Origin of the sequence: Cupriavidus pampae (assembly GCF_914271485.1) — a bacterium.
GTDB classification, from domain to species: Bacteria; Pseudomonadota; Gammaproteobacteria; order Burkholderiales; family Burkholderiaceae; genus Cupriavidus; species Cupriavidus pampae.
In genome coordinates, this window is sequence record NZ_CAJZAG010000003.1 from 113,365 (window position 1) to 227,723 (window position 114,359).

A 114,359-nucleotide genomic window follows, 5' to 3' on the forward strand; every position below is an offset into this window, starting at 1 on the left:
CCACCCCACACCTCCGGACCGTGGTCGAAGAAGATTTCCGAGCACGGACCGCAAGGGCCGGTATCGGCCATCTGCCAGAAGTTGTCCGACGCGTAGCGCGCGCCCTTGTTGTCGCCGATACGCACGATGCGCTCGGGCGGCACGCCGACTTCCTTGGCCCAGATGTCGTAAGCCTCGTCATCCTCGGCGTACACCGTCACCCACAGCTTGTCCGCAGGCAACTGGTAGACCTTGGTCAGCAGTTCCCACGCGTACTGGATGGCGTTGCGCTTGAAGTAGTCGCCGAACGAGAAGTTGCCCAGCATCTCGAAGAACGTGTGGTGACGGGCCGTGTAGCCGACGTTCTCGAGGTCGTTGTGCTTGCCGCCGGCGCGCACCGAGCGCTGCGACGACGTGGCGCGCGAGTACGGGCGCTTGTCGGTGCCAAGGAACACGTCCTTGAACTGGACCATGCCGGAATTGGTGAACAGCAGCGTCGGGTCGTTCGCCGGCACGAGGCTGGACGAGCGGACCACCGTATGGTCCTTCGACTCGAAGAACTGCAGGAACTTGCTGCGAATGTCGGAGACTTTCATGTTATGGCAGGCGCAGCCCTTTTCCGGGGCGCGGCATGGTCGTATTGGATTTGCAAACCGTTGATTATACGGGGAAGCCTGTCGGGGTTGGGTGGTACAGTGCTGGCTGTCCGCGCGCGGCGCCTCAGGCGCATGGCGCGCGCCGATCCCCCTTGTTATGCCTGACCTGCCGCAATCCGCCATGGGAGCCTTGAGCCACCTCCGCGTCCTCGACCTGACCCGCGTTCTCGCCGGGCCGTGGTGCGCACAGAATCTTGCCGATTTCGGCGCCGACGTCATCAAGATCGAGCGCCCGGGCGCCGGTGACGACACCCGGACGTGGGGCCCGCCCTGGCTGCGGACCGAGGACGGTCGCGACACCGCCGAGGCCGCCTATTACCTGGCCGCCAACCGCAACAAGCGCTCGGTCACGTGCGACATCAGCACGCCCGAGGGTCAGCAGCTCGTGCGCGAGCTGGCGGCGCAGAGCGACGTGGTGCTGGAGAACTACAAGGTCGGCCAGCTGAAGAAGTATGGCCTCGACTATGACGCGCTGCGCGCGATCAAGCCGGACCTGATCTATTGCTCGGTGACCGGCTTCGGCCAGACCGGGCCGTACGCGAACCGCGCCGGCTACGACTTCATCATTCAGGGCATGGGCGGTTTCATGAGCCTGACCGGCGAGCGCGACGATCTGCCGGGCGGCGGCCCGCAGAAGGCCGGGGTGGCGATTTCCGACCTGATGACGGGCCAGTACGCGACCATCGCGGTGCTGGCCGCGCTCGCGCATCGCGAGCGGACCGGCGAGGGCCAGTACATCGATATGGCGCTGCTCGACGTGCAGGTGGCCATGCTGGCCAATATGAATACAAACTACCTGGCCAGCGGCGTGGCGCCGAAGCGCTGGGGCAATGCGCATCCGAATATCGTGCCCTATCAGACGTTGCAGGCCGCGGATGGCTGGATCATCGTCGCGGTGGGGAATGACGGGCAGTTCCGCAAGTTCGTCACGGCCGGTGGCCGTCCCGAGCTGGCCGATGACCCGCGCTTTGCCACCAATCCGCAGCGCGTGGCGCAGCGCGATGTGCTGGTGCCGATTCTCGCGGAGATGGTGCGGCCGCGCACGCGCGCGCAGTGGATCGCCGATCTGGAAGCCGCTGGTGTGCCGTGCGGCCCGATCAATACGCTCGACGACGTCTTCGAGGACGAACAGGTGAAGGCGCGCGGCCTGCGCGTCGATCTGCCACATCCGACCGCGGGCGAGGTCAAGCTGGTCGGCAGCCCGATCCGCATGAGCAAGACGCCGCCCGAGGCGCTGCGTCATCCGCCGCTGCTCGGCGAGCATACCGAAGCCGTACTGGCCGATACGCTCGGCTACGACGCGGAGAAGATCGCCGCGTTGCGCGGCAAGGGCGTGATCTAGATAACGATATTTCTACCACCGGAGGTGACATGCTGGTCGATGCATTGCTTGCGTTCTTCCACTTCGCTGCAATCTTCCTGCTGATCACGTTGATGGCGGCGGAGGCGGTCGTGTTGCGACCCGACCTCACACCCGCGACGCTCAAGCGGCTGTCCTTCTACGACCTGTTCTATTTCATCTCGGCCATTGCCGTGCTGGTCACCGGTCTGCTGCGGCTGTTCTACGGCGCCAAGGGCATGGGCTTCTATATCCATAACCCCTGGTTTCACGCGAAGATGACCATCTTCGTGCTGATCGCGTTGTGCTCGCTGCCGCCGACGTTCGCCATCGCGCGCTGGCGCAAGCAGGCACGCACGCTGCCCGAATTCCTGCCCACGCCGGCCGAGATCAAGATCGCGCGCCGCTGGGTCATGATCCAGGCGCACGTGCTGATCCTGCTGCCGCTGTGCGCGGTGATGATGGCACGCGGGATTGGGATTTAACTGCTGATGTTTTTCTTATGCTGAACACACTGATCAAGGCCACCAAGCTGGCCATCGCCGTCACGGCCCTCGCCGTGACGACTGCCCACTCCGCACCGGCAACCGGCAACTGGCCCAACAAGCCCATCCGCTTCGTAGTCCCCTACCCTGCCGGCGGCCCGCTCGACACCGTGGCACGCGCGATCGGCGAGAAGCTGCGTGACGAGCTCGGCCAGCCCGTGGTAGTGGAGAACAAGCCCGGCGCCGGCGGCAACCTCGGCGCGGACTTCGTGGCCAAGCAACCCGCGGACGGCTACACGATCCTGATGGGCGCGGTGGCCACGCATGCCATCAACCCGACGCTATTCGCGAAGATGCCGTACGACCCGTTGCGCGACTTCGCGCCGGTGACGCTGGTGGCGGATGTGCCGAACGTGCTGGTCATGCATCCCGGCAAGGCGGCCGAACTGCATATCGACAATGTGCGCGACCTCGTTACCTACGCGCGCAGCCATCCGGGCAAGCTCGACTATGCGTCGGGCGGCAACGGCAGCGCCGGGCATCTGTCGGGCGAGCTGTTCAAGAGCATGGCGCATGTGAGCATGGTCCATATCCCGTACAACGGCGCGTCGCCCGCGCAGTTGTCGGTGCTCTCGGGCCAGACCGATCTGATCTTCGACAACCTCGCCTCGGCCTCGGCCAATATCAAGGCCGGCAAGCTCAAGGCCTTCGCGGTGACCACGCCAACGCGCGCGGCGGCGTTCCCGGAGCTGCCGACGATTGCGGAAGCCGGCAAGGGGCTCGGGCTCGATGGCTTCGATATCTCGACGTGGTTTGGCGTGCTGGCGCCGGCCAACACGCCGCGCGAGATCGTCGATCGGCTCAATCGCGATATCGTCGCCATTCTCAAGACCGACGATATGAAGGCGAAGCTCGCGCGCATTGGCGCGCAGCCCGCGCCGACTACGCCCGAGCAATTTGGCGCACTGATCCGCCGCGAGCTGAAGAAGTACGGCGAGGTCGTGAAGGTGTCGGGGGCGAAGGTCGACTAAAGCTCACGGCGCGCGACGGTGTAGCCGCCACGCGCTGTCCTTGACCGCGGCATCGGCCGTCGGGCCGCGCGGCAGCAACAACCCCACCTGCACGATGCGCGGTCCGTCCATGCGCGTGACCGTAAGCCGCAGGCCGGCAACCGCCACCGCATCGCCCTCGACCGGCGGCGACGGGAACGCCGCGAGCATCGACGTCTCCAGCGTCTGACCCACCTGCGCGGGCGTCAATGCCTGCGTACCGTACAGCGCCGCCACCTCGTCGAGCGATGCGTCGCCCGCCAGCAGGAAATCGTGCGACACCTGATCCCATTCGGGCGGCGTGGCCGGTGTGAGGAACAGCCGCGACAGCATCGGTACGCTCGCGGCCGGCGCGAGCACCGACACCGCATCGCCGGCGCGCAGCACGGCCTGATCGAGCGGCACCAGTGCCCCCTCTCGCGCAACCGTGACCACGCCGCACCGCGGCGGCAACTCGAGCTGATCGGCGCGCTGGTCCGCCACGGGCGAGTTGTTCGCCACCAGAAACTGCATGATCTCGAGCGCCGGTGCATGGGTGCCACGCAAGCGTTCGCGCGAGAGCGGTTCCGCGTAGCCGGGCCGCAGCACGCGCGCCCACCGTGCCGCCAGTGCGACGGTCGTGCCCTGGCACAGCAGGCTCATCAGCACTACCGCGAACGCCACCCGAAACACCAGCCCCGAGTCTTCCATGCCTTTGAGCAGCGGAAACAGCGACAGCACGATCGGCACCGCGCCGCGCAATCCCATCCAGCCGAAGAACGCCTTCTCGCGCCCATTGAAGCGGAACGGCAACAGCGACAACCACACCGCGAGCGGCCGCGCGACGAACATCAGGAACACCGCGATCAGGAACGCCGGCAACGCGATATCCCAGATGCGATGCGGCGTGACGAGCAGACCCAGCAGCAGGAACATCACCGACTGCGCGAGCCACGCCATGCCATCCATCGCGCGCATGGTGTCGGGCGTCACCGCGCGTTCGCGGTTGCCGATCAGCACGCCGGTCAGGTACACCGCGAGAAAGCCGCTGCCACCCGCGGTCTGCACGATCGCGAACACCATGGTGCCGCCCGCGCAGACCAGAATGGCCTGCAGGCCCTCGGCCACTTGAATGCGTTCGAGCACATTGGCCAGGCAATAACCGAGGCCAAGCCCGAGCAAGCCGCCAACGCCGAACTGCACGAGCAGGCGCAATCCCAGCGCACCCGGCGTCAGCGCATCGGGCGCGGTAATCCATTCGATCAGCGTAAGCGTGAGAAAGATCGCCATCGGGTCGTTGATACCCGACTCGATCTCGAGCACGCTCGCCACGCGTTCCTTGAGCCGGATGCCGCTGCTGTTGAGCAGCGAGAACACCGCGGCCGCGTCGGTGGAGCCGACGATCGCGCCAAACAGCAGCCCGAGCTTCCACTCCACGCCGAGCAGCCAGCTGGCGAACACGCCAACCAGCCCGGCTGTGACAAGCACGCCGACCGTGGCGAGCGACAGCGACGGCCGCAACGCCACGCGAAACGTGGCCAGCCGTGTGCGCAACCCGCCATCGAGCAGGATGATCGCGAGCGCGACATTGCCGACCAGAAAACTCAGCCAGGTGTTGGAAAACTTGATGCCGCCAGGCCCATCCACGCCGGCCAGCATGCCAACGCCGAGGAACACGAGCAGGAACGGCACGCCGAAGCGTGACGAGAACGCGCCCACGACGATGCCCAGCGACATGATGACGGCGCCGATCAGGATGGCGTGCTCGATGCTCTCCACGCGGGGACTCTCCTATCGATCCTTTCGAACCTTTCGCTGGGCTTTCGGTTGTCTTTCAACGCGCGGGCGGACGCAGGGTGCCATCGATCATAGCCGAGCCGCCGATGCGCCGAAGTCAGCCGAATGCTGACGCGTCCCCGTCGACGCGTTTCGCCCGCCATACCGCGTCCCGCCTGCGCTGCACCGGGTTACTACCGACTGTGTGCCCGGCTTTCGATGAGCTTTCATACGTATTCCTAGGGACATACCCTGAACATGACGCCGAATGCAGACATATGAAAGGTAGCTGAAAGGTGACGCTTTTACCTTCCACCCACTCGCGACGGGGTCAGGGGCAAATCGCCCCTTTTGTGCAGTGCATCAACTGCATCGCCGCGGAGAATTTCAAGCGTCTTATCGAGGAGAATCACTTTGCGCATACGTAGCCAAAAGGACTTTGCCTCCGGCCTCATGTTCGTCCTGGTCGGAATCGGCTTTTCCTGGGTCGCCCGTACCTATTCCATGGGCACCGCCGCCAAGATGGGGCCGGGATATTTCCCCTTCTGGCTCGGCATCGTGCTGGCCCTGCTTGGCGTGATCGTGACGTGGGGCTCGCTGTCCCTCAAGTCCGAGGAAGACCACCTGGCCAAATGGGACATCAAGAGCCTGCTGTGGATCCTGGGCTCGGTCGTGCTCTTCGGCCTGATGCTGAAGCCGCTGGGCATGGTGGCATCGGTATTCGTACTGGTGTTGGTCTCGTCGATGGCGAGCCACGAATTCAGCTGGAAGGGCGCGATTGCGGCCGCAATCCTCCTGGTGTTGATCAGCCTGGGCGCGTTCGTCTACGGCATCAACCTCCAGATGCCGGTATGGCCGGCTTTCATTACCGGCTAAGGAGACGTCCCACATGGAACTGTTGACCAACCTGGGACTGGGTTTTTCCACCGCCCTATCCTTTCAAAATCTCGCCTACGCGTTCCTCGGCTGTATCCTGGGCACGCTGATCGGCGTGCTGCCGGGTCTCGGCCCGCTCGCGACCATCGCGATGCTGCTGCCGGTGACGTACACGCTGCCGCCGGTGGCCGCGCTGATCATGCTGGCCGGTATCTACTACGGCGCGCAGTACGGCGGCTCCACCACCGCCATTCTGGTGAACCTGCCGGGCGAATCGTCGTCGGTGGTGACTACCATCGATGGCTATCAGATGGCCCGGCGAGGACGGGCCGGGGTTGCCTTAGCCACAGCGGGTCTCGGCTCGTTCTTCGCAGGCTGCGTGGCGACGCTGATCCTGGCCGCGTTTGCGGCTCCGCTGTCGGAACTGGCGTTCAAGTTCGGTCCCGCCGAATACTTCTCGCTGATGTGCCTGGGCCTGATCGGTGCCGTGGTGCTGGCCTCGGGTTCGCTCGTCAAGGCCATCGCGATGATCGTGCTGGGTCTGCTGCTGGGCCTGGTCGGTACCGACGTGAACTCCGGCGCGGCGCGCTTCTCGTTCGATGTGCCGGAACTGACTGACGGTCTGAACTTCGTGTCGGTGGCCATGGGTGTGTTCGGCTTCGCGGAAATCATCGCGAACCTCGAGCAGAAGGAACATCGCGAGACCTTCACGGATGCGGTGACCAACCTGTTCCCGACCAAGGAAGACTTCAAGCGCATGATCCCGGCCGTGCTGCGTGGCACGATCCTGGGTTCGGCACTGGGTATCCTCCCGGGTGGCGGTGCGTCGCTGGCTTCGTTTGCAGCCTACTCGCTCGAGAAGAAGACTTCGAAGCATCCGGAAGAATTCGGCAAGGGCGCGATCGAAGGCGTGGCAGGTCCGGAGTCGGCCAACAATGCGGCCGCACAGACCTCGTTCATCCCGCTGCTGACGCTCGGCATTCCGCCGAATGCCGTGATGGCGCTGATGGTCGGTGCAATGACCATCCACAACATCCAGCCGGGTCCGCAGGTGATGACCAGCAACCCCGCGCTGTTCTGGGGCCTGATCGCCTCGATGTGGATCGGTAACTTCATCCTGATCATCCTGAACCTGCCGATGATTGGTATCTGGGTGAAACTGCTCAAGGTGCCTTACCGCTACCTGTACCCGGCCATCCTGACGTTCTGCTGCATCGGCGTGTACTCGGTTCAGAACACCACGTTCGACGTGTTCCAGACCGCCGCCTTCGGCCTGATCGGTTACCTGTTCATCAAGCTCAAGTGCGAGCCGGCACCGCTGCTGCTGGGCTTCGTGCTGGGACCGATGATGGAAGAGAACTTCCGCCGTTCGCTGCTGCTGTCGCGCGGTGACTTCTCGGTGTTCGTCACGCGTCCGCTGTCGCTGGGCCTGCTGATCGCCGCGGCGATTCTGGTGGCCATCGTGCTGATGCCGTCGATCAAGGCCAAGCGCGAAGAAGCGTTCCAGGAAGAATAAGCAGGGCAAGGCCGGCGCAGCCGGCCACACAACGCAAAGCTCCGGGTGCCGCATGGCACCCGTTTTTTTTTGCCTTTTTGATTTACCTGCTAGGGTCCGAACAGCGTCGCGCACGCCTGGCGGATCGCGCCAGTCACATGATCGCGACCATGGTCGCGCCGCTCGAGCATGCCGACCGTGCGCGTCAGGGGCTCCCCACCCGCCTGCAACGGCAGGATGCGCAGTGACTCGTCCTCGCGCCAGCGTGCGCGCTTGAGCAGCGGCACCACGGTCACGCCCACTTCCTGCCGTACCAGTTCCACCAGCGCCTCGATCGAATTGAGCTCGAGAAATTCGTTCACGCGCAGATGCGAGCGCCGCAGCGCGCGCTCCACGAGCATGCCGGTACGCTGCGTGCGGTCGAATCGCAGGAAGGGGTTGGCGGCCAGCGCTTCCCGTGCGCTCGCACCGGGCGCGCCACGCGCGGCAAGCGCGACCAATGGCTCCTGATAGAGCGGCGTCCAGCGCAGGCTGCCCGCGGGCCGCGCGGTGCCTTCGACCAGAAAGGCCGCGTCGAGCGTGCCCTGCTCGACCTGCGCGGCCAGCTCGATCGACTTGGCGCCGACCAGCCGCACATCGAGCGCGGGATAGGCGCGCTTCATCCGGGCCACGGCATGGGACAGGCCGCCCATGACCGAGACCACGGCCCCCACGGCAACCGCGCCCGCCATCGCTTCCGAAGCCACCAATGGCAGCCGCATGTCGTCGTAGAGCGACAACATCCGGCGCGCCTGCGGCAGCAGCTCCCGGCCGTCGGCATTGAGCACCGCGACGCGACCACTGCGGTCGAACAGCACACGGCGCAGCTCTTCCTCGAGCGAGCGCATTTGCAGGCTGACCGCGGCCTGTGTCAACGCTACCTGCCCGGCGGCGGCGGCAAAGGAGCCATGTTCGGCGACGGCGACGAAGGTACGGAGGAATCGGATGGTGCTCATATCAAGACCGGGGCGCGGGTTGACTCACAAGGATTTCTTGTGAATCGCAAAAGGAATATTAGCTTTCATTGTGATCGCGCGCGCGGAATAATGGATGTTTCCTATCGAATCTGCCCTGCCCGGAGCAAATTGCATGACCCCACGGTGCCTGACCCAACCCCTACGTCTGCTCGGCTTCGGCCTGGCCTCGAGCCTGATGCTCGCTGCCGCCCCGACTTTCGCCGATACGTTTCCCAGCAAACCGATTCGCCTGATCGTGCCGTTCCCGGCCAGCGGCGCCACCGACCTGCTCGCGCGCGCGATCGCGCAGAAGGTCGGCGCCGACATGGGCCAGCAGATCGTGGTCGATAACCGGCCAGGCGCGGGTGGCGCGATCGGCTCCGACATGGCGGCCAAGGCGCCGGCGGACGGCTACACGCTGCTGATCGCGACCTCGAGCACCCACTCGATTGGCCCGTACATCAATTCGAAGCTGCCCTACAACACCGAAACGGATTTCACGCCGATCGGCCAGGTGGCCATCGCCACCAACATCCTCGTCGTGCCGAACACGCTGCCCGCGAAGAATGTGAAGGAGCTGGTCGACTACGCCAAGAAGCATCCGGGCGAGCTGAACTACGCGTCGAGCGGTAACGGCACGATTGGCCAGTTGACCGCCGAGGCATTCAAGGCGCAGACCGGCACCTTCATCACGCATATCCCGTACCGTGGCACCGCGCTCGCCGTGCCGGACCTGATCTCGAACAAGGTGCAGGTGCTGTTCGACAGCGTGGTGTCCGGCATGCCGCACGTGAAGGATGGCAAGCTCAAGGCGCTGGCCGTGACCAGCCTCAAGCGCTCGCCGCTCGCGCCGGATGTGCCGACGGTCGCCGAATCGGGCCTGCCCGGCTTCGAGTCGAACACGTGGTTTGGCATCTACGGTCCCAAGGGCCTGCCTGCGGATATCGTGGCACGCCTGAACACCGAGTTCAACAAGGCCATCCAGTCGCAGGACGTCAAGGACCGCCTGGCCAAGCTGGGCGCCGAGCCCGTCGGCGGCACCCCGGCGCAGTTCGCCGCGATGGTGAAACAGGACAGCGCGCGCTGGGGCAAGCTGATCAAGGATCGCAAGATCACGGTGGATTAAGCCGGAACAATCGAGACAACCATGCAGAACTTCAACTGGACCAACCCCTACCCCACCGTGCGCATTCCGCTGTTCGCACGCAACACGGTGTCCACCTCGCATCCGCTGGCCGCGCAGGCCGGCCTGCGCATGCTACTCAAGGGCGGCAACGCCGTGGATGCCGCGATTGCCGCGGCCGCCGCGATCACGCTGGTGGAGCCGGTGTCGTGCGGCCTTGGCAGCGATGCGTTCGCCATCCTGTGGGACGGCAAGGAACTGCATGGTCTGAACTCGTCGGGCGTGGCGCCCGCCGCGTGGAGCCCCGAGTATTTCAAGGGCAAGTACGGCGAGGTTGCCAACGGCATCGCCAACCGTCCCGTGCGCGGCATCGACTCGGTGACCATTCCCGGCGTGATCGCTGGCTGGGCCGCGCTGCATGAGCGCTTCGGCAAGCTGCCGTTCGAAGACCTGATGGAACCGGCGATCGAGATCGCCGAGCGTGGCTATGCCATGCCGCCGGTGGTCGCGCACAAGTGGGCCGCCGCAGTGCCCGAACTGCGCAACCAGCCGGGCTTTGCCGACACGTTCATGCCGAACGGCCGCGCGCCGGAAGTGGGCGAGAAGTTTGTGTTCAAGCATGCCGCCGACACGCTGCGCAAGATCGGCGCGACGCGTGGCCGTGCTTACTACGAAGGCGAGATCGCCGAGAAGATCGCCGCGTTCAGCAAGGAAATCGGTGGCGCGCTGACGCTCGACGATCTGCGCAACTACAAGCCGGAGTGGGTCAAGCCGATCTCGAAGTCCTACCGCGGCTACGACGTGCACGAGATTCCGCCGAACGGCCAGGGCATTGCCGCGCTGATGGCGCTCGGCATGCTCGACCAGTTCGACGTGGGCTCGCTGCCGGTGGATTCGGTGCAGTCGCAGCATCTGCAGATCGAGGCAATGAAGATCGCGTTCGCCGACCTGTATCGCTACGTCGCGGACCCGCGCAGCATGGAAGTCACGCCCGAGCAGATGCTCGACGACGCGTACCTGAAGTCGCGCGCCAAGCTGATCAACATGGATCGCGCCTCGAATCCCAACTTCGGCATGCCGAAGACCGGCGGCACGATCTACCTGACTGCGGCCGACGAGAACGGCATGATGATCTCGTTCATCCAGTCGAACTACATGGGCTTCGGTTCGGGCGTGGTGGTGCCGGGCACCGGCATCAGCCTGCAGAATCGCGGCGTAGGTTTTTCGATGGATCCGAAGTCCGCCAACGTGGTGGCCGGCGGCAAGCGTCCGTTCCACACCATCATCCCGGCGTTCCTCACGCGCGATGGTCAGCCTGTGATGAGCTTTGGCGTGATGGGCGGCGACATGCAGCCGCAGGGTCATGTGCAGACCGTGGTGCGCATGCTCGACTACAAGCAGCAGCCGCAGGCCGCGTGCGACGCACCGCGCTGGAAGGTCAACCGCGACTTCACGCTCGACGTGGAAGGCACGATGGACCCCAACACCGTGGCCGCGTTGAAGGCGCGTGGCCATCAGCTCAAGTCGGTCGAGGATCCGTACATGGACTTCGGCTCGGGCCAGTTCATCTGGCGTCTGTCCGACGATCGCGAGCAAGGCTACGTGGTGGCCAGCGACAGTCGTCGTGACGGGCAGGCAGTGGGCTTCTGAGCACGCCGCAAGGTTGACGTTCATGTAGCACTGCAGGCGCCACGGGCCACCGTGGCGCCTTTTTTATTGTGCCAACTGTTCTGTTCGGGACCCTCGCAACTGTGCATGGCGCGCGGCTGGGGCATCACTACACTGAGGGTCCTGCTACCCAGAGAGTTCCGATCATGGCCACGTACGCATACCGCATCGTCAATGTCTTCGCCGAGTCCACACTGGCCGGCAACCCGCTCTGCGTCTTCGAGGACGCGCGTGGCATGGACGACGCGACCATGCAGGCGCTGGCGCTCCAGTTCAATCTGTCCGAGACCACGTTCCTGCTGCCTTCGGAGCGCGCCACGCGCCGCATGCGCATTTTCACGCCCAACTTCGAGATGCCGTTCGCGGGCCACCCGACGCTTGGCACCGCGCACGTGGTGCGGGAGCTGGCCGGTGGTGGCGATGCGCTGTCGCTCGAGGTCAAGGCGGGCATCGTGCCGGTCAGCGCAGGCAGCGGCAATGACAGGGATCGCTGGACGCTGACGGCGCCCACCCATGGCGCCCCTGGCACCGCGCCCGCGGGCGCGCCCGATGCGACGATCGCCTCGCTGCTCGGGCTCGATGCGTCGGACCTCGACGGGTCGCCGCTGTGGGTCAACACCGGCAACGAGCAATTGCTGGTGCCGCTGCGCTCGACCGACGCGGTGCGCCGCGCGCGGCCCGACGGCGGGCGGTTCGAGCAATGGCCGCAGAGTCCTTCCTCCGGCCGCCGTTGCGCGTATGTGTTTGCGCGGGACGAGCAGGCGCCGGGCAAGATGCTCGTGCGGTTCTTCTTCACCAAGAACGCGGGCTCGTTCGCCGAGGATCCGGGCACGGGCTCGGCCTGCGCCAATCTCGGTGGCTGGCTGCTGGCCACGGGGCATGCGTTGCCGGCGGCCTACGAACTCGATCAGGGCGAGGCCGTGGAGCGTCGTTGCCGGCTCGATCTCGCGGTGAGCGCCGAGGGCGCGATTCGCGTCGGCGGCCGCGTGATCGAACTCGGACGCGGCACAGTGACCTTGTAGTGGGTCATACTGCGGGTCTGCCTCCCACGACAATCTTCGCCGAAGCGCCATGTCCGAAAACGATCCGCAGTTTGCCACCGCGCATGTTCTGACCAATATTGCCGCGCTGGAAGCGCTGTACGCGGAGCCGAGCGCCGCGTCGCTGTCGAAAGAAGTCGACTACCTGCACCCGCACTATCGCGCGTTCGTGGAGAAGTCGCCGTTCTGCCTGCTGTCCACGATGAACGACAAGGGCGGCGACTGCTCGCCGCGCGGCGACGCGCCGGGTTTCGTGCAGATGCTCGACGACCGCACGCTGCTGCTGCCCGACCGCCGTGGCAACAACCGGCTCGACAGCCTGCGCAACATCATGACGGACCCGCGTGTGGGGTTGCTGTTCCTGGTGCCGGGCGTCAACGAGACGCTGCGTATCAGCGGCACCGCGCGCATCTCCACAGACCCCGAGCTGATCGCGCGCTTTATCGTCGATGGCAAGGCGCCGACGACGGTGCTGGTGGTGTCGGTGCTGTCGGTGTTCTTCCAATGCGCGCGCGCACTGGTGCGCTCGCATCTGTGGTCGCCCGAAGTGCAGATTCCACGCACCGCGCTGCCCAGCACGGGCACGATCCTCACCGCGATCAGCGGCGGCAACTTCGACGGCGCCGCCTACGACCGCGAACTGCCGGAAAGGATGCGCAAAACGCTGTACTGACGGCGCCTCAAACCCACTCTGGCGCATGCGTGCCAAGCGGTACCGACGGCAACTCCCAGTGCGCCGGCGTCTCCGACAACTGCGCCGCGTGCCGCACCACCGTCAGATCGCCAAACCCCGACGGCAACACCTCGAGCAGATCCGCGATATCGTCGATCTTCAGGTCCGGCACGCCAAACCCATGCTCGATGCGCCCGAGTCCGCGCAGCCACTGCCCCACCTGCGCGAGCGACACGCGCACGTGCCAGCTACCACCCTCCACCGCGCGCCGATGCAACGCGACCATCGCGCCGAACGCCAGCAGATAACCCGCGGCATGGTCCAGCACCTGCGCCGGTAGCGGCTTCGGATCGGCACTGCCCGCCGCCTGCGCCTCCGCATGATTGAGCCCGGTGGCGGTCTGCACCAACGAATCGAAGCCGCGCTTGCCCGCCCACGGCCCCACATGCCCGTACGCGCTCAGCGACACATAGACAATGCCCGGCCGCGCGCGCGCCGCTGCCTCGGGACCAAAGCCGAGGTCGGCCAGACCTTGCGGCCGATAGCCCTGCAGCACCACGTCGGCGCCATGCAGCAGCTTGTGCAACGCGCGCTTGTCGTCGGCATCGCGCAGATCGAGCTGACAGGAGCGTTTGCCGCGCCCGGTGTCGATCACCAGCGGCGCAATCGCCGGCAGGTGTGACGCCGTCACGAGCAAAACATCGGCACCATGCGCCGCCAGCGTGCGGCCAGCCACCGGGCCCGCGATGATGCGCGTGAAATCGAGCACACGCACGCCCGTAAGCGGCCGGCAGTCGACGTTGATCTCGCCATGCGCGGGCAACGCGGGCAACGGCCGCGGTGGCGCGTCGCCAATGCGCTCGATCGTCACGGGCGGCAGGCCACGCAACGCCGCGGCCTGCGGATGCGCATCCCATTCCTCGAAACTGCGCATGGCCGCCACCACCAGCCCGGCTTCGGAAGCCGCCGCCTCGAACGCCAGCGCCTCCCACTTGCCGAGCGCGGCCTGCACCGCCGCCTTGTCATGGGCGCAACCGAGAATCCGCAGCACACCGTCCCGGTGATGCGGAAAATTCGTGTGCAGCCGCACCCAGCGGCCATCGCCACACCGGTACAGACCCGCAATCTTGTCCCATAGCTCGGGCGCCGCGCCGCCATTCACCCGCAGATAGCGCTCGCTGCGAAATTCCGTCAGCGCATGGCACATGTCGAGCGAGACCTGCTGGGTGCGCCCCGTGCGCTGCGTCCACAGCGCGGCAGCGGCCAGCGCGGAGGCGCCGAGGCTGGCCTGCGCGGCCGCGCCGATGGCAAAGCTCGACGGCAGCACGGGATCCGCGCCGGTAAGCGTCAGGCGCGACAGCGCGTCCATTGGCATGCCCGCGTCGCGCCACAGCGCGGCCAGCGTATCCTGCGCGAGCGTGGGGCCGGCAGCCATCGCCAGTGGGGCGAGCGAAGGGGCTGCAAGTGACGAGAAGGGGCTGTTCATGGCATGTAATCCCGCGACGTAATACACCGGATCGTGCCACGATTTGCATCGGATCGTGCCACGATTCCAAGGCACGGTAAAATCCCGTTATTCGACACCCGGCGGGCCGCGCGCCCGCCCACCGTTTCTGCTGCCGCCCCCGCGCGGCGCCACCATGAGCCAAGACAACAAGCCCAACGACACGCCCGCCGCCTCCAATTTCCTGCGCAGCATCATCGACCAGGACCAGGCCGCCGGTACCTACGCCGCCCGCACTGACCGTGCCGGCGAGCCGCTGCCGACCGTCATCACGCGTTTCCCGCCGGAGCCGAACGGCTACCTGCATATCGGTCATGCCAAGAGCATCTGCCTGAATTTCGGCCTGGCGCGCGACTACGCCGGCCGCTGCCACCTGCGCTTTGACGACACCAACCCGGTCAAGGAAGACACGGAGTACGTCGATTCGATCATCGACGCCGTGCACTGGCTCGGTTTCTCGTGGGACAGCGACGCCGCCGGTGCGGCCCCGCGCGCCCACCTGTATTACGCAAGCGACTACTTCGACCAGCTCTACGCATTTGCCGAAACGCTGATCGAGCGCGGCGTGGCCTACGTGGACAGCCAGAGCGCCGAGCAGATCGCCGCCGCGCGCGGCAACTTCTCCGAAGTCGGCAAGCCGTCGCCGTTCCGCGACCGCACCGTCGAGGAGAATCTGCAACTGTTCCGCGACATGCGCGCGGGCAAGTACGCCGATGGCCAGCACGTGCTGCGCGCCAAGATCGACATGAGCGCGCCGAACATCGTGATGCGCGATCCGGTGCTCTACCGCATCCGCCATGCGCACCATCACCGCACCGGCGACAAGTGGTGCATCTATCCGATGTACGACTTCACGCATTGCATCTCCGATGCGCTGGAGAACATCAGCCATTCGCTGTGTACGCTCGAGTTCGAGAACAATCGCCCGCTCTACGAGTGGGTGCTTGGCCATCTGCGCGACGCCGGCGTGTTCAAGGATCCGCTGCCGCATCAGTACGAATTCGCGCGCCTGAACCTGACGTATGCGATCACCAGCAAGCGCAAGCTGCTGCAACTCGTCAACGAGAACCGTGTGGATGGCTGGGACGATCCGCGCCTGCCGACCATCGTCGGTATCCGCCGCCGCGGTTTCACGCCGGAATCGATCCAGCTGTTCTGTGATCGCGTGGGCGTATCCAAGGCCGACAGCTGGATCGACATGAGCACGCTCGAGGGTGCCGTGCGCGACGACCTCGACGCGCGCGCGCCGCGCAGCGTGGGCGTGCTGGACCCGATCAAGCTGATCCTCGACAACTACCCCGAAGGCCAGAGCGAGGAATGCTCGGCGCCGGTACACCCGAAGCAGCCTGACCTGGGTCGCCGCGTGTTCCCGCTGTCGCGCGAGCTGTGGATCGAGCGCGACGACTTCAACGAGACCCCGCCCAAGGGCTACTTCCGCCTATTCCCCGGCAACAAGGTGCGCCTGCGCTACGGCTACGTGATCGAATGCACGAGCGTGGACAAGGATGCCGACGGCAATATCGTCGCCGTGCACGCGAACTATCTGCCGGAGACCAAGAGCGGTACGCCGGGCGCGGACAGCGTCAAGGTCAAGGGCAACATCCACTGGGTCAGCGCGGCGCACGCGTCCGAGGCCGAAGTGCGCCTGTACGACCGCCTGTTCAGCGACCCGCATCCGGACTCCGGCGGCAAGGACTTCCTCGAAGCCCTCAACCCGGACTCGCGCAAAGTCGTGCGCGCGTATCTGGAGCCGGGCCTCGAGAACGCGAAGGCCGAGGACCGCTACCAGTTCGAACGTCACGGCTACTTCGTGGCCGATCGCATCGACTCGAAGCCGGGCAAGCCGGTATTCAACCGTATCGTCGGCCTGAAGGACAGCTGGGGCGGCAAGTAATGGCGAAGGACGATCGGCAGTACGTCAACTTTCCGCTGGACCGGGAGTTTATTGCATTGAACGACCTGCTCAAGCTCGCGGGCGTCTGTGACAGCGGCGGCGCCGGCAAGGCGCTGGTCGCGGCCGGCGAGGTGGCCGTCGATGGCGCCACCGAATCCCGCAAGACGGCAAAGATCCGCGCGGGACAGGTGGTGGACGTGGCAGGGGTCAGGATCCGGGTGGTTCCGGCTTGAGGCAGCAGCCTCGGCCGGCATTGCCCGTGCAGGACCAGACAAAGGAATCGGCATGCCAATTGCATTCTGGTGTGTTCTGATCGCCGGCCTGCTGCCGGTGCTGACCGTGGGCGTGGCCAAGGCAGGCGGCCGCGGCAACTTCGACAACCACGACCCGCGCGGCTGGCTCGAGAAGCAGAGCGGCCGCGCGCGGCGCGCGGACCTCGCGCATCGCAATCACTTCGAAGCCTTCCCGTTCTTCGCCGCCGCGGTGCTGACGGCAAGCCATCTCGGCGCGCCCGCCCCACGCATCGACGAACTCGCGATGGTGTTCATCCTCGTGCGTGTGCTCTATACGGTCTGCTACCTGACCGATCGGGCCACGCTGCGCACACTGTGCTGGACGCTTGGCTATCTGACCGTGATTGGGATCTTTCTGCTGCCGGTGTTTGTCCACTGATAGTTGCCGACTCTCGCGTCCCCCTCCCATGCGCGCCCCAACCCTGGCTATACTTGGTGCGGCACTCGCCGCCCTCGTCCCACTCGTCATGCCCGCGCCGGCGATAGCCGCGCAAACCAACTACACGCTGGATCCCCTCCATACCTCGGTCTACTTCGGCGCGAGCCACTTCGACCGCACCACGGTGCGTGGCCGCTTCGGCAAGATCGACGGACGCATCATTTATGACCCGGCCACGGGCGCCGGTTCGCTCGACTTCACGGTCGATACCGGCTCGGTGGACACCGGCAACCGCACACTCGACGGCGTACTGCGTTCGGATCAGTTCCTCGATGTGCAGAACAACCCGTACGCACGGTACCGGGCCAATCACTTCGTGGTCGAGGGCGGCAAGCTCGTGGCGGTGGATGGCGACTTCACGCTACGCGGCGTCACGCAACCGCTGCGGCTGGAAGCGGATCGCTTCAGTTGCGGCCAGACCGTGCTGTTTGGCGTGCACCACGACGTATGCGGCGGGGACTTCCACGCGACAATTCGGCGCAGCGCATATGGGCTCACACGCTTCCTGCCCGACGTCAGCGACAACGTGACGCTGCGGATCGCCGTGGAAGCGTCACCGGGCCAACCCTAAGTCCCCTACCGAGACGACCCGGCATCACCTTTGAGCGCGATTTCTTCTGTAGAATCAGCGCCTTGCATAATTTTTGCCGCGTCCCGCAGTCAGGCGTGTCCCGGCGACGCGAGTCAAGATGATTGCCATTTCTGCCGGAGACGTCGTAGCGGCGTCCCTTGCTGCGGCCGGCGCCTGCCTGGTCTGTAGCGTTCCCCTCGATTTCCTGCGCCGGTTCCCGCTGTGGGCGTTCCGCACCTACGGCCGCGGAGCGCTGCTGCTGCCGATGCTCGCCATGCTGGTCCTGACCGTGCTGGTGCGCCTGGCGATCGCCGGGCAGATCAACAGCGATGCGGGCCTCGCGATGGTCGCTGCCACCGCGTTCCTCGGCCTCGTACTGGCCTCGGCACTGCTGCGCTTCTACCTGAGCGACTACCGCAAGTCATAGGGCATTTCCGCGTGGGTTCACGCGGATCACGTATCATGCGGCCTTTCCTCGCGTCTTACCGTGCCGCTTGCCGCGGTCTCACATCAGGCCCATGGCGCTTAAATCCACGATCTACAAGGCTGAACTGTCGGTATCCGACATGGATCGGCCCTATTACGGCAGCCACGCGCTGACCATCGCCCAGCATCCGTCGGAGAACGACGCGCGCATGATGATCCGCGTGCTCGCCTTCGCGTGCGAGGCCACCGAAACGCTGACTTTCACGCGCGGCCTCGACGAGCCCGACGAGCCCGACCTCTGGGACAAGGCCCTCACCGGCGACATCCTGCACTGGATCGACCTCGGCCAGCCCGATGAGACGCGCCTCAAGCGCGCGGCGTCGCGCGCCGAGCGCGTCACGGTGTTCACCTACCAGAGCGCCAGCGCGCGCGAATGGTGGAAGGGCATCGCCGGCAAGGCGGGCAAGCTGCGCAACGTCACCATCTACAATGTCCCGCAGGACGCCGTCGACGCACTGGCCGGCCTCGCGCAACGCGCGATGCGGCTGTCCGTCACGATCCAGGACGGCGAGATCTGGGTCAGCGACGACGATCACAACGTTCAGCTCACGCTGGACGTCCTTCAGCGCGCCGCCTGACGCGCTGCCGATTCACGCTTCCATACAAGGAAACACGCGATGCAAACCACTTCCTCTGGCCTGCAGTATGAAGACACCGTCGTCGGTAACGGCACGGAAGCCGCTGCCGGCAAGCACGTTACCGTGCATTACACGGGCTGGCTGTATGAAAACGGTCAGGCCGGCCGCAAGTTCGACTCGAGCAAGGATCGCAACGACCCGTTCGTGTTCCCGCTCGGCGCCGGCCACGTCATCCGTGGCTGGGACGAAGGCGTCCAGGGCATGAAGGTCGGCGGCACGCGCCGCCTGGTCATCCCGGCCGACCTCGGCTACGGCGCGCGCGGCGCCGGCGGCGTGATTCCGCCGAACGCGACGCTGCTGTTCGAAGTGGAACTGCTCGCGGTCTGATCGCTCGCGCTCCCGAAAAAACCCCGCTTCGCGGGGTTTTTTTCTTTCAGAAGCCGATCGACGCGTTGCCCACGTCCACGCGCACCTTGTCGCGGTCGAGCAGGCGGCCCGCATGACGCGCGTATTCCTGAGCCCACGCCGCATCGCCGGCAAAGCGACGTTCGCCCGAGAAGCGCGCGACATTCAGGATCTTGTCGATCACCAGCACCTTGCCCACCGGGCTCGATGCCTGGCAATCGAGTTCCGCGTATTCGCGGTCGAACCAGCGCCAGGCGGCGTCTTCACCGATGCCGGCCACATCGGCCTCGACCAGCGTGAACTCGAATTCCTTGCCGTTACCGAACACCACGGTAAGCGTACGTGCCATGACGGCCTCTCCTGTTGTGGACCCGATCGGATCCGATCATCGCTTCATTGTACGAACATGGCGTGAAGCAAGCCATGCGCCAGTCGGTGTGCCCCAGCGTGGCGCAGACACCACGGCCTGTGGAAATGTGGGAAGACCGTGGTAACCCGGACACGCCATGGCCGGCTTTGGATTATGCTTGCACGCATGGCCATCACCAGACAGGACCTCGAATCGGATCGGCTGCGCGCATCGCTGTGCAGCACACCGGTCGCGTCCTCACTGCTGACCGAAGATGCGATGGAGCGTTCCCTGCGCTGTGCGCTGGCCGAACGCGCCGATGCGGACGGGCCCGATGGCGACAGTGGCGACGTCTGGATCTTCGGCTACGGCTCGCTGATCTGGAATCCGATGGTGGTCCACACCGACTGCCGCGTGGCCTCCGTGCACGGCTACCACCGCGGCTTCTACTTGTACTCCCGTATCAATCGCGGCACCTGGGACCATCCCGGCCTCGTGCTTGGCCTCGACCGGGGCGGCAGTTGCACCGGCATGGCGTTTCGCATCCCGAAAAATGTGATCGAGCAGGAATTCCGCGTGCTTTGGCGACGCGAAATGATGACGGGCGCCTATCATCCGCGCTGGCTACGCCTGAAATTCGGTGACGGTGACGGTGCGAATCCAACCCCGCGACGGGCGCTCGCGTTCGTCATGAATCGCGGACACAACGGCTATGCCGGCCGTCTGCCCGATGCCGATGTGGTTTCCTGCCTCCGTCACGCGTGCGGCGTCTATGGGCCCGCGCGCGACTATCTGCAGCAGACGCTGCTCGGCCTGGCTACCCACGGCGTGGGCGACCCCTATCTCGCGCGCCTGTGGCACCAGTTGCAGGAACGCGATGCCCGCGAAGGCCATGCCGGCAGCGTCGGCAGCCAGCCGACTCCCTGCGCAGCGGTCGATGCCGACACCGCCGTGGCGTCGACCATGGCCCCACACGAGACCGTCTGAATTACATCCGCCATGACGCGCCCCCACTCTCGCCCCCGACGTCAGGCCATTGTCGAGATGCTAGGGCTCATGGGGATATTGATGGGCGGTGCGCTGCTCGCGGGTCAGGGGGGCCAATCGCTGGCCCGTTCGATCGTCGCGGCAGGTCCGATTCCGCTGCCACAGCGCCCACGCTCGCTGTCTTCGCAGGAACCACCACCCCCTCCCCCGCGCCCGGAAAACGTCAGCGCGCTCGATCGCAATCTGATCACCGCGGCATCCCTCGGCGACACCGACCTCGTCAACCGGCTGCTGTACGCGGGAGCCTCGCCGCTGGCAGTCGATGAGCGCGGCCGCACCGCATTGCTGAGCGCGCTGTACAACCGCCGTGGCGAGGCGGCGCGCGTGTTGATCCTCGCGGGCGCCGACGTCAATCGCAAGGATGCCGACGTCAACAGCGCGTTCCTGGTGGCTTCGGCGACCGGACAGGTGGATATCGTCCGCCTGTCGCTCTCTCATGGCGCCGATCTCAACAGCACCGATCGTTATGATGGCACCGCGTTGATCGCGGCCGCGCAGCATGGCAACACCGAGGTGGTACGCATGCTGCTGAAATCGGGCATCGCGGTGGATCACGTCAACCAGCTCGGCTGGACCGCGCTGCTGGAAGCCGTGATCCTCGGCGACGGCAGCTCGCGCTACGAGGAGATCGTGCAATTACTGCTCGACGCGGGTGCCGATGCCAACTTGCCCGACCGCGAAGGCATCTCGCCCACGCGCCACGCACGCGACCGCGGCTACAAGACCATGGTCAGGATGCTGATGCGCGCGCGCGGGCACTAGGCCGCATTAACTAAACCGGATTACGCCTTCGCGTTCTCGCTTTCCTGCAACTGCCGCCACATCACCTTGCCGGTGCCGGACTTCGGTAGCGCGTCGACGAACTCGACCACGCGCGGATACTTGTACGCGGCCATATTGTCGCGCGCCCAGTCGATGATGTCCTCCGCCGTGGTGGTGCCGCGCGCAGCGGGCCGCAAGACCACTACCGCCTTCACGGTTTCGCCGCGATAGGGATCGCGCGTGCCGATGATGCAGGCCTCCTGCACGGCCGGATGCTTGTACAGCAGATTCTCCACCTCGGCCGGCCACACCTTGAAGCCCGACGCATTGATCATGCGCTTGAGTCGATCGGTCAGGAAAAAGTAGCCATCTTCGTCCATACGACCCAGATCGCCGGTGCGGAAGAACGTCTCGCCCTCGAACGTGATGAACGCCTCGCGCGTGGCCTCCGGCTTGCCCCAGTAGCCCTTGAATACCTGCGGGCCGCGCACGATGATCTCGCCGACCTCGCCCACCGGCAGTTCCGCGAGCGTCACCGGGTCGATGATGCGCGCGTCGGTATTGAACGTCGGAATGCCCAGGCACTGCTGCTTCGGACGTTCGAGCGGATTGCTATGAGTTGGCGCGATCGTCTCCGACAGGCCATAGCCCTCGATGTAGGACAGCCCGAACTGTTCGCGCAGCCGCTCCGCCACCGCCTGCGGCATGGCCGCGCCGCCGCCGCCGATATAGCGCAGGCTGCGCAGGTCGAACTCCGGCAGGTTCGGACTACCGAGGAAGTCGATCACCATGGTCGGGATATTGGTCCAGTGCGTGACCTGGTAACGCGAGATCAGACGCCCCGCCACCTCGCGATCCCAGCGCGGCAGCATGACCACGGTGGCGCCGGTGTAGATCGGCACGTTCATGCCGTACTGCATGCCGGTCACGTGGAACAGCGGCAGTACCGACAGTTGCACCGACTCGCCGCCATTTCCCGACCACGTGGCGCCGCCGATCACGTTATGCATGACCGTGCGATGCGTGTGGATGCAGCCCTTCGGAAAGCCCGTGGTGCCCGATGTGTATGGCATCACTGCCATGTCGTCGGGCCCCGCGGTGTGCGGCCCGGGCGTCAGTTGCGCGGCCATCGCGTCGGTCCAGCGTGTGTAGCCCGCGGGCAGTGCGTGCGCGGCGGTCAGCCAGGCCGGCGGCGCGTCCTCGGGATGGGTATGCGTGGGCGGCAACGCGTCCGCATACGCGGTAACGAGTACCTGCGCGAGGCGCGCCTCCGCAGGCACGCTCTCGTTGGCTTCCGCGACCATGCCTGCCAGATCCGCACTGCAGATCGCCACGCTCGCCTGCGCGTCGGTAATGTAGTGGCGGAACTCCTCGGTCCGGTTCATCGGATTGACCGGCACCACCACCGCATCGGCACGCAGGATCGCGTAATAGGAGAGCAGGAACTGCGGGCAGTTCTGCATGTAGAGCAGCACGCGATCGCCCTTCTTCACGCCCGCGCGCTGTTGCAGCCAGCCGGCCAGCGCAGTGGCCCGCGCCTCCATCTCGCGGAACGTCAGCGCGCCACCGAAATAGCGGATGGCGGCCTTGTCGGGGTACCGGCGCGCGGAAACCTCGAGGTTGTACCAGAGCGAGGTTTCCGGCAGCACCACCTGTGGAGACAGGCGGCGCGGCCAGAAGCGGAAATGCGGGCGATCGGACGGGACAACGAAGGGAACAGCGGTGGTCACGAGTGTCTCCTGTTGGCCCATGGCGGCCTGTTCTGTCAGCGTATCGGGTGAATATAACTGAACGATCGTGCTATTTTCAACAGTGGTAATTACGTAGACCCGTACGTAGACCCGTACGTAGACCCGTACGTAGACCCGCACGTACCCCGTGACGTGGAGGTTGTTTTTCGGCCATCCACCCCCACAATAGGGAAATAAACGCAACGCAACCAACAAGGGCAAAAACGATGAGCGACGTCACCCTGCAGAACTTCGAAGCCGAAGTCATCGAGTTATCGCGGCAGGTGCCGGTGCTGGTCGATTTCTGGGCGCCATGGTGCGGGCCCTGCCGCACGCTCGGACCCATGCTCGAGAAACTCGAGGCCGAAGCCGCCGGCACGTGGCGGCTCGCCAAGGTGAATGTGGACGAGAACCAGCAGCTGGCCGCGCATTTCGGCATTCGCAGCATTCCGCATGTGGTCGCGTTCGTCGATGGCGAAGCGGTGGATCAGTTCACGGGCGTGCTGCCCGAGTCTGGCCTGCGTGAGTTTCTGGAACGTCTGTCGCCGAACCCCGCCGACCTCGCGCTGGTGGAGGCACGGCATCTGCTGGAAGCCGGCGATCGCGATGGCGCGCAGGACGCGTTCCAGGCCGCGCTCGCGTACGACCCCGGTGCCGACGACGTTCGCCTCGCCTATATCTCGTTCCTGCTCGATGGCAACGCGATCGCCGATGCCGAAACCGAGTTCACGCGGCTCTCGCCGCAGGCGGCGCAGCTCGATGCGTTTGCGGCCTTACGCACGCGTATCGATGCGATGCAGAATGTGTCGGACCTGCCCGATGCCAGCACGCTGATCGCGCGCGTGGAAGCGCAGCCCACCGACCTGGCCGCGCGGCTGGATCTGGCGCAGGTGCTGATCGCGCGGCGCGAGTACGAGTCCGCGCTCGCGCAGTTGCTGGAGGTTGTGAAGCGGGATCGCGCGTTCGGCGATGACGCAGGCCGCAAGACCATGCTATCGGTGTTCGAGATGCTTACCGATCAGCCGGATATCGTGTCGCGCTGGCGTCGTCAGCTAAGCACCGCGCTCAACTGATCGACTCAATTGAGCGAAACAGGGACGTCGGCCGCGTCAGGCCGGCGGCCCTTCGACCAGCGAGAAGCCGTTGGCCTTCATATGGCCGACCATCATCGCGTCCATCGACTTGACGTGATGATCGAACCAGCCAGACAGCTCGCCCACCAGACGGCGGCCGAGGTCGAGGCGACCGTCATCGGCCACGGCCTGGCGAATCGCGTCGGCAATCGCGAGCACCTGCTGATGCTCGCCCGCGTGGCACCCACGCGGACCGAACGCCATCGCCTCCATCCACTGCTCTTCCTGCTGGAAGTGATAGCGGCTGTGATCGATCCACGCGTCGAACGCGGGCAGAAATCCCGCATCGTCCGCCTGCACAGCCGCCGCCAGCAATTGCACGAATTCGGCATGCGTGGCGTCGGTGACGGGTTCGTCGAGATGGAGGTCCGCCGGCAGCCCCTCGGATGAGAGACCCTCGTAAGGCGAATCGATCGAATCGGTAGGCAGGGCGTCGGTTGCAGTCATGGCTGGCACTTGAAATGCAAGACGCAAGCATACCGCGTTATGCTTCGTCGCATGCCCAGACTGATCTTCTTCTGCGGTCATGCCGGCACCGGCAAGACCACGCTCGCGCATCGCCTGATCGGCCCGCTGATGGCGGCGACGGGCGAACCGTTCTGCCTGCTCGACAAGGACACGCTTTACGGTCGCTATAGCGCGGCCGCGATGCGCGCGATCACCGGCGATCCGAACGATCGCGACAGTCCAGCGTATCTCGACAATCTGCGCGATCCGGAATACGAAGGGCTACTCGACACCGCACGCGAGAATCTTGCGCTGGGCATCAGCGTGATCGTGATCGGCCCGCTCTCGCGCGAGATCCGCGCGCACCAGCTCAACGATCCTCAATGGCTGCATGTGCCCGCTGGCACCACGGTCAGCATCCTGTGGGTGCACCTGCCCGAGGACGAGGCGCACGCGCGCATCATCCAGCGTGGTAATCCCAACGATGCGTACAAGCTCGCGCACTGGGACGCGTATCGCACGCGTCGGTTCCAGCCGGATGCGGCCGATTATCCCGAGTTGATCTTCTTCGATAACCGCGCGCCGGACGACGCGCAGATTGACGGTTTGCTGAGAACGCTGGCAGCCTGAAGGTTGACCTGACAGTCGTCGTAAAAGATCAGCCCGCGGCCAAGGCCCCGATCACGGCCGACGCCGCGACGAAACCGAACACCGCCGTCACCGCCACCGACGAGCCAAAGCCCGCGCATGCGAGCCCCTGCGGGCCGCTTGGCTGCGCCGGCGGTGCTTCGTCGAGTTCGCACGACTGCTGTTCCGGCTCGGGATACTTCAATGGTTCGTCGGAATACACGGCCTGGATGTCGAACTTGCGCTTCGGATTGCGCGGGAAGCCCCACTTCTGGCGCAAGGCCTGCCGCACCTTGGCGAGCAGCGGGTCCTGCACCGTGCGCGACAGATCCTCGATGCGCACGCGCGTGGGATCGAGCTGACCGCCCGCGCTGCCGCAGGTAATCAGCGCGCGCCCTTCGCGACGCGCCCACGCGATGATCGCGATCTTCACACGCCCCGAGTCGATCGCATCGATCACGTAGTCGAAACCGCCCAGCAGCTCGGCCACGTTCTCGGGCGTGACGAAATCGTCGATCGTGGTCACGCGGCAGCGCGGATTGATGGCGACGATCCGCTCGGCCATCGCTTCCACCTTCGCGCGGCCGTACGCATCGCCAAGCGCGTGGATCTGGCGGTTGGTATTCGAGGGCGCGATATGGTCGAGATCGATCAACGTGATATGGCCCACCGCGTTACGCGCGAGTGCCTCCGCGGCCCAGCTGCCCACGCCACCGACGCCGATCACGCACACCCTGGCGGCTTCGAGCCGTGCCAGTCCCTCCGCGCCATACAGGCGCGCGACCCCGCCAAAGCGACGATGGTAATCGTCGTCCTCGGGCGACTCGTGGACGAGGGGTGCTGGCAGCTCGGAGGCGTCGGCCAGGGATGGTGGGGGGGCGATGGTCATGCTTGCGTGAAATGGGGCTACTTCGGAGGCTACTTCGGGGGCACGTCCGGCGCGCATTCGGGAGGCGCAGTCGGAAACGCTTCAGGCCGGCATTTTATGACATCGCCCGAAAATCGGCGCACCGGCGACCGCAATGTCAGCGGATGACCGACAACGCGCGCGCGGCTCCATTCCTACAATGATCCTGAGTGGTTGATGCGCCGCTTCAGCACATTGGCGCCCCGCCCCCGAATACAAGGCCCATTTCATGCCCGTTTCCCGTCGCCAAAAGGTTGCACTCTGGAGCGTGTTCACGCCGCTCGCGTTGATTGCGATCGTTGTGATCGTGATCCTCCTGTTCGACTGGAACCGCCTCAAACCCTGGCTCAACGACAAGGTTTCGCAGGCGATCGGTCGTCCGTTCGCGATCAATGGCGACCTCGTCGTGACATGGAAGCGTGCGCAAGGCGAGACCGGCTGGCGCACGCTGGTGCCGTGGCCACGGCTGTCGGCGCGCGATATTACCGTCGGCAATACGGACTGGGCCAAGGCGCCCGAGATGGCTACCGTGCGCGAGCTCATCTTCGTGCTGCGGCCCCTGCCGCTGCTCGCGCACGAGATCAACGTGCCGAGTATCGTGATCGACAGCCCCGCGGTCTGGCTCGAACGGCTGGCGGACAAGCGCAATAACTGGACCTTCGATACCGGCCCCAAGACCGGCAATTCGAAGTGGCACCTCGACGTTGGCGAAATCGTGCTGGCGCAGGGCAATATCGCGCTGACCGACGCCGCCTCGAAGATCGACATGCAGGCCGAGATCGGCACCATCGGCGACAACGCGCTGTACAACAAGGCGCGTGACGGCGCACTGGTCAACGCCGCGTCCGAAGCGTCGGCCGTGCAAGGCAATCCGAACGACGAACGCCGCTACGGGCTGCGCTGGAAGGCGGTGGGCCACTACAACCAGGCCACCATCAACGCCAACGGCAAGGCCGGCACGGTGCTGAGCCTGCGCGATACCGATACACCGTTCCCGGTGCAGGCCGATGTGCGCGTGGGCGGTACGCGCGCGGTGATCGAAGGCACGCTGACCAACCCCGCGCATCTGGGCGCGCTCGACGTCCACCTCGCGCTGTCCGGCGACAACATGGCCAAGCTGTATGCGCTCACCGGCATCGTGCTGCCCTCCACGCCGCCGTATGAAACGCGCGGCCGGCTGGTGGCGACGCTGAAGAAGGACGCATCCAGCTACACCTATCGCAACTTCACCGGCAAGGTGGGCGGTAGCGATCTCGGCGGCACGCTTACCTTCGCTCAGCGTTCACCGCGGCCACTACTGTCCGGCGAGCTCGAATCGAAGCAGCTGTTGTTCTCGGATCTCGCGCCGCTGATCGGGGCTGACGCCAAACCGGGACAGGCCGCCGCCGAAAGCACCGTCAAGCAGCCGGCTGACAAGGCGCTGCCAGTCGCGCCGTTCCGCACCGAACGCTGGGACGAAATCGATGCCGATGTGAAATTCACGGGTCGGCGCATCGTGCGTACCGAGGATCTGCCGATCACGAACCTGACCACGCATCTGAAGCTCACCGATGGCGTGCTACTGCTCGACCCCCTGAATTTCGGCGTGGCGGGTGGCAATCTGATCTCGACGATTCGCCTCGACGGCAAGCGCGAGCCGATGGCCGCGATGATCGACATGAGCGCGCGCCGCCTCAAGATCAAGCAGATGTTCCCCAAGGTGGAATCGATGCGCGCGAGCATTGGCGAGATCAATGGCAGCGCCAAGCTGTCCGCCACCGGGAATTCCGTGGCCGCGCTGATGGGCACGTCCAACGGTGAGGCGAGGTTGCTGGTCGAGAACGGTACCGTCAGCAAGTTTATTCTGGAGGCGATGGGCCTGAACGTCGGCAGCGTGGTCATCTCCAAGCTGTTCGGCGACAAGCCCGTGCAGATCAACTGCGGTGTGGCCGACTTCGGCTTCACCAATGGGGTGGCGCGCGCGCGCACGTTCGTGCTCGACACGCAGGACGCGGTCATCAACACCGACGGTACGGTCGATCTGGCCAATGAAAAGCTGGCACTGACCATTCATCCGGATTCGAAGGGCGTGCGCATCATCTCGCTGCGCTCGCCGCTTTACATTGGCGGCACATTCAAGAAACCGTCGGTCAGCCCGAATATCGGTGTCCTTGCGCTGCGTGCAGGGGGTGCGGTCGCCCTTGCACTGGTCGCGCCGCCGGCGGCGATCCTGCCGCTGATGGACCTGTCGCCCGGCGATGAAAGCCAGTGCGGCCGGCTGCTGACGGAGCTCAAAAAGCGCCCGACCGCGCCGCCGCCCGGCAAGACCTACAGGGATCCGAAGGCCGACGCGCCCGCGGCAGACGCCCCGGCGGACAAGCCGGCGCCAGCCGCCACGCCGAGTACTTCACCCAACACGTCACCGAAAGCGGCGCCCGCCAATCGCGCGGCGGACTCGATGCACGAGGGCAGTTAAGCGTCGGCCACCGTTGCCTTTTCACGACGCCGCGGTTTTTGTGCAGACAAAAACCGTTGCGTTTTTGCACTCTGCGTTCCCCGTTGTTGTGCATGGACGACATCGCGGCGCATACTTAAGCGGCCATTTACAAGGAAGTTACTAACAGATGGCGCGCATCAGTTTTTTTGTCCGGTGCGGCTGCGGCCGCACTCGTTTTTTCACCTCTGCTGCCCCCACATGACGCTGCCCCCTGCCACGGTGCCGCCGATCAGCTGGCTGATCGCTCTCACGGTGTGCAATCACGTCGCCTTCAACGCCAGTCGCGTTGTCGTCTCACTGTTCGCCATCTCCCTCAAGGCCTCCACCATCACGCTCGGCGTGCTGATGGCGCTCTACGCCCTGCTGCCGATGTTCCTCGCGATTCCGGCGGGACGGCGTATCGACGAGATCGGCCCACGTATTCCCATGACGGCCGGCTCGCTGATGGTCGTCGGCGGCACGCTGATGCCCGCCGTCTGGCATGACATCAGCTCCCTGTACGCCGCGTGCGCGCTGATCGGCGTCGGCTTCATGCTGGTGCAGGTGGCCATGCAGTTGCTGATCGGCCAGGTCTCGACCAACGAGACGCGTCTGCGCAACTATTCGCTGCACGCGCTCGGCTTGTCGGTCTCGGGCACGCTCGGCCCCGTGACAATGGGCTATGTGATCGAGCACGCGGGCTTTCGCAGCGCATTCATCGTGCTGGTGGCGGTGGCCATCGTGGGCCAGGTCGGCCTGCAGTACATTCGTCCGCGCCTGCCCGCCACCGGCGGCAACGCGGGCCGCATTGCCATCGAGGACGGCTCGCGTCAGTCCACGCTGAGCCTGCTGCAGTATCCCGAGTTGCGCGCGGTGTTCATCGCCAGTGCGGTGCTCTCGGCCGCATGGGACCTGCATGCGTTCCTGATTCCAATCCGCGGCTCGAATATCGGCCTGACGCCCTCTTCGATCGGCTGGGTGCTCGGTTCGTTCTCGATCGCCACGCTGGCGATTCGCATCGCCATGCCACTGATCTCGCGCCGCTTTTCGGAATGGAAGATCATTCGGATTGCGCTGACTGTCGGTGCGCTCGCGTATCTGATCTATCCATTCGTCTCGCAGTTCTGGCTGATGTGCGCGCTCGCGTTCGTGCTGGGCCTCGCACTCGGCAGCGCGCAGCCCAACGTGATGAACATCCTTCATATCGCGTCCCCTTCGGGCCGCGCGGGCGAGGCACTGGGCCTGCGTTCTGCCGTGCTGAACACCAGTCAGGTGTTGTGGCCGCTCACGTTCGGCGTGGTGGGTACCGCGCTCGGCATGCTGCCGATTTTCCTGTCGATGGCGGGCGCGATGGGCGTGGCCGGTTACTACTCACGCTCGCAAACCCGCAGCAAGGCATTGCCGCCCGCCTGAGTACCTGCTGAGTACCTGCTGAGTACCTGCTGAGATAGCGCGCGATTTGATGCAACGCAGATCGCGCCATGCGGCGCATTCGCTATACTCGAAGCATCCTTCTTGATGTTTTGGTTTGAAGCGACAATGACCCAACTTGCAGATCTGCGCCGCCAATTCGTGCTCGGCGCGCTTTCCGAAACCGACGTGGCCGACGATCCGATCGCGCAGTTCCAGCGATGGTTCGACGAAGCCGTGGTCGCGAAAATGCCCGATCCGAATGCGATGACGCTTGCCACGGTCAATGCGGAGGGCCAGCCCTCGGCGCGCATCGTGCTGCTCAAGGGCGTCGACGCGAGCGGCTTCACGTTCTTCACGAATTATGAAAGCCGCAAGGGCGGGGATCTGCTTCACAACCCGCGCGCGGCGCTGTTGTTCCACTGGGTCCAGCTCGAACGTCAGGTGCGCATCGAAGGCGAAGTGCACAAGGTTGATGACGCCGAGAGCGACGCGTACTTTCTCTCGCGCCCGCTCGGCTCGCGCCTCGGTGCATGGGCCTCCGAGCAAAGCCGCGAGGTGGCCGGCCGCGAAGTCCTCGAAGCACGCGAAGCGGATTTTCGCGCGCGCTTCGGCGACGATCCGCCGCGTCCGCCGCACTGGGGTGGTTATCGACTGGTGCCGCACTGGATCGAGTTCTGGCAGGGTCGCGCCTCACGCCTGCACGACCGCATCGGCTTCCGCCGACAGGACGATGGCAGCTGGAACATCGTGCGACTGTCGCCCTGACCCGGCAGTTGTTTGCTCGGGCAGACAGGTTAACGCGCCCTGACGCAAGGAATTTCGTTCGGCAGTAGAGTCTCTCGGTTGTCGCCATCTAGGTTGCCATCAAGGGAGAGCCGCATGCTGTTCAAACAAGCCCTGGAAACTCAACTCGAACGCTGGATCGCCGACGTACGCGAGCACGCCAATCTGCCCGTACGGTTGCGATTATGGAATGGCAGCGAGTTTGCGCTCGGCAGGTTCGAAACCCCTGATGTCACGTTGACCGTGCGCGATGCCGCGGCACTGCCACTGCTGCTGGTGCCGAGTCTCGATAATCTCGGCGAGGCCTACGTACAGCAGAAGATCGATCTCGACGGCAAGCTCTCCGACATCATCAACGTGGGCTATGGCTTCTCGGCCGCGGCAAAAAAAGCCGCGGGCGGCATGCTCGCCAAGGTGGCGCAACACTTCACGCATTCGAAGCAGGAAGACAAGGCCGCCATCGCGTACCACTACGATGTCTCCAATGATTTCTATCGGCTCTGGCTCGATCCGCGCATGGTCTATTCCTGCGCGTACTTCGAGCACGGCGATGAAGACCTCGCCACCGCGCAGCTCAAGAAGATCGACCACATCCTGACCAAGGTGCGCCTGCAGCCGGGACAGACGCTGCTCGATATCGGCTGTGGCTGGGGCGCGCTGGTTATCCGCGCCGCGCAGAAATTCGGCGCGCATTGCGTGGGTATTACGCTGTCGCAAAACCAGTTCGACCTTGCTACCGCGCGGGTGAAGGAGGCTGGCGTCGAGGACCGTATCGAGATCCGTCTGCAGGACTATCGCGATGTGCAGGGACAATTCGATCGCATCACCAGCGTCGGCATGTTCGAGCATGTCGGCAAGGACAACCTGCCTGGCTACTTCGGCCGCATGCGCGAGCTGCTTGCCGATGACGGCGTGGCGCTGAACCACGGCATTACCGCGACCGATCCGGACAGCGGCGAGGTGCCGATGGACGGCGCGGGCTTTATGGACCGCTACGTATTTCCGCAGGGCGAGCTGCCGCATATCGGACTCGTGCTTCGTACGCTGCAGCAGGGCGGCCTCGAGGCGTTTGACGTGGAACTGCTGCGCCGGCACTATGCGCAGACGCTGCGCCACTGGGCCGAGAATTTCGAGGCTCATGGCGATGCCATCCGCGAGATGGTCGGCGAAACCAGGTTTCGCATCTGGCGTGTGTACCTCGCCGGCTGCGCGCACGCGTTCACGACGGACCAGATGTCGATCTATCAGGTGATCTGCCACAAGGCGGGCCGCCAGGCCGACACGCTGCCCACGTCGCGGCGCTTTATCTATGACACCACGCTGGGCCGATAGGGGTTCGATCCCCTGTCGGCCCGCTCCCCGCTCCCCGCTTCCGTTGGGAGAGGGGTCGGGGGTGAGGGAAGCTTGACCATGAATTTCGACCTGTTTGGCCAGCCCATCGACGACGACGCGGCCAGTACCGACGAGGCCGCGTCCGCGGGTTCCTCGACAGCCAAAGCCGCACGCGGCAAGACCATCACGCCCGCGCAGGTCTCGGCCGAACTGAGCGCGCTGGCCGCGCGGCTGCCGCCGCAGCTTTACCTCGGCACCTCGTCATGGTCCTACCCGGGCTGGCATGGCCTCGTCTACGACGGCCAGTACAGCGAGAGCCTGCTCTCGCGCAAGGGCCTGACCGCTTACGGACGGCATCCGCTGCTGCGCGCGGCCGGTATCGACCGCGGCTTCTACGGGCCGATCCCGCTCGCCGACTATCTTGGATACGCGTCGCAGGTCCCCGAGGATTTTCGTTTTCTGATCAAGGCCCCGGCCAGTGTGTGCGACGGGTGGCTGCGCGGCGCCGACGGCGCGGGCCGCTTGCCCAACGCAGCATTTCTCGACCCCGACATCGCGGTGCGCGACTTTATCGTGCCGGCGACCGGCGGCCTGGGCCGGCGCTGTGGTCCGCTGCTGTTCCAGTTGTCGCCGCTGGGCGCGATGGCCAACGATGCCGAGGCGTTCCTCACGCGGCTTGGCGCGTTTCTGCAGGCGCTGCCGCCTCTCGACCCGTCGCTCACGCCGTTCGCATGCTACGCGGTGGAGATGCGCGATCCCTCGCTGCTGACACCACGCTATATCAAGCTGCTGCGCGCGCACGGCGTGCGCTTCTGCCTGTCCGCGCGCGATCGCCTGCCGCCGGTAGCACGTCAGGCCGGTGCGCAGGCCCTGATGGACGCCGATGCGCCGGGCCCGCTGGTATTGCGATGGATGCTGTATCAGGGCCGCTCGTACGAGATCGCCGAAGCCGCCTACGCGCCGTTCGACAAACTCGTCGACGAAGACGTGCCCACGCGCGAGGCCATTGCGGACCTCGTCGTGCGCACGCTCGCCGCGGGCCAGCCCGCCTATGTGATCGTCAGCAACAAGGCCGAAGGGTCGGCACCGCTGACCTGCCTGAAACTCGCGCAGGCGATTGCCGACCGGCTCTGACGTGGAAGAGGTGTGGGCTCACTGCCGCAGGCGGTGCGCGAACTGCTTGCGGAACTTGGCCACCTTGGGGGTGATCACGAACGCGCAGTAGCCCTGACCCGGATGGTCCTGATAGTAATTCTGGTGGCTGTCCTCGGCGCGCCAGTACGGTTGCTCCGGCTCGATCTGCGTAACGATCGGATCGTCATAGATCTTGTTCGCCGCGACTTCGCGCATCACGTACTCGGCGGTCGCGCGTTGCGCCTCCGAATGGGTGAAGATCACCGAGCGGTACTGCGGGCCCACATCGTTGCCCTGGCGGTTCAGGGTGGTCGGATCGTGAATCGCGAAGAAGATCTCGATAATCTCGCGATACGTGATGACCGACGGGTCAAACGTCACGCGCACGACTTCCGCGTGTCCAGTATCGCCCTCGCAGATCTGCCGGTACGAGGGATGACTGACATGGCCACCGGTATAGCCCGACTCCACGGCGCGGACCCCGTCCACCTGCTGGTAGACCGCTTCCAGGCACCAGAAGCATCCACCACCGAGCGTGGCGACCTCGAACTGTTGATGTTCCATGTCTGTGGCTCCCTTTCCTGTGCTCGCTGTCATGACGTCGTCCCGAATCTGTAGGATATCCAAGCAAATGGCGGCGCGCTTGCAAATATGACGAGCGCCCGTTGTCTGCGACCGGCGCGACCGGTCCCCGCCGCTCCGTTACAATCGCGGAAGTCCCGGCTGGCGCGCGTTTTGCAGCACCGTGGGTGAACCCAATGGGTGCGAAAACCCACTGAGTCGCAGCCATCGGGACATTAGGTTGTGGTTGCGCACGCGCATCCGCGAGCGCGATTACACTGTGGAACCGTCATGGAATTGTGTGGAGCCCAAGACATGGGCATGCCTGAAACCGGAAGCCGCCTCGAAGGCCCTGCCGAACGCCGCCGCGCGGCCTCGCCGGACTTTGATGCTCAGCATTTCCGCCGAGCGCTGTCCCAGTTCGCCACCGGCGTGACCGTCATGACGACGCGCGCGGCCGGCCATACCCACAACGGCGGCGCGCCTTTTGTTGGCATTACCGCCAGCTCGTTCAACTCGGTCTCGCTCGACCCGCCCCTGGTGCTGTGGAGCCTGGCCATGCGCGCCAGCAGCCTGCCGATGTTCCGCGCGGGCTCCCACTACATCATCAACGTACTCGCGGCCTCGCAGCTGGACCTGTGCCAGCGCTTCGCGACGCTCAAAGGCGATCGCTTTGCCGGCGTCGACTATCGGCTGTCCGAGAACGGCCTGCCGATTCTCGCCAACGCGCTGGCCTGGTTCGAATGCCACAATCGCAGCCGCTACGACGAAGGCGATCACGTGATCTTCGTCGGCGAAGTGGAACGCTGCGGCATCCTCGATGCCGGCGGCCAACCGCTGGTGTTCCACCGCGGCGAGTTCTCGACGCTGACGTCGCTCGACCGCTGAATTTCAGGCCGCCCCTCAGGTTGAGGCCTTGAGGATGGCCAGCGGCGAGCCCTCGGTCTTGATCCGCTGCAGCACGATATTCGAGCGGATATCCATCACGCCCCGCGTGCGATAGAGCCGATTGACGATGAAATCCGAGTAATGCTTCAGATTGCGCGCCTGCACGCGCAGGATGTAGCTGCTGTCCCCGGTGATCACATAGGCCGACAGCACCTCGGGCCATGCCTGCACCGCTTCGTTGAACGTCTCGTGCCACCCTTCCACGTCGTGCCGCATCGACACCTGCACGATCGCCTCGATCTCCAGCCCAAGCTGCTCCGCGTCGAACCACGCGCGGTAGCCGCCGATCACCCCGCTCTCTTCCAGTAATCGCACACGGCGCAGGCACGCCGACGGCGACAGCGCGACGCGGTCCGCCAGATCCTGATTGCTGATGCGGCCGTTCTCCTGCAGGCAGGTCAGGATGCGTAGATCGATGGGGTCGAGAGTCATATTGAAGAATCCACCGTTACAAGGGTCATTTACGCAAGATTCTGCGAAATTCACCCGATTATAGCGGCGAAATGGCAAGCCTTTTTCGCGATGTTTTGACTAACATGCGGGCATTGGCCATACAAATGCATCGAAAAGGGTCAGCCATGCCTACCGCGCCCCGCACCCTCTGGGACATCACGCCCCCGGTATCGTCCGCCACGCCCGTCTGGCCCGGCGACACGCCGTTTCAGCACGCGCCGTCCTGGCAGATGGACGCCCATTGCCCCGTGAATGTGGGCCGCATCACGATGTCTCCCCACACCGGCGCGCACACCGACGCCCCGCTGCACTACGCCGCGGACGGTGCCGCGATCGGCGAGGTGTCGCTTGACGCGTACCTCGGCCCTTGCCGCGTGATCCATTGCCTCGGTGCCACGCCAGTGGTGTCGCCCGAGCAGATTGCCCACGCGCTCGACGGCACGCCACCGCGCGTGCTGCTGCGCACGTACGCACGCGCGCCCATCGAGGCATGGGACAGCGGGTTCTGCGCGGTGGCGACGGAGACCATCGCGCTGCTCGCCGCGCATGGTGTGCGGCTGATCGGCATCGATACCCCCTCGCTGGACCCGCAGGAATCCAAGACCATGGATGCGCATCGTGCCGTGCATGCGCATGGCCTGGCCATTCTCGAAGGCATCGTGCTCGACGAGGTACCCGCCGGGGACTATGAGCTGATCGCGCTGCCGCTGCGTCTGACGGGTCTCGATGCGAGCCCCGTACGCGCAGTGTTGCGCAGCCTACCCCGCGCAACCTTCCCAGATAACCACTGATTTCCCCATGACCGCATTTACTCGTGAACACTGCGTGGCGCTCGACCGCGACGATCCGCTCGCACCGCTGCGCGCGCAATTCGCCCTACCCAAGGGCGTGATCTATCTCGACGGCAACTCGCTTGGCGCGCGGCCACACGCCGCCGCCGCGCGCGCAGCGGAGGTGGTCGCCGCCGAATGGGGCGATGGCCTGATCCGCAGCTGGAACACCGCCGGCTGGTTCGATCTGCCGCGCCGGCTCGGCAACAAGCTCGCGCCGCTGATCGGCGCGCGCGACGACGAAGTGGTGGTCACCGATACCACCTCGATCAACCTGTTCAAGGTGTTGGCCGCGGCGCTGCGCGTGCAGCAGCAACGCGATCCGTCACGCCGCGTGATCGTCTCCGAGTCGAGCAACTTCCCGACCGATCTCTATATCGCGCAGGGACTCGCCGATCTGCTCCAGCAGGGCTATTCGCTGCGCCTCGTCGACGACCCGTCGCAGCTCGATGCCGCCATCGATGCCGACTGCGCGGTGCTGATGCTCACGCACGTCAACTACCAGTCCGGCGAGATGCTCGACATGGCAGGCCTGACCGAACTGGCCCATGCGCGCGGCGCGCTCACCGTCTGGGATCTGGCCCATTCGGCCGGCGCGGTGCCCGTCGATCTGCACGGTGCGCAGGCCGACTACGCAATCGGCTGCACCTACAAATATCTCAACGGTGGCCCGGGTTCGCCGGCCTTTGTATGGGTCGCGCCCGCGCTGCGCGATGCGTTCTGGCAGCCGCTGTCCGGATGGTGGGGTCATGCCGCCCCGTTTGCGATGTCGCCGCGCTACCAGCCCACTGAAGGTATCGGCCGCTTCCTGTGCGGCACGCAGCCGATGACCTCGCTCGCGCTGGTCGAATGCGGGCTCGACGTGTTCGCACAGACCAGCATGACCGCATTGCGCGCCAAGTCGCTGCGCCTGACGGACCTGTTTATTCGCCTCGTCGAGCACCGTTGCGGCGATCATCCCCTCAAGCTCGTCACGCCGCGCGAACACGCACGGCGCGGCAGCCACGTCAGCTTTGCGCATCCCGATGGCTATGCCGTGGTGGCAGCGCTGATCGAGCGCGGCGTGATCGGCGACTATCGCGAACCATCGATTGCACGCTTCGGTTTTACGCCGCTATACACGAGCTTCACCGAAGTGTGGGATGCGGTCGAAGTGCTGCGCGAGGTATTGGACGGCGACGTCTATCGCGAGGCGCGCTTCGCGGTGCGCGGCCAGGTGACCTGAATCAGAGGCGACAACATATGAGCACGACACAGGGCTGCCCGTTTTCGGCAGGCAAGCAGGATGAAGAGGGAAACTGGCACGGCGCGCAGATGGATTTCGCGCGCGATATGAGCTACGGCGACTATCTCGGCCTCGATCAGATTCTCAACGCCCAGCACCCGCGTTCACCCGATCACAACGAGATGCTGTTTATCGTCCAGCATCAGACCACCGAGTTGTGGATGAAGCTGATGCTGCACGAGTTGCGCGCCGCGCGCGAGAGCGTGCGTGAAGATCGCCTGCCGCCCGCGTTCAAGATGCTGACGCGCGTCTCGCGCATCATGGATCAACTGGTGCAGGCCTGGAACGTGCTGGCCACGATGACGCCGCCCGAGTACTCGGCGATGCGTCCGTACCTCGGCGCTTCGTCAGGCTTTCAGTCCTACCAGTATCGCGAGATCGAATTCATTCTCGGCAACAAGAACGCGGCGATGCTGCGGCCGCATGCGCATCGGTCCGAGCAACTTGCGCTGGTGGAGGCATCGTTGCAGGCACCGTCGCTGTACGACGAGGCGATCCGTTTGATGGCGCGGCGTGGTTTCGCCATCGACGCGGCATGCCTCGAGCGGGACTGGACGCAACCGGCCGGCTACAACGCGTCGGTGGAAGCCGCGTGGCTGCAGGTCTATCGCGACCCGACCGCGCACTGGGAGCTGTACGAACTCGGCGAGAAGTTCGTCGACCTCGAGGATGCCTTCCGGCAATGGCGCTTCCGCCATGTCACCACGGTCGAGCGCGTGATTGGCTTCAAGCGCGGCACCGGCGGCACCGAAGGCGTGGGTTACCTGCGCAAGATGCTGGATGTGGTGCTGTTCCCCGAATTGTGGAAACTGCGCACCGATCTTTGACGGACGCTCGTCAGCTGCTCGCGTCCGACAGGCGCGCGGCTAACGCGCGCAGCGCCGGTGCAAGCTTGTCGTGGAAGTCTTGCTCGGGCACCGCGCCATATGAGGCGCTGCAACTGAGCATGTGGATATCGCGCTCGCCGATCGGTCGGTACGCCACCGCGCAGGCGTGAATAGCCGGATGCCAGTCGCGGAACGAGGCCGAGTAGCCGGTGCGCTCGGCCTCATCGAGTGCGGCGCGCATCGGCGCCTCCTGCTGCCGCCATTGCTCCGGATAGGCCTGCGCGAACTCCGCGAGCACGCGCTCGCGCCGCGCCGACGGCAACGCCGCCAGATAGGCGCGCCCCATCGAACTCGACACCAGTGACAGCCGCGAGCCCACGCCGAGGCCGAGCATCACGCCCGCGTCGTTACGAATCGATTCGAGGTAGATGACTTCCATCCGCTCCCGCTTGCCCAGCGACACCGACACCCCGTACGACTGCGCGAACGCCAGCATATGCGGCCGCGCGAGCCCCACCACGTTCGATGCCGACAGATACGAGAAACCGAGCGCGAGCACGCCGGCATCGAGCGCGTACTTGCCGAGCGAGTTGTCGTAGCGCAGATAGCCGAGCTGCACGAGCGTACCGGCCAGCCGGCTCACCGTCGCCTTCGGGAAGCCCGTGCGGCGCACGAAGTCCTGATTGCCGAGCATTGCCTCGCCCGTGCGGAAGCAGCGCAGCAGCTCGAGGCCGCGCGCGAGTGCCGTGACGAAGTTGGGATCGCTCTCGCGCTCGCTCGGCGCGCGCTCGGTGGCAGCACCGGATGCGGCAACTGACGGGACATCGGCCAAGGTAGTCTCCTGTTGACGCGGCGGTTTGACGTTGCGGCCTATTGATGCGCCTATTGATGCGACGCATCGAAGCGGTATTGCACCGACGCGAGGTTCAGCTATACTACCGCATCGGAACAAGGTTCCGCAATGCGGAACCACAATTTTTCAGGAGACCTCGATGGCCCACGCCGAATTCAATTGGACCGACCCCCTGCTGCTGGACCAGCAACTCACCGACGACGAGCGCATGGTGCGTGACGCGGCGGCGTCCTATTGCCAGGACAAGCTGATGCCGCGCGTGTTGCAGTCCTTCCGTAACGAGAAGACCGACATCGAGATTTTCCGCGAGATGGGCGAACTGGGCCTGCTCGGCCCCACCATCCCCGAGCAATACGGCGGCCCCGGCCTCAACTACGTGAGCTACGGTCTGATCGCGCGTGAAGTGGAGCGCGTGGACTCGGGTTACCGCTCGATGATGAGCGTGCAGTCGTCGCTGGTGATGGTGCCGATCTATGAGTTCGGCACCGACGCGCAGAAAGAAAAGTACCTGCCGAAGCTTGCCACCGGCGAGTGGATCGGCTGCTTCGGCCTGACCGAACCGAACCATGGTTCCGATCCGGGCTCGATGATCACGCGCGCCAAGAAGGTGGCCGGCGGCTACGAGCTGAGCGGCGCCAAGATGTGGATCACTAACTCGCCGATCGCCGACGTGTTCGTGGTGTGGGCCAAGCTGGTGGGCGAAGACGGCAAGGACGCGATTCGCGGCTTTATCCTCGAAAAGGGCTGGAAGGGTCTGTCGGCACCGGCGATCCACGGCAAGGTGGGCCTGCGCACGTCGATTACCGGCGAGATCGTGATGGATCAGGTGTTCGTGCCGGAAGAGAACATCATGCCGGGCGTCAGCGGCCTCAAGGGTCCGTTCACCTGCCTGAACTCGGCCCGTTACGGCATCGCCTGGGGCGCGCTCGGCGCCGCCGAATTCTGCTGGCACACTGCCCGCCAGTACACGCTGGACCGCAAGCAGTTCGGCCGTCCGCTGGCTGCCACGCAGCTGGTACAGAAGAAACTCGCCGACATGCAGACCGAAATCACGCTGGCCCTGCAAGGCTGCCTGCGCCTGGGCCGCATGAAGGATGACGGTACCGCGGCGGTGGAGATTACTTCGATCATGAAGCGCAATTCGTGCGGCAAGTCACTCGATATCGCCCGCGTCGCGCGCGACATGCTCGGTGGCAACGGCATTTCGGACGAATTCGGCGTGATCCGTCACGTCGTGAACCTCGAGGTGGTCAACACCTACGAGGGCACACACGACATCCACGCGCTGATTCTTGGCCGCGCCCAGACCGGCCTGCAAGCCTTCTTCTGAGCGTCGTAACAGGTCGAAACAAAACGCCCGGCGGGACTGACGTCACGCCGGGCGAAAATCACACACTACCAAGGAGACGACGGGCTGCCCCGCCGTTAAAACACTGGTTTACTTGTTCGGCTGCGGCGTCATGCGCAGGTACGGACGCACCGCCTTGTAACCCTTCGGGAATTTCTGGCGGATCACCTCTTCGTCCTTCAGCGACGGCACGATGACCACGTCGTCACCGTCCTGCCAGTTGCCCGGCGTGGCGACGCTATGGTTGTCGGTCAGTTGCAGCGAATCGATAACGCGCAGAATCTCGTTGAAATTTCTACCCGTGCTGGCCGGATACGTAATGATCAGGCGCACTTTCTTCTTCGGGTCGATGATGAACAGCGAACGCACCGTCAGCGTGTCGTTGGCGTTCGGATGAATCATGTCGTACAGACCGGAAACCTTGCGGTCGCTGTCGGCAAGAATCGGGAAGTTGACCGACGTTGACTGCGTTTCGTTGATATCGCGGATCCAACCCTTGTGCGATTCCACGTTATCCACAGACAAAGCGATGGCCTTCACGCCGCGCTTGGCGAACTCTTCCTTGAGCTTCGCGGTCAGACCGAGTTCGGTCGTGCACACCGGCGTGTAGTCGGCAGGGTGCGAAAACAGGACACCCCAGCCTTCGCCGAGCCATTCGTGAAAACGGATAGGGCCTTCACTGGAATCCTGCTCGAAATCCGGGGCGATATCGCCGAGACGCAAAGACATGCCTTCTCTCCTGTTGATCGGGGGGATAGAAACGAATTGAACCAGCTTAACGAGATTGCGATCCAACCCAAACGAATATAAAGTAACTACAAAATCACTCGAAGTCATAAGACTTCGCATCGCCGAAAGCCTTGCCATACTTCGGTTTCCGGCGGTTCGGACTATAGCCGAATGCCGTTCCTGCCGTTATCGTTATGCCATCGAGACCGGAACGAACGCCCGAAACACGCAGGTGTCAAGACTTGAAACGATGGCTCGCCGCCACATATGCTAGGTTCATGGCCCCAGATGACAAGTTCATGGCCCAGGTGGAAAGATGAACCGCCACAAGTGGGAGCGAGCAAGGCAAAATGTCACTGACACAACCAACCGCCCGCAAACAGGAGAAACTGATGAGCGATGTCAAGACCGTTCTGTCCGATGCCGAAGAATTGCTTAAGCAAGCGGCCTCGACTACCGGCGAAAAAGCTGCCGAACTGCGCGAGCGTGGCATGGGCCTGCTGAAGCAGGCCAAGGAAAAGGCCCAGGATCTGCAGGACGCTGTGGTCACCAAGAGCAAGGCCGCCGCACGCGCGACCGACGATTACGTGCATGACCATCCGTGGCGCGCCGTGGGCGTGGCGGCCGGCGTGGGTCTGCTGGTCGGCCTGCTGCTCAATCGCAAGTAAGTCGTATCCGCGCGGGCGGTACGAGCGTGCCGCCCGCGCCGAAAATTTATTAGGCCCGGCCTGGGAAACCTTGGCCGGGTCGTTGCCGGGGGCCACCTGCTCGGGTCTCCATGCCCAGGGCCTCCCTGCTCGAGGCTCCAACACCGCCGGCCGCGTCGCGAGTCTTTCCGCGTCACGCCTCGCACATTCGTCAAGACCGTCGCATGAGCGAACCCTCTTCCCCGAAGTTCCTGGAATCCCTCCGCAATCTGGGCGGCTCGATCGTGTCGATGCTGCAGACGCGGCTGGAACTGGCGAGCGTGGAACTGGCCGAGGAGCGCGCCCGATTGATGAAGGTGGCGCTACTTGCCTGTTTTGCGCTGGCTTTCTTCAGCATGGCGCTGATGACCTTCACGCTGCTGATCGTCATTCTGTTCTGGGAAACCTACCGGTGGCAGGCCATTCTCGCCATCGTGCTGTTCTATTTCATCGCGGCTGCGGGATGCCTGCTGGTGGCGCGCAACAAGCTGCGCGATGCGCCCCCACTGTTCGAAGCCACGCTCGCTGAGCTCGACAAGGACCGGGAGATGCTGCGCCGATGACCTCCGCCAACGACGATCAGAACCAGAAAGGCCCGTACGCCGACGAACGCGTAGGCGACCGGCCGCGCCGCGATCATCCGCGGCCCGCGCGCTTCTCGCACGAGGTCCGGCTGCCGCTCGCGGTACGCAAGGAGCTGCTGCTCACGCGTGCCGCGCTGGAACGTTACGATGCCGTGCAGGCATTGCAGCAGGTGCGTGGCGGCGCCCGCCGTATGGGCAATGTGAGCGCCTGGCTGCCGCGACTCACGGGACTCTCGCGACCCGGTGGCTGGCTGAAGATGTTTGGCATTACACGCCAGTATCCAATGGTCAGCACCGCGATCACGCTGGCGCTGCCCCTGCTGCGCAAGACCGCGCTGGGCCGCGTCGCCTGGAAGGTATCGAAGCTCGGCGTGGTGGCCGGTGCGGGCTATTTTGCCTACCGGTCATGGCAGGCCGCCCAGCGCCACGATGTCCGTAAATCGCGAAAGCCGGGCGATACCGGCTTCCGCGATCCGCTGGTGCACTCGCCGGCCTCGCCGGCCGAAAGCACGATCGACGCGACGTCACCGATCGTACCGCCGCCGGTCTGAAACCACCGGTGGCCTGAGCGGTGACCCGAACCGTGACGCTGAACTACAGCGTCACCGCGAACCGCTCGTTCGTATCCACGTGCACGCTCGTGCCCCGCGCAAACGGCTGCGGGCGCGCGATATGGTGCCCCTGCGCGTAGTCGATGCCAAGCGCGCGCAGGCGGTGCAGCATCTCCTCGCTTTCGACGAACTCGGCGATCGTGCGTTTGCCCATGGCCTGCCCGATGCGTTGAATCGCCTCGATCATCACGAGATTGACCGGGTCGTCGAGCATCTCGCGTACAAAGCTGCCGTCGATCTTCAGGTAGGCCGCCGGCAAATGCTTGAGGTACGCGAACGATGACATGCCCGCGCCGAAATCGTCGAGCGCGAATGCGCAGCCCATCGCCTGCAACTGCTGGATAAACTTGGCCGCCTGCTTGAGGTTGGCAATGGCGGCGGTCTCGGTGATCTCGAAGCAGATGCCATCCAGCGCCAGCCCGCGCAGCTCGGCCTGTTGCTGCACGAACGCGGGGAAATGGTCGTCCGCGAGCGACGCGCCAGACAGGTTGATCGAACACATCGCGATCGCACCGGGCTGCTCCGCCTCCAGACGCGCGAGCGCGGCAAAGCCAGTCTCGACCACCCAGCGGTCGATCATCGGCATCAGATTGAAGCGCTCGCAGGCCGGCACGAACGCCATCGGCGGCACCAACTCGCCGCGTTCGTCGATCAGGCGCAACAGCAGTTCGATATGGCGGCCGCACTGACCTTCCACGTCCGGCTGCAACGCGACGATTTCCTGCGCATAGAGGCAAAAGCGCCCCGCGGCCAGCGCCGCGTGCACCCGGCTGACCCATTCCATCTCGCCCCGGCGCGACTGCATCTCGTTGTCGTCCATGCGATAGACCTGCACGCGATTGCGCCCGCCCTCCTTCGCCATGTAGCACGCCGCGTCGGCCGCGCTGAGCGCTTCCTCGATCTTGACGATGCTGCCGTCGAGACTCACCACACCGATACTGACACCGAGCGCGAACGTGCGCTGCCGGTGCGCAAAGCGAAACCCCGAGATCGCACGCCGCAGTATCTCGGCCACGCGCGCGCCCTCCTCACCCGAGCAATGCTCGAGCAGCACGCCGAATTCGTCGCCGCCCAGGCGCGCGAGCGTATCGCCCTTGCGCAGCGCCTGACGCATGACCTCGGCCACCTGCCGGATCAGTTCATCTCCAGCCGCGTGCCCGCAGGTATCGTTGACCACCTTGAACTGGTCCAGATCGAGGTACATCAGCGTATGCGTGCAGTCGGTCTGGCGCGTACTGCTGGTGGCCGCGGCCAGCCGGCGTTCGAACTCGGCGCGATTGACGAGGCCCGTCAGCGCATCGTGCGTGGCCTCGTGCGCGAGCCGCGCCGCATGCGCGCGCTCCATGCTCACATCGTGCAGCACGAGCACGACGCCGATTGCGAGCCCCGCGCGATCGCGGATCAGCGCCACCGACGGCTTGACCGCAACCAGCCCGCCGCCGCGCCGTGCCAGCAGCATGATGGCCTGCGTGGGCCAGCGCTCGTGCAGCGCGCGCGAGATCAAGTCGGTAATCGCCGCGCCCGTACTCTCATCCTGCAGCGGACAGGTCTGCGCGAGAAAGGTACCCACGGCCTCCTGATTCGACCAGCCCGTCAGCAGTTCCGCCACCGGATTCAGCGATTCGATGCGGCCCCACACGTCGGTGGTCACCACGGCCTCGCCAATCGCCTGCAGCGTGACCTGCGCGCGCTCCTTCTCGGCGAACAGCTGCGATTCGAATTCCTTGCGATCGGAGATATCGGTCAGCGAACCGGCCATGCGCGCGGGCTTGCCGGTCGTGCCACGCACCATGCGGCCGCGCGAACGCACCCATTGGAAGCCGCCGGTCTTGCGGCGCAGACGGAATTCGACGTCATATTGCGTGCCTTCGCGCAGATGTCGCGACAGTTGCCGCTCGAAGCCAGGCACATCGGCCGGATGCATCAGCGCGAGCAGCGTCTCACGCGCGTGCGGCAATTCGTCCGGCTCGTAGCCGAGCATCTCGGCGCATCGCGGCGAGAAATAAAGTTCGCCGCGATGTGGATGCCAGTCCCACAGTCCATCGCTGCTGCCGGCCACCGCCAGCTTGAGCCGCTCCTCGCTGCCTGTCAGTGCTTCGCGCAAGCGTCGCTCCTGTCGCAGGATGCGATACGACAACCACAGTGCGCTCAGCAGCAGCATCACCACCAGACCGACCGCGCCCCACAGCAGCGTGTCACGCACGCGCCGCGACGCGGTGCCAATGCTGTACGAGAACGCGATCTCGAGCGGCGTGAGCCGCGCGTCGATGTCGGTGATGGCTGTGACCAGGGGTTTCAGGCAAAGGGCATCGCACGCGGAGTCCGCAGCGTGCTCGCGCAGCGCCGTCGCAAGACCGTCGAGCTTGTGGATTTCCTGATCGGCCTCAGCCCACAGCGCGATCGCGCGATCGATCTCGTCGACATTGCGAAAATAGCGGTATAGCCGAATCATCGCCGGAATATCGTCGGGATGATTGCCGCCCGCGATCAGGCCCTGGAATGCCTTGTCGCGATCGAAGTCGTCGTCGCGTTCGAGCGCGATGCGCGCCTCGCGGTCACCGAGCGGCAGCGCGATGGCCATGCGATACGCCTCGAAGTCGACGTCCTCACGCGTCTCGGCAAAGCGCAACAGATGGAGCACCGCGGCTTTCTGGCCTTTGGACCAGAGACTTTCCGCGGAGATGAATGCGCGCGACGCGGATAGCAAGTCGACACTGGCCACGCAAAACAACGCCAGCGCGAAAACCACGGGGACGAACGGCCAGGCGACGCGCAGCACGCGTCCGCCAGCCGGCGGGGATCCGCCATGCTGCAGCATAAAGACTTCCCTTGCCAGCTTCCGCGCAGCCGGCAAATCGTCGATACCTCGGATGAAAGAATGCGGAGCGTCGCCACGACGCGCATGTTGGCGCGTGGCGTAACGTCCATTCTGGGTCACGACGGTGTCGGCGTCTTTAACTCAGACGTATTATTTTTTGCCGGCCCGGAGCAATGATAGAGGCACATCAAGAAAAAAGCGATGTGCACCCGAATGGCAGAGCCCGGCACATCCGCGCAGATCGCGGAGACCGGCAATATGCGAACCGAACTGTGCGATCGCACATTTTTGCAAAGTTAAATCGAGTTAACCGCGCAAAATTCGTCGAACACATAGTTTCAATCCGAATCGAGCTGATTCGGTCGATAAAATCGTCGATTGCACAGTTTTGTCACCATGAGCAGCCGTTGAGGTACCATACTCTACGTTCGCACAGTTTCACCACCGAGGATGGCACGACTTCCTATGCGCTACACGATCAGCAAGGCCTCCGACATCGGAGGCGTAATACGAGCGGCTCGCAAAGCTCAGCGCCTTCGTCAGGACGACGCTGCCGGCAGCGTCGGTGTGAGTCTGTCGTTCATCAACAAGGCCGAAGGAGGCGCGGAATCCGTCCAGTGGGGGAAGCTCTTTCAGATACTGGAGGGCCTGGGTGTCACCGTGACCCTGGACATTCCCGACGCGAGCGAAGAACTGCTGTCGACTCAGTCACAGAGAGCGCAGCACCGCGCCGCGATGCGGGATTTCCGAAATGCGGAGCGTCTCGTTGCGAGTCCCGCTGGGAAGGCAACTACCCCGGCGTCGTTGGAGGGCACTCTCAATAAGGACTCCGCCTCGATAGCAGCGTTGGTGCTGCGCGCCGCGGAGCGCTTACGGGCTACCCAGCCCACCGGGAAGTCACGAGCGGGGATGACTCTGAAGCGTGCGCACCAGGTTCTGGCAACCCACGAACAGACTGATCCAGGCAAGAAACGCCCGAAGAATCCCGCCGACAAATGACAGAACGAACCTTGCTCGCGTCGATCGACCACCAGGTGATCGGTACACTGCACGAAAATCAAAATATCTGGGCTTTCGAATATCATCCGGATTGGCTTGCCAACGCTGACAAATTCGCACTGAGCCCGCATCTTTCGCTTCAGCAGGGCAAACAGGTGGACGGTGGCACCACGCGCCCCTGTCAGTGGTATTTCGACAACCTGCTACCGGAAGAAAAAGTGCGCGAACTGCTGGCAAGCGACGCAAAGCTGCCCGATGTGAGCGACGCTTTTGCGCTCCTTGCGTACTATGGACGCGAGTCTGCCGGTTCCGTCACCCTTTCCTCGCCGGAAACGTACGCCCAGCAAGACCGGGAAACCTCTCTTCGTCTGCTCGGCGACGAGGAGCTGAACCAGCGGATCATCAATCTTCCCAAGATTCCGCTGACGCATGACGCGCCCAAAAAAATGTCGCTGGCGGGCGCGCAGCACAAGCTCCCAGTCGTATTGCGCGATGGCCTGCTTTACGAGCCAAGCGGGGGGGCCACCTCAACGCACATCCTGAAGCCCGACCACCCAGAGGCGGAAAATTATCCGCATTCCGTCGCGAACGAGTGGTTCGTCATGAACCTTGCATTTCGCCTTGGATTCGATGTCCCGAACGTGACGCGCCGCTATGTCCCCGCGCCCGTCTACCTGATCGAGCGGTTCGACCGAGTAACGAAAGATGGATCCATTTTTCGCCGCCACGCGATCGATGGCTGTCAGATGTTGAATCTGGCTCCCACTCGGAAGTACACCAGTTGGTCTCTGGAAGCGCTCTCAGATCTCGCTGAGCATTGCCGAGCTTCCGCCCCCGCGAGGCTCCGTATCTTCCGTTGGTTGGTGTTCTGCGTGATTGTCGGTAACGGGGACTCGCATCTGAAGAACCTCAGCTTTCTGGTCGATGGCAATGGCATCGCCCTGTCGCCGTTCTACGACCTGCTGTGTGACGCGGTGTATGACACCCGCAGCGTCACGGAAAAGCCGCGCTGGCCTGACTTGTCCGAGTTCACCTCGAATGTTCTCGGCGCCAAACGATACGCTGAATTTACTAGAACGCTGCTCGAAGATGCGGGAGAGACGTTAGGTATCCGCCGGAGCACGGCCTCCCGACTGATCGGCGAATTGCTCAGCCAGATGCCTGCGCAAGCCGACGCATTACTCGCTGTGGTCGAAGAGGAAAACCGCGCTCTAGGTGAGGCGCGTCCGGAGCTGGTGGCGAAGCTAACCGGTGAACTGAGACTGTTGCGCGCGGTTCGTCGCATCATCATTCAGGACATGGTCACGAAGCTGACGAATGGTTAAGCAGCACGCGACATGAGAACAAAAAGGGCCTGTGGCGTGCGCCACAGGCCCTTCGTCATGCTGGTGGGTCGTGCGTGACTCGAACACGCGACCAACGGATTAAAAGTCCGCTGCTCTACCGACTGAGCTAACGACCCGAAAAAACAGAATCCGTGATTATAAAGAGGTCCCTATATCGCGTCAAGCCATGCGTTCGAGGCGCCAGAGCTGATAGCGGAACGCGAGCATCGCGCCGATCACGATGGCGGCGAACACGATGAAGGAGCCCACCGCGAGCGTCGAGATGCCCGACAGCCCCTGCCCGATCGTGCAGCCCAGTGCCGTCACGCCGCCAATGCCCATCATCGTGCCGCCGATCATATGGTTGGCCACGTCCTCGGGACCGCCAAACCCTTCCCAGCGAAACGTGCGCGTGGCCAGTGCGCAGACCATCGCGCCCGCGATCACGCCGAATACCGACACGATGCCGATCGTCAGCACCTTGCTCGTATCGCTGAACAGCATCAGCCAGTCCAGCGTGTACGCGTACGGCGCCACGAAGCTCAGGCTCTCCATGCGGCCGCTGTTGGTGGCGACGAAGACTTCCTCTAGCGTGTTCGGGTCCTCGGCAACGTAGCCCAGATGACCCGACACGTACCACATCGCAACGATGATCAGCCCAACCGCGATGCCGCCAAGCAGATTGTCGAAGCTGCGGAAGTCGCGCCCGACGAGCGCCCAGGCGCTGATGGCCAAACCGAGCACGAGACCGAGCGCAAGCTGCAGCGTGCCGCGCGCGAGGCCGGTGGCGTGAGCAAGCAGCGATGGCAGATCCTGTGTGGCCGGCAGCGTCACGGCCACCGCGTCGACGGTATTCACGCGCACCACACCGAACACGCCGCGCAGCGTCATATAGGCCGACAGTCCAAGAAACACGAACACGACCAGCGACTTCAGATTGCCCGCGCCGATGCGCACCAGCGTCTTGCTGCCACAGCCCGAGGCCAGCACCATGCCGAAGCCGAACAGCAGACCGCCGACGAGCGCGGAGAGCCAGCCGAGCTTGGCTGCGGTGTAGATCGTACGCGTCGGATCGATCTGCCCGGCCCACGCAAGCACGCCGGTGCCGATCATCGCCACGCCGATCGCAAGGCCCCACATGCGCAGGCGATTCCAGTCGCCCATGTTCACCACATCGGATATCGCACCCATGGTGCAAAAATGTGTGCGCTGGAGAATCGCGCCAAACAGGAACGTGAGCACGAACGTGCTCCACAGCACGGTCTGCGTGACCGCGGAAAGATTGATCTCGGGCATGTCGATGCTGCTCTTGTTATGAGTTGTTTCTTATTCGAATGGGGACTGCGAAACACGCGTCAGGCCGCGGCGTCCTGGTAGCGCGTGGGATCCGGCACGCCGGCAGCTTCAAAGCCCGCACGGCGGATGCGGCACGAATCGCAGACGCCGCACGCGCGGCCGTCATCATCGGCCTGATAGCACGACACCGTCAGGCTGTAATCGACGCCGAGGCGAGCGCCGGCGCGAATGATCTCGCCCTTGGTCATGTCGATGATCGGCGCATGCACATGGAAGCGTTCGCCCTCGACGCCGGCCTTGGTCGCGAGATTGGCCAGCGCTTCATACGCGGACACATACTCCGGGCGGCAATCGGGATAGCCCGAGTAATCCACCGCGTTGGCGCCGAAGAACAGATCGCGGCCACCCACGGCTTCCGCCCAGCCGAGCGCGAGGGACAGCATGATCGTGTTGCGCGCGGGCACATAGGTAATCGGAATACCGCCGACCGCGCCATCGGTGGGCACGTCGTACGCATCGTCCGTCAGTGCGGAGCCGCCAAAGCGGCGCAGGTCGAGATCGATGATCTCGTGACGCACCGCACCGAGCGCCGCGGCCACGCGCTTGGCGGCCTCGAGCTCGGACGAATGGCGCTGGCCGTAGCGCATGGACAGCGCATACGTTTCGAAGCCTTGCGCATTGGCCATGGCAAGGACGGTGGCGGAGTCAAGACCGCCCGAAAGCAGGACGATGGCACGTTTGGTCATGATGTGGGGGAAGTGTGGGCGAACAGCTGGGCACAGCGGAAACGCGTATTTTATCCCGGCAGCAGGTCACCGGCCCCAAAACAAAAAACCCGCGGTAACCGCGGGCTTTTTGTCATGACCATCCAACCGAGGTTGGCAACTACACGATCACTTGAGCGATTTCAGACGGTTACTCGCCGCCTGCGCGCCTTCGGTGCCCGGGTACTTGGCCACCACGTTCTCCAGCGTCTTCTTCGCGGCCGCCTTCTGGCCGGATTCAAGCTGGTTGTTCGCGATGGCGATCATGGCATCCGGTGCCTTCGGATGCGTGGGGTTGGCATCGACCATGGTCTGCAGGACCGATGTCGAACCCTTGTAGTCGCGCTGCGCGTACAGCGAATTGCCAAGCCAGAACTGCGCGAGCGGCAGATACGGACTTTGCGGATATTTGCGCGCAAACGACGAGAACGCACTGCCCGCACCCTTGAAGTCGCCGCTCTGGAACTGCTTGAGCGCGGCGTCGTACTCGGGCTTCTCGGTGGGCTGGGCCAGGCCTTCGCGACCATCGACGGTGACCTGTTGCGGTTCGAACTTCTTCAGGCGTGCGTCGAGGTCTGCGTAGTAGTCCTTCTGCTGACGCTGCAACGTGTCCACCTGATTCTGCAGCACCTCGTTCTGACCGCGCAGACGGGCCACCTCCTGACGCAGACCCTCTAGCTGGTTCTGCATGTCGAGCTGGACTTTGCTGTTCTGGTCAATGCGCTGCGATGCCGTGGCCTGGAAACCGTTGAACTGGTCCCGCAGGGTAATCACGGCCTTGCGGGCCTCGTCGTCGTCAAAGACGCCGGCGTGGGCCTGGGTGGCAGCGAGCAGACCGCCCGAGACGGCGGCCAGCCAAAGCAAGGTGGATACGCGTGCGTTCATGAAGGCTCGTCCGTGGATCAGTAAACGATGTCGGCGCGGCGGTTTTCAGCCCACGCGGCTTCGTCGTGACCGAGGGCCTTCGGCTTTTCCTTGCCCAGGCTCACGGCTTCCAGTTGAGAGTCGGCCACGCCGAGGGAGTTCAACGAGCGACGCACGGCTTCGGCACGCTTCTGGCCCAGTGCGAGGTTGTACTCGCTGGTGCCACGCTCATCGGTGTTGCCCTGGATCAGAACCTTGCGGCTCTTGTTGGCGTTCAGGTACTGGGCGTGTGCCGACAGCGTGCTTTGGTAGTCGGCCTTGACGCTGTAGCTGTCGAAGTCGAAGTACACGCTGCGCTTGGCCAGCGGGCCGTTCGGATCGTTCAGCGGATCGCGCGAGACGTCAACGGGCTGCACAGCACGGCCGTCGGCAGCCGGCGCACCGGTACCGGCGCCCGACTTGGCGGCGTCGTCGAGCTTCACGCCCGAGCTGCAGGCGCCCAGCGCGAGCAGCGCGGCGATTGCGAGAGTCTTGGTCATCATTTGGGACATGGCGATTTACTCCTCTGTTATTGCGTTATTGCATGAAAGGTCCCCAGGACGGCTCGCGAACATCACCGGACTGGAGGGAGAGAACCTGTTTGGTACGACCATCGGTCGACACCGCTGCCAGTACCGCGCGGCCTCCCACGCGTGTGGCGTACAGAATGTACTTGCCGTTGGCAGCGAAACTCGGCGATTCATCGTTCGAGGTGTCCGTGAGGGAGGTCACGTCACCGTTCGACAGGTCCTGCAGCTGCAGCTTGAAGCCGCCCGCGCGCGTGATGTAGGCCAGGTACTTGCCGTCCGGCGAGATACGCGGACTGACGTTGTAGTTGCCCTTGAAGGTCACGCGCTGTGCCGCGCCGGATTCCTCTCCGGTTGCCGGCATGCGATAGATCTGCGGCGCACCGCCACGATCGCTGGTGAAGTAGATGCTGCGGCCGTCCGGCGCGAACTGCGGCTCGGTATCGATTGCGCTGCTACGCGAGATGCGGCGCAGGCCAGAACCGTCGGCGTTGACGAGATACACCTGCGTGTTGCCATCGCGCGAGAGCGCCACGGCCAGCTTCTGGCCATCCGGCGACCACGACGGCGCACTGTTGTTGCCCTTCTGGTTCGAGACCAGCACGCGCTTGCCCGTAGCAAGGTCATGCACGTACACCACCGGCTTCTTCGCCTCGAACGAGACGTAGGCCACGCGGCGGCCGTCCGGCGACCATGCCGGCGAGATGATCGGCTCGTTGCTGGACAGCGCGACCTGCGCGTTCTGGCCATCGGAGTCCGAGATCAGCAACTGATAGCGATTGCCCACGCGCGACACATACGACAGGCGCGTGGCAAACACACCGCGCTCGCCCAGCAGCTTCTCGTAGATGTAGTCCGCGATCTTGTGCGCGGTCACGCGCAGCTGGCCCGGGGCGACCGTGAAGGCCAGACCGCCGAGGCTCTGTTGCTTGACGGTGTCGTACAGGCGGAAGCGCACCTCGAACTGGCCGTTGGCGGCAGGGGTCACGCTACCCGCGACGAAGGCGTCGGCGCCGCGGCCCTTCCAGCTGCCGAGGTCGACGTTCGCGGTCTCGGCGACAGTGGCGCCACCCGGATCGACATTCTTGAAGCGACCACTGTTGACGAGGTCGCTGCGAATGATCGCGGTGAGGTTGATCGGGGCCTGGGCTTCGCCCTGGAAGTTGGCTGTGGCAATCGGAAACTGCGTCGAGCCGACGCCTACGATTTCCACATTCAATTGGGCGTGCGCGATACCGGCGGACATCGCCAGTGCCGCAGCAAGCCATGCCATCAGCGCAAGACGTACATTTTGGCGCCGCGCGGACAGCCAGTTGGGGGCCCAAAGCTTTCGCATGCTGCTCCTCAAGTCGATTTCAAGATTCATCGGGCTCGGCGAACGGCAAGATCAGCAAGACACTTGGTGCGGCTGGCGCATCCATCCGTGCTTGCGTACGTCTCGCACACTGCCGGCTGCGTCAGGCAACCGTTCATGGTAGCGACCAGGTCAGTCTCCAGCGATGAAGGTTGCATTCTGTTGCAAATCATGGCTTTGCTGTTTTATTCGCGCTGCGTTCGTGTTTCGATTCGCCTTACTGTCGGCTCCGGATTCAATTTCGCGGGCGGAACGAAATCGAGATACTGCTCGGCGCCTTGCCATTCTCGTCACGTGGCAGCGGGCTCGAGGCCTCCACGGCCCGTACCACGGCTTCGTCCCAGCCGGCGTTGCCGCTGCTGCGCGACACGCGCGCCGACAACACCGTGCCGTCCGGGGCGAGTTGCACTGCGACCACGGCGTTCGGATTGCTCGAGGTATCGCCGCCGTAATTAACGTTCGGCAGTACTTTTCGGCGCACACGATCGGAGTAGCCCGGCGACGCGTTGCCGCCGGCGCCCGCGCCCGAGCCGGTGGCATTGCCCACGCCACCGCCACTGGAACCGCCGCTCACGGCCGGACCGCCACTCGCCAGTGCCTTCAGGCGCGCGAGTTCGGCATTGCGCTGCGCGTCACTCTTGGCCTTCGCATCGGCGGCGGCCTTGGCCTTCGCCTTGGCTTCATCGGCGGCCTTTGCCTTGGCATCGGCATCGGTCTTCGCCTTCGCGTCCGCATCGGCCTTTGCCTTGGCGTTGGCATCCGCCCTGGCCTTCGCGTCGGCCTTGGCCTTGGCGTCGGCCTTCTCGTCAGCTTCCTTGCGGCGCTGCGCGTCCTGCTGTTCCTGTTGCGCCTTCTTGCGCGCGTCTTCCTTGCGCTGCGCTTCCTGCTGCTGCTTCAGCTCGTCCTGACGCTGCTGCTCTTTACGATCCTGCTCCTTGCGCTGCTGCTCCTGGCGCAGGCGATCCTGACGCGCGGCCTCGTCCTTCGCAGCCTGCTCCTGCGCCAGCTTGCGCTTCTGCTGCTCGAGCGCGATATCGGCGTCTTCTTCCGCCTTGCTGCGTACCTGCGGCGTGGGAACCGGCTGCGGCTGCACCGTCGGTTGCGGCGGCGGGGGCGGTGTCGGGGCAACGTCCGGGATCTCGTCCCAGAGTTCGGCTTCGCCACCGACGGGCGTGCTGCTCTGCCAATGCACGCCGAAATACAGCACGATGCCAAGCAGCACGTGCATGAAAAGCGCAAGCAGGAACGAGCGCAGCGTGCCGCGTTCCTTGACGGGCTCGTACGGATACGCGGCACGCGCCGCGCGGGGCTGGCGCGGCGGACGCGAAGAGGGATGTTGCGAGGACAGAGTGGCCACGAGAGGACGCGACGCTTATTTGGACTTCACCATCAGACCGACGCGCTTCACGCCGTCGGCCTTCAGCACCGACATCACGTCGAGCACCGCTTCGTACTTGACGGCGCGGTCGGCGGCGATCACCACCGGCTGATCCGGATTCTCGTTCTGGCGCTGGTGGACAAAGTCCAGCAGACCGCGCTTGTCGAGCTTGCGATCGAACGTGTTACCCGACGCGTCCTTGCCGCGCGCGGTCAGCGAGCCGTCCTCATGGACGGACACCACGATCGGCGGCGCCTTCTGCTGCGGCGTGGCATTGGCCACGGACGGCAGATCGACGACGGAAGGGCTCACGATCGGGGCCGCCACCATGAAGATGACGAGCAGCACGAGCATCACGTCGATGTACGGCACGACATTGATTTCCGCGCTGGCACGGCGGCGCGAACCGCCACGACGCTGGATGGCTGCCATATCTGTTAGCTCCGTATGCTCAGCGGGTCTGCCGCTGCAGGATGTTCAGGAACTCTTCCATGAAGCTTTCGAACCGGATCGCCAGACGGTCGATCTCGGTGGCATAGCGGTTATAGGCGATCACCGCCGGAATCGCGGCAAACAGGCCGATCGCGGTCGCGACCAGCGCTTCCGCGATGCCAGGCGCCACCGAGGCGAGCGTCGCCTGCTGGACATTCGACAGACCGCGGAACGCGTTCATGATGCCCCACACGGTGCCGAACAGGCCGATATACGGGCTGACCGAGCCGACCGAAGCGAGGAACGGCAGATGCGACTCCAGCACGTCCATTTCCCGCTGGTACGCGGCCCGCATCGCGCGACGCGCGGCATCGAGCAATGCGCCGGCATCGCTGCTGCGCTCGCGCGCTTTCAGGAATTCACCCATGCCCGACTCGAAAATGCGTTCGAGCGCGCCCGTGTTGTGGCGATTATTCACAGCGCTGTTATAGAGCGCCTGCAGGTCGCCACCCGCCCAGAAATCCCGCTCGAAAATCTCGGTCTGCGAGCGCGCGGCGCGCAGCGCGAGGTGCTTGCGGAAAATATAGGTCCACGAGAACAGGGACATGACCAGCAGCAGGGCCATGACGGCCTGTGCCAGCAGACTGGCGTTGAGCACCAGCGAAATGATCGACAGGTCTTGCGTGACGGTCACCGGATTCATCGAGTCTTCTTTATCGTTTCTAGGACGGGATTGGGAATCGGAGCCGGACGGAAAGTGCTTTTATCGACGCACCCCACCCGAATCGCCCCGGCCGCCAGCAGGAGTTCATCGCGCCATGCTTCCTGGGCGAATTGGACCGAAGCCGGCCCCACCCGTTCCACGCGCGTGCGAATCTCCAGCTGGTCGTCCAGCCGGGCGGGCGCATTGTATTCGACGGCCGTACTGCGTACGACGAAGACCACGCCAGCTTCATCGGCGAGCTTCTGCTGTTCGATGCCGAGCGAACGCAGCCACTCCGTGCGGGCGCGCTCGAAAAACTTGAGGTAATTGGCGTAGAACACCACACCGCCTGCGTCGGTATCTTCCCAATACACGCGCAGCGGCCACACGAAAATCGACATGGGCGGCATTGTAACGGAGTGGAGCGCACATCCGTGGTTAACCCGCAGACGACTTTGCAACAGCAAGTTGCGAGCCAGCACTGGCGCGGCTTTGCGGGGCGCGGCCGATTTGTGACGGAGCACAGTTGGGGGTCATTTGCAGGCCGGCGCGCGAAGCGTTAAACTCCGCATCAACCATTCCATCTTGCGCGACTGGCGAAGTCAGTGGGTACTACCACGAGGAAGCGCAAGCTCTCTGGCATGCCGTATGAGATTCATGCAATTTCGTGCGAACATGCCTGCCGCTCGCCTGGGCAGCGAATGGGAAGCAGGGTGCGCCCTGTGCCGTCTATCCCGTCTGGAACGGGGTCGTTGGCACGGATCGCCGATGCCTTCCCGCACGCCCTACCTCCACAGTTTGCAGTAGCCTGTTTCCAGAATTTTCCGATGCAATGTGACGTAAATTGCAATCGGAGCTATCTGAATTCTCTTTTTAGACGAGTGACGCCATGTTCGAACGCAGCCGTTTCACCATCGACCAGATCGACCCCGAAGTCTTCGCCGCGATCCAGAAGGAAAATCAGCGCCAGGAAGACCATATCGAACTGATCGCTTCCGAGAACTACACCTCGCCGGCCGTGATGGCCGCGCAAGGCTCCCAGCTGACCAACAAGTACGCCGAGGGCTATCCCGGCAAGCGCTACTACGGTGGCTGCGAGTACGTGGACGTGGTCGAGCAGCTCGCGATTGACCGCGTGAAGCAGCTGTTTGGCGCCGAAGCCGCCAACGTGCAGCCGAACTCGGGCTCGCAGGCCAACCAGGGCGTGTTCTTCGCGATGCTCAAGCCCGGTGACACCATCATGGGCATGAGCCTGGCTGAAGGCGGTCACCTGACGCACGGCATGGCGCTCAACATGAGCGGCAAGTGGTTCAACGTGGTCAGCTACGGTCTGAACGCGCAGGAAGACATCGACTACGACGCGCTGGAAAAGCAGGCGCACGAGACCAAGCCCAAGCTGATCATCGCGGGCGCTTCGGCATTCGCGCTGCGTATCGACTTCGAGCGTATCGCCAAGGTTGCCAAGGCAGTCGGCGCTTACTTCATGGTGGACATGGCTCACTACGCGGGCCTGATCGCCGCGGGCGCGTATCCGAACCCGGTGCCCCACGCCGACTTCGTCACCACCACGACCCACAAGAGCCTGCGCGGCCCGCGTGGCGGCGTGATCCTGATGAAGGCCGAGCACGAGAAGGCCATCAACTCGGCCATCTTCCCCGGCATTCAGGGCGGCCCGCTGATGCACGTGATCGCCGCCAAGGCCGTCGCGTTCAAGGAAGCGCTCACTCCGGAGTTCAAGGCCTACCAGGAACAGGTGGTGAAGAACGCCGCCGCGCTGGCCGAAACGCTGATCGCGCGCGGCCTGCGTATCGTCTCCGGCAAGACCGAGAGCCACGTGATGCTTGTGGACCTGCGCGCAAAGCAGATCACCGGCAAGGAAGCCGAGAAGATCCTTGGCGACGCGCACATCACGGTGAACAAGAACGCGATTCCGAACGACCCGGAAAAGCCGTTCGTGACCTCGGGCGTGCGCCTGGGCTCGCCGGCCATGACCACGCGCGGTTTCAAGGAAGACGAAGCACGCCTGGTGGGCAACCTGATCGCCGACGTGCTGGACAACCCGCACGACGAAGCGAACATCGCCAAGGTGCGCGAGCAGGTGTCGGCGCTGACCAAGCGCTTCCCGGTCTACGGTTGATCGGCATCTGACCGACCCCCCCTCTTCCGCACGCCCGCGCGCGGGAGAGGGGCGCCCACCCACTCAACAGGCGGCACGGCATGAAATGCCCTTTCTGCGGTCACTCCAATACCCAGGTTCTCGATAGCCGTGTTTCCGAAGACGGCGACACCGTGCGCCGCCGCCGGCGTTGCGAAACCTGCGATCGCCGCTTTACCACCTACGAACGCATCGAACTGTTCTTCCCGGCCATCGTCAAGAAGAACGGCTCGCGCGTCGAGTACGCGCGCTCCAAGCTGCAGGACTCGATGCGGCTGGCGCTGCGCAAGCGCCCTGTCTCGGCCGAGGCAATCGACCTCGCCATCACGCAGATCGAAGAGAAACTGCTCGCGCTCGGCGAGAAGGAAATCCCGAGCAGCCAGCTCGGCGAGCTGGTCATGCGCGAACTGCGCAAGCTCGACAAGATCGCGTATATCCGCTTCGCTTCCGTTTATCGCAGTTTTGAGGATGTGTCGGAATTTCGCGAAGTTATTGAAGAATTCTCAAGTACGCCGCGCAAACCCTCTCGCAATGGTTAAATTCCACTGCGACGGCACCTTCTGATGTCAGTCGCAGCGCGCAGCGTGTCGTAACGATCCAGAGACATCTCGCGCGTACAAATCGTCGCCCCCCGACCAATATTTGACAACTGCGCGTGACAACTGCGTTGCCCGCGTAGTCATTGACGGAGGGCACGCCCATGTTTCTGCGCCGCACGCGCGCGAATGCCGGTTTCACCATGATCGAGTCATTGGTGGCCGTTCTCGTCCTCGGCGTCGGCGTGCTGGGCGTGGCGAACTTGCTCGCCAACTCTCTCCGTTTTTCCCAGCAGTCCACTTATGAACTCGTAGCGTCGTCGCTGGCGAATGATATGGCGGAGCGCATGCGCGCCAATGCGGAGCGGGTACGTGACGGAGGCTATAGAGGCATCGATACCGCCACCGTGACATCTCGCGGTACAAGCCTTCTTACCAATGCCTGCCAAGGACAGGAGTGTGCGCTACTCAGGGAACGTCAGGACATCAAGGAATGGACGCGCCGAGTGACGGCGAGCCTGCCGGGTGGACGTGGCGTGGTGTGCGCCGACGCAAACCCGCTCGCGCCCGGCGCGCGCGACGCGTGGAACTGCGCGGCGTCCACAAGTGGCGCCCAGTCCCCGCTTGTGATCAAACTTGGGTGGGTGCCTCGGACAGCGAGCAATAGCGACGCAAAGGTGCCATCCGGGCGCGGCGCCGATGACGGCGTCGCAGTCGTGCAGCTGGTTGTCGTAACCAGCCCGCTGACTGGAAAATGAGAGCGCATTCCGCGCGACCGGCGCCACGGGCACGATGCGGCGGCTACTCACTTGTGGAACTCATGACTTCGCTCGTGATGGGGATGATCATTCTTGCCGCAGGTTTCGCGCTCTATACGATGAGCCGCAGCAACCAAAGTGCCATCGCCAACAGCACTGCGCTCGACGAGCGTGGCTGGCTCGCCTTCAATGCCGTGGCCAGCCAACTGCGCCAGGCCGGCTATGCGCCACCGGGAGGTCTGGAGAACATCCCCACGTCCATGCTGCACGGTCTCGACGCATGCGGCGACCCAACGAACGTCAGTGGCGTATTGAAATGCTCGGGCGCGCGCACCGAAAGCGATGCGGTGCTTATCCGATTTTTTGGCTCGAGCCCGCCCGGCACGACAACGGCCGACAATACCGTCATCGACTGTGCTGGCGACGGGGTGCCCGCCCCGCACGGCGAACTCCCGCGTGGCGCTTCCCTTCTCTTTGTTCGCAGCGGCACCAATGGTACTCCGGCGCTCGTCTGCCGCAACGGCATCGATGCGAGTTCCGGAGATATCGAACTGATACGCGGCGTCGAGCGTATGGAGTTGCTCTACGGCGTGTCCACGGCCAACGACAATATGCCGGACAAGGTCGTTTCGGCGCGAGACATGACCGCCGAGGACTGGCGCATGGTGGCGACGGTCACCGTTTCGCTGCTGGTCCGCGGCGAGCACCCGCGGCGCGGTGCGACTCCCGCCAGCACGCTGTGGATGTTCGGCGACTCTCACGACGACCCTGCCTATCGTGTAGATACGACCACACAGCCCGAAGTCGCACGGCGCCTGTTCACGGGCACCGTACAGTTGCGGAACCGACTGAGTTGTAGCGCCGCAGGGGGCAAATCGTGCCGCTGACGGCGTCGACGACAACCGCTCGCCGGTGGTGTTTGCAGGGTAAGCGAAACAACGCCAGTAGAGGCATAGCCCTGATCACGACACTGACCATGCTCATCGTGGTGATGCTGCTTGCCATCACCGGCGCTCGCGTCGTGCTGGATGGCAAACGCAATGCCCGCAACATGCGGGACCTGGACATCGCCTTTCAGGCGGCGGAAGCCGCGCTAAGCGACGCGGAACTTGATATCGAGGAATCCCCGGGCGCGAACACTCGCTCCCATCTCTTCTCCCCGCAATCAGCACAAGGGTTCGCCATAGGTTGCAATACCGGTACTGGCGACAACACGGCTTACCTCGGGCTCTGCCTCCCCAGTAGCGATCAGATCAGCGTCTGGAACGAGGTTGACTGGGATGTCACGACCAATCCCCGTACCGTGGCTTTCGGCACATTCACCGGAAGATCCTTTCAGACAGGTGCAGGTGCCATGCCGTCGCGGCCGCCACGTTATCTCATCGAACTGTTGATCGACCGGTCCAGTGGCATGAGCGCTGATGAGCAACGGTACCTTTATCGCATCACGGCAATCGGCTTCGGGCCGAATGGGGACACACGCGCCATGGTGCAGTCCGTTTATCGCAAATCCAATCGCTAAATGATCTTCGACCTGATCGCACAAGGAACGCGGCGCCTGTGGGCCATTCTGCCGGCCAGTCTGATGGCTTCCGCGCTGGCGGCACCCTCGCAGCCCACCATCGACATCGCAACATCGCCGCTATCACTATCGCTCGAGAGGGCGTATCCCAACGTTCTACTCACCCTGTCCGTGGAGTGGCCTACAGCCGGCGCGGCGTATCGTGGCAGCTACGCGAAGACAGAGGAGTATGTGGGCTACTTCAATCCGCGTCGATGCTATACCTACGATGAAAAGCTTGGGTATTTCGTCGGCAGCGGCAACACGGACAGCACATACGAGTGCGAAGGAAAGTTCAGTGGCAACTTTATGAACTGGGCCGCCGCGTCGGCCATCGATGAGTTACGTATGGCAATGACAGGTGGTGACCGCGTTATCGATAAACGCGATCAGACCGTGCTGCAGCGGGCCTTGGTACCGTCTTACGCCTTCCGGTTTCGGCAAGTATTTCCGGCGAAGGTACTCGATGGCAGCGGAAAGAGTAGCAGACCATCGGGCGTTACGCCGTTCAAACATGGCGAACTACACATAGCTTCATGCGGCAATCACGTTTTCTTCTCGCCGATCTACGATCAAAGCGCGACGTGCGATCGACTGGGCAGCTATAACGATACCGCCACAGAACGACGCGCGTTCCGGGCCCAGGTAATGGTCTGCGACCGCGATGAGGCGCTATCGCGCACCGAACTCTGTCACAGCTACAACGGCCGCGACTACAAGCCGATCGGACAGATGCAACGGTATGCAAGCAAAACGCGCTTTGCCGCATTCAGCTATCTCAACGACAACTATAGCAACCGCTATGGCGGCGTCCTCCGTGCACCGATGAAGTACGTTGGCCCCACGGCGACGGACTCCAAATTTCGACCCATCGCTAACTCAACGCCTGAGTGGGATGAGAACGGCGTGCTGCGCGTCAATCCGTTGGGCGACCGCACTTATGGCCAGAGCGGCGTGATCAATTATCTGAACAAATTTGGCCGCACGAGCCTTCCCGCCATGGATGGCCCGCCAGCGACCGACCGCCTCGACAACCCGTCCGGCAACTACAAGGGAACCGATCCGATCAGCGAGTTGTTCTACGAGAGCATCCGTTATTTGCAGTACCACCCGGATGGGCCGACGCCAGAAGCATTCGGTGCGGGCTGGGAAAGATTTACGGATAAGTTTCCCGCTTACAACAAATGGGAAGAAGATCCGCTGTTGGGCAGTTGTCAGCGCAACTATGTCATCCTCATCGGCGACATCGACGCCAACCTCGACCATTACGTCCCGGGCAACAGCAAGCCCCCTAGTGAAACTTGGGACGCTGTGCGACCCGTTGATACATTCTCCGGTTTTGACGTAATGAAATGGACTAACAAGGTCGGTGCGCTGGAGACGAATACGCCGGAGGCTGGCAACCGCCATCCTCTGCGCAGCGCGTTCCTGAACCTTGGCAGGGGCTATCAGGTCGTGCCCTATCGCTCCTACTACCTTGCTGGCACCGCATACTGGGCCCATACGTCTGAGTTCAACCCTAACCGGAAGGAAGCTCGGGTCACTACCTACGCCATCGATGTAAATCAAGGCGGCGACGGTACCGTCCGCGATACGGAGCGGCAATCACAAATCTATCTCGCGGCTAAATATGGAGGCTTCCGAAACGAACTTGCCGACGGTGGCAATGGCGACGGCAATCCATTCCTGGCGCTCGAATCTGGCGGCACGGCGGTACCTAGCAACAAGGAGTGGGAAGCCGCGCCACCAGGTTCGAATGTTCCGTATAACTGGTTCCTCGCAAGCCAGCCCCGCAAGATGATCGACGGCATAAAGCAGATCTTTGAGCAGATCGCAAGCGGCTCGGCGGGAATGGGCGGCATGGCCGTCAACACTTCCCGCATCCAGCCTGGCAGCACCGCGGCCATGGCGTTCGTGCCGGGATACGACGTGCAATGGAACGGTACGCTCACGGCCTCCCCGCTCGCCGCGCCCAAAGGAAAGAATGCACCGATAGCGTTGTCTTCGCCGCAGTGGGAAGCCGGCGAACGTCTTGGTGCGCGAAAGTTCGAATCCCGATCGATTTTCTCGCTTGGCGGCACGGGCCGCGCCATCCCATTTACGTGGGACTCACTCGATAGCGCGCAGAAGAGCGCGCTCGATGCCGACCCCGAGACGGGCAAGCCCGATGGACGTGGCGAGCAGCGCCTCAATTACCTGCGTGGCGATCGGAGCCAGGAGCAAGCCACGCAGGCGGTAGTACGCCCGCTGCGGCCACGCCGCACATTGCTCGGCGATGCCGTCAACTCCGGACCGGTGCATGTGGGGAGCCCGGCGGGTGCCGGCAGGAGCGAAGCCTACGAAACGTTCAGGTCGAAGTATGCGTCGCGTGCGCCAATGGTGTATCTCGGCACGAACGACGGCATGCTTCATGGCTTCGATGCGCGGACGGGGTATGAGGTTTTCGCCTACGTGCCCCGCAGCGTCTTCCGCGATCTGAACCAGCTCACCTCCCCGAGCTATTCCCATCGCAATTTCGTTGACGCCACACCCGTCACAGGGGATGCGCAGATCGGCGATACATGGCACACAGTGTTGGCCGGCGGATTGGGCGGCGGCGCGCAGGGGCTGTACGCGCTGGATATTACCGACCCCGAAGGCAGCCGGCGCGGCCGCGCCTTTGGCCCCGGTGACGTGCTGTGGGAATTTACGGACAGGGACGACCCCGACATGGGCAACGTCATGGGTACGCCCTCCATCGCCCGCTTGCGCACGGGATACGATGCGCTCGGCAAGCCGGTCGAGGCATCGTTCGTTGTGACGGGTAACGGTCTGAACTCCAATCTGGCGGATGGTGATGCCAGTTCCCGCCCCACCAGCGCATTGTTCTTGTTGCGGATCGACAAGCCGCTCAGTGAACCGTGGAAACTCAACAAGAATTATTTCAAGATCGTCACGCCTCGCAGTGTTGAGCCAGGGGTGCTAAACGTTCCCAACGGGCTGAGCGCGCCGGTCGTCATCGCCAACGCCGCCGGCCTCGTACATACCGTATATGCGGGCAACCTGCTGGGGCATCTATGGAAGTTCAATCTTGAAGTCCCCTCGTCCAGTTGGCACGGAGATACGAACGGCGTATTTCCCGTTTCCGCTACAACCATGAGGCCGGAGCCACTGTTTCGCGCAACGTCGGCGGCAGGTGACATTCAACCCATTACGATGGCCCCGAGCGTCGCTCACGCCCTCGGTGGCTACATGGTGCTGTTCGGCACGGGCAAGTACTACGAGTTGAAGGACACGCAACCGGATCAGCCTACGCCCAACGCGTTCTATGGCATTTATGACGACGGCAAGCAGTTCGTGCCTGACCGGAGCCTTCTGCACGAGTTGAAAACGACGTCGGCGCAAGATGGGGCGGCGGTCGCATGGCATAGCGACAGTGGCCCCATTGGATGGGACAGGCCAGCGAAGCCAGGCTGGCTGCTCGATTTCTTCGACCCTGCGGAAAGACAGACTACAGCGGCGACCCTCGCTAACGGATTCGTTCATTTCAATTCGTTGACGACCAGCACCCAGACCTGCAATTCGCCTGGTAACAGCCGCAGCTACTCGGCCAACATATTGACCGGAATGCCTGCCGACCGCGTCTCGGGCAAGCTCTCGACAGACGGAATTCTCGGCCCCCCCCTGAGCCTGGCCATAGGAACGACGTTGGAACAGCGGAGCAATACCGGCCAGATCCGTCAAACCGAGACGCAACAGGTATTGACGATGGGTACGACGGGCAAGACCACATCGTCGACACCCACCACCGCATCTTCGATTGCAGGGCGTCTGAACTGGCGCGAGATCCGCAATTTCGGGCAACACGGCAGCTGGAGCCCGTCAACACCATGAACCGATCCTTATTGCCCTCTGCGGGCTTTACCTTGATCGAGCTTGTCACGGTGATCGTAATCGTCGGATTGCTGAGCGCGTTTGCCTATCCCCAATACATCCAGCAGACGCGCCGTGCGGATCGCGCGGATGCTTCCGCGGCGCTGCTCTCGGCGATGCAGCAGTTCGAACAGCATTACTCGGACACCAGCTCCTACTACCAGCCCAAAACGAACAAGCTCTGGGATGGATATCGCAAGAAGTCCGAGAGCGAACGCCACGCACTGTCGGCAAAACTCTGCGGCGCGGCGAACGGTCATTGCGTGGAGATCCGCGCCACGCCCGTTCGCGCGGACGAAGTATGCGGGGCGCTCGTGCTTCGTAGTACGGGGGAGCGACTGATCTGGAAACAAGACCGGTACGAGACCAGAAAGGAGTGCTGGTGAACCACCACCAGCGAGCCCCCCAATGCAAGGGCTTCACGTTATTGGAGCTGGTGACGACACTGGCCATCGCCGCGATCGCGCTTGCCGCGGTGCTACCCAGCGCCGGTGCATTCGTGCGTGAGCATCGCGTCGCCGCTGCCGCCGAGCGGCTGGCGTCGGCGCTGACCCTGGCGCGTACTACGGCCACGGCCAGACGCAGCTACGTGACCGTCGCCCCGCTCGGGAAAGGGTGGCCTGAAGGATGGCGCGTGTTCATCGAGAAGGGCCAACCCGATGGCGTGCTCGACGCGGCCGACACGCTGATTCTCCACGAAGATCGCGTAGCGTCCGATCTCACCACCACGACACGTGGCACGTTACCCCTCACGTTCACGCCACTGGGGCATATGCAAACGGCCGGTCGGCCGACCGACTCCGAGCGCATCGACTTTCGCATCGAAAGCGCGACGCGCGTGGTGGAAATCGGCACGCGGGGGCGGGTTCGCGTCTGCAATCCCGCAGGAAAGTCTTCGGCTTGCTAGCCGCGGCATTTTCGCCGACGCAACACGAGCCACTGGCTTGTGACAGGACTGTCTGAATTTCGCGACGAAACTCAGCGCAAGCGGGTGAGTTTCCTGCCTTACCCCACGAAAGGGGTAGCTATTTGATTAGAAAAGCCGTCTAATCTGCCCAGACCTTCCCTCGGGTTAGGGAAGGGTGTATTTCCGCGAGCGCGCATCAGCATATCAAAGCGACCCCGGGAATCGACGTCTGAACGTCGGTTCGAATGAGGGCAAACATAACCGCGCGCAGCACAACAAAAGCAAAAAAGAAGCTCCATTTTTCGGACGGGAGTCATGATGGGTCAGTCTGTCTGCCTGTGGGCAGTGGGCTTGCTGGCGTCTGCGCAGCCCACGGCGGCCCCTGCATCGGGACAAGCGGCAAGCGAGGGCATTGCCGCCGGTGCGACCGTGTCGCGTCACGGTTTGTCGCGCTCCTTAGAGCGCGGCGTCGCCTATGGTCGCGCTGTTCGTGCGACACGCGGCTTTACGCTGATCGAGATGCTGGTCGCCGTGACCATCCTCGGCGTGCTCGCGATGGCCGCGCTGCCGAACTTCAGCAGTTTTACCCATAACAGCAAGATCCGTGCGGAAATGTCGAGTTTTGTCAGCGACATGGAGACCGCGCGCAGCGAAGCCGCGCGCCGCAACGCCGCCATTACGATCTGCCCGAGCCAGGACGGCGCCGCGTGCTCCGAGGACTGGTCGCTGCCGCGCGTGATCTTCTTCGATGCCAACAACGATGGTGCCTACGGTAACGGCGACGATCTGATCCGCCGCGGCGACACGCCGCCCGCGAAGATCGTCATCACCGCGACCGACCTCGCCGCGCCGACCTACGTCCGCTTCCGCTCGTTCGGCACCTCGAACTCGCCGACAGCCACCTGGCAGATCTGCGAAAGCGGGTCCGCACTCTCGGGCCAGACGCTCTCGATGACCGGCAGCGGCAAACCGTATATCCAACAGCAGACTCCCTGCTCCTGACGCCATGTCACGACTCCCTTTGCATGCCCACCGCTCCGGCAGGGTCCCGCGTATCCGCGTGGCACGCAACGCGGCCGGTTTCTCGCTGATCGAGGCACTTGTCACGATCGTCGTGCTGTCGTTCGGCGTGCTGGCGCTAGCGATGCTGCAGGTGCAGACGCTGGTCGATACGCGCACCTCGGCGGGACGGAATATTGCGGCGGAGATGGCTTATAACCTCGCGGATGAGGTGCGTGCCAATGTCGCGGCCTTCGATGCCGGCGCGTTCAAGGAGTTGCCGACCGCCGCGCCCGCGCAGGTTGCCGCGTGCTACGGCGCGGGCTGCACCCCCCTGCAAATGGCCACCACCAGCTACGCCACGTGGCGCAACGATCTGCAGAGCGCGCTGGGTCCCGACAGCGAAGGATACCTGTGCATCGACGGCACGCCCGATGACGGCACCGGCGCCGCGGACAATCAATGTGACAACGCGCCGGGCGCACCTTACGTCATCAAGATCTGGTGGAAGGAGCACACGCAGCGCACCGCTGACAACCAGCCCAATGCGCCCACGATCGCCTTGCGTTTTGTCACGTCGTTCGTCCCCTTCCCCGTCGTTGCTGCCGCGCCATGAGACATATCTCCCGCCCCCTCTCGCGCCGCAACAGCGGCTTCACGCTCGTCGAGATCATGGTCGGGCTGGTCATCAGCCTGTTGCTGCTGCTTGCCGCGAGTTCCATGTTCATCGCCCAGCAACGCACCAACGCCACGCAGGGCGACCTGGCCGAGATCCACGAAAACGCGCGCGCCATCTCGCAGTTGATCCAGCGCGAAGCACGCCAGGCTGGCTATTCGGATTTCGTCTTTGCCAACAACACCTTTGGCGGCGCGGATAGCCTCTCGGCCAGCAATGACGACGGCGTCAATGTCTCGGACTCGCTCACGCTGCGCTACTTCGGCGCGGCGCTGCCCGGGGCCGACCCGTGGGCCGCGCCGGGCACGCCGACCGCGGCCGCTCCGGACGGCACCGTCATCGACTGCACCGGCAAAGAAGTCAATGCCAACTTCCTGACCGCCGAGGTGTTCTCTGTGGTGCAGGCGCCGGACGGTACGCCCTGGCTCCAATGCTCGGTCAACGGCGTCAATACGCCGATGTTCCCGAACGTGGAGTCGCTTCAGGTCCTGATGGGCGAAGACACCGATGGCGACAAGACCATCGACCGCTTCGTGCGCCCCGGCGTGGCCGACGTGAACAAGGTGCGGGCGCTGCGCATCTCCTTCGTATTGCGCGGGAAGAGCACGACGAATCCGGCGCCCAGCACCGCCGCGATCAATCATTTCGGCACCGGATACGCGGCCGGCGACGTGGCGCCCGCCGGCGATGCCGGCAGCATCTTCAATCTTCCGGCCGATGGCCGCCTGCGCAAGCACTACGCGTTCTACGTCGCCATTCGCAATCGTCTGAACTAGACATGAGCCCTCGAACCTTACGCCCCACCCGCTCCATGCGCCCGACCCGGCAGCGCCAGCGCGGGATCTCGTTGATCCTGGTGCTGCTGTTCCTGGTCATCCTGACGCTAGTCGGCGTGTCCGCCAGCATGTCCAGCCGTTCCGCCGAACTGATGTCGCGCAATGCGCGGGACCAGAACATCGCGCTGCAGGCTGCCGAGTCGGCGCTGCGTGACGCGCGCCAGGATATCGGCACCACACGAGACCTGCAGAAGGAAGGCAGCGTCGGCGCATCCGATACCTGCGACCTGCCTACGTACAAGGGCTACTGCACGCCGGCCTCCATCGGCCAGCAGCCAAGATGGGAGCAGTACCTCGAAGATCCGCTGCGTTCGGTCGAACTGGGCGAGATCACGGCCCTGAAGCCCGAACAGAAGATGCCTACCACGGACACGGCCAAGGGCAATGGCGTGTCGCGGCAGCCGCGCTACATCATCGAGCGCGTTCCCGATCTGAATACCGGGAACCCACTGACGCCGGGCGCGGCCCCATCCGTCGTATATCGCATCACTGCCGTGGGGTATGGGGCCAGCGCTACCACCCGCGTGATGGTGCAGGAAGTGGTTCGCTTCTGAAGACCTGTTTTCGCCTTTCATTCGCACTCGTTTCACTGAGCCGTTTTTGCGCAACCTCCCAACTGTCGGGCGCACTATGACCCAGCTATCCTCGTTTCGCGTCATGAGCCGCGTCCAGCGCGTGCTTCTGGCTACCTCCTGCCTGTTAGCGATCGCCTCTGCCTCGGCGGCGCAACTGAACCTGTCCACGCGGCCACTGTACGCGGGCGGCGCCGTGCCACCGATGGTCATGATCGATCTGACCAAGGACCACTCGCTGCACCAGAAGGCGTACAACGATTACACCGATCTGGACGGCGGCGGCATCGACTCGACGTACAAGAACAGCATCGAGTACGCGGGCTACTTCGACTCGTACAAGTGTTACGACTACGATGCGAGCGGCATCAAGGGGTTCGTGCCGAAGTCGATCACCACGACCAAGTACTGTGATGGCAGTACCTGGAGCGGCAACTTCCTGAACTGGGCGTCGATGAGCCGTATCGACGAGGTGCGCAAGATTCTCTACGGCGGCACACGTTCAACTGATACCGCTACGCAGACCGTGCTCGAGCGCGCTTTCCTGCCGATGGACGCGCATGCCTGGGCCAAGTACTACTCGGGCACCGACATCGCGCAACTCACCCCGTTCAATGTGGAGCTGCCGGGCAGCGTGACGGCGGTGACCTCGACTACCGAGATGACATTGTCGGCAGCGGTGCGTGACGTCTCGGTCAGCAGCACCACGGACATGCAGGTAGGCGACCAGATCCGGCTCAAGCCGACCAGTGGTAACGCCGGCGCATCGATGACCGGCTGGATCCAGAGCGTCGGTAACGGCAAGATCTCGCTTGCCATCTACGCCGAAAGCGTCGTCAATCCGACTAACGCCAACGACAAGTACAGCAGCTGGAGCGTCCTCAACCTGACCCGCGGTGGCCTGACGTTATGCAACGTCACGCCCAAGGACAGTAACAACACCAACTCGCAGAAGAACACGCAGGCGCCGCAGATCCGCGTGGTGCGCGGCAACTACGCGACATGGGGCGCTAGCGAGAAGTGGCAGTGCAACTGGACTTCCGAGGCTTCCAATACGCAGGGTTCCTTTCTACCCGGCATCGGCGGCACGGGCGTGTCGGGTTCGTCCAACGGCAACCGCGCGGCGGTGTCCGGCATGAACTCATCGGCGGAGAATCCGTCGAAGACTGCACGCGGTCTTGGCACTGGCCAGGACACCGGTACCTTCAATGCGCGCGTGCAGGTTTGCGTGCCGAATCTGATCGGCACCGAGAACTGTAAGCAGTACGGCACCAGCTACAAGCCTTACGGCCTGCTGCAGAAGTACGGCGAGACCGGGCAGATGCTGTTCGGGTTGATGACGGGGTCGTACGACAAGAATATCTCGGGCGGTGTCTTACGCCGCAACGTGACCAACTTCGCCAGCGAGATCAACCAGGCTGATGGTACCTTCGCGTTCACCGGTACCAATGGCGTCAAGGGCATCGTCTGGAACACCGACAAGCTGCGTCCTTACGGCTATAGCTACGGCGATGGCGGCTACACCAGCGCGGACTCGTGCAACTATCAGCAGACTTCGATCGTGCCGAGCGGTGGATCCACCAACCAGAACCAGCCGGCCAACGAAGGCAATTGCTCGACGTGGGGCAATCCGATCTCCGAGATTTACGTCGAGACGCTGCGCTACTTCGGCGGCCTCGCACAGACGGACAGCTTCCAGCCCAAGACCGACGGCAAGGACAATGCGCTCGGCCTGACCACGGCGGCGTGGGCGAACCCAATGGACCTGCCGGCCAGCAATCCGAACAAGGCGCCCTACTGCTCTCCCATGAACGCACTGGTGTTCAATGCGAGCGTATCGTCTTATGACAATGACCAGGTCAATGTCCTCAGCGCGTTGACCGGTACTCCCGATGTCAGCACCTGGACCGACAAGGTCGGCGCGGGCGAAGGCGTGGACGGCAAGACGTCGTGGTTTGCAGGTGGCGTCAGGAGCGGCGTGATCGACAATCTGTGCTCGGCCAAGGAAGTGGGCAAGTTCAGCGACGTGCTAGGCATCTGCCCGGAAGGCCCGTCGCAGCTCGGGACATTCCAGATTGCCGGTGCCGCGCTGTTCGCGCACTCGAATCGCATTCGCGATGGCAGCAAGCTCGGTGTCCCCACCAATGACTCGAACTCGCTGAAGGTCTCCACCTACGCGGTGCAGCTGGCAACCACCACGCCGAAGATCAACGTGAACGTGAACGGCAAGACCGTGACGATCATGCCGGCTTATCAACTGCACCCCAACGGCGTGGTTGCCAGCAGCGGCACGCTCGTGGACTTCAAGGTCATTTCGCAGGACGCCACGTCGGGCAAGTTCTATGTGAACTGGGAAGACTCCACCGCAGGTGGTGACTATGACCAGGACGTATGGGGGATTCTGAGCTACACGGTCACCGGGAACAACATCTCGGTGTCGACCCGCGTCGTGTCGGCATCCACATCGAATGGCCAGGGCTTTGGCTACGCGATTTCTGGCACGAACAAGGATGGTCCGCACTTCCATTCGGGCATCCTGGGATTCAACTACACGGATCCGGTGCCGGTCACGGTCACCCCTGGCGGCAAGGTCAATAGTTCCGGCGGTTGCAACAACTGCGTGATCGGCGATCCCGAGACAACCGTGACCTATTCCGCCAGCGGCACGGCCGCGGCGCAGTTCCAGGATCCGCTGCTCTACGCGGCGAAGTGGGGCGGCTTCAAGGACATCAATGGTTCCGGCACGCCGGATCAGGCATCGGAATGGGATGTGCGCCTGCAGGATGGCACGCCGGGCTCCGATGGCCTCCCCGACAATTACTTCTATGCGACGAACCCGGGGGCACTCAGCGCGGCGCTCGAGCGCGCCTTCCTGTCGATCCTGAAGGCATCGTCGGCAGCGGCAGCAGCTTCCAACTCGTCGTCGCTGACCACCAACACCACGATCTATCAGGCCCGCTTCAACGGTTCCGACTGGTCCGGTCAGTTGCTGGCCTATGGCCTCAACCTGGACGGCAGCGTGAGGACGCCCGAGCTGTGGGATGCCGGCGCCAAGTTCTTCGGAGTTTCCGCAACTGCGCGCAAGATCCTGACGTACAACTACGCCGATAACACCAGCGCGGGCATCCCATTCCGCTGGGACCGTCTGCCGGACGCATACAAGACCACACTGAACCTCACCGATACCCTGGGCAGCAATCGACTGGACTGGCTGCGCGGCGACCAGAGCAATGAAGGCGATGGCGCCAGGCAATTCCGTACCCGCCCCTCGAGCGTGCTCGGCGACATCATCAACTCGGCGCCACAGTTCGTGGGCGGTCCGACGTCGGGGTACTCGGATCCTTCCTATGTACAGTTCGTCGCGGCCCACCGGACTCGCAAGCCGATGGTCTACGCGGGCGCCAATGACGGCATGCTGCACGCGTTCTCCGCGGATCCGTCCGCCAATGGCGACGGTGGCAGGGAGCTGTTCGCCTACGTGCCCTCGCTGATGTACAGCCGCCTGGCCAATCTCACCGCGAAGGGATACACCCACGCCTACTACGTGGACGGCACGCCTACCATCGCCGATGCCGTGGTCAATGGGAACTGGCGCACGCTGCTGGTCGGTGGTCTGGGTGGCGGCGGTCGCGGTGTCTACGCGCTCGATGTGACCGACCCCGAGGCGATCTCGGAAGGGACCGCGGCAAGCACCGTGCTGTGGGAATTCACCAGCGCGTCGGATCCGGACCTCGGTTACACCTACGGCCAGCCCAAGATCGTGCGTTTCAGGGATGGCAGATGGGCCGCGATCATCGGCAATGGCTACAACAACACCGCCGGCCGGGGCTCGATCTTTATCCTTATGCTGGACCGTCCCGCCGGCAAGAAAACGTGGGTGGAAGGCGTGGACTACTTCAAGCTGACGCTTGACGATGCCGGCACCACGATCTCCAATGCCGTGGTTCAGGTAGCCCCGATCGACGGCGATGGCGACGGCGTGGTCGATGCGCTGTTTGCCGGGGACCTGCTCGGCAACCTGTGGCGCTTCTCGTTCGACAATGCCTCGCCATCCGCATGGCAAGGTACCCGACGCAAGCTCCTGAAGGCCACCGATGCCGGCGGCAAGGTGCAGCCGATTACCACCGCGCCTACCGTGCGGCGCCATCCGCAGGGCGGATATCAGGTCCTGATCGGGACCGGCCGCTTCGTCGATACGGCCGACCCGACCGACATGTCGGTGCAGACCGTGTACGGCGTATGGGATCAGGACAAGAGCACGCAGGCTACCGTGACGCGCGCCAATCTTCAGCAGCAGACGATCACGAACGAAGTGCTGATCAATGGCAACTGGTACCGCCTGATTTCGAAGACCGCATTCCAGTACTCGCCGACCGGTTTGCAGGGCTGGTATATGGACCTGGTTCAGCCAGGCTCGCCGGCCGTCGCTCAGGGCGAGCGCGTTATCTACAATCCGCAGCTCCGCCAGGGACGCCTGATTTTCACCACGGCAATTCCATCAAGCGATGTGTGCGAGAACGGGGGGTCGAGCTGGCTGATGGAATTCGATTCGCTGACCGGCGGCCAGCTGACGGTGACGCCGTTCGACGTCAATGGCGATGGCAAGTTCGACAACAATGACTTCGTCAAGGACAACGGCCAGCCGGGCGCGGTAGGCGGCACCAAGCAGAACAATGGCATCAGCACCAATCCGAGCGTGTTCGATCCCGTCAAGCCCGAGGGCCCCGAGATCAAGATCAGCCCGGGAACCAACGGTAGCCTGACGGTAGTGAAGGAAAGCAACTCGTCCAACCGGGGCCGCCTGTCCTGGCGTCAGATCCTGCATTGATGGCAGGCCCAGGGACACAAGGAGAAACGACATGATGAGAACAGCCCTGCCAATCAGGCGCCCCCGCGGCGCCCGGGGCTTCACGCTCGTGGAGCTGATGATCACGGTCATGATCATCGGCGTGCTGGCCACGATCGCGATTCCCAGCTATCAGCAGTTCGTGCAGCGCGCGCGGCGTACGGAAGCGAAGAGCGCGATGCTGCGGGTGATGGGGGCGCAGGAGCGGTATTTCACCGTGAACAACTCGTACACCACCGACCCTACCGCCCTGAGCTTTGCGGCCTGCGGAAACAACACGACGGGGTCCGGGGATAACTGCGATGCCAGCACCTACCTGATCCAGATTGCAGCGCTCAACGGCGATCCCAAGACCGGATTCACGCTGACCGCGTCTCCGAAGCAGACTGATGACCTGTGCGGCAATCTGACGCTTACCAGCACCAACGTAAAGGGCAAGACCGGCAGCGGCAGCATGCAGGACTGCTGGTAAATCGATCCGCGGTTAATCGTTCGTGCATCGAGCGCCGGCAGTCGCTAACAAACTGCCACATTTCCGGCACATGTCGACACGTTTCGACGGGGTATCCGCCTCTATGCTTGGCGCCTTGATTGTTGTCCGAGGACGCCATGCCGGATACCCGCCTCTCCTGCCCTCCCCGCTTCAGCCTTTCCGCACTCTTCTCCACCCCAGATCGAATCCACGCTACGGTGCGTGGCTATATCCTCGCTGAAGCGCTGCTCTGTCTTGCAATCGTCGCCATGGCAGCGCTGCCGTTGGCTTTGCTCGCCACGCGCGGGATCAGCGCGGCTGGGCAGCAGCGGGCGATGTCCGGTATCACGCGAGTCGTCGCAGAAGCTGCGGAAGCCGGGATTGAGAGCGCGGGTCGCGCATCGTCCGCGATCGGCGTGCGCATAGAGCATTGCGGCGCCCTGCGCGCCGACGCGTCGTGCGTGCCCGGCACGCGTCTCGCAGTTGGCGGGTCGACGTCGCCAACGGCCATGCTGCCGCGCGTGGCGTTGTGGGTCTCACCGTAAGGCCATGCCATGCGGTCCCCTCTCATGCGTCTTTGTCGCCGTCGCCGCCATCGTCACATCCGCGCGTTCTCGTTGGCGAGCATGCTGATCGGCCTGTCGCTTGGACTGATCGCCAGCCTGGTGGCGTTCGTGACGTTTCGCATCGCGAGCGTCGCGTACCGCGATATCGTCGATCACATCATGATGGAAGAACGCGGTCATCGTGCATTGGCGGTGCTTGCCCATGCCATCCGGCACGCGGGCCACGTCTCGCCGGTGGTTGCATCGACTACGCTGCCCGCAGGGGATAGCGCGACGGCGGCCGCGCTATCAGAAGCCTTCGCACCAATCGTCGGGCACGACGACTGTGGCGCGATGTTCACCGATACCGATTGCGCCCGCGCGGGGTTTCAGCGCAGCGATGCGTTGCGTGTGCGCATGTCCGGCAGCAGCCATCCCGACGACCCCACCCTCCCCGACGGCACGATGAGTGATTGCGGTGGCTTCGCGTTGCCGGCGCGCGCCGAGGGCTCTCTATCCGGCGATGCATACAGCGCTCACGGCGGCGAACGTTACGCGCGCAATGTGTTCTATATCGGCCGGGCGGCGGACGGCGTCCCCCAGTTGATGTGCCGCTATCCGGCGCGGCGCGATGGCCGCATGGCGGGCGCACGCTTTACACGGGGCGCGCTGATACGCGGCGTGGAGACCATGCAGTTTCGTTACGGCGTCGACCGCGATGACGACGGCATGATCGATGAGTTCCTGCGCGCAGACGATCTCCATGCGCATGGAACGTCGGGGTGGCACGCCGTCCGCGCCGTGCGCATTGCCCTCGTCATGCGGGGCGAACGCCGCGAGCGGCGCGCGGGCACGCGATCGTTGGTGCTGTTCAGCGAGGCTGATCATGCCACGCCTGACGACCATTTCGTCCCCACGCACGATCTCGACAGACGCCGTCATGTCTTCACCACGACCGTACGCCTGCGCAATCCCTCCTCGTGTCGGGAGGCATCGTGCTGAAGCCACATGCACCGCGACGCCACACGGTGGGCATCAGCACACTCGCCTTCGTATCGCTATTGCTGATGCTCACCGCCTCGTCGTGCTTCGCGGCCATGCATCTGCTGAGCGTGGGGCAGATCCTTGCGAGCCGTCAGGTCGATCGCGAGATTGCGATGCGGGCGGCCGAGGTGGCGCTGATCGACGCGGAGGCCGATGTCCTCGCCGCGCTGGCGCAAGGCGGTGGACGCCTGTTGCACTGGCCTGCGGCGGGTCACTGCAGCGAAGGTGTCGGGCAGGGTCTGTGCATTCCGACGCATGATGCGCCGCCATCCTGGTGGCGCTGGCTCGATGGGCAGGACGTCGCCGAGGCGGCAACCTTCGGTACCTTTACGGGCGCATCGTTGCCTGTGTTGCCGGTTGGTGTGACAGGCGCCACGATGCCGCCGCGCTATTTGCTGGAGCCCATCAGCGACGGTCTGCCCGGGCAACTGCCGCGCTTTCGCGCGACCGCGCTCGGCTTCGGACGCCACGCAGGCGTGCGCGTCCTACTGCAATCGGAGTTCCAGCCGTGATCGCACAATCGTCGTCGCGCGCGCGGTGGGGCACCATGACCCGGGCGCTTGTTGCCGCCCTCCTGCTTCTGACCATCGGTTCCGCATGCCATGCATCGCCTGCGGGGCATTTGCCGATGCACTATCGCGTCGAGCCTGCGCAATATCCGTGGACCGGACGGCTGCATGCCGTGACGTTTCAGACCGCCACGCTCGAAGGCGGTCTCGCTTCGGTTTTGTCGCAGTGGGAGGCAGGTCATTTGCTCGATCAGCGCGAACCCGCCTCGCGGCGGCTATACATCGGTGGCGGCGTGCGTGCGACTGGGCTGCACTGGCACGCGCTCGATCGCGATCAGCGTGATGGGCTCAGCGGTGGTAACGATCTGCAAGACGGTAGTAAACCGCATGATGGCAAGCGAGCCGTGGCATGGCTGCGCGGCCAGCTTGGTATGGCGGGCATGCGCCCGCGCGATACGCGGCTCGGCCATGCCGGCGATGCACGTGTACACGTGGTACCGCCGCCCATCTGGCAACCGCTGATGCCGGGTCACGATCGCTTTCGCATCGCGCACGCGCGGCGCCCCCACACGGTATGGCTCGGCACGCGCACGGGCTCCGTGCATGGATTCGACGCGGTGTCTGGTCACGAGATCGCCGCATTCCTGCCACGCGCGTTGCTGCCTCAGGCGGCGGTACTGACGATAGCGGGCAAATTGCCACCATTGCGCGTCCCCTGTCCGCGTCCCGACACGATCGATGCCGATCTGCGGGGCGAGTGGCGAACGTTGCTGTTGTGCGGCGTGCCCGCTGTGGACGACGTCGATGTGGCGGGCGACAACACAGAAGATGGTCCTGCAGCGTCCGGCGAAGCGATCGATACCGATCGCCATCACGAGAGCGTCAGTCACAGCGCGAACGGCGGCGACAATGCCGGCGCGGCGATCTTCGCGCTCGATATCACCACCGCTGACGCGCAGCGGCCCATTGCTCTGATCTGGGAACTGGCCGCCACCGACGCGCTGCCATTGACCGGCAGCGGTCCATTGCGCGCGGCGGCGCTCGTCGAGTATGGCGTCAGGCGCTGGTATGCGGTGGCGATCGTTGCGCACGCAGACCACAGTGGACTCGCGCTGATTCCGCTCGATGTCACACGTCCGCGCGCCATCCGGCAGATTCCATTGCCGCCGCACGGATGCGACGCCACCCAGCGAGCCGGGCGCCTGCTGGCGGCCTCAGTACTCGCCGACGCGCGCGGCATGGCCCGCTCGATCCATGCGCTCGACAACCTCGGACAACTCTGGCGCTTTCCAATCCCAGAGAACGAATCGGCGACACAGCCCCCCGTCTGCGTGTTGAAACTGCGCGGCGCGGCCAGCCGGCGCGTCGAGGCCCCGCTGATTCTTCCTGGCGTCGTCGTACCGCTGATCGCCGTCGGGAGTGGCAGCGAGGTGGCGGTGGTACCCGCGACCACTTCCGCACGTGGCAGCGACCCACGCGCGATCATCCGCGCGCGGCGACCGCACGGCGAACCTTCCGATGGCGTCATGCTGCGCGCCGACGGCGCATCCGATCAAGGCTGGACCTTTGTGCTGCCTCATGCGGGCGAGCGTTTCGAGCGATGGCTCCCCGCCGGCAATGCGCATCTCGCCTTCACCACCCTATCCGCCGACGGCGGACGGCGCAGCTATCTGCTCGACGCGATGCGTGGTATCTCGCCGGTGGTCACGGGCCTGCCGACCGGTGCGGCAGAGCCTGTCGTGACGATTACGCCGATCCGCACCGACGGCGACACCACGCCCGGCGTTCAACGCAGCGATATCGAGTCGGTCGCGCTATGGACCGTCGACGCCGACAACGCGCACCTGCAGCAGCAGGTTCACCACATCCGCAGGCGCGGCCGTCTCGGTTGGCGTGAGCTGACCCGGAGTTCGCCATGACCCTCGCTATCGGACACCGCCACGGCTTTGGGCTCGCCGAAGTGCTCATGGTGCTCGCCATCACAGTGATACTGGCCGCGCTCGCGCTTCCCACCTGGCAACAGCATCGCGCACGCGCGATGCGCGTGGAGGCGCGCGCCGAGCTTGCCGCGTCGATGCTCGCACTCGAACGCCACGCGTGGTCACACGCCACCTTCGCGACCTCGCGTGATGAAGCAGCACCCGCGGGTGATTGGCCGCTTCCGGTGCCGGCGACACCAGCCACACCGCATCACTGGATTGCCGCGACGACGTGCGGGGATCTGCCGCTCAGTCAATGCGTGGAACTGCGCGCGACGCCCGTGGCGCCGGACGCCCGCTGCGGCACGCTTGTGCTGCGCAGTCATGGCGCGTGGCTGTCGATGCCCGCCGCGGCGACCGCGCCCGTCCCCCTGCCGCGAGGTTGCTGACATGATCGCGCGCCGCCGAACCGGTTTGTCGCTTGTTGAATGCCTCGTGACGCTCGCCGTGGTCGCCATCCTGGCTGCCATTGCCTATCCGACGTTGCGCGCCATCGTTGCCGAGCAAACCGTGACCCATGCGGCCGATCGGCTGGCCGCTTCGCTGGCGCTCGGCCGCAGCACCGCCGTCACGCAACTCGCCGATATCGTCATGCTGCCGCTGAATGGGCACGCGTCGTTTGACCACGGCTGGCAGATCGTATCGATCGAGAGTCCGGAGGCACCGCTGCTGGTGGTGCCATTACAGGATCGCTGCCTGCGCGTCGAGTCACGTGACCCGCGTCGTGAGCCTCGTCGCGACACCCGCGGCGGCGGTCGCGGCGAGCCGGCGTCCGGCATTCGATGGACGGCTGTGGGATACTCACGTTCTGAGCACGGTGGCTTTCATGCCACCACGTTCGTCGTCCGTTGCCATGGGGCGCAGCGGCAGGTCAGACTCGGTGCGCAGGGCCGGATTCGCATATGCCGACCGAACATCGATCACCGCAACCGCGAGCGCGACTGCGACTGATCGGCATCGCTGTTTCAACCTGAACGAACTGAAACGACCGAAATCTCGCCCCAGCGCCACGTGCGCCGCTCGTCATTTCACCACGCAAGGCTTGCTACGCCAGACCGTATGTTTTCCGATTCCGATCACGCCGCCATGGAACAGGCGCTCGCGCTCGCCGCGCGAGGCATGTTCACGACCACCCCCAATCCCCGTGTCGGCTGCGTGCTGGTGCGCGATGGCGAGGTGATCGGCCAGGGATTCACGCAACCGGCAGGACACGATCACGCCGAAATCCAGGCCATGAAGGACGCGTTGTCGCGCGGGATCGATCCGCGCGGCGCCACGGCTTACGTCACGCTCGAACCGTGCAGCCATTTCGGCCGCACGCCGCCTTGCGCGGACGCGCTCGTGCGCGCGGGTATCGCGCGCGTGGTGGCGGCGATGGAAGACCCGAATCCATCCGTCTCCGGCCGCGGCCTGCAGCGGCTGCGCGATGCCGGCGTCGACGTACGTTGCGGTCTGCTGGAAAAGGAAGCGCGCGATCTGAACATCGGCTTCGTATCGCGCATGACGCGCGGCACGCCCTGGGTACGCGTGAAGGTAGCCGCGTCGATCGACGGTGGCACGGCGCTGCATGACGGCACCAGCCAATGGATCACGGGCCAGGCTGCACGCGACGACGGCCATGCTTGGCGCGCCCGTGCGTGCGCCATCCTCACCGGCATCGGCACCGTGCGCGACGACAATCCCGAGCTCACCGTACGCGCGATTGCCACGCCGCGTCAGCCGCAACGCGTGCTGGTCGACTCGCGACTCGAGGTTTCGCTTGACGCCCGCATGCTGGCGCGCGACACCGGCGATTTTGCTAAGCCCGTGCTGATTTTCTGCGCGGTCGACGACACGCGGCGACGCAAGGCCCTCGAGGCGCGCGGCGCCGAGGTCGTGGTGCTGCCGAACCCGCATGGCAAGGTCGAGCTACGTCGGATGCTCGAGGCACTGGGCCAGCGCGGCATCAACGAATTGCACGTCGAGGCCGGCTACAAGCTCAACGGCTCACTGATCCGCGATGGCTGTGCCGACGAATTGCTGATCTACCTCGCACCGAAGTTGCTTGGCGATGCGCAGGGCATGTTCAACCTGCCGCCGCTCGCACGCCTCGACGATGCCCCCGCATTCCACTGGCACGACGTGCGCCAGATCGGCGACGACCTGCGCCTGATCGCGCGCCATGCGCGCCCCCAATCATGACCACCGGCTTCTGAAGAGATCCACCATGTTCACTGGCATTGTCGCGGCTGTGGGCCGCATCGAATCCGTCTCGCCTCTCGGCGACGCTCAAAGCGCCTCCCAGGCGGGCGTGCGACTGCGCATCGCCGCGGGCGCGCTGAACCTGTCGGACGTCGCGCTCGGCGACAGCATCGCGATTCAGGGCGCATGCATGACCGTCGTCGCGCTAGAAGCCGGTCAGTTCGACGTTGACGTTTCACGCGAGTCGCTGGACAAGACCGTGGGCCTCGATCGCCCGGGACGCGTCAATCTGGAGAAGGCACTGACGTTGGCGGAACGCCTCGGCGGCCATCTCGTCTCTGGCCACGTCGACGGTCTCGGCGAGGTCACGCACTTCGCGCCGGTTGGCGAATCGCACGAACTGCGCATCCGCGCGCCGCGCGAACTCGGCAAGTATCTGGCCTACAAGGGCTCGGTCGTGGTCAACGGCGTGTCGCTGACCGTGAACCGCGTCAGCGATCAACCCGACGGTTGCGAGTTCTCGATCAATCTGATCCCGCACACGGTCGAAGTCACGACGCTGAATGAGTTGAAGCCGGGCGCCCGCGTCAACCTCGAGATCGACCTGATCGCGCGCTATGTAGAACGCATGCTATCGGCAGGCTCGGCAGGCGCCACCGAGGGCGCCCGCTAATCCAGCGCCAGTTTACCCCTGGTCTGGCGCCGCCGAGGGGGCAACCGAAGCACCCTCGATACCATGCCGCTTGAGCGCTGCCGCGACGAAGCCGCTGGCCTTCATGTCCTCGACGAAGCGGCGCAGCAGCTCGACCACCGCTGACGGACGCGACTTCGGTACGCCCATCGCCTGCTGAATCACCATAAAACGGCCGGGCAGCAGACGCACGCCCGCCACGCGCTGCGCGTCGGCTTCGAGTTGCTGGCGCACGCCTGCCGCGACATCGAGGTTCTGTTCGAGAAAGGTGTCGACCACTGCCGGCGACGTCGGCGCGCGCACAATCTCGGCGTGCTTGAGCTCGCGCGTCAGATAGAGGTCATAGGCACTGCCCTTGCCGACGGTCACGCGCCGGCCGGGCTGATCGACCTCGGCGTTGTCGCGTAGCGGCGAATCGTCACGCACCATATAGGCACCTTCGATCAGTACATACGGCGCCGTGAACGAGATGCCGGCCCCGCGCACGGGGTCGATCGCGAAGAAGCCGAAGTCCGCCTGCTCGTTCGTCACAGCATCCACCGACTTGCCTGCGGCATCGAACACCACCAGTTGCACGTCCATCCCGAGCCGGCGCGCGAACTCGCGCGCGAGGTCGATCGACACCCCAAATGGCTTGCCGTCCGCGTCGAGCCTCGCGAGGATCGGGTTGCCGACGTTGATGGATGCCCGCAGGGCACCGGTGGGCGCCAGTTCGGCGATTAGCTGGGGATCGATGGCGGTCATGGACTCGGGTCTCCTGTCTTCCAGTGAATGGCTGCGGCCGGCCCTGGGGCGGGCCTGGCGAGCCACGCGTGTCCCACATGGCGCAATGCAGCAGACCCGATGGTACATGGCGAGGTACCGCAATTGCCAGTGCCTGTCCAGCGCCGGAAGCCCGCGGCGGCCGCGCTGTCGACGAGCCGGTTGGCGTACAATACCGGCCTTGATTCCCGGCCCTGAAGGCGCTGGCGCACGATTCCTCGAAACATCGATGCATCAGGCGCGCCGGGCCTCCCCTCTGGCCTCCGCCCTGTTTCCTGAGTTGCCCCTGCCATGACAATCGCCCGCACCGAAGACATCATTGCCGACATCCGCGCCGGCCGCATGGTCATTCTTGTCGATGAAGAAGATCGCGAGAACGAAGGGGATCTGGTCCTGGCCGCGGATTTCGTCACGCCCGAAGCCATCAATTTCATGGCCAAGTTCGGTCGCGGCCTGATCTGCCTGACGCTGACGGCCGAGCGTTGCCGCCAGCTGGACCTCCAGCCGATGGTCTCGCGCAACGGCACCGTGCACGGTACCAATTTCACGGTATCGATCGAGGCGGCCGAGGGCGTGACCACCGGCATCTCGGCGGCCGACCGCGCGCGCACCGTGCAGGCGGCAGTCGCTCGCGACGCCCGTGCGTCGGATCTGGTTCAGCCCGGCCATATCTTCCCGCTCACGGCCCAGCCCGGCGGCGTGTTGATCCGCGCCGGCCATACGGAAGCCGGTTGCGACCTCGGCGCGCTGGCCGGCCTGACCCCGGCTGCCGTCATCTGCGAAATCATGAAAGACGACGGCACCATGGCGCGGCTGCCGGACCTGATCGAGTTCGCGCACGAGCACAACCTCAAGATCGGCACGATCGCGGACCTGATCCACTACCGCAGCCGTACTGAAAGCATGATCGAACGCATGGGCGAACGCGCCATGCAGACGCCCTTCGGCAACTTCCGCACGGTGGCCTATCGCGACAAGGCCAGCGGCCGCGCGCATCTGGCGCTGGTCAAGGGCGAGCCGCACCGCGAGCGCGAAACGCTCGTCCGCGTGCACGAGCCGCTGTCCGTGCTGGACGTGCTCGAAACCTCGCGCACCACGCACTCGTGGAGTGTCGCGGCCGCGCTCGAGGCGGTGGGCCGTTCGGAAGCCGGCGTGGTGGTACTGCTGAACTGCGGCGATTCCGCGGATCAACTGCTCGCACAGTTCTCGGCCCTCGACGCGCCGCAGGAGCGTCCGCGCCGCAAGCCGGACCTGCTGATCTACGGCGTGGGCGCACAGATCCTGCGCGATATCGGCGTGGGCAAGATGCGCGTGCTGGGCTCGCCACAGAAGATGCCGAGCATGACCGGTTACGATCTCGAGGTTACCGGCTGCCAGCCGATGGACGGCCAGGCGTCCTGCGACTAAGGTCCTGCGACTGAGTCAGCAGCATCGATCAACAGACATCGATTTACGACAGGACCGGGCCGCCCAGGCGCCGCCCGGCACCGCCAACCGAACAACAGGAGAAATGACAATGGATCACGGCTTCTACCCCAGCAACATGGATGGTGAAGGCCTGCGCATTGGTATCGTGCAGGGCCGTTTCAACGAACCGGTCTGCGACGAACTGCGCGAAGCCTGCGTGGCCGAGCTCGAGAAGCTTGGCGTGGAAGGCGAGGACACGCTGGTCGTGACCGTGCCGGGCGCGCTGGAGATTCCGCTGGCACTGCAGAAAATGGCCGAAAGCGGCCAGTTCGACGCGCTGATCGCGCTGGGCGCCGTCATTCGCGGCGAAACGTACCACTTCGAACTGGTGTCGAACGAGTCCGGCGAGGGCATCACCCGCGTCGGCCTGGACTTCAACCTGCCGATCGCCAATGGCATCCTGACCGTCGATACCGACGCCCAGGCCCATGCGCGCACGCGCGAGAAGGGTCGCGACTGCGCCCGCGCGGCCGTGGAAATGGCCAATCTGGTGGCGGCACTGGACTCGCTGCGCGAGCAGGATCGCGACGAAGACGACGAGGACGATGATGAGTGACACGCGCGATACCGGCGATCAGGCCGGCAAGCCGGGCCAGGCCGCTCGCCCCGAGCCCAAGGCACCGCCGAAGAGCGCGCGCCGCCGCTCGCGCGAGCTGGCGCTGCAGGGCCTCTATCAGTGGCTGCTGAACCGCAACGACATCGGCGCGATTCAGGCTCACCTGCATGACGCTCAGGGCTTCAATAAGGCCGATCGTGAACACTTCGACGCGCTGCTCAATGGTGCCGTGCGTGAAGAAGGACATCTGACGGCTGCCTTCGAGCCGTTCCTGGATCGTCCCGTGGCCGAACTGTCGCCGGTGGAGCGCGCGGCGCTGCTGGTTGGCAGCTACGAACTCGTGCACTGCCTCGACATTCCGTACAAGGTCGTGATCAACGAGGCCGTGGAGCTGACCAAGACGTTCGGCGGCGTGGAAGGCTACAAGTATGTGAACGGCGTGCTGGACAAGCTGGCCGCCCAGGTACGCGCGCCCGAAGTGGCCGCCCGCCGTTGAGTTGACCCGCATGGACGCCAGGCATATCGCCACGGCCGCACGGCTGGCCCATATCGAGCCGTTCCATGTCATGGAACTGGCCAAGCAGGCAGCCGAACTCGAGCGTGCCGGCCGCCATGTGATCCACATGGGCATCGGCGAGCCGGATTTCACCGCGGCCGCCCCGGTCATCCATGCCGCGGAAGCGGCGATGCGGCGCGGAGTGACGCAGTACACCGGCGCGCTCGGCATCCACGCGCTGCGCGAGGCCATTGCCGGGTACTACAAGACCGCTTACGGCATCGATATCCCCGAGCGACGCGTGATCGTCACGGCCGGCGCTTCAGGTGCCCTGCTGCTGGCGTGCGCGGTGCTGGTCGAGATCGGCGCCGAGGTGCTGATGCCGGACCCCAGCTATCCGTGCAACCGCCATTTCGTCGCGGCGTTCGACGGTTTCGCCCGCATGATCCCGAGTGGCCCGGCGGAACGCTTTCAGCTGACGGCCGAGCAGGTGGTCGCCAATTGGGGGCCCGATACGCGCGGCGTGCTGCTGGCCTCGCCGTCCAATCCGACCGGCACATCGATCCTGCCCGAGGAACTGCGCAAGATCCTCGCGGAGGTGCGCGAACGTAACGGCTTTGCGATCGTCGACGAGATCTACCAGGGCCTGTCCTACGACGCGCCCCCGGTCTCGGCGCTGTCCCTCGATGACAACGTCGTCACGGTGAACAGCTTCTCGAAGTACTTCAACATGACCGGCTGGCGTCTCGGCTGGCTCGTGGTGCCCGACGCGCTGGTATCGGCGTTTGAGAAGGTGGCGCAGAACCTGTTTATCTGTGCGTCCGCCGTAGCACAGCACGCCGCCCTCGCCTGCTTCTCACCCGCGGCGCTGGAGATCTACGACGCGCGCAAGGCGGAATTCCACCGCCGCCGCGACGCGATCGTGCCGGCACTGGAGGCGCTGGGTCTGCGTGTGCCCGTCAAACCCGACGGCGCGTTCTATGTCTACGCCGACTGCCGCCACATCAACCACCCGTTCGCGGGCGACGCGGACCGGCTTACGCAGGCAATCCTGCACGACGCGGGCGTGGTGCTGGTGCCGGGCACGGACTTCGGCCCCCACACCGCGCGCGACTACCTGCGCATCTCCTACGCGACGTCGATGGAAAACATCGAGGAAGCGATGCAGCGACTGCATCATTTCCTGCGGTAGGAACGCTCTGCGCAAGGTCGGTCTGCCGTCTGCATGTGTAGTAATCTATACTTTAATGCTGCGGTGCAAAGCCGCAATCAATGGGGACGCCGTGAAGATTAATTTTGTGAATGCCGCCGAATGGCAAACCTTCGTCAAAGAGCCCAATCTCTTGATCGACAGAATCGAGAAGGAAGTGTTCATTGTGCGAAACTTCATGAATCCGCGGCTCGTCGACGAATTCAAGCAATTCTGCCTGCAATTTTCCAGCGAGAAAGACGCCTCGTGGCATCCGTGCCTCGACAACTGCCCGGACTATCATCGGATTCATCATCAGTATCCGCAGGCGTTTGTTAAATCGACTCAACATGGATACTACTTTCATCCATGGAACGAGAATTTCGCTAGATTGATGACCTTCTCTGGCTTCGAGGAGATATTCGAGCTAAAAGCACGCGCCGCGGGGTCCCACTTCTCGGCTTTCTCGAAGAACCTGCCTTCACAGGGACCCATTGTACGGATCGTTAGCCATCAATATCCGCCCGGCGGAGGTGGACAGGAAGAACATATCGATCCTGTGTCGCCGTTTGCGAAAGTGCAGACCATCATCCAGGCGGCAGATCCGGGCCTTGACTACCACACGGGCGGCCTGTACATCAACGATCCCGAATTTGGGGTCGTGAATATCGATCCGCTGACGAGGAAAGGCGATCTCATCCTGGCCTCCCCAGGAGTCAAACACGGCGTCGCGCCAATCGATGATGATCAGGAACTGCAATGGGACACGACAAAGGGTCGTTGGATCATCATGCCAATTATCATTCACTCTGATCATGTGAAGGATATTTCTTTAAAGCCCTACCAGACCACTAACTCATGAAGAAGCTCATCCTCGTCGACGACCACGATCTCTGCATTCGTACGTTCCTGAAGGAGATTGATGACATAGGCATCCTGGGCGATGCCCGAGGCGTCCTTCATGTAGGCGCTCACATGGGCGAAGAAGTACGCGCATATAAAGATTTTTCCTGCAACCCTATCTATCTCGTCGAAGCAAATCCTGAAATTTTGCCGAAATTAGCCGAAAAATTTAAGGCCGACGACGATGTTCAAATTCTCTCCACTGCTGTGGGAAGCAAGAACGGGACGACTGAGTTTGTAGTTCATCGCACGAAGAAGGGAGGAATGGAGTCTTCCGGCCTCCTCAACCTCGAGAAACTTGGGACGATCGTCCCAGTTTTTGAATCAGAGTCCAAATATCAGGTACCAGTCACGACCATCGATAGCTTGGCTGAGAGTTTGAACCTTGCCGGTCGCATCGGCTTGATGGTTCTTGATATTCAAGGCGCGGAAATGATGGCGTTATCTGGCGCGAGTGCATTTCTGCAGCAAGTGGATGCCGTGATTTGCGAAGTGAATCTAATCAGAAACTATGAATCCTGCCCACTCGAGGAGGATATAGATCGCATATTTGCTGAGGCGGGCTTCGTCAAGCAAATGGGGATTTATCATGAACTATATGATGCGACTGGTCGGTTCCCCGCTTGGGGCGAATGTCTCTGGCATAGGCAGCGATAACAATGCGACAGGAAAACGCTTCAATGCCGAAACTGTCGGTCGTAACAACACTCTACAAATCAGCACCGTTTCTTGATGCCTTCTACAGGCGAATCATGGCGGAAATCTCAAAGCTGGCCGTGAGCTACGAGATCATCTTCGTCAATGATGGATCGCCCGACAATTCACTGGACATTGCCCTGGATCTTCAGCGCATCGACGATCGAGTGATTATTCTCGATCTGTCGCGGAATTTCGGACACCATAAAGCAATTATGGAAGGGCTTTCTTACGCCCGGGGGGAGAGAATTTTTCTGATCGATTGCGATCTCGAGGAGCCTCCAGAAACCCTCGGTGCCTTCTACGAAACATTCCATGTAGAAGACTGCGATGTCGTCTACGGCGTTCAGGAAACCAGAAAGGGCAAGTGGTTCGAAAGAGTCAGTGGGGCGGCGTTTTACAAGCTGTTCAACTATCTCTCGGACACCATGGTCCCCGAGAATTGGACGATCGCGCGAATCATGTCTCGTCGCTACGTCCGGTCTCTCGTGCAATTCAAAGAGGAGACCATGTTTCTTGGGGGGATCATGTCCGCGGTGGGCTATCGGCAGATTCCTCTTGTCATCAAGAAGCACCACAAGGGTACGACCACCTATACGCTCAAGCGGAAGATCACGGCGTTTACATCAGCCGTAACGTCGTTCAGTGAAAAACCGTTGAAGCTGGTTTTCTACGCGGGGTTATGCATCTCCGGCATTTCATTCACGTATGCGCTCTGGTTGGTCGTGCAAAAATTCCTTTTCGGAATCCCGGTAAACGGCTGGACAACGCTCGCAGTCTCCATCTGGATGATCGGTGGACTAGTAATGCTATTTCTCGGAATCATCGGCATTTACATCGCGAAGATTTTTCTTCAGACAAAGCATCGACCGGTGTCCGTCATCAGGAATATCTACAGGACGAACGGCGAACAGGATCTGCCTGTTCACTAAGAGTACTTAGCATCGCCGAGACAAAAAAGGCTGAATCCTTATCCAGGATTCAGCCTTTTTATTCCATCTTATAGAGGCATTTAACTCAGCGCCTCAGCCATCATTCAGGCCGCCTGTGCTGTGCTGCCAGAAGCCTCAAGCTTCTCGGACGCGGGCCGATCGGCTTGTGTCTTGCCGTCGTTCGGCTTGGCTGGCGCCGGATCGGCTGAGAGGCCGAGCAGCGCGCGCAGTCGCGCACGTTCCGCCAGCACCTTCGCACCGTAGCCACCGTCGCCGGTCGAAGTCGAACCGACGTAGAAGCGCAGACCGCCCTCGATCGAGCCGGCACGTGCGATGCAATCCTTGAGCACGAGCGCGCCAATCTTGATATTGGCGTACGGATTCAGCGCTTCGGTCACACCGCCCACGGCCTCGTACTTGTCCGAGTGAACCTTGGTCATGACCTGCATCAGGCCCTGCGCACCCACGCCGCTCTCGGCGTACGGGTTGAAGCTGGACTCGATCGCGATCACGCCGAGGATCAGCAGCGGGTCGATGCCGACCTCGCGGCCAGTCATGTATGCCGCCTTGACGAGCTGTCCCGTCGCCTGCGACGCCACGCGGTACTTACGCGCGATGTACTCGGCAACGGTTGCCTGTTCACGCGCGGTGCCAAGCGTCGCCGAGTTGCGTGCATCCAGCGTGACGCGCTGCACCGGAATCTGTGCCGCCAGGTGCGCCACCGAGGGCACCTTCGCCGCCGACTTCACACCCCACTCGTCCACGCCGGAGACGGTCGGCAGACCGGCCGTCGTAGCATTCACACCCGCATTCAGCCGTGCGGCAGACGCGTCGGCGGAAGCCGCCGGCACACCGTTGTTGGCATGGGCCGAAGGCACCGCCGCGCCGATCAGCACAGAAGGCGCTTCCTTGCCAGCCAGCGCACCGGCCAGCGAGGTACGCCATTGCTGGCTGACCGTCAGCGAGACCGCCGCAGCCACCGACAGCACGCCCAGGCTGTTCAGCGTGTACTTCAAGGTCATGCGGCCGCCACGCAGGGCACGGCTCGCAACCGGGTGAGCCAGACGCAATTGCAACGGCCCATTGACACCGGGTACCGGACGTCTGAGACGGACCTGCAATGCCCGCCCGACGCCGGGAAGATGAAGGGTTTTCCAACCGCTCATACTTACCTCCATCCGCTGTCCGCTGCAGGCGCAGGTGTTACCACCGCGCAAGCCCGATCTCAACGTATTCAAGTAAGGATGCCGCGTCCATCTAGCAGGTGATGGCCAGCATCTGTTGGCAGGGCGCTTCCCGTGCGCCCAACGTGAAACAGGGTACGCTCTTGGGGAAACGCGCCCTGCCGCTAATCTTGCTACGCATACTCACCGCACGGCTTTTATTGCCAGCGGTGTGCTGAGGTGATGAGTGCATCGGGCGACGGCTTTTTCTGCAGCACCCACTTGACAGTGGGATAAAAGCCATGTTGCGACGCAACACCTCATGAAGCAGACCGGATTGTAGGAACCCTTTTATACATCGTCAAGCATAAAACATCTTAAACTTACTACTTACAGCTATATGTAACAAAGCTTTTGAGGCCAAGTCAAGATCACCCGGCCGGGCGCAATCGCAGTGCTGGCCTAGCCTTAGGGGTGTTCGAGACAGTCTCTGACCGCCCGAATCTTTACAATTTCACGACGCGATCCGACACATTTTTTTTGCTTCGTTGCGATCGTGTGTGTATCGTTATCCACCCCATCCCAACCGGAACCAGGCGATCCGCAGGCCGCTTTTTCGCCAAACCGTCTGGACGAATTTCTATGCAATACAAAGACTTGCGCGATTTTGTCGCACAGCTGGAAGCACAGGGCGAACTCAAGCGTGTCGCGCAGCCCATCTCGCCACGACTCGAGATGACCGAGATTTGCGACCGCATCCTGCGCGATGGAGGCCCCGCGGTACTGTTTACGAAACCGCGTGATGAAGGACGTGACGCTATCTATAACGTGCCGGTGCTGGCCAATCTGTTCGGCACGACACGCAGGGTCGCACTCGGCATGGGCGCCGAGTCGCTCGCCGATCTGCGCGATATCGGCCGCGTGCTTTCCGTGCTCAAGGAACCGGAGCCGCCGCGCGGCCTGCGCGAGGCCGGCAAGCTGTTCACGCTCGCCAAGTCCGTATGGGACATGGCCCCGAAGCGCGTCAGCAGCCCCGCGTGCCAGGAGATCGTGTGGGAGGGCAACGACGTCGATCTGGCCCGTCTGCCCATCCAGACCTGCTGGCCCGGCGACGTGGCACCGCTGATTACATGGGGCCTAGTGGTGACGCGCGGCCCGAACAAGAAACGCCAGAACCTCGGTATCTATCGGCAGCAGGTGATCAGCCGCAATCAGGTGATCATGCGCTGGCTCGCGCATCGCGGCGGCGCGCTCGATTTTCGCGAGCATGCCCAGCGTCATCCGGGCCAACCGTTTCCGATTGCCGTCGCGCTCGGCGCCGACCCCGCCACGATCCTCGGCGCGGTGACGCCTGTGCCGGACACCCTGTCGGAGTATCAGTTCGCGGGTCTGCTGCGCGGCAGCCGCACCGCGCTGGCGGCGTGCCTGACGCCGACGCTGTCCGAGCTTAACGTGCCCGCCTCGGCCGAAATCGTGCTGGAAGGCCATATCCAGCCCGACCCGAATCATCCGAGCGGCTATCAGCACGCGCTCGAAGGCCCGTACGGTGACCACACCGGCTATTACAACGAGCAGGACTGGTTTCCGGTCTTCACGATCGACCGCATCACGATGCGGCGCGACCCCATCTATCACTCGACCTACACCGGCAAGCCGCCCGATGAGCCGGCGATGCTGGGCGTGGCGCTGAACGAAGTGTTCGTGCCGCTGCTGCAGAAGCAGTTTCCCGAGATCACGGACTTCTATCTACCGCCCGAGGGCTGCAGCTACCGCATGGCCGTGGTGCGCATGAAGAAGCAATATGCGGGGCACGCCAAGCGCGTGATGTTCGGCGTGTGGAGCTTCCTGCGGCAGTTCATGTATACGAAGTTCATCGTGGTGGTGGACGACGACATCGACGCGCGCGACTGGAAGGAGGTGATCTGGGCGATTACCACGCGCGTGGACCCGACGCGCGACACCGTGCTGGTCGACAACACGCCGATCGACTACCTCGACTTTGCCTCGCCGGTGTCCGGCCTGGGCTCGAAGATGGGCATCGACGCCACCGACAAGTGGCCCGGTGAGACCACGCGCGAGTGGGGCACGCCGATCGTCATGGACGACGCCGTGAAGGCACGCGTGGATGGGCTCTGGAACACGTTGTTCGATCACTGAGCCGCTCCCGACCCACTCCTGACTCGGTATCATGGCCGGATTGTCGCTGAGACGACACCCCGGCCATACCGACCAGGAGGAGACATGACACTTCCCATCGAGGAAGGTGCGCTGCTGTGGACGCCCGCGCCGGCGTTCGCCAGCGGCAGCCAGCTTGCCCGTTTCATGACCTGGCTGCGCGATACGCGTGGCCTCGACTTCCCGGACTACGACAGCCTGTGGCAATGGTCGGTGACCGACCTCGAAGCGTTCTGGGAAGCGCTGCGCGCGTATTTCGACGTCCACTTCGATACCCCCGCCAGCACGGTGCTTGAACGCCGCGTGATGCCCGGCGCGCGCTGGTTTCCGGGCGCCACACTGAATTACGTCCAGCAGGTTTTCCGCCATGCCGGTACGGGTGCCGCACGCCAGCGCACGGCGATCCGCCACGCCGGCGAAGCACGGCCGCTGGCTGATATCAGCTGGCAGACGCTCGAAGCGGAAGTCGCATCGCTGGCCCATGCGCTGCGTGAAATGGGCGTTGGCACAGGCGACCGCGTCGTCGGCTACCTCCCCAACATCCCCGCGACCGTGGTCGCCTTCCTTGCCACCGCCAGTCTCGGCGCGATCTGGTCCGGCTGCGCGCCCGACATGGGTCAGGTGGCCGTGATCGACCGCATCCGGCAGATCGAACCGAAGGTGCTGGTGGCGATCGACGCTTACCAATATGGTGGCAAGGTACATGACCGGACCGCGGTGGTTGGCGATCTGGTCGCCGCGTTGCCGTCGCTGACCGACGTGGTCACGGTCACGAGCGGATTGGTGAGCGCCGCCGCTCCCCCTTCCCCGCAGCCACGCGGTGACGGGCACACGATGCGATGGCATCGGTGGGCCGACACGCTCACGCATGACGTGCCGCTGACGCCGACCCCGGTGCCGTTCGACCATCCGCTCTGGATCGTCTATTCGTCGGGCACCACCGGCATGCCAAAGCCAATCGTCCATGGCCACGGCGGTATCGTGCTCGAGCAGCTCAAGCTGCTGGCCTTCCACGTCGATCTCGATGCCGATGACGTGTTCCATTGGTATAGCAGCAGCGGCTGGATCATGTGGAACGCCCAGATTGGCGGCCTGCTGGTCGGTACTCCCATCGCGCTGTACGACGGCAACCCCGGCTGGCCCGATGCGGGCGTGCTGTGGCGCTTTGCGGACGACGCGCGCGTGACGGTGTTCGGCGCCGGCGCGGCCTTCTATACCGCCGGCATGAAAGCCGAGGTCGTGCCATCGGCGATCGCGGATCTGTCGCGGTTGCGGGCCATCGGCTCGACCGGCTCGCCGTTGCCGGCGGAAGCCTACGCGTGGATCCACAGCCATGTACGCAAGGACATCTGGATCGCGCCCATCTCGGGCTGTACCGACTTTGCCGGTGCCTTTGTCGCGGGTTGTCCACTGCTGCCGGTCCACGCGGGCGAGATGCAGTGCCGCTGCCTGGGCGCGCGCGTGGAGGCCTTCAACGAGCAAGGCAAGGCGGTGATCGACGAGGTCGGCGAACTGGTCTGCACCGAACCGATGCCTTCGATGCCGCTGTTCCTGTGGGGCGATAGCGATGGCAAGCGCTATCGCGACAGCTACTTCGACATGTGGCCGCAGGTCTGGCGCCATGGCGACTGGATCAAGATCACGTCGCGCGGCGGGGCGATCATCTATGGCCGCTCCGACGCGACGATCAATCGCCACGGCATTCGCATGGGCACCAGCGAGCTCTATCGCGTGGTGGAAGAACTACCGGAAGTGCTCGACAGCATGGTGGTCGACCTCGAATACCTGGGGCGCGAATCGTATATGCCGCTGTTCGTCGTGCTACGCGACGGCCATGCGCTCGACGACGCGCTGCGCACAACGCTGTGTGCCCGCATCCGCTCGGCCTTGTCGTCTCGGCACGTGCCAAACGAGATCCTGCAGGTGCCCGCCGTACCGCGCACGCTATCCGGCAAGAAGATGGAGGTGCCGATCAAGAAGCTGCTGCTCGGCCATGCGCGCGACAAGATCGCCAATCGCGACGCGATGGCAAATCCGGACAGCCTTGACTGGTATTTCGCGTACGCCGAGAGTTTCCTCGCCCGGCAGATGCGCTAGCCTTGCGTCTTTAGCATCGCGGAGATCGTGCCATGACGACGGAACGCTTTCAGGGCCAGGATTTGCTACGGGTAGGGTCCCGTGACAGTTACCTGCTGCTCGCCCCCGCGCATGGCGGGCGCCTCGTGCGCTGGGTCCATCGCGGCGAAGACATCCTGTACTGGCCGGACGACGCCGACTGGACCCGCGTGGCCAAGGTCCGCGGCGGCAATCCGCTGCTGTTCCCGTTTATCGGCCGGCATTTCGTGGACGGTGAAGCCGGCAGATGGCGCGACCGGGAAGGCGTGGTACGGGAGATGCCGCAGCATGGCTTTGCGCGGGATCTCGCGTTTGCTGTGGGCGAGGTGTCGGAAGATGCGGTCAACCTGGTGCTGACCGCGTCGGCCGCCACGCGTGGCAGCTATCCGTTCGCGTTCACGTTCGACGTCACGTATCGGCTCGATGATCGAGGCTTGCAAACCGCGTTGCGCGTCACAAACCATGGCGACACGCCATTGCCATGGTACGCAGGCCATCATTTCTACTTCCGCGCCGCACAAACTTCGCGTGCAGCCTCGCGGCTGACTTTACCTGCGGCCCAGCGCGTGCGGCAAACCGCCGACGGCGGCCTCACGCCGCCCGAGCCGGGCAAAGCGCAGTACGCGCTCGACGACCCGCGCCTGCAGGACACCTTTCACGTGCTGCAGGCGCGTGAGAGTGAATGTTCCCTAGTGATTGCCCGCACGGACGGACCGCCTCGCACCATTCGGCTCTCGTTGATGGCCAACTCACCATGGCATGCCATCACTACATGGACCGAAAGCGCAACGTCCGATTTCTACTGCGTCGAGCCGTGGACGGGACTACCCAACGCCATCGGGCACGGACAGGGGCTGCGCTGGCTCCCGCCCGGACAGTCGGCGGAAGCCCGGTGCGCGCTTGCGGTGAGCTGACGCTCAGATCATCCAGCGTAGCGGCCTGACGATGCGTGACAGGCCGATCGATCACGAAGAGATACAGGCCATAGAGCCTGCCACCCGATGTCCGTCTATTTTTGGAACTGAGCGGACAACTCGGCGGGATCCCTCGCCGTTCCGCCATTCGCTCTGTAACGCGGCCATTGAGCCTTGATCACGTCCTCGCAATCCACAATCGTATCTCCGGCTTGATGGAGCTTCCGCTTGTTCTCGTAGCCGGATGCTCTCCCGACCCGCTGTTCTCGCTCAATCTCCTGGCGCGCCGCTACGATCTGCCGAAAGCACGTGATGATGTTGTACTCCGGTGATTGGTGCCAGGCTTCCAACCGTGCAAGACGTGCCGCGGAGTCTGCCAAGGCGGCTTTCCGCGCTGCAAAATCGGCCGCGCGGGTCTTTTCTTCTTCGGATCCACGTGCGGCAATTGGCAGCTCCTTGCCGATCCGGGAAACGACAAATGGCAGATCGGGGTCGGTCAGGGTCCACCCGGTAAGGGCTTCAATCACCCGCTCTCTGACGGTCACAAGAAACGCGGATGGCGGATTGTCCGGCGCTTCATCGGGGTAGATCACCACGCCGGCGCGATACATCGGCACTCTGCGGTACAGCAACATGTCCCCCAAGGACATATCGCTCGTCTCCGGTGAGAAGTAACCGTGACCGCCAGCAATCTGCCGAAGCACCTCCTTGTCGTCCCCTGCCACGGACAGAATGGACTGCGCCCGCTCCCGGGTAACGAAAATGCAGACGACGCCCCTCAGCCATAGCTCGCCCTTGCAGACGTTCTGGATTTCGGAGGCATACGTCCAGATTTTGTATTCGATTGGCGTCTGTTCCGCGGCATGTCCCACGCCCCAGCAAAGAGAGAGCAGCGCGACCAGACCCGAACGCCATTTGCGCCCCCCGAAACTCCGTACCAGATCAAAATTCACAAGACCCCTCTCGTGTTTTGGTGACCCCAGCCGAGGAACGAGCACTGGTTTATCAATATTGAAAATTGCGTTAAAGAAAAACGATTGCCTGACGTCTGAGTTTTCAGTGCAATACGCTTAGAAAATCAGCGGCAATGACCGGCAGCAATTAGAACATAACGGGCGCCCGAGAATTCGGTCCCGCCTGGCAAGGCTCTTTTGCGAGGCTTTCATACACGCTCATATGGAACGTATAGATCACATGCTTGCGAACCCATCGGAATCCCGCATAGAATGGCGGGTTCGCGGGCGTCGTATAATGGCCATTACCTTAGCTTCCCAAGCTAAAGACGTGGGTTCGATTCCCATCGCCCGCTCCACTCTTACTGAAACAAGCCGCTCAGGCAGCCCGTCTTTCCTTACGACTGGCGACGCGCCCGGCGGCTTTTTTGTTGCCATGCTTCCCCAAGAGCCGATCGAACCGACGCCGGACGACCATGCCGAGACGGCCGGTGTCCCTCCTGAAGATGTTGCGCATCCGCGCCGGATTCGCTCGTTCGTGCGGCGCGCCGGCCGGACCTCGATCGGCCAGCAGCGCGCGATCGATGAACTCGGGCCGCGCTTCATCGTGCCCTATACGCCCGCCCCGCTCGATATCGCCGCGACGTTCGGGCGTACCGCGCCCACGATCCTCGAGATCGGGTGCGGCATGGGCGAGACCACCGCGCATATCGCGCAGTTGCGTCCGCAGGACGATTTCCTCGGCTGTGAAGTGCATGAGCCCGGTGTGGGCGCACTGTTGAAGCAGATTGGCGAGCGTGGCCTTGGCAACGTACGTATCTTCCAGCATGACGCCGTGGAAGTCGCCGCGCATATGCTCACCGAGCAATCGCTCGATGGCGTGCATATCTTCTTTCCCGACCCCTGGCACAAGAAGCGCCACAACAAGCGCCGGCTCGTACAGGCGCCGCTGGTCAGGCTACTGGCCACGCGCCTGAAGCCCGGTGGCTATATTCACTGCGCAACCGATTGGGAAGAGTATGCGCACCAGATGGTCGAGGTGCTGCGCGGAGAGCCCGCGCTGGAGAACACATCGGCGGCGGCGGACGGTTTTGCCGAACGTCCCGACTATCGTCCCGTGACCAAGTTCGAACGCCGCGGGGTGCGGCTCGGACATGGCGTGTGGGACGTGGTGTTCCGGAAGAAGTAGGCAGGAAGAAGTCAGACCTGCCCTCTCCGTCAGCGAGAGGGCAGTACAGCGGCACCGTTCATGCGTGCCAGCGTATGCGCACCAAGCTCATGCGTGCCAGGACACGATCCCCGTGTACGCCGTCAGCAGCACGATCACGCCAAACGCGATGCGGTACCACGCGAACGGCTTGAAGTCGTGCGTCGCCACGAACTTCAACAGCCAGCGTACGCACAGGAACGCAGACAGGAACGCGAACACGAAGCCGATGGCGAAGATGCCGAGGTCGTCGGCGGAGAGCACCGAGCGCGCCTTGTACAGTTCGTAGAGCGTCGCGCCGAAGATCACCGGAATCGCGAGGAAGAACGAGAACTCGGTGGCCACCTGGCGCGACAGGCCGAACACCATGCCGCCGATGATCGTGGCGCCTGAGCGCGATGTGCCGGGCACGAGCGCCAGACACTGGGCGAGGCCGACCTTGAGCGCATCGCGCCAGTTCAGGTCATCGACCGATTCGATGCGCGGCGCGCCGGCCTTGGCGGCTTCCAGCAAGGCATTGCCCTGCGGATGGGACACCGTGCCGCGGCGCGCCTCGCGCCATTCCGCCCACAGGATCACGAAGCCGCCGATGATAAACGCCAGCGCCACGGTGATCGGGTTGAACAGATGGGCCTTGATCCATTTGCCGAACACCAGCGCCAGCACAATCGCGGGCACCGTTGCCACGATCACGTTGATCGCGAAACGCTGAGCGCGGCGCTCGGTGGCGAGCCCCGCGACCACGTTGATGATGCGCTGCCGGAACTCCCAGCAGACCGCGAGAATCGCGCCGAACTGGATCACGATCTCGAAGATCTTGCCTTTCTCGTCGTTGAAGTCGAGCAGTTGACCGGCGAGGATCAGGTGGCCGGTGCTGGAGATCGGCAGGAACTCGGTCAGTCCTTCGACGATCCCGAGGATCACGGCTTTCAGGGCGAGTGCGATATCCATGCGATACGGGTATTGAGAATGTTCTTGTGGTTAACGCTGAAGCATCATTGCCGGTTGATCTTGACGTTGATGCCGTCCGGCAGGACCGTGATTGTACCGGGCTCCACCTGCATTCCTGCGTAGCGCAACTGCTCGGGCTTGAACGTATAGAGCGGGTAACCCTGCAGAAGTTGCTCGGCGAGAATGCCGCCAAGCGCGTTCAGCTGGCGCGAGTACTGCCCGGACAGTCCCTGCACGTCGAACTGCTTCACTTCGGGGTCCTGCAGGACCAGCGAATGCGAAGCGGGGTCATAGCGTAGCGCGCTGTCCAGCGCGAACCTTCCGTTCAACGGCTGGCGAAAGAACAACCGGTTGTCGATGGCCGCGTCGAACTGCACCGTCACGCGATTGCGCGCGGCATCGAGGACGAGTTGCGGGTTGGTCAGCTGGACATCGAACAGCTCCATATAACGCTTGCTAAACGGAAACTTCCGTTCGAGAGCGGACTGTAGCTGCGCCTGCGAGAAGGTATATTCGTTGCCGAGCCCGGCACAGGCAGCCAGCCAGCCGGTGGCGGCCGCAGCGGTGGCGATGCCGGCGGCAGCAAGCCAGCGCCGGCGGGACATGACGATCATTGTGCAAGCTCCGTCAGTGAGCAATCAGTGAGCAATCAGTGAGCGGTCAGGATGTCGGACGGACCGCGCTCCGGCGCGGTCAGGACCTCGAGCCGCGCGAGCCATTGCAGCGCGACCCCGCGTGAGTCGCCGCACATCTCCGCGGATGGCCGCAGGCCGCCGCAGAACGCCGGACGCTCGGGCCGGCCAAACACCGCGCAGCGGTAGTCGGCCAGCAACTGCGCGCACGGCACACCGGCTGGTTTGCCGTCGGGCATGCCGGGCAGCGGCGACGCGATCGACGGCGCGATGCAGCAGGCGCCGCAGCCGTCGCGGCAGGACAGTTGAGACTGGCAACCCATAGAGAAGGTTCGGGCAAAGGTTCGGACAACGGCGCTATTGTGCCTGAGTGCGTGTACTGCACCCGGCGGCTTGACCGTCCCCCAGTGCTGGCCTACATTACTGACCCATAAGTTATTTATTGGCAAGCTTCACCCGTGCCCGCACGCTCCCCCTCCCAGAATTCGCCCCCCTCGTCGGGCGCATCGCCCAGCGAATCCGCGAACGAATCGCCAATCGACGGCCGTCGCTGGACGCGTCGCAAGGCCGCGCGCCCCCAGGAACTGGTGGCGGCAGCGCTTGAACTGTTCGTCGAGCGTGGTTTCGCCGCAACACGTCTCGAAGACGTGGCCGCTGCCGCCGGGGTCTCCAAGGGCACCGTCTACCTGTATTTCGCGAACAAGGAAGAGCTGTTCAAGACCGTGGTGCGTGAGACCATGATTCCGGCGCTGATGAAGGGCATCGACCTCGTCGATAGCTACGAGGGCTCCACGCCCGAGCTGCTGCGGGAGCTGCTGCTGGGCTGGTGGAACCTGATCGGCGCCACGCCCGTGGCCGGCCTGACCAAGCTGGTCATGGCGGAGTCCGGCAACTTCCCCGATATCGCGCAGTTCTATCAGAACGAGGTGATCGAGCCCGGCGAGCGGCTGTTCGCGCGCGTGCTGGAGCGCGGCGCGGCGCGCGGGGAGTTCCGGGCGCTGCCGGCCAACCCTTGCACCACGCTGTTCTGCGCGCCGCTGGTCTACCTGATGATCTGGCAGCGCGCGTTCAGCAACGTGTCATGCGAGCCGATCGACCCGAATGCGTTCGTGGACCAGCTTCTGCAGATGCTGCTGTTCGGCGTGACCGCAGGCGCCGCGCGCGACACCCCCTTGCCGCCGCCGACCGGACCGTTCATCTGGGAACGCATCCGCGACGAATTGCTGGCGGAGAGGGAAATGTCCGCAAACCGTTCATAAATCTTTTGCAGGCCCGCATCGCGCCGCAGCGGTAAAATAGCGGGCTTTTATGCATCTTCCCGGCCCATGGCCCCGCTCGGCCGGGAAGCACAATGGTAACAATGGTAGGCGGCCAGTATTGCACGTACTGACTACGCACCGACTGGAAGCATTGCAAGGACACGCAAGATGGATCTCGAAAAAGCCCGTTTCAACATGATCGAACAGCAAATCCGCCCATGGGACGTGCTGGACCAGGAAATCCTGGACCTGCTCGCCGTGGTCAAGCGGGAGCAGTTCGTGCCCGCGGCGTATGCCGCGCTCGCGTTCGTCGACATGGAGATCCCGCTGCCGGCCGGACAAAATATGCTGGCCCCGCGCGTGGAAGCGCGCCTGCTGCAGGACCTCGCCGTGCGCAAGCACGAGAACGTGCTCGAGATCGGTGCCGGTTCGGGCTACATGGCCGCTCTGCTGGCCAACCGCGCGCGCCACGTGCTGACCGTGGAGATCGAGCCGGAGCTGGCCGAGCTGGCACGCGGCAACCTGGCCGCTGCCGGTATCGGCAATGCCGAAGTGGCTGAAGGCAACGGCGCTACGGGCTGGGCCGCGGCCGCCCCGTACGACGTGATCTGCATCTCGGCCTCGGTGCCCGAACTGCCGCAATCGATTCTGTCGCAGATCAAGGTCGGTGGCCGTATCGCCGCCATCGTTGGCAATGCGCCGGTCATGGAAGCCCGCATCATCACCCGCGTGTCGGAAACCGAATACCAGGTGGTCAATTTGTTCGAAACCGTGGTGACGCCGCTTCAGGGCGCCGCGCAAACCTCGCGTTTCAAGTTCTGAGGAGCCTTCGCATGCAGGTGATTTCCGCAACCGAACTGTCGCAGTGGCTGGCCGCACCCGATCGCAAGAAGCCGGTGCTGCTCGACGTGCGCGAGGACCTCGAGCTCCGCACCGCCGCGATGCCCGGCATTACGCATATTCCGATGGGGCAGATTCCGGCCCGCATGGGCGAGCTCGACGACGAGGCCGAGATCGTCTGCATCTGCCACCACGGTGCGCGCAGCATGCAGGTGGCAAGCTTTCTCGAGCGTCAGGGCTATGCGCATGTGTACAACCTGACCGGCGGCATCCACGCCTGGTCCACCGAGGTCGATCCCTCGGTGCCGCAGTATTGATGTTCTGAATCTTCTCCGCAGCAAGGGTCCGCGTCCGGGGGCGCGGATTTCGCAGTCCAGCGTTCCGCTTCACACCAATTCACCGTCGCACCCGATCGCACCCGATAATTGACCGCGCCCAGCGCGGCAAGCTGGAGAAGTCATGAGTCTCGCGCCAAAGTCACTGGCACTCGCCGCGTCGCTGGTATTGCTACACCTGCCGGCATCGGCCGCGGACCTGCTGCAGGTCTTCCGCGATGCGCAATCCAATGACGCGCAATTTGCCAGTGCCCGTGCCCAGTTGCTGGCCACCAGAGAGCGACTGCCCCAGGCACGAGCGGGATTGCTGCCGTACGTGGCCGGCACCGCGGGCTCGAATCGGACCAAGGTCGACCAGTATTCGCCCGTCGAGGCCGATCGCTTTATCAACAACAGCGCGTGGGCGCTGCAACTGACCCAGCCACTGTTCCGCTGGGACCGCTGGGAAACGTACAAGCAGGGCGAGCTGGCCTCGCTCGCGGGCGAGGTCTCGTTCCAGCAGGCGCAGCTCGATCTGATCACGCGCGCCTCGCAATCATATTTCGATGTGCTGGCCGCGCAGGACAACCTGTATCTGGCGCAGGCGCAGAAGAAGGCCATTGGCGAGCAGCTCGAACAGGCCAAGCGTAATTTCGAGGTCGGCACCTCGACCATCACCGACGCCAACGACGCCCAGGCACGCTACGACCTGGCGACCTCCACCGAGATCGCCACCACGAGCGCGCTCGAAGTCAGCCGCGCCACGCTGCAGCAGATCACCGGCAAATCGGTCGATGAGCTGCTTGGCCTGCGGGCACAGGCGCAGATTCCGGGACCGGTACCCGCGGACGTGAACGCGTGGGCGTCGCAGGCCGAGCAGAGCAACCTGCAGGTCAGCCTGGCCAACTACAACCTCGAGACCGCCGAGCGCGAAACGAGCAAGGCCAAGGGCGGTCACCTGCCCTCGGTCGATCTGGTCGCGTCCTATGGCTACACCAATGCCACGGGCACACAGACGCAGATCGTGAATCAGGCAGCGCGCTACAACAGTTCGCAGGTGGGCGTGCAGCTGACGATTCCGATCTTCGCCGGTGGTGCGATCCAGTCGCGAGTGCGCGAGACGCTGGCGCTGGCCGACCGCGCCGCATCGGACCTCGAGTTCGCGCGCCGTACGGCCGCGCAGAACGCGCGCCAGACCTATTCGGGCGTGTACAACGGGCTGGCGCAGGTCAAGGCGCTGGAAGCCGCAGAACGCTCGGCGCTGAGCGCGGTGGAGTCCAACCAGCTGGGGTATGAAGTCGGGGTGCGGATCAACATCGACGTACTGAATGCGGAGGCGCAGCTGTTCCAGACGCGTCGCGACCTGTCGAAAGCACGCTACGACACGATCATGAACGGTCTGCGGCTGAAGGCGAGCACCGGCGTGCTGTCGGAAGACGATGTGGTGCAGATCAACACGCTGCTGACCGAGCACACGGGCGCGATGTACGAGCTACCGGATTGGAAGCGACTGAACAATCTGGGGCCGCGTAATAACGCGCCGCGGGTTGCCCCGCCGGCGAACGCGATCGTACGGTAACGCCGCTACGCCGCTCCGCGGCGCGCCTCGATGGCCGCAAGGCCAAGCAGTACACCCGTCACGCCGGCATAGAACACGATGTTGGCCTGATGCGCCATGGTCACCTGCGTGAGACCGCAGATCAGACTTGCCATCACTACGCCGAGTCCGGCCCCGCCAAGGCTGACGCCCTGCGAACTCCCGTTGCGACGGCTGGCGGCGAGGCTGCGTCGGAACAGTTCGGCGGGCACCAGGAAAAGACCGAGCAACGCTAGCAGCCCCGGGATACCAACCGTCGAGACCGCCTCGACCATGTCGTTATGCGCATGCTCGAGAACGCATGCCAGCGAGTTGGTCTGTTGGCAGAACGACGACTCGTGCAGGATTCGTGCGAATTGACCGACACCAGCGCCGGTCAACGGATGCGCGGCCGCGTACTGAAGGCCGATGTGCCAGATCTTCAGGCGCACGCCCACGGACGTTTCGATATTGCCTTGCGTGAACTGGCGGATGTCGTCGACGACCTGATCCACACGATCCGCTACGGGACTGTGTGGCACGATATAGGACCCTACCGCCAGCACCGCAACGGCTGCGGTGGAGATCACGAACATGCGCAGACTGAAGCGGCGATAGCGGACCAGCAGAAGGGGGAAAACCGTCACCAGCATTGCCAGCATCGCGCCACGCGTGCCATTGAGCATCAGGATCAGCGCCGCGCAGATGACGCCGAACCAGGCCATCACATGGGCGCGCATGGTGTCACCGGGCCTCGCGAAACTAATGAGCCCCAGCGCCGCCACCATATTGGCAAAGGCAATCGCCTGAATGAATCCCGACGGGCGCAATTGCCCGCCAATGTACCGTTGCCCCAAGACGATCAGCAATGCGCAGAAAAGACCGACAGTGAGCCCTCGCCACATCCATTCCGGCCGCGGTGCCTGTGCCACGACAACCCAGCATGCGAGCACCGCGAGCAAGGCGCGCGAGGGATTGTCGACGACATCCCAGTGCGTATGGAAGTAGAGCTTTGATCCGACGTAAATCAGAATGAACGCCAGTACCGCGCAAGTGATCGGCTTCAGCACGGCCCCGTAAGCTCGCCACGCAACGCCCATACGCCGCCAGCCGAGCAGCGCCAGCAAAACGACGGCGCCCATGAAGACTCCCGCTCCGCGCGGGACACAAAGCACCAGAATCGGAAAGGCGAACAGGAGGGCGTCGGCAGCAACCGAAAGCCTGGGAGTACGTGCGATCATGGGTCGAGGAAAACTTTGGAGGCGTGGGTCTTCGACCCTGTTCCGGCATGACGGTCATGCCGACGGCGCATTATAGAGGATCGTCACAAGCGCCTCTCCCCTGCCCTTTCCGGCTAGGTTACCCGCCGCGGCGGCGCTCTTCCACCTTCAGCAACTGCCAGCGAATCGACGACGCGTCGGCGGGAGGGTTCGGCACGCGGTATTCGCGCACGCGCAGCTTGTAGGCCACGCCCGATTCGAAGTCGAGCCCTTCGATCGGACCGTACCAGAGTTGCCATGCCGCATCCTCGCTCTCGCGCCAGCGATAGCACTGCATGCGGCCGACGCCCGTGCATTCCACGCGTTGCGAGTCGATATAGACGATTTTCTCGACCCCGGATGCCGCGTCGATCTTCGCGCCACGGCGACCCACGCCTTCGCGTTCGGCGAACTGGAGCAGATCGCCCTCGGCAGTCTTCCAGATGATCTGGCGCCCCTGCGGCGTGGCGGACGGTTGCGACGCGACAGTCGTGAAAGGCGACTGCATCGCGCGCAGCAGCGCGCTCTCGAACCCCATGCGCTCGCCAGGGCAAGCCATGCGCGTGCCGGCAATCCGATCGAAGCGAATGCCGGTGGATGTCTTGCCGTAGCTGCCCGTAAAGCGGTTGCAGCCGCTGTTACCGCTGACGGTCCCCTGCGCCGCATCGATGCCGCTATTGAACTCGAAGATCACGGGCTGACCGTTGTCGCCTTGTGGCAACTCGCGCAGCGTGCCATCGGCCTGCTGCCAGCGGACGAGTTCCCAACGGGAGGGACCGTCGGACTGCGTCTGCGTGAGGCTCGCGCCCGCGCCTGGCGAGTCCGCTGTGGTGGTCGTGGTACACGCGCTCAACAATGCCAGAGTCGCAAGGGTGAGCGTGGCGGGCAAGCGCTGAATGTTCGGCATGAATCCGCTCCTTGGTTGTTCTGTCATGGCGCCGCCTTGCATGGCGGAAAAACGTCGCAAACAATGTCGCAAATAATGTCGATAACTACGCGGCAAATCTACACGCAAGCGCAGCATTTGCCCCCGCCTTACCGCTGGCGCGACGTTACCGTGTCCATCACGGCGCCTCATGTGCATGGCGCGCAACGGCTGTGCCAGGCACCGCGCATGTCTTTAGCGCAAGGCCGGCGCCAGTGTCGACAGCGTACGCGCGGTGGCGCCGCGATGCATCCCCGCGAAGGCCAGCGCATTCGCCCGCATCTCGCGCAGCGCCTTGCGGTCGGCCAGAATGCGGGCGGCGGTGGTCATCAGCACGTCCGCGTTGTCGACACGTTCGCACGCGCCGGCCGCAATGGCATCCTCGGTGGCCTGCGCGAAGTTGAACGTATGCGGGCCGATCAGCACGGGTGTGCCGCAGGCGCAGGCCTCGATCAGGTTCTGTCCACCGAGCGGCATCAGACTGCCGCCGATAAACGCGATGTCCGAGGCCGCGAAGTACATCGGCATCTCGCCCATCGAATCGCCAAGCACGATGTCCGCCGTGATCGGCGCCGGTCCGTCAGCGTCGACATCCAACGCGCTGCGACGCTGTACGGTAAAGCCTAGCCGCGTGGCGAGCGCTGCCACTTCATCGAAGCGTTGCGGGTGCCGTGGGATCAGCAGCAGCGCCGGGCGTGCTTCGCCCGGCCAGCGAATAAATGCGTCGAGCAGCATCGCCTCCTCGCCCTCGCGCGTGCTCGCCGCAGCCAGCACGGCGCGCTCGCCAAATGCGCGTCGCAACGCCTTGCCGCGCGCGAGCAGCGGCTCCGGCGGCTGCATATCGAACTTGAGGTTGCCCGTGATCGTCACGCGCGTCATGCCCAGCGCGCGATAACGCTCCGCATCGCCCGGTGTTTGCGCCAGCACCTCGGTGAAGTTCTGATAGATCGCCGACGCCGCGTTGCCAAAGCGCGCGGTACGGCGATAGCTGCGCGGCGACAACCGTGCATTGACGAGATACAGCGGCACGCCGGCTTCGCGCGTGCCGTGCACGAGATTCGGCCACACCTCGGTTTCCATCAGCAGCGCCGCCTCGGGCCGGAAATGCCGCAGAAAACGTCGCACGAGCCAGGGCACGTCGTATGGCACGTAGCATTGCTGCACGCGCGCATTGGCGCCGAACAACTGCTGCCCGGTCTGGCGTCCCGTCGGCGTCATATGCGTGAGCAGCACGCGATGATTGGGATGGGCGGCGAGCAGCGCCTCGACCAACGGCTGCGCGGCACGGGTCTCGCCCACTGACACCGCGTGGACCCAGAGCCACGGACCCTGCGCGGGGATGTCGTCGTAGCGGCCGAGCCGCTCGCCAACATGATGGACGTATCCCGGTTCCTTGCGCGCGCGCCAGACCAGGCGCAGCAGCGCCACGGGCAGGATCACGATCCACAACAACGTATAAAGCAACCGCAGCATCAAGACTCCGCACCGCGCACGCGCGTGGCGGCGGCATAAACTTCATCGACGGACGGCACGATACCGTCGTCCCCCACGTTGGCGATGCGATCGGACCAGTAGCCTTCGGTCTTCCAGCGCCACGTGGCCGTATAGATCTCTACCGTCGGACGGCACAGCGCCGCCGAGATATGCACAAGGCCGGTATCGACGCCGATCACGACCTCCGCGCGATTGATCAGGCCAAAGCCCTGCATCACCGAGAAACGCGGCAACACGCGCGCGCCGGGAATGCCCGCGGCAATGGTCTCGGCATCGCGCCGTTCAGCCTCGTTGCCCCACGGCAGCAATACCGTCAAACCTTCCGCGTGCAGGCGCTGGCCCAGCGCATGCCAGCTCGGCACGGGCCAGCGCTTCTTCGCGCCAGCCGTGGCATGGAAGCACACCGCATAGCGTGCGGGCAGATCGGCCCACAGCGGATCGTTGATATGCAGCGAGCGCGCGCGCTCGCCAAAGAAGCGTGGTGGCTCCGGTGGCGTGATCGCGGTCAGCGCCGCGCCCAGCAGACGCGAGCGGCGTACCGAATGGGTCTGACGTGGCACCGTGACCGGCGCGGTGTAGAACAGCCGCGCGGCCGGCTCGTAGCCCGAACCCTGCGTGGCATTGGCGAGCCCGACCACTGGCGCGCCCGCCACGCGTGCGGCAGTGCGCGCGACCACGGCAGTCTTGAGCAGACCCTGGGTCTCGAGCACGGCGTCATAGGGCCGCGCGCGAATCGCATCGCGCAAGGCCGCGAGTTCGCGCCACGTATCGCGCCGGTAGAAACGCTTGCGCCAGCGCCGCAACGCGAACGGGATCACGTGCGAAACCTCCGGTAACAGGCGCACGAGGTCTACGTAGCCCTCTTCCACGACCCAGTCGATCTCGCATGCGGGCCAGCGCGCGCGCAGGTCGTGCACCAGCGGCATGTTGTGAACCACGTCACCGAGCGATGAAACCTTGACGATCAGGATGCGCGCGGGCACGAAGTCCGCCGGCAGCGCATGGGGATACGACGCCGGCGCGAGATCGTCCGCCGGCGCCATGAGCGGCTGCGTCATCCGCTCAGAACGGGAGCTGCGCATCCGGCTTCTCGGCCAGGATCACACGCTTGAACTCGGCCTGGATGCGTGCGAGCGCCGCATCGTTGTCCGCTTCAAAGCGCATTACGACCACGGGCGTGGTGTTCGACGGCCGTGCGAGACCGAAACCATCTGGGTATTCGACGCGCACGCCATCGATCGTGATGACCTCGCGCGCACCGTCGAATTTCGCATTCGCGCGAATCTTGTCGAGCAGCGTGAACGGCTCGCCCTCGGCGCACTTGAGCTGAAGCTCAGGCGTATTGTTCGCGTTCGGCAGCGCGTTGAGCACGGCGCCCGGATCGTCATGACGTGACAGGATTTCCAGCAGGCGCGCGCCCGTGTAGAGGCCATCGTCGAAGCCGTACCAGCGGTCCTTGAAAAACACGTGGCCGCTCATCTCGCCGGCGATCGGCGCACCGGTTTCCTTGAGCTTGGCCTTGACCAGCGAATGGCCGGTCTTCCACATCAGCGGCTCGCCGCCGTGCTGGCGAATCCACGGGGCCAGCTTGCCCGTGCATTTGACGTCGTAGATCACCTGCGCGCCAGGATTGCGCGACAGGATCTCCTCGGCGAACAACATCAGCTGGCGATCGGGGAAGATGACCTGACCATCCTTGGTCACCACGCCCAGACGATCGCCGTCGCCATCGAAGGCCAGGCCGATCTCGCAATCGGTCTCGCGCAACGTCTTCATCAGGTCCTGCAGGTTTTCGACGTGCGCGGGATCGGGATGGTGGTTCGGGAAGTTGCCATCGACGTCGCAGAACAACTCGACCACCTCGCAACCGAGGCCACGGAACAGATCGCCGACGAAGGCACCGGCCACGCCGTTACCGGCGTCGAGCGCGACCTTCATCGGCCGCGCGAGCTTCACATCGCCGAGGATGCGCTCGAGGTACTGCTGGCGGATATCGACGAGCTTGTAGCTGCCGCTGCCCTGATTAAACTTGGCCGCTTCGATGCGCTGACGCAGCGCCTGGATCTGCTCGCCATAAATCGCCTTGCCGGCGAGCACCATCTTGAAGCCGTTGTAATCGGGCGGGTTGTGGCTGCCGGTCACCATGATGCCCGACGTGGCACGACGGCCATCGATCTCGATATTGGTACCGAAGTAGACGATCGGGGTCGCGACCATGCCGAGGTCGATCACATCGACGCCCGCGGCACGCAGGCCTTCCACGAGGCCACCAAGCAGATCGGGGCCCGACAGACGGCCATCGCGGCCAACCACCACGGCCTTTTCGCCCAGTTCGACGGCCGCCGAACCGAACGAGAGGCCGATCTGGCGGGCCACTTCCACAGTCAGCGTGCGGCCGACAATGCCGCGAATGTCGTAGGCCTTGAAGATCGAGGGGTCAATTTGCATAGATCGTCCTTCCGGGAGTGCGGTGTGTCCGTCACCTGGCAGGCACTGCCAGGGGGCGGGTCCAAAGGCGCCATTTTGCCGGATTGCGGCGACGGCGGCAGTTATAATCGCCGAGTTACGCGCATTCGACCATCCGAGTTCGTCTGATCCTGCGCTTTGGCGCCCGGCTTTCGTACAGGGATTTCGTGCCGGGATTTCGTTGCAATCGCTTGCCGTCACAGTTTGCCGCCGCGGTGCGGCACTGCAACGTGCGCCGTCGCACGGTATCCAGCACCGGCCGACGTTCCGCGTAACCGCCGAGATAATATCGTCCCATCGTCAGTCCGACCGCCTTCGTGCCCACCCCACCCGCTCCACCCCACCCCCGCGTCGCCTACCTGATCACGAACTCCGAGATCGGGGGCGCGCAGACGCACGTTGCCGATCTGCTGCGCGCACTGCGTGGCCGCGTCGACGCCACGGTGCTGGCCGGCGGCAATGGCCCGCTGTTCACCGCCGCGCAGGCCGCCGGCACTCGGACGATGGTGTTGCACCGCCTCGACAACCGGCTGTCGCCATGGCGCGCCGTGGGCGCGTTTCTCGAAGTCCTGCGCGCGCTGCGCGCCGCCGCGCCGGACCTCGTTCACGTGCACAGCGCCAAGGCCGGCGCGCTCGGCCGCCTGGCGGCATGGTGGCTGGGTGTGCCGGTGGTCTATACGGTGCACGGCTTCGCCTTCAAGCCCGCCGCCCCGATGTTGCGCCGCTTGGCCGCGCGCATCACCGAATGGTGTCTGGCCCCGGTGACCACGCGCCTGATCTGCGTGGCGCAAGCCGAGCGCGCGCTGGCGGCGTCGCTGCCGATCCCGGCGGCACGCATTGACGTGATTCGCAACGGCGTTGCCGACACGCCGCTACGCGCGCAATCGGACGCCCCGCTGCGACGTATCGTGATGGTCGCGCGCCTGGCCGCACCCAAGCGGCCCGATCTGCTGATTCGAGCGTTTGCGCAGGCGTGCGAGGATCCTGCGTTGGACGGCAGTGAACTCGTCATCGCTGGCGCAGGGCCTGCGATCGCGGAATTGCAAGCCCTCGCGGAGCGCGTGGCACCCGGACGGATCTCGCTGTGCGGTAACGTTGCCGATATCGCGGCGTGGCTCGCGTCGGCGCAGATATTCGCGCTGATCTCCGATCACGAAGGTCTGCCGCTGTCGGTGCTCGAGGCGATGCGCGCGGGCCTGCCAGTTGTCGCGTCGGATCTGCCCGGCATTCGCGAGCAGCTTGGACATGCCGACGGTGCCGATGGCGCCGATGCCCGCCTGATCGCCGGCAACGACGTTGACGCGCTGGCCCACGCCCTGCGCGAACTGGCGGCGTCGCCCGCCCTGCGCGCCGCGCTCGGCGCGCAGGCACGTGCCCGCTATGTACGCGACTTCGGCCTCGATGCAATGGCCGATGCCACATGGCGCGTCTATCGCCAGGCACTGGCGGGCCGCTCGGCTGACCTCGCCCATGCCCACCCCCGTGCCGACAAGGAGGGCGCCTGAAGTGAGCCTGCACAAGGACACCCCACACGCGACGCCACGCAGCGCCGTCGACAGTGCCATCGGTGGGCCAGCCGCTGTGGCCTCATCGGAGACCGCGCGCCGCGCCAGCCGCATGCTGAGCTGGGCTCTGCTCGGCCTGCTGCTGTTCGGCCTCAACCTGATTCTCGCCGAGGGCCTGCGCCACGCCGGCATCGTCACCTATGTGTTCACGCGCACCATGGCCTGGTCGGTGGTGCCGTACCTGAGCGCATTCGTGCTGTTGCATCGCTCGCTGCATTTGCCGTCGATCGAAGGCAACAGCCTTGTCGGCGTGGCCGCCACCCTGCCATTCGCCTTGCTGCTGCTGGCCTTTGCGGCGTTTCATATCGAGTACTCGCGCGGCGCACTGCTGCTCGCCTACCTGACCACGGTCGCCTGGAGCGGATTCGGTTACCGGCGCTTCGTGCAGAACTATGTGCCGGTGTTCGGCTATACCGATCCGCGCGCGCTGGCGCAGCTCGACGGCATTCTCTCGATGCCCGGCGCCGCGGCACCGAGTGCGATGCGCTTTATGCGCATCGGTTCGCTCGAGGAGGCCGCGCACTGCGATGGCCTGATGCTGGACCGTGCCGCCACCGCCGACCCCGAACGCACGCGCGCGCTGGCGCGCTTCAAGCTGGGCCATGTGCGCATGTATTCCGTGGAACGCGTCGGCGAGATGCTGACCGGCCGCGTGGGCCTGACCCATATCGACGAGAACTTTCTCGACGACTACGCCCGGCACTACCTGTATGGCTTTATCAAGCGTGTGATCGACGTTGCCGCGGTGCTCGTCCTCGCGCCGCTGGTGTTACCGGCCGCGCTGCTGACGGCGCTGGCGATTCGCCTTGAATCGCCGGGCCCCGTATTGTTTCGGCAAACGCGCGTGGGCCGCTTCGGCACGACGTTCACGATGCTCAAGTTCCGCAGCATGGCCACGCAGGCCGATGCGCCCGCGCAGTTTGCCGCGCGCCACGACCCGCGCGTGACGCGCGTCGGCCGCGTCATTCGCAAGTATCGCCTCGACGAGCTACCCCAGCTCTGGAACGTGCTCGTGGCCGAGATGAGCTTCATCGGCCCGCGCCCCGAGCAGGTACCGATGGTGGACAAGTTTGCGGAGACCATCGCCTACTACCCCTATCGCCACCTCGTGCGGCCCGGCCTGTCCGGCTGGGCACAGGTGCAGCAGGGCTACGTGGGCAGCCACGAGGAAACCATCACCAAGCTCAGCTACGACCTCTATTACGTCAAGCATTGCTCGTTTGCGCTCGATCTGCTGATCGCGGTCAAGACCGTGCGCACGCTGCTGACGGGATACGGGGCGCGCTGATGGCATTGCGCCACGACCCCACACCCGCCCCGCTGCGCATCATGCTGATGCTGACCGGCCTCAAGGTCGGTGGCGCCGAGTATCAGGTGGCCGCGCTGGCCGGCGCGTTCCGCGCACTGGGCCATGCCGTCGCGATCGTGAGCCTGTCGCCCGGACGCGAGGTCGAGGTGCCGGCCGACGTCGAAGTGATCGAGCTGGCGATGCGCAAGACGCCGCTCGGCTTCGCGCGCGCGCTGTGCCGGGCACGCGCGTTGGTCCGTGCATGGCGTCCCGACATCATCCATGCGCACATGGTGCATGCCAACCTGTTTGCGCGTGTGCTCACGCGCATCGTGCGTTGTCCGCCCCTGGTCTGCACTGCGCACAGTTTTCGCGAAGGCGGCACCGCGCGCATGCTGGCCTATCGGCTGACCGATCACTGGTGCGCGCTGACGACGCATGTGAGCGAAGCCGGGCGCGCGGGCATGATCGCCGCCGGTGCAGTGCCAGCCGCGCGCATGGTCGTGATGCCGAATGGCATCGATATCGAACGCTTTCGCCATGACGTCGCACGGCGTGCCGCCACGCGCGCCAGCTTCGGCCTCGATGACGCCACACCGCTACTGCTGCATGTGGGGCGGCTCGTGCCCGAGAAGGCGCAGCATCTGTTGATCGATGCGTTCGCGCGGCTCGATAACGCACGCGCACAGCTGCTGATGGCCGGCGGGGGGCCGTTGGCCGAGGCGCTGGCGAACCAGATCGCGACACTGGGCCTGGACGATCGCGTGCAGTTGCTTGGCCCGCGCCAGGACATCCCCGCGCTGCTCGACGCCGCCGACGCGTTTGCGCTCTCGTCCGACATCGAAGGCTCACCGCTGGTGCTGGCGGAAGCGCTGGCGAGCGGCTGCCCCGTGGTATCGACCGACGCACCGGGCGCGCGCGAGATCATCGGCAACACTGCCGAAGGCGGCATGATCGTGCCGCGTGGAGACGCCGAGGCGCTCGCTGCGGCTATCAGCGCGACCCTGCGAGCAGGCCGTGGCGACGCGCACGCACAAGCCATGCGCCGCGACCACGTACGCGCGACCAGCGCGCTCGACACCGTGGCACAACGCTGGCTCGCATGCTATCGGGCGCTGCGTGCATCGCCGCGCGATGCGCGACTGGAGGCCGCATGAAGCCACGCGTCGCGGCCAATCTCGTCTGGATGCTGTTCGAACGCGGCCTGCAGGTCGGTATCGGTGTCGTCGTGGTGGCGATGCTCGCGCGCGCGCTCGGCCCCGTGGGTTTCGCGCATTTCCAGTACGCGCAGTCGGTGGTGCTGATTGCCGCATCGTTCGCGCTCGTGTGCGCGGCCGAAGTCGTGGTGCCGCGCCTGGTGGCCGCGTCCGGACCCGATGCCGAACGGACCCGGCACGCACTGCTCGCGCATGCCTTCGCGCTGCGGCTCGGGGGCGGCGTCATCGGCTATCTGCTGATGTGCGGCTACCTCGGCATCACGTCACCGGACGCGGAAATCTGGCACGCAGCCTTGCTGCTCGGCATTGCGATCCTGCTGCGCGAACCGTTCGGCGTGGTCAGCGCGTGGATGCAGGCCCGCACGCATAACCGACCCGGCGTACTGTTCAACGTGCTGGCGGTCGGCACCAAGGCGGCGCTGGTCGGCGCGCTGTTCCTGTACGGCGTGCGCGAAGTCAGCGGCTATGCGGCCGCGTTCGCAATCGAGGCCATCGTGGTGGCGGCGCTGCAGATGCTCTATTTCCGGCTGCGCATGCGCGAGCATCGCGTCGGCGGTCTGTTCAGCGTCGACTGGCAGCGCACGCGCCTGCATGACCTGCTGACCAGTGGCGCGTTGTTCTGGGGTAGCTTTATCCTGATGATGGCCGCGCGACGCGTGGACCAACTGGTGCTGCAACCGGCGGTGGCCGCCGCGGATTTCGGGGCCTATGCGGCTTGCATGCAGATCCTCGACAACTTCACGGTGCTCGCCAGCGTGCTCGCGGCCGGTGTCGCGCCAGCCTACGTGTATGCGCGTGGCAATCTCGCCGAAGCTCGCACCAACGCCGGCCGCGTCGCGGTTGCACTCGCGGCGGTCGGCCTGCTCGGCGGCGCCGTCATTGCCGCATGCGCGCCATGGATCGTCCATCTGCTGTACGGTCACGCGTTCGCGCCAACCGTTACCTTGCTGCAAGCCGCAGCCCTGCTGACGGCACTGGTATTCGCCGATGTGGGTCTCACACTGCTGGCCGTGCATCTGCGCCGGCCGGAGTGGATCGCGGCCAAATGGCTCGCGGTGTTCGCCGTCACACTGCTGTTCGACCTCGCCGTGGTCCCGCGCTACGGCAATTGGGGCGCCGTGGCGGGCTATGGACTGGGCAATGCCGTCGCGGTGCTGGTCGGTCTGGCACTGTACTGGCGCTGCCGGCCGGCGCCAAGCATGGCAGCCCCATGACGACGCTGCCGACGGTGTGTTTCCTGACGGGGACGCTCAATGCGTTCGCCGGCGCGGAGCGAATGACGGCGGTCATCGCCAATGGACTGGCCGAGCGCGGCTATCGCGTGCTGATCCTCAGCCTGTATGACCGGGCCGGCGTGTTTCCGCTGCACGCAAACGTGGTGCACCACGCATTGTTCGAAGCGCGGCCTTCGTTCAAGCGGGAGTATCTGGCTACGGTTATGGGCATTCGACGCTTCGTGCGCACGCATGAAGTCGATGTGCTGGTCGAAGTCGACACGATGCTGACGTTGTTCACGGTGCCAGCTACGCTGGGCCTCGATGTGCGTCGTATTGCCTGGGAGCATTGTCACTTCGACCAGGATCTTGGGCGTCGGACGCGGCGCCTGGCCCGCCGGCTTGCGGCGCGCTATGACGACGCCGTCGTCGTGCTGACCGAACGAGACCGCCTGCGGTGGCAACAATCGTTGCATCCACGCAGCAAGGTGGTGGTCGTCCCCAATGCGATTCCCTTTCCTGTTCAACCTGCACCCGTCAGCGGCGATGCCAGGACAGTCATTGCGGTCGGACGGCTCGTACCCGAGAAGGGCTTCGACATGCTCCTGCAGGCATGGAAGATCGTTGCGCCCTTACATCCCGACTGGAAGCTTGTCATCGTTGGGGAGGGGGAGGAACGCGACGCGCTCGCGCGGCAAATTCGCTCGCTCGGCCTCGAGAGCGCAGTCGAACTGCCGGGTGCCACCCAGGATATCGGCGCACAGTATCGCAACGCCTCGATCCTGTGCATGAGTTCCCGCTACGAGGGATTTGGACTCGTCCTGGTTGAGGCGATGGCGTTCGGTCTGTCGGTGATCTCCACGAATTGTGAAACCGGACCGAGGGAGATCATCCGCGATGGAGAGAATGGCTTGCTCGTTGACGTCGATGATGCCGCGGCAATGGCAGGATCGATTCGACGACTGATCGAGGACGATGATCTGCGCCGGCACCTCGCCAGCAATGGCCAAAGTGTG

At 64.2% G+C, this 114,359-nt stretch carries 110 protein-coding genes, 2 tRNA genes, 1 pseudogene and 1 riboswitch (2 of these 114 only partly in view); of the genes and pseudogenes, 79 read left to right on the plus strand and 34 right to left on the minus strand.

The genetic code is table 11. From position 1 onward, the window contains the following. A protein-coding gene (alaS, locus tag LDO41_RS08210) for an alanine--tRNA ligase (protein WP_223984610.1) crosses the window boundary here: on the minus strand, positions 1–575 show its beginning. Its footprint begins 2,050 nt before the window's first position; the window shows 575 of its 2,625 coding nt (coding positions 1–575); the start codon lies at positions 573–575; its stop codon lies beyond the left edge, outside the window. 181 nt (positions 576–756) lie between these two features. Between alaS and LDO41_RS08215 the strand changes: the two genes are divergently transcribed. Genes LDO41_RS08215 through LDO41_RS08225 form a run of 3 tightly spaced genes read left to right on the plus strand, consistent with a single transcriptional unit; the run spans position 757 to position 3,490 of the window. Further along, a complete protein-coding gene (locus LDO41_RS08215; protein ID WP_223984612.1) occupies positions 757–1,977 on the plus strand; it encodes a CaiB/BaiF CoA transferase family protein in 1,221 nt (406 codons plus the stop codon). 29 nt (positions 1,978–2,006) lie between these two features. Beyond that, the gene (locus LDO41_RS08220) at positions 2,007–2,459 is read left to right on the plus strand and encodes a DUF2214 family protein (RefSeq protein WP_223984613.1); all 453 of its coding nucleotides are present in this window, start codon (positions 2,007–2,009) and stop codon (positions 2,457–2,459) included. A gap of 17 nt (positions 2,460–2,476) precedes the next feature. Beyond that, complete coding sequence (locus LDO41_RS08225) at positions 2,477–3,490, plus strand: Bug family tripartite tricarboxylate transporter substrate binding protein (RefSeq protein WP_223984616.1); 1,014 nt, start codon at positions 2,477–2,479, stop codon at positions 3,488–3,490. A gap of 3 nt (positions 3,491–3,493) precedes the next feature. On the opposite strand, the gene LDO41_RS08230 is transcribed toward LDO41_RS08225, so the two are convergent. Continuing rightward, entirely contained in the window at positions 3,494–5,266 is a 1,773-nt protein-coding gene (locus LDO41_RS08230; protein ID WP_223984619.1) for a potassium/proton antiporter, read from the minus strand. 411 nt (positions 5,267–5,677) lie between these two features. Here LDO41_RS08230 and LDO41_RS08235 point away from each other — a divergent pair, with 411 nt between their 5' ends. Both LDO41_RS08235 and LDO41_RS08240 read left to right on the plus strand, forming a co-directional pair. Next, positions 5,678–6,139: a tripartite tricarboxylate transporter TctB family protein gene (locus LDO41_RS08235; protein ID WP_223984621.1), complete on the plus strand. Its 462-nt coding sequence runs from the start codon at positions 5,678–5,680 to the stop codon at positions 6,137–6,139. Between the two features lie 13 nt (positions 6,140–6,152). Further along, positions 6,153–7,655, plus strand: a complete 1,503-nt coding sequence (locus LDO41_RS08240) for a tripartite tricarboxylate transporter permease (RefSeq protein ID WP_223984623.1) — start codon at positions 6,153–6,155, stop codon at positions 7,653–7,655. 89 nt (positions 7,656–7,744) lie between these two features. Here LDO41_RS08240 and LDO41_RS08245 read toward each other — a convergent pair whose 3' ends face one another. Further along, positions 7,745–8,629, minus strand: coding sequence for a LysR substrate-binding domain-containing protein (locus LDO41_RS08245; protein ID WP_223984625.1), 885 nt, complete (start codon positions 8,627–8,629; stop codon positions 7,745–7,747). A 133-nt stretch (positions 8,630–8,762) separates the two neighbouring features. Here LDO41_RS08245 and LDO41_RS08250 point away from each other — a divergent pair, with 133 nt between their 5' ends. The 4 genes from LDO41_RS08250 to LDO41_RS08265 all read left to right on the plus strand — a co-directional run bounded on the left by LDO41_RS08250 (position 8,763) and on the right by LDO41_RS08265 (position 13,133). Then, complete coding sequence (locus tag LDO41_RS08250) at positions 8,763–9,755, plus strand: Bug family tripartite tricarboxylate transporter substrate binding protein (RefSeq protein WP_377744289.1); 993 nt, start codon at positions 8,763–8,765, stop codon at positions 9,753–9,755. Positions 9,756–9,776: 21 nt separating this feature from the next. Then, a complete protein-coding gene (gene ggt / locus LDO41_RS08255) occupies positions 9,777–11,402 on the plus strand; it encodes a gamma-glutamyltransferase (protein ID WP_223984627.1) in 1,626 nt (541 codons plus the stop codon). A 164-nt stretch (positions 11,403–11,566) separates the two neighbouring features. Beyond that, positions 11,567–12,442 (plus strand): PhzF family phenazine biosynthesis protein, encoded by an 876-nt coding sequence (locus LDO41_RS08260; RefSeq protein ID WP_223984629.1) that lies wholly within the window; start codon positions 11,567–11,569, stop codon positions 12,440–12,442. 49 nt (positions 12,443–12,491) lie between these two features. Continuing rightward, a complete protein-coding gene (locus LDO41_RS08265; protein ID WP_223984631.1) occupies positions 12,492–13,133 on the plus strand; it encodes a pyridoxamine 5'-phosphate oxidase family protein in 642 nt (213 codons plus the stop codon). A 7-nt stretch (positions 13,134–13,140) separates the two neighbouring features. Here the strand turns inward: LDO41_RS08265 and LDO41_RS08270 are convergent, their stop codons facing one another. After that, positions 13,141–14,568: a CoA transferase gene (locus tag LDO41_RS08270; protein ID WP_223986859.1), complete on the minus strand. Its 1,428-nt coding sequence runs from the start codon at positions 14,566–14,568 to the stop codon at positions 13,141–13,143. A 205-nt stretch (positions 14,569–14,773) separates the two neighbouring features. Between LDO41_RS08270 and LDO41_RS08275 the strand changes: the two genes are divergently transcribed. From LDO41_RS08275 to LDO41_RS08305, 7 genes are all read left to right on the plus strand, one after another. Further along, the gene (locus LDO41_RS08275; protein ID WP_223984633.1) at positions 14,774–16,531 is read left to right on the plus strand and encodes a glutamine--tRNA ligase/YqeY domain fusion protein; all 1,758 of its coding nucleotides are present in this window, start codon (positions 14,774–14,776) and stop codon (positions 16,529–16,531) included. Further along, entirely contained in the window at positions 16,531–16,764 is a 234-nt protein-coding gene (locus tag LDO41_RS08280; protein WP_223984635.1) for an RNA-binding S4 domain-containing protein, read from the plus strand. The genes LDO41_RS08275 and LDO41_RS08280 overlap by 1 nt, the downstream gene beginning before the upstream one ends. 52 nt (positions 16,765–16,816) lie before the next feature. Continuing rightward, positions 16,817–17,203, plus strand: coding sequence for an MAPEG family protein (locus LDO41_RS08285; RefSeq protein ID WP_223984638.1), 387 nt, complete (start codon positions 16,817–16,819; stop codon positions 17,201–17,203). 88 nt (positions 17,204–17,291) lie between these two features. Further along, entirely contained in the window at positions 17,292–17,834 is a 543-nt protein-coding gene (locus tag LDO41_RS08290) for a YceI family protein (RefSeq protein ID WP_223986862.1), read from the plus strand. Positions 17,835–17,952: 118 nt separating this feature from the next. Next, on the plus strand, positions 17,953–18,261 hold the full coding sequence (locus tag LDO41_RS08295) for a hypothetical protein (RefSeq protein ID WP_223984641.1): 309 nt from the start codon (positions 17,953–17,955) through the stop codon (positions 18,259–18,261). Positions 18,262–18,352: 91 nt separating this feature from the next. Next, entirely contained in the window at positions 18,353–18,898 is a 546-nt protein-coding gene (locus LDO41_RS08300; protein WP_223984645.1) for a YaeQ family protein, read from the plus strand. A 39-nt stretch (positions 18,899–18,937) separates the two neighbouring features. Continuing rightward, on the plus strand, positions 18,938–19,285 hold the full coding sequence (locus LDO41_RS08305; RefSeq protein WP_223984647.1) for an FKBP-type peptidyl-prolyl cis-trans isomerase: 348 nt from the start codon (positions 18,938–18,940) through the stop codon (positions 19,283–19,285). A 46-nt stretch (positions 19,286–19,331) separates the two neighbouring features. Here LDO41_RS08305 and LDO41_RS08310 read toward each other — a convergent pair whose 3' ends face one another. Beyond that, the gene (locus tag LDO41_RS08310; protein ID WP_223984655.1) at positions 19,332–19,652 is read right to left on the minus strand and encodes a hypothetical protein; all 321 of its coding nucleotides are present in this window, start codon (positions 19,650–19,652) and stop codon (positions 19,332–19,334) included. A gap of 186 nt (positions 19,653–19,838) precedes the next feature. Between LDO41_RS08310 and LDO41_RS08315 the strand changes: the two genes are divergently transcribed. After that, complete coding sequence (locus LDO41_RS08315; protein WP_223984658.1) at positions 19,839–20,639, plus strand: gamma-glutamylcyclotransferase; 801 nt, start codon at positions 19,839–19,841, stop codon at positions 20,637–20,639. Positions 20,640–20,708: 69 nt separating this feature from the next. Then, on the plus strand, positions 20,709–21,461 hold the full coding sequence (locus LDO41_RS08320) for an ankyrin repeat domain-containing protein (protein ID WP_377744271.1): 753 nt from the start codon (positions 20,709–20,711) through the stop codon (positions 21,459–21,461). Positions 21,462–21,481: 20 nt separating this feature from the next. Here LDO41_RS08320 and LDO41_RS08325 read toward each other — a convergent pair whose 3' ends face one another. Further along, a complete protein-coding gene (locus tag LDO41_RS08325; protein WP_223984669.1) occupies positions 21,482–23,191 on the minus strand; it encodes a long-chain fatty acid--CoA ligase in 1,710 nt (569 codons plus the stop codon). Between the two features lie 227 nt (positions 23,192–23,418). Between LDO41_RS08325 and trxA the strand changes: the two genes are divergently transcribed. Beyond that, on the plus strand, positions 23,419–24,264 hold the full coding sequence (gene trxA, locus LDO41_RS08330) for a thioredoxin (RefSeq protein WP_223984672.1): 846 nt from the start codon (positions 23,419–23,421) through the stop codon (positions 24,262–24,264). A 36-nt stretch (positions 24,265–24,300) separates the two neighbouring features. Here trxA and LDO41_RS08335 read toward each other — a convergent pair whose 3' ends face one another. Then, on the minus strand, positions 24,301–24,771 hold the full coding sequence (locus LDO41_RS08335) for a bacteriohemerythrin (RefSeq protein WP_223984676.1): 471 nt from the start codon (positions 24,769–24,771) through the stop codon (positions 24,301–24,303). A 51-nt stretch (positions 24,772–24,822) separates the two neighbouring features. On the opposite strand from LDO41_RS08335, the gene LDO41_RS08340 reads away from it, so the two are divergent. Continuing rightward, positions 24,823–25,401, plus strand: coding sequence for an AAA family ATPase (locus LDO41_RS08340; protein ID WP_223984680.1), 579 nt, complete (start codon positions 24,823–24,825; stop codon positions 25,399–25,401). Between the two features lie 28 nt (positions 25,402–25,429). Here LDO41_RS08340 and tcdA read toward each other — a convergent pair whose 3' ends face one another. After that, positions 25,430–26,287, minus strand: coding sequence for a tRNA cyclic N6-threonylcarbamoyladenosine(37) synthase TcdA (gene tcdA / locus LDO41_RS08345; protein ID WP_223984682.1), 858 nt, complete (start codon positions 26,285–26,287; stop codon positions 25,430–25,432). A gap of 247 nt (positions 26,288–26,534) precedes the next feature. On the opposite strand from tcdA, the gene LDO41_RS08350 reads away from it, so the two are divergent. The 5 genes from LDO41_RS08350 (at position 26,535) to LDO41_RS08370 (ending at position 33,422) form a co-directional block, all read left to right on the plus strand. After that, positions 26,535–28,760, plus strand: a complete 2,226-nt coding sequence (locus tag LDO41_RS08350) for an AsmA family protein (RefSeq protein ID WP_223984685.1) — start codon at positions 26,535–26,537, stop codon at positions 28,758–28,760. 219 nt (positions 28,761–28,979) lie between these two features. Next, positions 28,980–30,173, plus strand: coding sequence for an MFS transporter (locus LDO41_RS08355; RefSeq protein ID WP_223984688.1), 1,194 nt, complete (start codon positions 28,980–28,982; stop codon positions 30,171–30,173). Between the two features lie 126 nt (positions 30,174–30,299). Continuing rightward, positions 30,300–30,938, plus strand: a complete 639-nt coding sequence (gene pdxH / locus LDO41_RS08360) for a pyridoxamine 5'-phosphate oxidase (protein WP_223984690.1) — start codon at positions 30,300–30,302, stop codon at positions 30,936–30,938. Between the two features lie 114 nt (positions 30,939–31,052). After that, positions 31,053–32,288: an SAM-dependent methyltransferase gene (locus tag LDO41_RS08365; protein ID WP_223984692.1), complete on the plus strand. Its 1,236-nt coding sequence runs from the start codon at positions 31,053–31,055 to the stop codon at positions 32,286–32,288. 78 nt (positions 32,289–32,366) lie between these two features. After that, positions 32,367–33,422 carry a DUF72 domain-containing protein gene (locus LDO41_RS08370; protein WP_223984694.1) on the plus strand — a complete coding sequence of 352 codons (1,056 nt, stop codon included), beginning with the start codon at positions 32,367–32,369 and terminating at the stop codon, positions 33,420–33,422. A gap of 18 nt (positions 33,423–33,440) precedes the next feature. Here the strand turns inward: LDO41_RS08370 and msrA are convergent, their stop codons facing one another. Then, complete coding sequence (gene msrA / locus LDO41_RS08375) at positions 33,441–33,986, minus strand: peptide-methionine (S)-S-oxide reductase MsrA (protein ID WP_223984706.1); 546 nt, start codon at positions 33,984–33,986, stop codon at positions 33,441–33,443. Positions 33,987–34,298: 312 nt separating this feature from the next. Here msrA and LDO41_RS08380 point away from each other — a divergent pair, with 312 nt between their 5' ends. After that, positions 34,299–34,871, plus strand: a complete 573-nt coding sequence (locus tag LDO41_RS08380; RefSeq protein WP_223984716.1) for a flavin reductase family protein — start codon at positions 34,299–34,301, stop codon at positions 34,869–34,871. 15 nt (positions 34,872–34,886) lie between these two features. Here LDO41_RS08380 and LDO41_RS08385 read toward each other — a convergent pair whose 3' ends face one another. Beyond that, positions 34,887–35,363, minus strand: a complete 477-nt coding sequence (locus LDO41_RS08385) for an Lrp/AsnC family transcriptional regulator (RefSeq protein ID WP_223984718.1) — start codon at positions 35,361–35,363, stop codon at positions 34,887–34,889. A gap of 146 nt (positions 35,364–35,509) precedes the next feature. Here LDO41_RS08385 and kynB point away from each other — a divergent pair, with 146 nt between their 5' ends. Genes kynB through kynA form a run of 3 tightly spaced genes read left to right on the plus strand, consistent with a single transcriptional unit; the run spans position 35,510 to position 38,326 of the window. After that, on the plus strand, positions 35,510–36,175 hold the full coding sequence (gene kynB, locus LDO41_RS08390; RefSeq protein ID WP_223984730.1) for an arylformamidase: 666 nt from the start codon (positions 35,510–35,512) through the stop codon (positions 36,173–36,175). Between the two features lie 7 nt (positions 36,176–36,182). Continuing rightward, the gene (gene kynU, locus LDO41_RS08395) at positions 36,183–37,439 is read left to right on the plus strand and encodes a kynureninase (protein ID WP_223984733.1); all 1,257 of its coding nucleotides are present in this window, start codon (positions 36,183–36,185) and stop codon (positions 37,437–37,439) included. 17 nt (positions 37,440–37,456) lie between these two features. Beyond that, positions 37,457–38,326 carry a tryptophan 2,3-dioxygenase gene (gene kynA, locus LDO41_RS08400; RefSeq protein ID WP_223984736.1) on the plus strand — a complete coding sequence of 290 codons (870 nt, stop codon included), beginning with the start codon at positions 37,457–37,459 and terminating at the stop codon, positions 38,324–38,326. Between the two features lie 10 nt (positions 38,327–38,336). Here kynA and LDO41_RS08405 read toward each other — a convergent pair whose 3' ends face one another. Continuing rightward, on the minus strand, positions 38,337–39,158 hold the full coding sequence (locus LDO41_RS08405; protein WP_223984740.1) for an IclR family transcriptional regulator: 822 nt from the start codon (positions 39,156–39,158) through the stop codon (positions 38,337–38,339). A 160-nt stretch (positions 39,159–39,318) separates the two neighbouring features. Here LDO41_RS08405 and LDO41_RS08410 point away from each other — a divergent pair, with 160 nt between their 5' ends. Beyond that, a complete protein-coding gene (locus LDO41_RS08410) occupies positions 39,319–40,509 on the plus strand; it encodes an acyl-CoA dehydrogenase (protein WP_223984743.1) in 1,191 nt (396 codons plus the stop codon). Positions 40,510–40,617: 108 nt separating this feature from the next. Here LDO41_RS08410 and LDO41_RS08415 read toward each other — a convergent pair whose 3' ends face one another. Further along, positions 40,618–41,256: a peroxiredoxin gene (locus LDO41_RS08415; protein ID WP_223984746.1), complete on the minus strand. Its 639-nt coding sequence runs from the start codon at positions 41,254–41,256 to the stop codon at positions 40,618–40,620. A gap of 350 nt (positions 41,257–41,606) precedes the next feature. Here LDO41_RS08415 and LDO41_RS08420 point away from each other — a divergent pair, with 350 nt between their 5' ends. The 3 genes from LDO41_RS08420 to LDO41_RS08430 all read left to right on the plus strand — a co-directional run bounded on the left by LDO41_RS08420 (position 41,607) and on the right by LDO41_RS08430 (position 43,077). Continuing rightward, positions 41,607–41,924 (plus strand): DUF883 family protein, encoded by a 318-nt coding sequence (locus LDO41_RS08420; RefSeq protein WP_318036280.1) that lies wholly within the window; start codon positions 41,607–41,609, stop codon positions 41,922–41,924. A 203-nt stretch (positions 41,925–42,127) separates the two neighbouring features. Continuing rightward, on the plus strand, positions 42,128–42,505 hold the full coding sequence (locus LDO41_RS08425) for a phage holin family protein (RefSeq protein ID WP_223984760.1): 378 nt from the start codon (positions 42,128–42,130) through the stop codon (positions 42,503–42,505). Beyond that, on the plus strand, positions 42,502–43,077 hold the full coding sequence (locus LDO41_RS08430) for a DUF3318 domain-containing protein (RefSeq protein WP_223984763.1): 576 nt from the start codon (positions 42,502–42,504) through the stop codon (positions 43,075–43,077). The genes LDO41_RS08425 and LDO41_RS08430 overlap by 4 nt, the downstream gene beginning before the upstream one ends. A gap of 43 nt (positions 43,078–43,120) precedes the next feature. On the opposite strand, the gene LDO41_RS08435 is transcribed toward LDO41_RS08430, so the two are convergent. Continuing rightward, complete coding sequence (locus tag LDO41_RS08435) at positions 43,121–45,955, minus strand: EAL domain-containing protein (RefSeq protein WP_223984766.1); 2,835 nt, start codon at positions 45,953–45,955, stop codon at positions 43,121–43,123. Here LDO41_RS08435 and LDO41_RS08440 point away from each other — a divergent pair. The 3 genes and pseudogenes from LDO41_RS08440 (at position 45,944) to LDO41_RS08450 (ending at position 48,279) form a co-directional block, all read left to right on the plus strand. Next, positions 45,944–46,132 (plus strand): hypothetical protein, encoded by a 189-nt coding sequence (locus LDO41_RS08440; RefSeq protein ID WP_223984769.1) that lies wholly within the window; start codon positions 45,944–45,946, stop codon positions 46,130–46,132. The two genes, LDO41_RS08435 and LDO41_RS08440, sit on opposite strands and share 12 nt — an antisense overlap. Before the next feature lie 288 nt (positions 46,133–46,420). Then, positions 46,421–46,664, plus strand: a pseudogene (locus LDO41_RS34335) (helix-turn-helix domain-containing protein); the annotation flags it as partial. Between the two features lie 286 nt (positions 46,665–46,950). Continuing rightward, positions 46,951–48,279 (plus strand): HipA domain-containing protein, encoded by a 1,329-nt coding sequence (locus tag LDO41_RS08450; protein WP_223984776.1) that lies wholly within the window; start codon positions 46,951–46,953, stop codon positions 48,277–48,279. A gap of 61 nt (positions 48,280–48,340) precedes the next feature. On the opposite strand, the gene LDO41_RS08455 is transcribed toward LDO41_RS08450, so the two are convergent. From LDO41_RS08455 to ybgC, 10 genes are all read right to left on the minus strand, one after another. Continuing rightward, a tRNA-Lys gene (locus LDO41_RS08455) sits at positions 48,341–48,416 on the minus strand. Positions 48,417–48,459: 43 nt separating this feature from the next. Next, positions 48,460–49,575, minus strand: coding sequence for a YeeE/YedE family protein (locus LDO41_RS08460; protein WP_223984779.1), 1,116 nt, complete (start codon positions 49,573–49,575; stop codon positions 48,460–48,462). Positions 49,576–49,634: 59 nt separating this feature from the next. Further along, positions 49,635–50,321, minus strand: a complete 687-nt coding sequence (gene queC / locus LDO41_RS08465) for a 7-cyano-7-deazaguanine synthase QueC (protein ID WP_223984782.1) — start codon at positions 50,319–50,321, stop codon at positions 49,635–49,637. A 147-nt stretch (positions 50,322–50,468) separates the two neighbouring features. Next, complete coding sequence (gene ybgF, locus LDO41_RS08470; RefSeq protein WP_223984785.1) at positions 50,469–51,224, minus strand: tol-pal system protein YbgF; 756 nt, start codon at positions 51,222–51,224, stop codon at positions 50,469–50,471. A 17-nt stretch (positions 51,225–51,241) separates the two neighbouring features. Continuing rightward, complete coding sequence (gene pal, locus LDO41_RS08475; protein WP_223984796.1) at positions 51,242–51,754, minus strand: peptidoglycan-associated lipoprotein Pal; 513 nt, start codon at positions 51,752–51,754, stop codon at positions 51,242–51,244. A gap of 25 nt (positions 51,755–51,779) precedes the next feature. Next, positions 51,780–53,105 carry a Tol-Pal system beta propeller repeat protein TolB gene (gene tolB / locus LDO41_RS08480; protein ID WP_223984798.1) on the minus strand — a complete coding sequence of 442 codons (1,326 nt, stop codon included), beginning with the start codon at positions 53,103–53,105 and terminating at the stop codon, positions 51,780–51,782. 253 nt (positions 53,106–53,358) lie between these two features. Beyond that, a complete protein-coding gene (gene tolA, locus LDO41_RS08485) occupies positions 53,359–54,480 on the minus strand; it encodes a cell envelope integrity protein TolA (RefSeq protein WP_377744217.1) in 1,122 nt (373 codons plus the stop codon). 15 nt (positions 54,481–54,495) lie between these two features. Then, positions 54,496–54,933 carry a protein TolR gene (tolR, locus tag LDO41_RS08490; protein ID WP_223984800.1) on the minus strand — a complete coding sequence of 146 codons (438 nt, stop codon included), beginning with the start codon at positions 54,931–54,933 and terminating at the stop codon, positions 54,496–54,498. 19 nt (positions 54,934–54,952) lie between these two features. Then, entirely contained in the window at positions 54,953–55,636 is a 684-nt protein-coding gene (gene tolQ / locus LDO41_RS08495) for a protein TolQ (protein ID WP_223984804.1), read from the minus strand. Next, positions 55,633–56,037, minus strand: a complete 405-nt coding sequence (gene ybgC / locus LDO41_RS08500; protein WP_223984807.1) for a tol-pal system-associated acyl-CoA thioesterase — start codon at positions 56,035–56,037, stop codon at positions 55,633–55,635. The genes tolQ and ybgC overlap by 4 nt, the downstream gene beginning before the upstream one ends. A 178-nt stretch (positions 56,038–56,215) precedes the next feature. Further along, a riboswitch (ZMP/ZTP riboswitch) is annotated at positions 56,216–56,339 on the plus strand. 186 nt (positions 56,340–56,525) lie between these two features. Here ybgC and glyA point away from each other — a divergent pair. The 22 genes from glyA (at position 56,526) to LDO41_RS08615 (ending at position 80,797) form a co-directional block, all read left to right on the plus strand. After that, the gene (gene glyA, locus LDO41_RS08505; protein ID WP_223984809.1) at positions 56,526–57,773 is read left to right on the plus strand and encodes a serine hydroxymethyltransferase; all 1,248 of its coding nucleotides are present in this window, start codon (positions 56,526–56,528) and stop codon (positions 57,771–57,773) included. Positions 57,774–57,853: 80 nt separating this feature from the next. Beyond that, positions 57,854–58,330, plus strand: coding sequence for a transcriptional regulator NrdR (gene nrdR, locus LDO41_RS08510; protein ID WP_223984812.1), 477 nt, complete (start codon positions 57,854–57,856; stop codon positions 58,328–58,330). A 161-nt stretch (positions 58,331–58,491) separates the two neighbouring features. After that, entirely contained in the window at positions 58,492–59,085 is a 594-nt protein-coding gene (pilV, locus tag LDO41_RS08515) for a type IV pilus modification protein PilV (RefSeq protein ID WP_223984815.1), read from the plus strand. Positions 59,086–59,147: 62 nt separating this feature from the next. Further along, complete coding sequence (locus tag LDO41_RS08520) at positions 59,148–59,972, plus strand: PilW family protein (protein WP_223984819.1); 825 nt, start codon at positions 59,148–59,150, stop codon at positions 59,970–59,972. After that, a complete protein-coding gene (locus tag LDO41_RS08525) occupies positions 59,963–60,607 on the plus strand; it encodes a pilus assembly PilX family protein (RefSeq protein ID WP_377744200.1) in 645 nt (214 codons plus the stop codon). Before LDO41_RS08520 ends, LDO41_RS08525 begins: the two co-directional genes overlap by 10 nt. Next, positions 60,608–64,519, plus strand: a complete 3,912-nt coding sequence (locus tag LDO41_RS08530; RefSeq protein WP_223984828.1) for a pilus assembly protein — start codon at positions 60,608–60,610, stop codon at positions 64,517–64,519. Next, on the plus strand, positions 64,516–64,944 hold the full coding sequence (locus LDO41_RS08535; protein WP_223984831.1) for a type IV pilin protein: 429 nt from the start codon (positions 64,516–64,518) through the stop codon (positions 64,942–64,944). Before LDO41_RS08530 ends, LDO41_RS08535 begins: the two co-directional genes overlap by 4 nt. Then, entirely contained in the window at positions 64,941–65,465 is a 525-nt protein-coding gene (locus LDO41_RS08540) for a GspH/FimT family protein (protein WP_223984834.1), read from the plus strand. Before LDO41_RS08535 ends, LDO41_RS08540 begins: the two co-directional genes overlap by 4 nt. A gap of 315 nt (positions 65,466–65,780) precedes the next feature. After that, positions 65,781–66,467: a GspH/FimT family pseudopilin gene (locus tag LDO41_RS08545; protein WP_223984837.1), complete on the plus strand. Its 687-nt coding sequence runs from the start codon at positions 65,781–65,783 to the stop codon at positions 66,465–66,467. A 58-nt stretch (positions 66,468–66,525) separates the two neighbouring features. Next, positions 66,526–67,080 carry a type IV pilus modification protein PilV gene (gene pilV / locus LDO41_RS08550; RefSeq protein ID WP_223984839.1) on the plus strand — a complete coding sequence of 185 codons (555 nt, stop codon included), beginning with the start codon at positions 66,526–66,528 and terminating at the stop codon, positions 67,078–67,080. Further along, positions 67,077–67,916, plus strand: a complete 840-nt coding sequence (locus LDO41_RS08555; RefSeq protein WP_223984841.1) for a PilW family protein — start codon at positions 67,077–67,079, stop codon at positions 67,914–67,916. Before pilV (LDO41_RS08550) ends, LDO41_RS08555 begins: the two co-directional genes overlap by 4 nt. A gap of 2 nt (positions 67,917–67,918) precedes the next feature. Next, positions 67,919–68,530, plus strand: coding sequence for a pilus assembly PilX family protein (locus LDO41_RS08560; RefSeq protein ID WP_223984843.1), 612 nt, complete (start codon positions 67,919–67,921; stop codon positions 68,528–68,530). 76 nt (positions 68,531–68,606) lie between these two features. Beyond that, positions 68,607–73,376, plus strand: coding sequence for a pilus assembly protein (locus tag LDO41_RS08565; RefSeq protein ID WP_223984845.1), 4,770 nt, complete (start codon positions 68,607–68,609; stop codon positions 73,374–73,376). 31 nt (positions 73,377–73,407) lie between these two features. Then, the gene (locus LDO41_RS34195; RefSeq protein WP_290370873.1) at positions 73,408–73,866 is read left to right on the plus strand and encodes a type IV pilin protein; all 459 of its coding nucleotides are present in this window, start codon (positions 73,408–73,410) and stop codon (positions 73,864–73,866) included. Between the two features lie 137 nt (positions 73,867–74,003). Next, positions 74,004–74,411, plus strand: coding sequence for a hypothetical protein (locus LDO41_RS08580; RefSeq protein WP_223984853.1), 408 nt, complete (start codon positions 74,004–74,006; stop codon positions 74,409–74,411). A gap of 24 nt (positions 74,412–74,435) precedes the next feature. Beyond that, positions 74,436–75,413, plus strand: coding sequence for a PilW family protein (locus LDO41_RS08585; RefSeq protein WP_223984856.1), 978 nt, complete (start codon positions 74,436–74,438; stop codon positions 75,411–75,413). Next, complete coding sequence (locus LDO41_RS08590) at positions 75,407–75,967, plus strand: pilus assembly PilX family protein (protein ID WP_223984859.1); 561 nt, start codon at positions 75,407–75,409, stop codon at positions 75,965–75,967. The genes LDO41_RS08585 and LDO41_RS08590 overlap by 7 nt, the downstream gene beginning before the upstream one ends. After that, positions 75,964–77,883, plus strand: coding sequence for a pilus assembly protein (locus tag LDO41_RS08595; RefSeq protein ID WP_223984861.1), 1,920 nt, complete (start codon positions 75,964–75,966; stop codon positions 77,881–77,883). The genes LDO41_RS08590 and LDO41_RS08595 overlap by 4 nt, the downstream gene beginning before the upstream one ends. After that, the gene (locus LDO41_RS08600; protein WP_223984864.1) at positions 77,880–78,332 is read left to right on the plus strand and encodes a type IV pilin protein; all 453 of its coding nucleotides are present in this window, start codon (positions 77,880–77,882) and stop codon (positions 78,330–78,332) included. Before LDO41_RS08595 ends, LDO41_RS08600 begins: the two co-directional genes overlap by 4 nt. A gap of 1 nt (position 78,333) precedes the next feature. Then, entirely contained in the window at positions 78,334–78,894 is a 561-nt protein-coding gene (locus LDO41_RS08605; RefSeq protein ID WP_223984871.1) for a pilus assembly FimT family protein, read from the plus strand. Positions 78,895–79,002: 108 nt separating this feature from the next. Then, positions 79,003–80,124 (plus strand): bifunctional diaminohydroxyphosphoribosylaminopyrimidine deaminase/5-amino-6-(5-phosphoribosylamino)uracil reductase RibD, encoded by a 1,122-nt coding sequence (gene ribD / locus LDO41_RS08610; protein ID WP_223984874.1) that lies wholly within the window; start codon positions 79,003–79,005, stop codon positions 80,122–80,124. Positions 80,125–80,149: 25 nt separating this feature from the next. After that, positions 80,150–80,797: a riboflavin synthase gene (locus LDO41_RS08615; protein ID WP_223984876.1), complete on the plus strand. Its 648-nt coding sequence runs from the start codon at positions 80,150–80,152 to the stop codon at positions 80,795–80,797. 12 nt (positions 80,798–80,809) lie between these two features. Here LDO41_RS08615 and LDO41_RS08620 read toward each other — a convergent pair whose 3' ends face one another. Continuing rightward, entirely contained in the window at positions 80,810–81,559 is a 750-nt protein-coding gene (locus tag LDO41_RS08620) for an ABC transporter substrate-binding protein (RefSeq protein ID WP_223984878.1), read from the minus strand. Positions 81,560–81,868: 309 nt separating this feature from the next. On the opposite strand from LDO41_RS08620, the gene ribBA reads away from it, so the two are divergent. The 7 genes from ribBA (at position 81,869) to LDO41_RS08655 (ending at position 87,816) form a co-directional block, all read left to right on the plus strand. Then, positions 81,869–82,984: a bifunctional 3,4-dihydroxy-2-butanone-4-phosphate synthase/GTP cyclohydrolase II gene (gene ribBA, locus LDO41_RS08625; protein ID WP_223984880.1), complete on the plus strand. Its 1,116-nt coding sequence runs from the start codon at positions 81,869–81,871 to the stop codon at positions 82,982–82,984. Between the two features lie 109 nt (positions 82,985–83,093). After that, positions 83,094–83,600, plus strand: a complete 507-nt coding sequence (ribH, locus tag LDO41_RS08630; RefSeq protein WP_223984890.1) for a 6,7-dimethyl-8-ribityllumazine synthase — start codon at positions 83,094–83,096, stop codon at positions 83,598–83,600. Further along, positions 83,593–84,096: a transcription antitermination factor NusB gene (gene nusB / locus LDO41_RS08635; RefSeq protein ID WP_223986902.1), complete on the plus strand. Its 504-nt coding sequence runs from the start codon at positions 83,593–83,595 to the stop codon at positions 84,094–84,096. The genes ribH and nusB overlap by 8 nt, the downstream gene beginning before the upstream one ends. A 10-nt stretch (positions 84,097–84,106) precedes the next feature. Beyond that, complete coding sequence (locus LDO41_RS08640; protein ID WP_223984892.1) at positions 84,107–85,288, plus strand: pyridoxal phosphate-dependent aminotransferase; 1,182 nt, start codon at positions 84,107–84,109, stop codon at positions 85,286–85,288. 91 nt (positions 85,289–85,379) lie between these two features. Then, complete coding sequence (locus tag LDO41_RS08645) at positions 85,380–86,147, plus strand: hypothetical protein (protein WP_223984894.1); 768 nt, start codon at positions 85,380–85,382, stop codon at positions 86,145–86,147. After that, positions 86,144–86,845 (plus strand): FkbM family methyltransferase, encoded by a 702-nt coding sequence (locus LDO41_RS08650; RefSeq protein WP_223984896.1) that lies wholly within the window; start codon positions 86,144–86,146, stop codon positions 86,843–86,845. Before LDO41_RS08645 ends, LDO41_RS08650 begins: the two co-directional genes overlap by 4 nt. 23 nt (positions 86,846–86,868) lie before the next feature. Next, on the plus strand, positions 86,869–87,816 hold the full coding sequence (locus LDO41_RS08655; RefSeq protein WP_223984898.1) for a glycosyltransferase family 2 protein: 948 nt from the start codon (positions 86,869–86,871) through the stop codon (positions 87,814–87,816). 104 nt (positions 87,817–87,920) lie between these two features. Here the strand turns inward: LDO41_RS08655 and LDO41_RS08660 are convergent, their stop codons facing one another. Next, on the minus strand, positions 87,921–88,982 hold the full coding sequence (locus LDO41_RS08660) for a lytic transglycosylase domain-containing protein (RefSeq protein ID WP_223984900.1): 1,062 nt from the start codon (positions 88,980–88,982) through the stop codon (positions 87,921–87,923). Positions 88,983–89,621: 639 nt separating this feature from the next. On the opposite strand from LDO41_RS08660, the gene ubiD reads away from it, so the two are divergent. From ubiD to LDO41_RS08675, 3 genes are all read left to right on the plus strand, one after another. Further along, entirely contained in the window at positions 89,622–91,136 is a 1,515-nt protein-coding gene (ubiD, locus tag LDO41_RS08665) for a 4-hydroxy-3-polyprenylbenzoate decarboxylase (RefSeq protein ID WP_223984903.1), read from the plus strand. 84 nt (positions 91,137–91,220) lie between these two features. Further along, the gene (locus tag LDO41_RS08670) at positions 91,221–93,251 is read left to right on the plus strand and encodes an acetoacetate--CoA ligase (protein WP_223984904.1); all 2,031 of its coding nucleotides are present in this window, start codon (positions 91,221–91,223) and stop codon (positions 93,249–93,251) included. A 32-nt stretch (positions 93,252–93,283) separates the two neighbouring features. After that, positions 93,284–94,183 carry an aldose epimerase family protein gene (locus LDO41_RS08675; RefSeq protein WP_223984907.1) on the plus strand — a complete coding sequence of 300 codons (900 nt, stop codon included), beginning with the start codon at positions 93,284–93,286 and terminating at the stop codon, positions 94,181–94,183. Positions 94,184–94,278: 95 nt separating this feature from the next. On the opposite strand, the gene LDO41_RS08680 is transcribed toward LDO41_RS08675, so the two are convergent. Continuing rightward, complete coding sequence (locus LDO41_RS08680) at positions 94,279–95,136, minus strand: hypothetical protein (protein WP_223984918.1); 858 nt, start codon at positions 95,134–95,136, stop codon at positions 94,279–94,281. Positions 95,137–95,420: 284 nt separating this feature from the next. Between LDO41_RS08680 and LDO41_RS08685 the strand changes: the two genes are divergently transcribed. Together LDO41_RS08685 and trmB are read left to right on the plus strand one after the other, a co-directional pair. Beyond that, a tRNA-Gly gene (locus tag LDO41_RS08685) sits at positions 95,421–95,495 on the plus strand. A 77-nt stretch (positions 95,496–95,572) separates the two neighbouring features. Further along, positions 95,573–96,325, plus strand: coding sequence for a tRNA (guanosine(46)-N7)-methyltransferase TrmB (gene trmB / locus LDO41_RS08690; protein WP_223984920.1), 753 nt, complete (start codon positions 95,573–95,575; stop codon positions 96,323–96,325). Between the two features lie 87 nt (positions 96,326–96,412). Here the strand turns inward: trmB and LDO41_RS08695 are convergent, their stop codons facing one another. Genes LDO41_RS08695 through LDO41_RS08705 form a run of 3 tightly spaced genes read right to left on the minus strand, consistent with a single transcriptional unit; the run spans position 96,413 to position 98,249 of the window. Next, a complete protein-coding gene (locus LDO41_RS08695; protein ID WP_223984923.1) occupies positions 96,413–97,294 on the minus strand; it encodes an undecaprenyl-diphosphate phosphatase in 882 nt (293 codons plus the stop codon). A 44-nt stretch (positions 97,295–97,338) separates the two neighbouring features. Further along, positions 97,339–97,908 carry a DUF1439 domain-containing protein gene (locus tag LDO41_RS08700; RefSeq protein WP_223984925.1) on the minus strand — a complete coding sequence of 190 codons (570 nt, stop codon included), beginning with the start codon at positions 97,906–97,908 and terminating at the stop codon, positions 97,339–97,341. A gap of 35 nt (positions 97,909–97,943) precedes the next feature. Beyond that, a complete protein-coding gene (locus LDO41_RS08705) occupies positions 97,944–98,249 on the minus strand; it encodes a YkgJ family cysteine cluster protein (protein ID WP_223984928.1) in 306 nt (101 codons plus the stop codon). A 213-nt stretch (positions 98,250–98,462) separates the two neighbouring features. Here LDO41_RS08705 and LDO41_RS08710 point away from each other — a divergent pair, with 213 nt between their 5' ends. The 4 genes from LDO41_RS08710 (at position 98,463) to LDO41_RS08725 (ending at position 101,918) form a co-directional block, all read left to right on the plus strand. Continuing rightward, entirely contained in the window at positions 98,463–99,185 is a 723-nt protein-coding gene (locus LDO41_RS08710; RefSeq protein WP_223986932.1) for a TetR/AcrR family transcriptional regulator, read from the plus strand. 168 nt (positions 99,186–99,353) lie between these two features. Further along, complete coding sequence (locus LDO41_RS08715) at positions 99,354–100,007, plus strand: protein-L-isoaspartate O-methyltransferase family protein (RefSeq protein ID WP_223984931.1); 654 nt, start codon at positions 99,354–99,356, stop codon at positions 100,005–100,007. Between the two features lie 11 nt (positions 100,008–100,018). After that, entirely contained in the window at positions 100,019–100,342 is a 324-nt protein-coding gene (locus tag LDO41_RS08720) for a rhodanese-like domain-containing protein (RefSeq protein ID WP_223984933.1), read from the plus strand. A gap of 142 nt (positions 100,343–100,484) precedes the next feature. Further along, positions 100,485–101,918, plus strand: coding sequence for a TolC family outer membrane protein (locus tag LDO41_RS08725; RefSeq protein WP_223984935.1), 1,434 nt, complete (start codon positions 100,485–100,487; stop codon positions 101,916–101,918). Between the two features lie 5 nt (positions 101,919–101,923). On the opposite strand, the gene LDO41_RS08730 is transcribed toward LDO41_RS08725, so the two are convergent. The 5 genes from LDO41_RS08730 to LDO41_RS08750 all read right to left on the minus strand — a co-directional run bounded on the left by LDO41_RS08730 (position 101,924) and on the right by LDO41_RS08750 (position 108,041). After that, positions 101,924–103,156, minus strand: a complete 1,233-nt coding sequence (locus tag LDO41_RS08730) for an O-antigen ligase family protein (protein ID WP_223984937.1) — start codon at positions 103,154–103,156, stop codon at positions 101,924–101,926. A gap of 118 nt (positions 103,157–103,274) precedes the next feature. Next, positions 103,275–104,081 carry an META and DUF4377 domain-containing protein gene (locus LDO41_RS08735; RefSeq protein WP_223984939.1) on the minus strand — a complete coding sequence of 269 codons (807 nt, stop codon included), beginning with the start codon at positions 104,079–104,081 and terminating at the stop codon, positions 103,275–103,277. Positions 104,082–104,294: 213 nt separating this feature from the next. Beyond that, positions 104,295–105,572: a lipid IV(A) 3-deoxy-D-manno-octulosonic acid transferase gene (waaA, locus tag LDO41_RS08740; protein WP_223984941.1), complete on the minus strand. Its 1,278-nt coding sequence runs from the start codon at positions 105,570–105,572 to the stop codon at positions 104,295–104,297. Next, positions 105,572–106,675: a lipopolysaccharide heptosyltransferase I gene (gene waaC / locus LDO41_RS08745; RefSeq protein ID WP_223984943.1), complete on the minus strand. Its 1,104-nt coding sequence runs from the start codon at positions 106,673–106,675 to the stop codon at positions 105,572–105,574. Before waaC ends, waaA begins: the two co-directional genes overlap by 1 nt. Further along, a complete protein-coding gene (locus tag LDO41_RS08750; RefSeq protein WP_223984952.1) occupies positions 106,656–108,041 on the minus strand; it encodes a phosphomannomutase/phosphoglucomutase in 1,386 nt (461 codons plus the stop codon). Before LDO41_RS08750 ends, waaC begins: the two co-directional genes overlap by 20 nt. Positions 108,042–108,376: 335 nt before the next feature. Between LDO41_RS08750 and LDO41_RS08755 the strand changes: the two genes are divergently transcribed. The 5 genes from LDO41_RS08755 to LDO41_RS08775 form a co-directional block, all read left to right on the plus strand. Continuing rightward, positions 108,377–109,564 carry a glycosyltransferase family 4 protein gene (locus LDO41_RS08755; RefSeq protein WP_223984955.1) on the plus strand — a complete coding sequence of 396 codons (1,188 nt, stop codon included), beginning with the start codon at positions 108,377–108,379 and terminating at the stop codon, positions 109,562–109,564. Positions 109,565–109,676: 112 nt separating this feature from the next. Continuing rightward, positions 109,677–110,912 (plus strand): exopolysaccharide biosynthesis polyprenyl glycosylphosphotransferase, encoded by a 1,236-nt coding sequence (locus LDO41_RS08760; protein WP_377744474.1) that lies wholly within the window; start codon positions 109,677–109,679, stop codon positions 110,910–110,912. After that, entirely contained in the window at positions 110,912–112,069 is a 1,158-nt protein-coding gene (locus tag LDO41_RS08765; RefSeq protein WP_223984957.1) for a glycosyltransferase, read from the plus strand. Before LDO41_RS08760 ends, LDO41_RS08765 begins: the two co-directional genes overlap by 1 nt. Next, positions 112,066–113,343 carry a lipopolysaccharide biosynthesis protein gene (locus LDO41_RS08770; protein ID WP_223984959.1) on the plus strand — a complete coding sequence of 426 codons (1,278 nt, stop codon included), beginning with the start codon at positions 112,066–112,068 and terminating at the stop codon, positions 113,341–113,343. Before LDO41_RS08765 ends, LDO41_RS08770 begins: the two co-directional genes overlap by 4 nt. Then, on the plus strand, positions 113,340–114,359 hold the 5' portion of the coding sequence (locus LDO41_RS08775; RefSeq protein WP_223984961.1) for a glycosyltransferase family 4 protein. Its footprint extends 60 nt past the window's final position; 1,020 of the gene's 1,080 nt are visible here — the first part of the coding sequence; it begins with the start codon at positions 113,340–113,342; its stop codon lies off the right edge, out of view. Before LDO41_RS08770 ends, LDO41_RS08775 begins: the two co-directional genes overlap by 4 nt.

Coding starts and splice junctions, on each gene's coding strand:
- msrA (WP_223984706.1), bottom strand. CDS start 33,986: ATGGAACATCAACAGTTCGAGGTCGCCACGCTCGGTGGTGGATGCTTC.
- LDO41_RS08600 (WP_223984864.1), top strand. CDS start 77,880: ATGACCCTCGCTATCGGACACCGCCACGGCTTTGGGCTCGCCGAAGTG.
- LDO41_RS08355 (WP_223984688.1), top strand. CDS start 28,980: ATGACGCTGCCCCCTGCCACGGTGCCGCCGATCAGCTGGCTGATCGCT.
- queC (WP_223984782.1), bottom strand. CDS start 50,321: ATGACCAAACGTGCCATCGTCCTGCTTTCGGGCGGTCTTGACTCCGCC.
- tolQ (WP_223984804.1), bottom strand. CDS start 55,636: ATGAATCCGGTGACCGTCACGCAAGACCTGTCGATCATTTCGCTGGTG.
- LDO41_RS08520 (WP_223984819.1), top strand. CDS start 59,148: ATGACTTCGCTCGTGATGGGGATGATCATTCTTGCCGCAGGTTTCGCG.
- LDO41_RS08620 (WP_223984878.1), bottom strand. CDS start 81,559: ATGACCGCCATCGATCCCCAGCTAATCGCCGAACTGGCGCCCACCGGT.
- LDO41_RS08580 (WP_223984853.1), top strand. CDS start 74,004: ATGCCGGATACCCGCCTCTCCTGCCCTCCCCGCTTCAGCCTTTCCGCA.
- LDO41_RS08675 (WP_223984907.1), top strand. CDS start 93,284: ATGACGACGGAACGCTTTCAGGGCCAGGATTTGCTACGGGTAGGGTCC.
- LDO41_RS08555 (WP_223984841.1), top strand. CDS start 67,077: ATGAGACATATCTCCCGCCCCCTCTCGCGCCGCAACAGCGGCTTCACG.
- LDO41_RS08695 (WP_223984923.1), bottom strand. CDS start 97,294: ATGGATATCGCACTCGCCCTGAAAGCCGTGATCCTCGGGATCGTCGAA.
- ribH (WP_223984890.1), top strand. CDS start 83,094: ATGGATCACGGCTTCTACCCCAGCAACATGGATGGTGAAGGCCTGCGC.
- LDO41_RS08720 (WP_223984933.1), top strand. CDS start 100,019: ATGCAGGTGATTTCCGCAACCGAACTGTCGCAGTGGCTGGCCGCACCC.
- tolB (WP_223984798.1), bottom strand. CDS start 53,105: ATGCGAAAGCTTTGGGCCCCCAACTGGCTGTCCGCGCGGCGCCAAAAT.
- LDO41_RS08715 (WP_223984931.1), top strand. CDS start 99,354: ATGGATCTCGAAAAAGCCCGTTTCAACATGATCGAACAGCAAATCCGC.
- pal (WP_223984796.1), bottom strand. CDS start 51,754: ATGTCCCAAATGATGACCAAGACTCTCGCAATCGCCGCGCTGCTCGCG.
- LDO41_RS08450 (WP_223984776.1), top strand. CDS start 46,951: ATGACAGAACGAACCTTGCTCGCGTCGATCGACCACCAGGTGATCGGT.
- LDO41_RS08385 (WP_223984718.1), bottom strand. CDS start 35,363: ATGACTCTCGACCCCATCGATCTACGCATCCTGACCTGCCTGCAGGAG.
- LDO41_RS08300 (WP_223984645.1), top strand. CDS start 18,353: ATGGCGCTTAAATCCACGATCTACAAGGCTGAACTGTCGGTATCCGAC.
- LDO41_RS08585 (WP_223984856.1), top strand. CDS start 74,436: ATGCGTCTTTGTCGCCGTCGCCGCCATCGTCACATCCGCGCGTTCTCG.
- LDO41_RS08285 (WP_223984638.1), top strand. CDS start 16,817: ATGCCAATTGCATTCTGGTGTGTTCTGATCGCCGGCCTGCTGCCGGTG.
- LDO41_RS08270 (WP_223986859.1), bottom strand. CDS start 14,568: ATGGCTGCCGGCCCCACGCTCGCGCAGGATACGCTGGCCGCGCTGTGG.
- LDO41_RS08240 (WP_223984623.1), top strand. CDS start 6,153: ATGGAACTGTTGACCAACCTGGGACTGGGTTTTTCCACCGCCCTATCC.
- LDO41_RS08265 (WP_223984631.1), top strand. CDS start 12,492: ATGTCCGAAAACGATCCGCAGTTTGCCACCGCGCATGTTCTGACCAAT.
- LDO41_RS08260 (WP_223984629.1), top strand. CDS start 11,567: ATGGCCACGTACGCATACCGCATCGTCAATGTCTTCGCCGAGTCCACA.
- LDO41_RS08750 (WP_223984952.1), bottom strand. CDS start 108,041: ATGCAAATTGACCCCTCGATCTTCAAGGCCTACGACATTCGCGGCATT.
- pdxH (WP_223984690.1), top strand. CDS start 30,300: ATGACCCAACTTGCAGATCTGCGCCGCCAATTCGTGCTCGGCGCGCTT.
- kynA (WP_223984736.1), top strand. CDS start 37,457: ATGAGCACGACACAGGGCTGCCCGTTTTCGGCAGGCAAGCAGGATGAA.
- LDO41_RS08560 (WP_223984843.1), top strand. CDS start 67,919: ATGAGCCCTCGAACCTTACGCCCCACCCGCTCCATGCGCCCGACCCGG.
- LDO41_RS08420 (WP_318036280.1), top strand. CDS start 41,607: ATGTCACTGACACAACCAACCGCCCGCAAACAGGAGAAACTGATGAGC.
- tcdA (WP_223984682.1), bottom strand. CDS start 26,287: ATGACCATCGCCCCCCCACCATCCCTGGCCGACGCCTCCGAGCTGCCA.
- LDO41_RS08350 (WP_223984685.1), top strand. CDS start 26,535: ATGCCCGTTTCCCGTCGCCAAAAGGTTGCACTCTGGAGCGTGTTCACG.
- LDO41_RS08535 (WP_223984831.1), top strand. CDS start 64,516: ATGAACCGATCCTTATTGCCCTCTGCGGGCTTTACCTTGATCGAGCTT.
- LDO41_RS08315 (WP_223984658.1), top strand. CDS start 19,839: ATGGCCATCACCAGACAGGACCTCGAATCGGATCGGCTGCGCGCATCG.
- LDO41_RS08770 (WP_223984959.1), top strand. CDS start 112,066: ATGAAGCCACGCGTCGCGGCCAATCTCGTCTGGATGCTGTTCGAACGC.
- LDO41_RS08335 (WP_223984676.1), bottom strand. CDS start 24,771: ATGACTGCAACCGACGCCCTGCCTACCGATTCGATCGATTCGCCTTAC.
- LDO41_RS08765 (WP_223984957.1), top strand. CDS start 110,912: ATGGCATTGCGCCACGACCCCACACCCGCCCCGCTGCGCATCATGCTG.
- LDO41_RS08735 (WP_223984939.1), bottom strand. CDS start 104,081: ATGCCGAACATTCAGCGCTTGCCCGCCACGCTCACCCTTGCGACTCTG.
- LDO41_RS08545 (WP_223984837.1), top strand. CDS start 65,781: ATGATGGGTCAGTCTGTCTGCCTGTGGGCAGTGGGCTTGCTGGCGTCT.
- LDO41_RS08725 (WP_223984935.1), top strand. CDS start 100,485: ATGAGTCTCGCGCCAAAGTCACTGGCACTCGCCGCGTCGCTGGTATTG.
- LDO41_RS08310 (WP_223984655.1), bottom strand. CDS start 19,652: ATGGCACGTACGCTTACCGTGGTGTTCGGTAACGGCAAGGAATTCGAG.
- kynB (WP_223984730.1), top strand. CDS start 35,510: ATGCCTACCGCGCCCCGCACCCTCTGGGACATCACGCCCCCGGTATCG.
- ggt (WP_223984627.1), top strand. CDS start 9,777: ATGCAGAACTTCAACTGGACCAACCCCTACCCCACCGTGCGCATTCCG.
- LDO41_RS08280 (WP_223984635.1), top strand. CDS start 16,531: ATGGCGAAGGACGATCGGCAGTACGTCAACTTTCCGCTGGACCGGGAG.
- ybgC (WP_223984807.1), bottom strand. CDS start 56,037: ATGTCGATTTTCGTGTGGCCGCTGCGCGTGTATTGGGAAGATACCGAC.
- LDO41_RS08250 (WP_377744289.1), top strand. CDS start 8,763: ATGACCCCACGGTGCCTGACCCAACCCCTACGTCTGCTCGGCTTCGGC.
- LDO41_RS08650 (WP_223984896.1), top strand. CDS start 86,144: ATGAAGAAGCTCATCCTCGTCGACGACCACGATCTCTGCATTCGTACG.
- waaA (WP_223984941.1), bottom strand. CDS start 105,572: ATGCTGCGGTTGCTTTATACGTTGTTGTGGATCGTGATCCTGCCCGTG.
- LDO41_RS08320 (WP_377744271.1), top strand. CDS start 20,709: ATGGGGATATTGATGGGCGGTGCGCTGCTCGCGGGTCAGGGGGGCCAA.
- trxA (WP_223984672.1), top strand. CDS start 23,419: ATGAGCGACGTCACCCTGCAGAACTTCGAAGCCGAAGTCATCGAGTTA.
- glyA (WP_223984809.1), top strand. CDS start 56,526: ATGTTCGAACGCAGCCGTTTCACCATCGACCAGATCGACCCCGAAGTC.
- LDO41_RS08670 (WP_223984904.1), top strand. CDS start 91,221: ATGACACTTCCCATCGAGGAAGGTGCGCTGCTGTGGACGCCCGCGCCG.
- LDO41_RS08410 (WP_223984743.1), top strand. CDS start 39,319: ATGGCCCACGCCGAATTCAATTGGACCGACCCCCTGCTGCTGGACCAG.
- ubiD (WP_223984903.1), top strand. CDS start 89,622: ATGCAATACAAAGACTTGCGCGATTTTGTCGCACAGCTGGAAGCACAG.
- LDO41_RS08730 (WP_223984937.1), bottom strand. CDS start 103,156: ATGATCGCACGTACTCCCAGGCTTTCGGTTGCTGCCGACGCCCTCCTG.
- LDO41_RS08415 (WP_223984746.1), bottom strand. CDS start 41,256: ATGTCTTTGCGTCTCGGCGATATCGCCCCGGATTTCGAGCAGGATTCC.
- LDO41_RS08435 (WP_223984766.1), bottom strand. CDS start 45,955: ATGCTGCAGCATGGCGGATCCCCGCCGGCTGGCGGACGCGTGCTGCGC.
- LDO41_RS08305 (WP_223984647.1), top strand. CDS start 18,938: ATGCAAACCACTTCCTCTGGCCTGCAGTATGAAGACACCGTCGTCGGT.
- LDO41_RS08700 (WP_223984925.1), bottom strand. CDS start 97,908: ATGATCGTCATGTCCCGCCGGCGCTGGCTTGCTGCCGCCGGCATCGCC.
- LDO41_RS08605 (WP_223984871.1), top strand. CDS start 78,334: ATGATCGCGCGCCGCCGAACCGGTTTGTCGCTTGTTGAATGCCTCGTG.
- LDO41_RS08530 (WP_223984828.1), top strand. CDS start 60,608: ATGATCTTCGACCTGATCGCACAAGGAACGCGGCGCCTGTGGGCCATT.
- LDO41_RS08290 (WP_223986862.1), top strand. CDS start 17,292: ATGCCCGCGCCGGCGATAGCCGCGCAAACCAACTACACGCTGGATCCC.
- LDO41_RS08340 (WP_223984680.1), top strand. CDS start 24,823: ATGCCCAGACTGATCTTCTTCTGCGGTCATGCCGGCACCGGCAAGACC.
- LDO41_RS08705 (WP_223984928.1), bottom strand. CDS start 98,249: ATGGGTTGCCAGTCTCAACTGTCCTGCCGCGACGGCTGCGGCGCCTGC.
- LDO41_RS08430 (WP_223984763.1), top strand. CDS start 42,502: ATGACCTCCGCCAACGACGATCAGAACCAGAAAGGCCCGTACGCCGAC.
- pilV (WP_223984815.1), top strand. CDS start 58,492: ATGTTTCTGCGCCGCACGCGCGCGAATGCCGGTTTCACCATGATCGAG.
- kynU (WP_223984733.1), top strand. CDS start 36,183: ATGACCGCATTTACTCGTGAACACTGCGTGGCGCTCGACCGCGACGAT.
- waaC (WP_223984943.1), bottom strand. CDS start 106,675: ATGCGCAGCTCCCGTTCTGAGCGGATGACGCAGCCGCTCATGGCGCCG.
- LDO41_RS08225 (WP_223984616.1), top strand. CDS start 2,477: ATGCTGAACACACTGATCAAGGCCACCAAGCTGGCCATCGCCGTCACG.
- nusB (WP_223986902.1), top strand. CDS start 83,593: ATGAGTGACACGCGCGATACCGGCGATCAGGCCGGCAAGCCGGGCCAG.
- nrdR (WP_223984812.1), top strand. CDS start 57,854: ATGAAATGCCCTTTCTGCGGTCACTCCAATACCCAGGTTCTCGATAGC.
- LDO41_RS08655 (WP_223984898.1), top strand. CDS start 86,869: ATGCCGAAACTGTCGGTCGTAACAACACTCTACAAATCAGCACCGTTT.
- LDO41_RS08660 (WP_223984900.1), bottom strand. CDS start 88,982: ATGAGCGGTTGGAAAACCCTTCATCTTCCCGGCGTCGGGCGGGCATTG.
- LDO41_RS08640 (WP_223984892.1), top strand. CDS start 84,107: ATGGACGCCAGGCATATCGCCACGGCCGCACGGCTGGCCCATATCGAG.
- LDO41_RS08370 (WP_223984694.1), top strand. CDS start 32,367: ATGAATTTCGACCTGTTTGGCCAGCCCATCGACGACGACGCGGCCAGT.
- LDO41_RS08215 (WP_223984612.1), top strand. CDS start 757: ATGGGAGCCTTGAGCCACCTCCGCGTCCTCGACCTGACCCGCGTTCTC.
- tolR (WP_223984800.1), bottom strand. CDS start 54,933: ATGGCAGCCATCCAGCGTCGTGGCGGTTCGCGCCGCCGTGCCAGCGCG.
- LDO41_RS08365 (WP_223984692.1), top strand. CDS start 31,053: ATGCTGTTCAAACAAGCCCTGGAAACTCAACTCGAACGCTGGATCGCC.
- LDO41_RS08565 (WP_223984845.1), top strand. CDS start 68,607: ATGACCCAGCTATCCTCGTTTCGCGTCATGAGCCGCGTCCAGCGCGTG.
- LDO41_RS08440 (WP_223984769.1), top strand. CDS start 45,944: ATGCTGCAGCATAAAGACTTCCCTTGCCAGCTTCCGCGCAGCCGGCAA.
- ribD (WP_223984874.1), top strand. CDS start 79,003: ATGTTTTCCGATTCCGATCACGCCGCCATGGAACAGGCGCTCGCGCTC.
- LDO41_RS08245 (WP_223984625.1), bottom strand. CDS start 8,629: ATGAGCACCATCCGATTCCTCCGTACCTTCGTCGCCGTCGCCGAACAT.
- LDO41_RS08295 (WP_223984641.1), top strand. CDS start 17,953: ATGATTGCCATTTCTGCCGGAGACGTCGTAGCGGCGTCCCTTGCTGCG.
- LDO41_RS08220 (WP_223984613.1), top strand. CDS start 2,007: ATGCTGGTCGATGCATTGCTTGCGTTCTTCCACTTCGCTGCAATCTTC.
- LDO41_RS08615 (WP_223984876.1), top strand. CDS start 80,150: ATGTTCACTGGCATTGTCGCGGCTGTGGGCCGCATCGAATCCGTCTCG.
- ybgF (WP_223984785.1), bottom strand. CDS start 51,224: ATGAACGCACGCGTATCCACCTTGCTTTGGCTGGCCGCCGTCTCGGGC.
- LDO41_RS08760 (WP_377744474.1), top strand. CDS start 109,677: ATGCTGAGCTGGGCTCTGCTCGGCCTGCTGCTGTTCGGCCTCAACCTG.
- LDO41_RS08380 (WP_223984716.1), top strand. CDS start 34,299: ATGGGCATGCCTGAAACCGGAAGCCGCCTCGAAGGCCCTGCCGAACGC.
- trmB (WP_223984920.1), top strand. CDS start 95,573: ATGCTTCCCCAAGAGCCGATCGAACCGACGCCGGACGACCATGCCGAG.
- LDO41_RS08460 (WP_223984779.1), bottom strand. CDS start 49,575: ATGCCCGAGATCAATCTTTCCGCGGTCACGCAGACCGTGCTGTGGAGC.
- LDO41_RS08425 (WP_223984760.1), top strand. CDS start 42,128: ATGAGCGAACCCTCTTCCCCGAAGTTCCTGGAATCCCTCCGCAATCTG.
- LDO41_RS08275 (WP_223984633.1), top strand. CDS start 14,774: ATGAGCCAAGACAACAAGCCCAACGACACGCCCGCCGCCTCCAATTTC.
- ribBA (WP_223984880.1), top strand. CDS start 81,869: ATGACAATCGCCCGCACCGAAGACATCATTGCCGACATCCGCGCCGGC.
- LDO41_RS34195 (WP_290370873.1), top strand. CDS start 73,408: ATGATGAGAACAGCCCTGCCAATCAGGCGCCCCCGCGGCGCCCGGGGC.